At 50.1% G+C, this 97,554-nt stretch carries 76 protein-coding genes (1 of these 76 cut by a window edge); 63 read left to right on the top strand and 13 right to left on the bottom strand.

All coding sequences use genetic code 11. The features are described 5' to 3' along the window. The first annotated feature begins 52 nt into the window (after nucleotides 1-52). Entirely contained in the window at nucleotides 53-562 is a 510-nt protein-coding gene (locus Q5741_RS16155; protein ID WP_305025149.1) for a helix-turn-helix transcriptional regulator, read from the top strand. On the opposite strand, the gene Q5741_RS16150 is transcribed toward Q5741_RS16155, so the two are convergent. Further along, the gene (locus tag Q5741_RS16150; RefSeq protein ID WP_305025148.1) at nucleotides 559-1,752 is read right to left on the bottom strand and encodes an MFS transporter; all 1,194 of its coding nucleotides are present in this window, start codon (nucleotides 1,750-1,752) and stop codon (nucleotides 559-561) included. The two genes, Q5741_RS16155 and Q5741_RS16150, sit on opposite strands and share 4 nt — an antisense overlap. Before the next feature lie 132 nt (nucleotides 1,753-1,884). Beyond that, nucleotides 1,885-2,256, bottom strand: coding sequence for an ArsR/SmtB family transcription factor (locus tag Q5741_RS16145; RefSeq protein WP_407074371.1), 372 nt, complete (start codon nucleotides 2,254-2,256; stop codon nucleotides 1,885-1,887). 233 nt (nucleotides 2,257-2,489) lie between these two features. Here Q5741_RS16145 and Q5741_RS16140 point away from each other — a divergent pair, with 233 nt between their 5' ends. The 13 genes from Q5741_RS16140 (at nucleotide 2,490) to Q5741_RS16085 (ending at nucleotide 16,217) form a co-directional block, all read left to right on the top strand. Further along, nucleotides 2,490-4,772 (top strand): heavy metal translocating P-type ATPase, encoded by a 2,283-nt coding sequence (locus Q5741_RS16140; RefSeq protein WP_305025147.1) that lies wholly within the window; start codon nucleotides 2,490-2,492, stop codon nucleotides 4,770-4,772. Nucleotides 4,773-5,217: 445 nt separating this feature from the next. Next, entirely contained in the window at nucleotides 5,218-6,522 is a 1,305-nt protein-coding gene (locus tag Q5741_RS16135) for a YcaO-like family protein (RefSeq protein ID WP_305025146.1), read from the top strand. Nucleotides 6,523-6,537: 15 nt separating this feature from the next. Further along, nucleotides 6,538-7,167, top strand: coding sequence for a hypothetical protein (locus Q5741_RS16130; protein WP_305025145.1), 630 nt, complete (start codon nucleotides 6,538-6,540; stop codon nucleotides 7,165-7,167). Continuing rightward, complete coding sequence (locus Q5741_RS16125; RefSeq protein WP_305025144.1) at nucleotides 7,164-8,852, top strand: nitroreductase family protein; 1,689 nt, start codon at nucleotides 7,164-7,166, stop codon at nucleotides 8,850-8,852. The genes Q5741_RS16130 and Q5741_RS16125 overlap by 4 nt, the downstream gene beginning before the upstream one ends. Next, nucleotides 8,849-9,514 carry a nitroreductase family protein gene (locus Q5741_RS16120; RefSeq protein WP_305025143.1) on the top strand — a complete coding sequence of 222 codons (666 nt, stop codon included), beginning with the start codon at nucleotides 8,849-8,851 and terminating at the stop codon, nucleotides 9,512-9,514. Before Q5741_RS16125 ends, Q5741_RS16120 begins: the two co-directional genes overlap by 4 nt. A 32-nt stretch (nucleotides 9,515-9,546) precedes the next feature. After that, nucleotides 9,547-9,726 carry a thiocillin family RiPP gene (locus Q5741_RS16115; protein ID WP_305025142.1) on the top strand — a complete coding sequence of 60 codons (180 nt, stop codon included), beginning with the start codon at nucleotides 9,547-9,549 and terminating at the stop codon, nucleotides 9,724-9,726. Nucleotides 9,727-9,754: 28 nt separating this feature from the next. Then, nucleotides 9,755-9,922 carry a hypothetical protein gene (locus Q5741_RS16110; protein WP_305025141.1) on the top strand — a complete coding sequence of 56 codons (168 nt, stop codon included), beginning with the start codon at nucleotides 9,755-9,757 and terminating at the stop codon, nucleotides 9,920-9,922. 48 nt (nucleotides 9,923-9,970) lie between these two features. Then, nucleotides 9,971-10,132, top strand: coding sequence for a thiocillin family RiPP (locus Q5741_RS21685; protein ID WP_407074370.1), 162 nt, complete (start codon nucleotides 9,971-9,973; stop codon nucleotides 10,130-10,132). A 146-nt stretch (nucleotides 10,133-10,278) separates the two neighbouring features. Next, nucleotides 10,279-11,301, top strand: coding sequence for a site-2 protease family protein (locus Q5741_RS16105; RefSeq protein ID WP_345784165.1), 1,023 nt, complete (start codon nucleotides 10,279-10,281; stop codon nucleotides 11,299-11,301). A 26-nt stretch (nucleotides 11,302-11,327) separates the two neighbouring features. Further along, on the top strand, nucleotides 11,328-13,778 hold the full coding sequence (locus Q5741_RS16100; RefSeq protein WP_305025139.1) for a lantibiotic dehydratase: 2,451 nt from the start codon (nucleotides 11,328-11,330) through the stop codon (nucleotides 13,776-13,778). Nucleotides 13,779-13,799: 21 nt separating this feature from the next. Continuing rightward, nucleotides 13,800-14,657 carry a thiopeptide-type bacteriocin biosynthesis protein gene (locus Q5741_RS16095; protein WP_305025137.1) on the top strand — a complete coding sequence of 286 codons (858 nt, stop codon included), beginning with the start codon at nucleotides 13,800-13,802 and terminating at the stop codon, nucleotides 14,655-14,657. 13 nt (nucleotides 14,658-14,670) lie between these two features. After that, nucleotides 14,671-15,456 (top strand): ABC transporter ATP-binding protein, encoded by a 786-nt coding sequence (locus tag Q5741_RS16090; protein ID WP_305025136.1) that lies wholly within the window; start codon nucleotides 14,671-14,673, stop codon nucleotides 15,454-15,456. Nucleotides 15,457-15,464: 8 nt separating this feature from the next. Next, on the top strand, nucleotides 15,465-16,217 hold the full coding sequence (locus Q5741_RS16085) for an ABC transporter permease (protein WP_305025156.1): 753 nt from the start codon (nucleotides 15,465-15,467) through the stop codon (nucleotides 16,215-16,217). 93 nt (nucleotides 16,218-16,310) lie between these two features. On the opposite strand, the gene Q5741_RS16080 is transcribed toward Q5741_RS16085, so the two are convergent. Continuing rightward, the gene (locus Q5741_RS16080; protein WP_305025135.1) at nucleotides 16,311-18,008 is read right to left on the bottom strand and encodes a glycoside hydrolase family 13 protein; all 1,698 of its coding nucleotides are present in this window, start codon (nucleotides 18,006-18,008) and stop codon (nucleotides 16,311-16,313) included. Nucleotides 18,009-18,255: 247 nt separating this feature from the next. On the opposite strand from Q5741_RS16080, the gene Q5741_RS16075 reads away from it, so the two are divergent. The 11 genes from Q5741_RS16075 (at nucleotide 18,256) to Q5741_RS16025 (ending at nucleotide 33,401) form a co-directional block, all read left to right on the top strand. Further along, the gene (locus Q5741_RS16075) at nucleotides 18,256-19,248 is read left to right on the top strand and encodes an ROK family protein (RefSeq protein ID WP_305025134.1); all 993 of its coding nucleotides are present in this window, start codon (nucleotides 18,256-18,258) and stop codon (nucleotides 19,246-19,248) included. A gap of 103 nt (nucleotides 19,249-19,351) precedes the next feature. Beyond that, entirely contained in the window at nucleotides 19,352-21,082 is a 1,731-nt protein-coding gene (locus Q5741_RS16070) for a sensor histidine kinase (protein ID WP_345784164.1), read from the top strand. 39 nt (nucleotides 21,083-21,121) lie between these two features. Further along, nucleotides 21,122-22,765 carry a response regulator gene (locus Q5741_RS16065; RefSeq protein WP_305025133.1) on the top strand — a complete coding sequence of 548 codons (1,644 nt, stop codon included), beginning with the start codon at nucleotides 21,122-21,124 and terminating at the stop codon, nucleotides 22,763-22,765. A 124-nt stretch (nucleotides 22,766-22,889) separates the two neighbouring features. Beyond that, the gene (locus tag Q5741_RS16060; protein WP_305025132.1) at nucleotides 22,890-24,569 is read left to right on the top strand and encodes a type 2 periplasmic-binding domain-containing protein; all 1,680 of its coding nucleotides are present in this window, start codon (nucleotides 22,890-22,892) and stop codon (nucleotides 24,567-24,569) included. Between the two features lie 165 nt (nucleotides 24,570-24,734). Further along, nucleotides 24,735-25,625 (top strand): ABC transporter permease, encoded by an 891-nt coding sequence (locus Q5741_RS16055; RefSeq protein WP_305025131.1) that lies wholly within the window; start codon nucleotides 24,735-24,737, stop codon nucleotides 25,623-25,625. Nucleotides 25,626-25,646: 21 nt separating this feature from the next. Further along, nucleotides 25,647-26,525, top strand: a complete 879-nt coding sequence (locus Q5741_RS16050; RefSeq protein WP_305025130.1) for a carbohydrate ABC transporter permease — start codon at nucleotides 25,647-25,649, stop codon at nucleotides 26,523-26,525. A gap of 13 nt (nucleotides 26,526-26,538) precedes the next feature. After that, nucleotides 26,539-28,605 carry a beta-galactosidase gene (locus Q5741_RS16045; RefSeq protein WP_305025129.1) on the top strand — a complete coding sequence of 689 codons (2,067 nt, stop codon included), beginning with the start codon at nucleotides 26,539-26,541 and terminating at the stop codon, nucleotides 28,603-28,605. Between the two features lie 212 nt (nucleotides 28,606-28,817). Continuing rightward, nucleotides 28,818-30,626, top strand: a complete 1,809-nt coding sequence (pabB, locus tag Q5741_RS16040) for an aminodeoxychorismate synthase component I (RefSeq protein WP_305025128.1) — start codon at nucleotides 28,818-28,820, stop codon at nucleotides 30,624-30,626. A gap of 24 nt (nucleotides 30,627-30,650) precedes the next feature. After that, nucleotides 30,651-31,427: a sporulation protein gene (locus tag Q5741_RS16035; RefSeq protein WP_305025127.1), complete on the top strand. Its 777-nt coding sequence runs from the start codon at nucleotides 30,651-30,653 to the stop codon at nucleotides 31,425-31,427. Between the two features lie 223 nt (nucleotides 31,428-31,650). Next, nucleotides 31,651-32,631 carry an aldo/keto reductase gene (locus tag Q5741_RS16030; RefSeq protein WP_305025126.1) on the top strand — a complete coding sequence of 327 codons (981 nt, stop codon included), beginning with the start codon at nucleotides 31,651-31,653 and terminating at the stop codon, nucleotides 32,629-32,631. Between the two features lie 164 nt (nucleotides 32,632-32,795). After that, nucleotides 32,796-33,401 carry a winged helix-turn-helix domain-containing protein gene (locus Q5741_RS16025; RefSeq protein ID WP_305025125.1) on the top strand — a complete coding sequence of 202 codons (606 nt, stop codon included), beginning with the start codon at nucleotides 32,796-32,798 and terminating at the stop codon, nucleotides 33,399-33,401. Nucleotides 33,402-33,449: 48 nt separating this feature from the next. Here the strand turns inward: Q5741_RS16025 and Q5741_RS16020 are convergent, their stop codons facing one another. Together Q5741_RS16020 and Q5741_RS16015 are read right to left on the bottom strand one after the other, a co-directional pair. After that, complete coding sequence (locus tag Q5741_RS16020; RefSeq protein WP_305025124.1) at nucleotides 33,450-34,328, bottom strand: carbohydrate ABC transporter permease; 879 nt, start codon at nucleotides 34,326-34,328, stop codon at nucleotides 33,450-33,452. 13 nt (nucleotides 34,329-34,341) lie between these two features. Then, nucleotides 34,342-35,208: an ABC transporter permease gene (locus Q5741_RS16015; protein WP_305025154.1), complete on the bottom strand. Its 867-nt coding sequence runs from the start codon at nucleotides 35,206-35,208 to the stop codon at nucleotides 34,342-34,344. Between the two features lie 296 nt (nucleotides 35,209-35,504). Here Q5741_RS16015 and Q5741_RS16010 point away from each other — a divergent pair, with 296 nt between their 5' ends. The 4 genes from Q5741_RS16010 to Q5741_RS15995 all read left to right on the top strand — a co-directional run bounded on the left by Q5741_RS16010 (nucleotide 35,505) and on the right by Q5741_RS15995 (nucleotide 41,525). After that, nucleotides 35,505-37,289 carry a sensor histidine kinase gene (locus tag Q5741_RS16010; RefSeq protein ID WP_305025123.1) on the top strand — a complete coding sequence of 595 codons (1,785 nt, stop codon included), beginning with the start codon at nucleotides 35,505-35,507 and terminating at the stop codon, nucleotides 37,287-37,289. Then, the gene (locus tag Q5741_RS16005; RefSeq protein WP_305025122.1) at nucleotides 37,264-38,856 is read left to right on the top strand and encodes a response regulator; all 1,593 of its coding nucleotides are present in this window, start codon (nucleotides 37,264-37,266) and stop codon (nucleotides 38,854-38,856) included. The genes Q5741_RS16010 and Q5741_RS16005 overlap by 26 nt, the downstream gene beginning before the upstream one ends. Before the next feature lie 130 nt (nucleotides 38,857-38,986). Further along, complete coding sequence (locus tag Q5741_RS16000; protein ID WP_305025121.1) at nucleotides 38,987-40,642, top strand: extracellular solute-binding protein; 1,656 nt, start codon at nucleotides 38,987-38,989, stop codon at nucleotides 40,640-40,642. A 130-nt stretch (nucleotides 40,643-40,772) separates the two neighbouring features. After that, nucleotides 40,773-41,525: an SDR family oxidoreductase gene (locus Q5741_RS15995; protein WP_305025120.1), complete on the top strand. Its 753-nt coding sequence runs from the start codon at nucleotides 40,773-40,775 to the stop codon at nucleotides 41,523-41,525. Between the two features lie 91 nt (nucleotides 41,526-41,616). Here Q5741_RS15995 and Q5741_RS15990 read toward each other — a convergent pair whose 3' ends face one another. Then, nucleotides 41,617-42,588 (bottom strand): ring-cleaving dioxygenase, encoded by a 972-nt coding sequence (locus Q5741_RS15990; RefSeq protein ID WP_305025119.1) that lies wholly within the window; start codon nucleotides 42,586-42,588, stop codon nucleotides 41,617-41,619. A 274-nt stretch (nucleotides 42,589-42,862) separates the two neighbouring features. Here Q5741_RS15990 and Q5741_RS15985 point away from each other — a divergent pair, with 274 nt between their 5' ends. The 6 genes from Q5741_RS15985 to Q5741_RS15960 all read left to right on the top strand — a co-directional run bounded on the left by Q5741_RS15985 (nucleotide 42,863) and on the right by Q5741_RS15960 (nucleotide 48,010). Beyond that, entirely contained in the window at nucleotides 42,863-43,816 is a 954-nt protein-coding gene (locus Q5741_RS15985; protein WP_305025118.1) for an ABC transporter permease, read from the top strand. After that, a complete protein-coding gene (locus tag Q5741_RS15980) occupies nucleotides 43,806-44,756 on the top strand; it encodes an iron chelate uptake ABC transporter family permease subunit (protein WP_305025117.1) in 951 nt (316 codons plus the stop codon). Before Q5741_RS15985 ends, Q5741_RS15980 begins: the two co-directional genes overlap by 11 nt. Continuing rightward, nucleotides 44,750-45,508, top strand: coding sequence for an iron ABC transporter ATP-binding protein (locus tag Q5741_RS15975; RefSeq protein WP_305025116.1), 759 nt, complete (start codon nucleotides 44,750-44,752; stop codon nucleotides 45,506-45,508). Before Q5741_RS15980 ends, Q5741_RS15975 begins: the two co-directional genes overlap by 7 nt. 30 nt (nucleotides 45,509-45,538) lie before the next feature. Beyond that, on the top strand, nucleotides 45,539-46,513 hold the full coding sequence (locus tag Q5741_RS15970) for a siderophore ABC transporter substrate-binding protein (RefSeq protein ID WP_305025115.1): 975 nt from the start codon (nucleotides 45,539-45,541) through the stop codon (nucleotides 46,511-46,513). A gap of 176 nt (nucleotides 46,514-46,689) precedes the next feature. After that, a complete protein-coding gene (locus tag Q5741_RS15965) occupies nucleotides 46,690-47,598 on the top strand; it encodes an aldo/keto reductase (RefSeq protein WP_305025114.1) in 909 nt (302 codons plus the stop codon). A gap of 85 nt (nucleotides 47,599-47,683) precedes the next feature. Next, nucleotides 47,684-48,010: a thioredoxin family protein gene (locus tag Q5741_RS15960; RefSeq protein WP_305025113.1), complete on the top strand. Its 327-nt coding sequence runs from the start codon at nucleotides 47,684-47,686 to the stop codon at nucleotides 48,008-48,010. A gap of 69 nt (nucleotides 48,011-48,079) precedes the next feature. Here the strand turns inward: Q5741_RS15960 and bacA are convergent, their stop codons facing one another. Beyond that, on the bottom strand, nucleotides 48,080-48,859 hold the full coding sequence (bacA, locus tag Q5741_RS15955) for an undecaprenyl-diphosphate phosphatase (RefSeq protein ID WP_305025153.1): 780 nt from the start codon (nucleotides 48,857-48,859) through the stop codon (nucleotides 48,080-48,082). Between the two features lie 146 nt (nucleotides 48,860-49,005). Continuing rightward, nucleotides 49,006-50,337, bottom strand: a complete 1,332-nt coding sequence (locus Q5741_RS15950; protein ID WP_305025112.1) for a hemolysin family protein — start codon at nucleotides 50,335-50,337, stop codon at nucleotides 49,006-49,008. 237 nt (nucleotides 50,338-50,574) lie between these two features. Between Q5741_RS15950 and Q5741_RS15945 the strand changes: the two genes are divergently transcribed. The 18 genes from Q5741_RS15945 to Q5741_RS15860 all read left to right on the top strand — a co-directional run bounded on the left by Q5741_RS15945 (nucleotide 50,575) and on the right by Q5741_RS15860 (nucleotide 73,919). Next, entirely contained in the window at nucleotides 50,575-51,345 is a 771-nt protein-coding gene (locus Q5741_RS15945; RefSeq protein ID WP_305025111.1) for a DUF1836 domain-containing protein, read from the top strand. 200 nt (nucleotides 51,346-51,545) lie between these two features. After that, nucleotides 51,546-53,354: a sensor histidine kinase gene (locus Q5741_RS15940; RefSeq protein ID WP_305025110.1), complete on the top strand. Its 1,809-nt coding sequence runs from the start codon at nucleotides 51,546-51,548 to the stop codon at nucleotides 53,352-53,354. Next, entirely contained in the window at nucleotides 53,329-54,897 is a 1,569-nt protein-coding gene (locus Q5741_RS15935; protein ID WP_305025109.1) for a response regulator transcription factor, read from the top strand. The genes Q5741_RS15940 and Q5741_RS15935 overlap by 26 nt, the downstream gene beginning before the upstream one ends. Before the next feature lie 190 nt (nucleotides 54,898-55,087). Further along, nucleotides 55,088-56,065, top strand: coding sequence for an ABC transporter permease (locus tag Q5741_RS15930; protein ID WP_305025108.1), 978 nt, complete (start codon nucleotides 55,088-55,090; stop codon nucleotides 56,063-56,065). A 16-nt stretch (nucleotides 56,066-56,081) separates the two neighbouring features. Continuing rightward, complete coding sequence (locus Q5741_RS15925) at nucleotides 56,082-56,987, top strand: carbohydrate ABC transporter permease (protein ID WP_305025107.1); 906 nt, start codon at nucleotides 56,082-56,084, stop codon at nucleotides 56,985-56,987. Between the two features lie 96 nt (nucleotides 56,988-57,083). Further along, a complete protein-coding gene (locus tag Q5741_RS15920; protein WP_305025106.1) occupies nucleotides 57,084-58,787 on the top strand; it encodes an ABC transporter substrate-binding protein in 1,704 nt (567 codons plus the stop codon). Between the two features lie 390 nt (nucleotides 58,788-59,177). Next, nucleotides 59,178-60,875, top strand: coding sequence for an ABC transporter substrate-binding protein (locus Q5741_RS15915; protein WP_305025105.1), 1,698 nt, complete (start codon nucleotides 59,178-59,180; stop codon nucleotides 60,873-60,875). Nucleotides 60,876-61,119: 244 nt separating this feature from the next. Continuing rightward, nucleotides 61,120-63,504 (top strand): glycoside hydrolase family 95 protein, encoded by a 2,385-nt coding sequence (locus Q5741_RS15910; RefSeq protein ID WP_305025104.1) that lies wholly within the window; start codon nucleotides 61,120-61,122, stop codon nucleotides 63,502-63,504. Nucleotides 63,505-63,573: 69 nt separating this feature from the next. Then, nucleotides 63,574-64,932, top strand: coding sequence for a GH1 family beta-glucosidase (locus Q5741_RS15905; protein ID WP_305025103.1), 1,359 nt, complete (start codon nucleotides 63,574-63,576; stop codon nucleotides 64,930-64,932). Nucleotides 64,933-65,127: 195 nt separating this feature from the next. After that, entirely contained in the window at nucleotides 65,128-65,403 is a 276-nt protein-coding gene (locus tag Q5741_RS15900) for a hypothetical protein (protein ID WP_305025102.1), read from the top strand. Nucleotides 65,404-65,676: 273 nt separating this feature from the next. Next, the gene (locus Q5741_RS15895; RefSeq protein WP_305025101.1) at nucleotides 65,677-66,684 is read left to right on the top strand and encodes a COX aromatic rich motif-containing protein; all 1,008 of its coding nucleotides are present in this window, start codon (nucleotides 65,677-65,679) and stop codon (nucleotides 66,682-66,684) included. A 21-nt stretch (nucleotides 66,685-66,705) separates the two neighbouring features. Then, complete coding sequence (locus Q5741_RS15890; protein ID WP_305025100.1) at nucleotides 66,706-68,676, top strand: cbb3-type cytochrome c oxidase subunit I; 1,971 nt, start codon at nucleotides 66,706-66,708, stop codon at nucleotides 68,674-68,676. After that, nucleotides 68,676-69,284 (top strand): cytochrome o ubiquinol oxidase subunit III, encoded by a 609-nt coding sequence (gene cyoC / locus Q5741_RS15885; protein ID WP_305025099.1) that lies wholly within the window; start codon nucleotides 68,676-68,678, stop codon nucleotides 69,282-69,284. Before Q5741_RS15890 ends, cyoC begins: the two co-directional genes overlap by 1 nt. Nucleotide 69,285: 1 nt before the next feature. Next, entirely contained in the window at nucleotides 69,286-69,621 is a 336-nt protein-coding gene (gene cyoD / locus Q5741_RS15880; RefSeq protein ID WP_305025098.1) for a cytochrome o ubiquinol oxidase subunit IV, read from the top strand. Nucleotides 69,622-69,819: 198 nt separating this feature from the next. Then, a complete protein-coding gene (gene kduI, locus Q5741_RS15875) occupies nucleotides 69,820-70,653 on the top strand; it encodes a 5-dehydro-4-deoxy-D-glucuronate isomerase (RefSeq protein WP_305025097.1) in 834 nt (277 codons plus the stop codon). A gap of 30 nt (nucleotides 70,654-70,683) precedes the next feature. Further along, nucleotides 70,684-71,451 (top strand): DeoR/GlpR family DNA-binding transcription regulator, encoded by a 768-nt coding sequence (locus Q5741_RS15870; protein ID WP_305025096.1) that lies wholly within the window; start codon nucleotides 70,684-70,686, stop codon nucleotides 71,449-71,451. Nucleotides 71,452-71,477: 26 nt separating this feature from the next. Then, nucleotides 71,478-72,230 carry a 2-dehydro-3-deoxy-D-gluconate 5-dehydrogenase KduD gene (gene kduD / locus Q5741_RS15865; protein ID WP_305025095.1) on the top strand — a complete coding sequence of 251 codons (753 nt, stop codon included), beginning with the start codon at nucleotides 71,478-71,480 and terminating at the stop codon, nucleotides 72,228-72,230. A gap of 90 nt (nucleotides 72,231-72,320) precedes the next feature. After that, the gene (locus Q5741_RS15860; protein ID WP_305025094.1) at nucleotides 72,321-73,919 is read left to right on the top strand and encodes a catalase; all 1,599 of its coding nucleotides are present in this window, start codon (nucleotides 72,321-72,323) and stop codon (nucleotides 73,917-73,919) included. 78 nt (nucleotides 73,920-73,997) lie between these two features. Here Q5741_RS15860 and Q5741_RS15855 read toward each other — a convergent pair whose 3' ends face one another. Beyond that, a complete protein-coding gene (locus Q5741_RS15855) occupies nucleotides 73,998-74,468 on the bottom strand; it encodes a DinB family protein (protein ID WP_305025093.1) in 471 nt (156 codons plus the stop codon). A gap of 232 nt (nucleotides 74,469-74,700) precedes the next feature. Next, nucleotides 74,701-76,647: an endonuclease MutS2 gene (locus tag Q5741_RS15850; RefSeq protein WP_305025092.1), complete on the bottom strand. Its 1,947-nt coding sequence runs from the start codon at nucleotides 76,645-76,647 to the stop codon at nucleotides 74,701-74,703. A gap of 695 nt (nucleotides 76,648-77,342) precedes the next feature. On the opposite strand from Q5741_RS15850, the gene Q5741_RS15845 reads away from it, so the two are divergent. The 5 genes from Q5741_RS15845 (at nucleotide 77,343) to Q5741_RS15825 (ending at nucleotide 86,340) form a co-directional block, all read left to right on the top strand. Beyond that, on the top strand, nucleotides 77,343-78,677 hold the full coding sequence (locus Q5741_RS15845; RefSeq protein WP_305025091.1) for a homocysteine synthase: 1,335 nt from the start codon (nucleotides 77,343-77,345) through the stop codon (nucleotides 78,675-78,677). A gap of 409 nt (nucleotides 78,678-79,086) precedes the next feature. Beyond that, the gene (locus Q5741_RS15840) at nucleotides 79,087-82,410 is read left to right on the top strand and encodes an OmpL47-type beta-barrel domain-containing protein (protein ID WP_305025090.1); all 3,324 of its coding nucleotides are present in this window, start codon (nucleotides 79,087-79,089) and stop codon (nucleotides 82,408-82,410) included. 311 nt (nucleotides 82,411-82,721) lie between these two features. Further along, entirely contained in the window at nucleotides 82,722-83,717 is a 996-nt protein-coding gene (locus Q5741_RS15835; RefSeq protein WP_305025089.1) for an ABC transporter permease, read from the top strand. A 15-nt stretch (nucleotides 83,718-83,732) separates the two neighbouring features. Continuing rightward, on the top strand, nucleotides 83,733-84,626 hold the full coding sequence (locus Q5741_RS15830) for a carbohydrate ABC transporter permease (RefSeq protein WP_305025088.1): 894 nt from the start codon (nucleotides 83,733-83,735) through the stop codon (nucleotides 84,624-84,626). 154 nt (nucleotides 84,627-84,780) lie between these two features. Next, nucleotides 84,781-86,340, top strand: coding sequence for an extracellular solute-binding protein (locus Q5741_RS15825; RefSeq protein WP_305025087.1), 1,560 nt, complete (start codon nucleotides 84,781-84,783; stop codon nucleotides 86,338-86,340). Between the two features lie 134 nt (nucleotides 86,341-86,474). Here Q5741_RS15825 and Q5741_RS15820 read toward each other — a convergent pair whose 3' ends face one another. After that, nucleotides 86,475-88,712: an AraC family transcriptional regulator gene (locus tag Q5741_RS15820; protein ID WP_305025086.1), complete on the bottom strand. Its 2,238-nt coding sequence runs from the start codon at nucleotides 88,710-88,712 to the stop codon at nucleotides 86,475-86,477. A 344-nt stretch (nucleotides 88,713-89,056) separates the two neighbouring features. Here Q5741_RS15820 and Q5741_RS15815 point away from each other — a divergent pair, with 344 nt between their 5' ends. Both Q5741_RS15815 and Q5741_RS15810 read left to right on the top strand, forming a co-directional pair. Then, nucleotides 89,057-90,406 carry a hypothetical protein gene (locus Q5741_RS15815; protein ID WP_305025085.1) on the top strand — a complete coding sequence of 450 codons (1,350 nt, stop codon included), beginning with the start codon at nucleotides 89,057-89,059 and terminating at the stop codon, nucleotides 90,404-90,406. Nucleotides 90,407-90,781: 375 nt separating this feature from the next. Further along, complete coding sequence (locus tag Q5741_RS15810; RefSeq protein ID WP_305025152.1) at nucleotides 90,782-92,737, top strand: heavy metal translocating P-type ATPase; 1,956 nt, start codon at nucleotides 90,782-90,784, stop codon at nucleotides 92,735-92,737. Nucleotides 92,738-92,800: 63 nt separating this feature from the next. Here the strand turns inward: Q5741_RS15810 and Q5741_RS15805 are convergent, their stop codons facing one another. Continuing rightward, on the bottom strand, nucleotides 92,801-93,523 hold the full coding sequence (locus tag Q5741_RS15805) for a ZIP family metal transporter (RefSeq protein WP_305025084.1): 723 nt from the start codon (nucleotides 93,521-93,523) through the stop codon (nucleotides 92,801-92,803). A gap of 312 nt (nucleotides 93,524-93,835) precedes the next feature. Between Q5741_RS15805 and trxB the strand changes: the two genes are divergently transcribed. Together trxB and Q5741_RS15795 are read left to right on the top strand one after the other, a co-directional pair. Next, a complete protein-coding gene (trxB, locus tag Q5741_RS15800) occupies nucleotides 93,836-94,777 on the top strand; it encodes a thioredoxin-disulfide reductase (protein ID WP_305025083.1) in 942 nt (313 codons plus the stop codon). Nucleotides 94,778-94,838: 61 nt separating this feature from the next. Continuing rightward, on the top strand, nucleotides 94,839-95,075 hold the full coding sequence (locus Q5741_RS15795; RefSeq protein ID WP_305025082.1) for a glutaredoxin family protein: 237 nt from the start codon (nucleotides 94,839-94,841) through the stop codon (nucleotides 95,073-95,075). A 119-nt stretch (nucleotides 95,076-95,194) separates the two neighbouring features. Here the strand turns inward: Q5741_RS15795 and Q5741_RS15790 are convergent, their stop codons facing one another. Continuing rightward, a complete protein-coding gene (locus Q5741_RS15790) occupies nucleotides 95,195-96,358 on the bottom strand; it encodes an ROK family protein (protein WP_305025081.1) in 1,164 nt (387 codons plus the stop codon). A gap of 302 nt (nucleotides 96,359-96,660) precedes the next feature. Here Q5741_RS15790 and xylA point away from each other — a divergent pair, with 302 nt between their 5' ends. Continuing rightward, nucleotides 96,661-97,554, top strand: the 5' portion of a protein-coding gene (gene xylA / locus Q5741_RS15785; RefSeq protein WP_305025080.1) for a xylose isomerase. The gene runs 423 nt beyond the window's last position; the window shows 894 of its 1,317 coding nt (coding positions 1-894); the start codon lies at nucleotides 96,661-96,663; its stop codon lies beyond the right edge, outside the window.

The raw sequence follows: 97,554 nt of genomic DNA, 5'->3' as shown, positions 1-97,554 counted from the left end.
CTAAGTCATTCTTGGCGTTTGTATACGTGGCTGCCATTTTCAAATTGACTCAATGAAGAGTTTTCAGACACGACCTAATGAGCTCCTGGGTTTTCTTTATGAAGAGTCTAGTGAACCCCAGCCAGGTTACGAGGAGATTTGTGAAGGGCTGCTGCGTGCACTGATCGCGCTCATTCAGCGGCTTGTTCAGCCTGATCATTCCCGGGAGCATGACTCTGAACACCTGGCGGTGCGCATCAAGGAGTACCTCGATCAGCACTACCTCAAGCACCTGAAACTGAGGGATATTGCGGCCGAATTTCATATGAACCCGTATTATCTGTCCCATGTGTTCAAGCGTCAGTATGATGATTCGCCTATTCATTACATTCTGCTGAGGCGGATGGGGGAAGCCAAGCGGCTGTTGACGGATACGGATATGAAAGTAGCGGATATCGCCCATGTTCTTGGATATCAGAATGCAAATTATTTTACGATCCTGTTTACCAAGACGATGGGCGAATCTCCGACCCAATATAAAAGAAAGGAACAGGCAGAGCGTGTGAAGCTGAGAGAGACTTAATGGGCTTGCTTGCGTTCGGTCATGAAATACAATAGTGCTGCACAAGGGAAAGCGACGCCGATCCAGCAGGCCAGGCTCCAGCCTCCATGGGCATAAGCCCAGCCGCCCACAGCGGAACCTACTGCACCGCCGAGGAAGAAGGTTGCCATATAGATACCGTTCAGACGACTGCGCAGCTCATCCCCGAGCGAGAAGATGGAGCGTTGACCCAGTACTAGATTGGCGGATACACCCATATCCAGCAGGACGGCTGCCACTACCAGAACGAGCAGCGAGAGAATGGAACTACCCTGCACGATGACAGACAGCAGCAGCGACACGATCACGAGAGCCAGCGCAGCGGCCGTGCCGGCCTTAACCCAGCCGCGGTCTGCAATACGGCCGGCAATAGGGGAGGCAATGGCGCCAAAGACGCCAACCAGTGCATAAATTGCAATGCCGGTCTGGGACAGGTGGAAACGGCTGTTGAGGATCATGGGTACCGTGGTCCAGAACAGGCTGAAGGCCGCGAATACACACGCATGATAGAGTGCGCGCCTGCGAAGGATCGGTGTATGGACCGCGAGTTTTCTCATCGAGGATAGAAGACTTCGGTATGCAATGCTGGCCGTAGGCTGGCGGTGGGGCAGCAGCTTGGCAAGGACAAGCATCAAAATCAGGATGAATCCTGCTGAAATCCAGAAAATGGCCTGCCAGCCCAGCAGATCGGTGACAAGACTGGCCACAGGCCGTGCCAGCATAATGCCGAGCAGCAGGCCGCTCATCACATTGCCTACCGCCCGTCCACGGGTGGCTTCCGGAGCGAGATGTGCTGCGAACGGCACGAGAATCTGGGCAGATACCGAGCCCAGTCCGATGAGAAAGGAAGCGATCAGGAAAATGGCGGCATTGCCGGCAAGGGCGGTCATGATCAAAGCCGCGACCGCCAGGGTCAGCGACGTGACGATCAGGCGGCGGTTCTCCAGAATATCGCCGAGCGGAACGATAAACAGCAGTCCCAGTCCGTAGCCGATCTGGGTTAAGGTAACGATGAGGCCTGCAGCACCGGCTGATAAACCTATCGAGGAGCGGATGAGTTCGACGAGCGGCTGAGCATAATAAAGATTAGCTACAATGATACCGCATGCCGCCGCGAGCAGCAGGGTGATCGAGGCCGACAGCTGGGTTTTAGCCTGGGAGTTTGTACTCAAGGGTAAGAGCCTCCTTATCAAATGGTATGAATTTAGTTATGTATGACCTGCAGGATCCAACAACCTGATGGAACAAAAACCCGGACGAAGGTCCGGGTTTTCTGCTGCTCCACTGGAGAGAAGCGCTGTGATTTATTGGTGACCAAGATGCTGCAGGGTCTGCAGAAAAATCTGCTCAATGTGTGTATCATCGAGCGAATAGAAGACGGTTTTGCCTTCTTTTCTGCGCTTGACGATTCTCAGGTTACGCAGAAAACGAAGCTGATGGGATACCGCCGACTGACCCATGTCCAGGATGACAGTAAGGTCATGCACGCAAAGTTCTTTTTTCATAAGAGCATCTATAATACGGACCCGGGTAGGGTCACTAAATGCCTTGAACCAGTCTGCCATTTGAATGACCGAGTTTATTTCCAGCATGGAGGACCGGATGGCCTGCAAATCCTCCTCTGTGCCAAAGCAGGTTGAATCACAATCTTCTGCAGTCTTCTGCTTGATATCCAAATTTTCCAATTGACTCACCTGCCTGTTCCCATACTAGGGTCTATTATATCGCACTTGCTCCTTAAGAATAACATGATTTTGGGCCGATTTTGGCTGTAATGTTGTTGACGCTCATGAAGAAGGAGCATATACTCTATATATGAATACATGCTCATATGTTATTAGAAGGCGCAAAACGGGTAAGTTTTGTTAAGAAAAGGATGTGAGTGGGAACGATGGGAAACCTGAATTCAATGGAGCAAACCAATCAATCCAATACCAATCATACGGAAGAGACTACAGTAAGACGCGAACTGCTGCTGAACGGGCTCGACTGTGCCAGCTGTGCGATGAAGATCGAGAACGGAGTGAAGAAGGTCCAGGGTGTCACAGCGTGTTCTGTGAATTTTGCGACCCAGACGCTGAAGCTTGAGACCCGTTCTGACCTTGAAGAAGAGGTGCTGTCGCAGACCAAGCGTACGGTGAAGAAGCTGGAGCCGAAGATACGGGTCAGTGAGAAATCCGCTGGAGCTCCGGGAGCTGCAGGCCGCAGCGGCAGAGGTGTACATTCACACGAAGGACACAGCGATGCCGCAAACGCGCATGAAGGTCACCGTCACGATCATAACCATGATCATGCGGGACACGAAGGACATTCCCACAGCCATGACCATGGAGCGGGCGAGACCCGGATGATGATCATTCGATTGGTCACCGGCGCAGTGTTAGCAGCTATAGGCTTGCTGTCACCGCTGCAGGGATGGGCAGAACTGGTTGTTTTCCTGGCCGCTTACCTGATCGTGGGCGGAGAGATTGTTCTCCAGGCAGTCAAAAATATTGTACGCGGGCAGGTGTTTGATGAATATTTCCTGATGTCGCTTGCGACGGTGGGTGCGTTTGCTATCGGACAATATCCTGAAGGGGTAGCCGTTATGCTGTTCTACCAAATCGGGGAGCTATTCCAGGGGATGGCAGTCAACCGGTCACGTAAATCCATTACCTCGCTGATGAATATCAGGCCGGATTATGCCAACCTGAAGAAAGGGACGGAAGTGATAGTGGTACAGCCGGAAGAGGTTGCGGTTGGAGACCTCATTGTGGTGAAACCGGGGGAGAAGGTGCCGCTGGACGGTATCATTGTTGAAGGCACCTCCATGGTCGATACATCTGCGCTGACAGGTGAATCGGTACCTAGAGAAGTAGGCAGGGATGCCGAGGTTCTAGGCGGATTTATTAACAAGAATGGGGTATTAACCGTTCGGGTTACCAAAATTTTCGGGGAATCCTCAGTGTCCAGAATTCTTGAGTTAGTCCAGAATGCGAGCAGCCGCAAGGCTCAGACCGAGAACTTCATCACGAAGTTTGCCCGTTATTATACACCTGCGGTAGTCATTGCAGCGCTGCTGCTGGCGGTGGTTCCGCCGCTCGTTATTAATGGCGCCACTTTCAGTGACTGGATCTATCGTGCACTTGTCTTTCTCGTCATTTCTTGTCCTTGTGCCCTGGTTGTCTCCATTCCGCTTGGTTTCTTCGGAGGGATCGGTGCGGCTTCACGTAATGGCATCCTGGTGAAGGGCAGTAACTATCTGGAGGCTTTAAATGATGTGAAATATGTGGTGTTCGACAAAACCGGCACCCTCACGAAAGGTACATTCCGGGTGACAGGCAGCTATCCGGCTGCAGGGTTCGAATCCGGACAGCTGCTGAACCTTGCGGCACATGCCGAACTGCATTCGACTCACCCGATTGCCGAATCGATCCGGATGGCTTTTAACGGCAGTATTGACGGCTCGCGGGTAGGGGAATATAACGAAATTTCGGGCCATGGTACAGAGGCTCAGGTAGACGGCAGAGCCATTCTGGCCGGTAACGCCAAACTCATGAAGAAGTTCAATATAGCGTATGAAAATCCGCAGGAGACTGGCACTATCGTCCATCTGGCGGCAGACGGCCAATACGCGGGTTACCTGGTGATCTCGGATGAGATCAAAGAGGATGCCGCCAAGGCGATTACCTCACTGAAGGAGTTGGGTATTCGTAAAACCGTCATGCTGACTGGTGATGCCAAGGCTGTTGGCGATGCGGTCGGCCGTCAGCTCGGCGTTGACGAAGTCCATGCAGAACTGCTGCCGGGAAATAAGGTGGAAGAAATCGAGAAGCTGGATGCCAAGAAATCGTCGAAGGAGAAAATCATCTTCGTGGGCGACGGTATTAATGATACTCCTGTGCTTGCCCGGGCAGATGTTGGCATTGCCATGGGTGGTCTGGGCTCGGATGCGGCTATTGAAGCGGCGGATATCGTCATCATGACCGATGAACCTTCACGGGTGGCAGCGGCTATCCGGATTGCCAGACGTACCCGGGCTATCGTGTGGCAGAATATCGCATTCGCATTTGGGGTCAAGGCCGTATTTCTGATTCTGGGTGCTTTCGGGATCGCCACGATGTGGGAGGCTGTGTTCTCTGATGTGGGCGTAACCGTTCTGGCCGTGCTGAACGCAATGCGGGTGCTGAAGGTTAACGGTCAAGACAAGTAACGAACGAAGGATAAGCAAAAGTTTAAAAGAGGCGTGAGATTTTCAGATCTCACGCCTCTTTTTTTATTTTGCTATTTTTTCTTGTTGTTGGCTGTGACTAAAAAGCCGACCAATAAAAGGGGCAGACCAATATACGAAATACGCCAATCATTCAGAAGTATAGAAAAGAAGAGGATAAAAATAAAAATGAATGAGGTAAATATAATATTTAATTTTGTAATATTAATCCCTCCTCTCCAAATAAATACCACCCATTCACCCTATTATTATGGATATGAAAGTAAATACATGTCAAATGTTAGAAAATATTTGGTAAAAAAGTAGCGTATTTTTTATATAAATAATACTAAAATACTAATTATTTCAAAAAAATCCGTTATTTTGTTTACAGAATATAGTTGAATGTTTTATTGTTATACAAAATTAAACATTTAAGGATGGTTATATGAATAGTACTCTGGAAATGCTTTATCAGCCTTTAGGCGGATTAATGACGTACCCTTCAAAACTTCCTCAATGTGCAGGAGACCCCCAGTACAATATATTCAGCTGTGGACTGGGAGATCTGAACAACGTTGCGTTATTTAACAACAGGAACTCCGGTTTATCTATGAAACTGGACGGGGCAGGAGGAGATACAAAGTCAGGGTTAGCCAAAACTAAAGCGATTGCAGAGACTCTGGAAAGGTATTGTTCATGTACATATACAGCAGATCAGTTCATTGTGGCCTCTGCCGACGAACTGGGATCTGATGCCTTGGATCTGGAGAGTATCCCTGTATTATCTGACCAGGAGTACGCATATCCGAATTGCCCGTTAATCAGGCCTGATAAAAGTCAAAAAATCAGATGGGTAAAGGGAATCTCCCTTACCAGTCAGAAGCCGTTGTATATTCCTGCAATTATGACCTATTTACATATCCCTTATATGAATAACAGCGAACGCTTCTGGCTGCCCATCTCTACGGGCTGTGCTATACATATGAACTTTGAAAAAGCCCTGATTAATGGAATCAATGAGGTTGTTGAAAGGGACGCTATCTCACTCACCTGGTTAAATGAACTGCCGCTCCGGAAACTAGAAATCAGAACCGATGCTCTCCCTGAGTGGTGTCTTGATTACTACAATCGTACGGCCAATAACCCTTTTATCCAAACCTATTATTTTGATGCAACGACCGACCTTGGTATTCCGAGCATATACAGCCTGCAAATATCCGAGCACAACAGGAAAGTTGCCGCAATGGTTATGTGTACTACAGAATTAGACCCGCTCATTGCCTTTTCAAAGATAACACGTGAAGCCGCCTCATTGAGAATTGCCTTGCAGAACCGCCAACCGGACAAAACGGTTCTGGACCAATTTCATGAAGTGACTGACGGGGCTCTGTACATGGGACATCCCTCACAGCTGGATTCGTTTAACTTCCTGAGAAACACAAAAGATGAGAAGAGTCTTACGGATATGAGAAATCTTAGTACCGGATCGGACAAGGAGGATCTGAATAATCTTATTCAAATCCTTCAAGAGAAAGGACATGAAATCTTTGCTGTGGATATTACCTCTGATGAAGCTAAAAGAGCTGGTATGAGTGCGGTTAGAGTAATTATTCCTACGCTGCAGCCCTTATCCTTCTTTTACAGAGCTCAATTTAAGGGGAGCACGCGACTCTATGATGGGCCGGAAAAGATGGGGTATGCACGGAAGACAGAAGAGCAATTAAATCAAAAACCTCAACCATTTGCATGATTAGGGGGGAGAAAAATGCAGGTTTATACTTATGGCTCTACAGGCGCTTGGTTACGGAAATTTTGGAGTGAAGAGGAAGACATCTGTTTTACAGATTTGGAGGAAGCGAATCCGATTGGTGAAAGAGTGAACCCCAAGGAGGAATTTCACATTCTAGTTTCGGACGTCCCTTTGATTCGTACCGCCAAAGAAATCGAAACTGCTGTCCTGCAATACGGAAGGGTGTTCATCCCGATTATGGTCGACTATCCGTTTTTAACGATAGGTCCTTTATCCATGCAAGGATCTGAGGGCTGCTTTCATTGCTACATGGACAGGCTGTTTCAGCATGACCCTAATGTAAAACTGACACAGGGAGTGTACAAGCATTACGAAGAGGGTTCTAACCGAGGTCCGGTGGAAATTCATCCTGCAGATAATCTGCTGATTATGAACTGGATTGAGCTTCTCAGAGAGAATCCGCAGACGGCGATGGAACAGTTCAGGGGAAAGATAAGCCGGATAAATTTATATAATAGAACTTTTGTGAATTCAAAGGTTATCGGTGTACACGGCTGCAAATTATGCGGAGAACCTATAGAGCCTGAAAGCAGATCTTACATCCATATGTTGAAGTACTTGAACGAGGGGGTATTTGCAGAATGAAGGTGCTGGAGCATATGAGCAGTGAACGAATGGCATTGGCTGTCCTCAATGACCCTCAGTTTAAAATCCCGGAGTACCCTAGAATTTCAACTGGTTTTACATTTATTAAGCTGGATGAAGACAGACTTGTTGTCGACGGCGGTACGGAGAAGCAGCTGTTCAGAGGCCAATCCATCAATAATATTCTTCCGTATGTTATTGATAAATGCGACGGTACCAGACATATCAGTGAGCTGATTAAACTGGGTGAGTACCCGGAGCAGCATATGTTTCAGGTTATATCTTTGCTGTATACGCGAGGGTTGCTTCAAGAAAATGACCATCATGCGGCAGATCTGGCTGGACACCCTTTATATAAATATTACGATCGGTTAGTTGACGGCACAAGAATTAACAAGAGTGTGGGTCAAGCCGTCGAGAGAGTCCTGTCAAGAAATATTGTTTTGGGTTTTAGAACGGATGTGGAAAGGGCTGTAGTAGATGAACTGCAAAAGCAATTAAAGTTCAGCGGCCTGGACACGGAGATTGTCAGTATAGATCAATGGGAGCACCATGATGATTTACAACGTAATTCTTTTTTTATTGGCGTATGTACGGACAACGAAGAGATTGTCTGCTGGGAGCCTTTTGCCCGGGAATTGTACAAAAATCATTATGAGTTTCTTTTCATCTCTATGCAGGGAGACCAGATCGTATTTGGCCCTTTGGTAGACCGCAATGAAACGATTTGCTTTGACTGTTTTACCCGTCAGTTGGAGCGCCTGGATTTGGAGGATACCCACCTACAGGCTGCAGAGAGTAATCTGAAGGCTGCCCAATTAGGAATATCTCTAATCATTCCTGGTATTACAAATATTTTGTCAGGAATTCATATTTCTCCTTTGAGTCAAAACACACTGGAGGTTTACGACCTCAGAAGCCTAAGCAAGACCAATGTGACTTTCACTAGGATTCCGGGATGCAAAACCTGCAGTCCATATCCATCTGAGGATGAGCAAGAACACACTTTAGTCTCGCAGTATGAATCAATCATAGAGTTCCCTTCACGTAAATACTTAAGTTTAAAAGAACATCAAAATCATTATAAGTCGAAGAACATTAATCTTGCTTCCAAAAGCAAAAACTATATGAACTCTCCTTCCAGGCCCTTGCGTGATCTGGAAAGCCGGAATGATGCATCCTTGAACAAAATGATCAGGATAATGCGGTATACGGCCGGAATCAAAGAACAATTGTCTTACAAGGTTAAGCGCTGGTGTCCGACAGGGGGGAATCTGGGATCGGTAAATCTGTATTTCATGAATCGCCGCGTCGCGGGCCTCGAACGTGCAATATATTATTTGCAGCCATTCGAGGACGAGATCCAGCAGGTTACCGGTCCTATTGAGGATCATCAAATGACAACTTTACTGAAGGGCAGAGAAGGGGATCCTCTGGGCTATTTGATCTTAACGGGATCCATTGAGAGGCTGGCCAAGAAATACAACCAACTATCGTTCAAACTGGCAAATCTGGATGCCGGAGTAGCTATGGCACAGTGCCAGGTTGCTGCTCTGCAGGAAGGTTTGGAGGTAGAGAAACTCATAGAGTCCAATGAAGAGCTTCTTCATGCTCTCTTAGGTATCCACGATATGGGAGAAATAATTACGATGGTCCTGGAACTTAGGGAGGGAGGTATTCAATGAGCCAATTTGTTGATAGTTACTACATTTTGGAGCAAATGATCGAGAAGTCAACAAATGCTGATTTGACAATGAACCCGGCTGAGGTCCCCGATTTCCGCCATATGGAATGGAATCAGAAGCTAGTAGATACCCGCCATATTTTTGAGATTAGGGAGTCGGTCAAAGATTACGATTCCTCCAACACTATTCAATACAATGATCTGCTAAATATATTGCAATACAACTATCAATTTAGCAAACAGTTTCCTGTCCTGAATCAGATTCCTGTTGAACAAATGGTTATTATGGAGCGGGTCGAGGGGGCAAAGAATACGAGAGCTTTTTATTCGTATAAACCGGAACTTCAACTGCTCGAAGAAAAATATCTTTTACCAGATTACCGGGATAAAAAAGACATTGTGATCCAGGAGGAGTTTGCTCACGCAGGAGCTATTGTCATTTTCGTTATGGCTTTGAGGGAAGTGACAGAACGATATGGCGAGAGAGGTTATAAAGAGGTCATTCAAAATATCGGTGCATTAGGTCATTATACCTGGCTCCAATCACTGGCATTCGGCTATGAGGGAACCGTGTTTGCCGGGTTCTTGCAAAAAAGCTTAAGGGAATTTACAGACATAGATGGTTACAACAAGAGTCAGGTCTTTTCTTACGCATTTGGTTAGTCCATAAATAGCATGGAAAGGAGGTGAGACTAATGGAGAGAAAAGAGGAAATGGTGCTGGAATTGTATGCTGAAGAGCTAACGGAAATTACGGAGTTTACCGTTACCACTGCGGGTACCTCCACAATGAGTACGGAAAGCTCAGTTCTGTCAGCTTCCTGCCCTACAAGTTCTGCCAGTACTTATACAACTGCAAGTTCGCTTAGTTGGTAACAGTTCGAATGAAGGAGGTCATTGAGAAATGATTCTAAAAACCAAATTGGAACTAGAGCTTGAGCTGTATGCAGAGGAAATTATTGAAGAAGATCTGGAGACCAATTTTTCCTGCTGCTGGGGGACATTTGCGTGTTTCTCCTCTTCTGGCACTTCTTCTGCCGGTACAGGTTCAACAGGTGCATGCGGCTGCTAATCAGTTATCCACGGTGAACATGAGGGAGGGATATTGTTGAATTCAAATATGGAATTTGACTTGTATGTTGAGGAGATCCTTGAGGAAGAAGGGAATTTCAGTTCAGTTATGGCTAACTGCGTAGCCAGCGGTTCGTCGTATGCATGTTTTTCATGTCCCGGAGGATGCCTCTCAACGACGACTTCATTATCAAGTGCCACAGGCGGATAGCCACATAACGAAAGATCTTTGAACACATATTTAGGCCTAATTAACTTATTTCAAATGTAAAATGGGGTGGAATTTGTTATTTTCCACTCCTTTTTATGAAAGGAAGCCCCATGGAGAATATATCTTCCAAAGTTTCTTTGAGCCCTATGGTTGATATTGTTGTGAACGATGACCGGGAGTATTTTATTTTTCTAAAAGAACAAAACAGGCAGTTTAGAGTCAATGAGATCACTGCTGCACTGCTCAACAGCCTGAGAGATAACGCATTGGAACTGCAAGAGATCATTCTTTATCTAAAAAATAAGTATAGTCATTATAACTCGATTAACATATCGAGCATTCAAGCCGTCATAGAGAAATTTATTGAAGATGGCATTCTCGTCCGTGAGAACTCCAGTGACTCTCCTATGGAAGAAAATATTAGAAAAAAAGCCGTACAGCCTATGCTGAAATATACTTTAAAGACCAGCCTACCCTTCCTGAAGGTGAAGAAAACGAATAACAAGACAACCGACCGAAAAGGTCTGACTCTGATCGTTGCTTGTTATTTTTTACTGTCTCTGTTCTTTTGCATGTACGTGCTAAAAGATGTTCCGGCCATGATGTTTCACTTGAATTTCCTTAGAGTAATTCCCTTCTTTATGTTGGTTGTCATCATCCATGAACTGTCGCACATTATAGCCTGTAAAAGAATGGGCGGACAAATTAAAGAAATAGGTGTTGGACTGTTATATTATTTTATACCGGTAGCTTTTGTTACTTATAAAGACACTTATCGGTTAACGAAGGCAGCAAGAGCGCGAATTGCGATTGCAGGTCCTGTCTCCGATATTACCATCTTGAATGTACTGCTGTTGATTATGGAGACACAACCTCATCTTACGCGTTATACCTTTCCTCTTATATTAGTCATCATTTCGATGCAGCTGTTTAATATGAATGTGCTTTTACCAAGTGATTTATTCAGATTTTTGGAGAGCTTATCTGGTCAATACAATATTAGAAGAAAGAGCTTTACTTATCTGAAGAACCTGCTTACAAAGAGAACGAGCGAAGAGAAAAATCCAGCTGTCCGCAAGGGGCATAAAATATTTTATCTAGCATATTCTTTGTTTTCGGTAGGCTATCTGCTGACTATTTTTCTGTTCACGCTCAGGTATTTTTTATAAGTGATTGACGAAAGGAGCTGGTCCTAATGACTGTTAAGTTAAATCAGGTCTCGGAATTGGTACTGGGAAGAGTTTCGGTGAATAGTGCCAATCAGCTTAACGCCTATATTTTTGATCAATCCCGAATGTATCTGGCAGAATTGAAGGATTTGGAGGCTAAGCTGGAAGATCTGAGAGAGGCTGCTGTAAATGCACTGTATCAAGTCATCCCTCAAATGGATAAAAAAATATCAGGTAAGCTGCTCTCATTGAAAAGGAAGATTCATAATCATAAAAAAGTGGATTTTGCGGCTGTCAAACCCATGCTGAAAGCCATTGATATGGACGTGAAAGAGAAGAGCCAGCTGGAGGACTGGATTGAAGCGGAACAAAGTTATCAAGGTATGAAAGATGACTTTCTAAATCTGTACAGGGAAGAGGAAATGAAGAATGAGAAGGCGTTGTACGACTTCTTTCAAACAGATAATGAATTTGTCAGAGGATTGCCTATTGTGAACAGCCGCTTCTCGGAGTACTTGAATACAAGACAAAGAGAACATTTTCGTATAGGATCCAATCTGGTGAAAACAGCCTACTCCTACTTAATAAGGGGGACGGTAAAGACGAGCCCTCTTAGTACGTTTACACAGCTAACGCTAACTAATTTTCAGGGCGGCGCCATTCATGAGGGAGATCAGGAGCGGAGTACGCTCAAATGGTCTAAAGCCTTAGTGACTCACTTGTTCGAGTCATTAGCCAATGATCGTGAATATGCAGAATTATTTGTATTCAGGGCAACAGACTCGATCGTATCCCAAGACGGAGTTAAGACCTACTTTAGAGGCACTTATTCAACAGAGGATAATATTTTCTCCAAAAGCGAAGACATTTTAAAACATAGTCAGTACCTGGCAATTCTGAATACCTTGGAGAACAGAGCAGTAACATACTCAGAGCTGCTGAGGTGTATCGACCATTCTTATCCAGAGGTGATTGCTGATTTTCTAATCAAGCAGAGGCTGATTCGTCCTGTTCTGCCATTTCCTCATTCAGCTGTCACACCATTTTCTTTATTGTCTGAGCACATTAAGAGTCATATTGGCTTTAGAGAAGCGGCCCATTCGGAGATATGCATTTTGCTGGAGCATATAGAGCTGCTCAAAGGCAGGCTGTGTAAAGAAACATTAAAAACAGAAAGAGATACTCTTCTTGCTGAAATGAAAACCTGCTTGCGTTCGATATACGAATCCGTACATATTCCGTTTCCGGATTGGCTTGAGCATAATCCTGTAGTCTATGAAGATGTGAGATGCAATGTCGGAATACCTCCTCTGGGCTCAGCAGTTCAAGAAGATTTATTAAAACTTGAGGGTTACCTAAAACCTTATGTCTACCAGCATTCATTGTACTCAAGACTGACGGATTTATTCAAACAAAAATACGGAGAGGGCAACCCAGTCAATATTCTAGCGTTTCTAAGTGAGGTGATGGAATCTGAAGCCCAATACTCACAATTATTGAAAAATTCACGTCAGGAAGACATTATGAATGTTACAAATAAACGAAACGGGGGATATAATAAGGATAATATTTCCATTACAACCTACTATCAAATCGTCAGCGAATCTCATGAAGAGATAATGAAAGGGAATTACCTGCTGGTCCTCAATAAAATAACGGATGGTTCTGGGGCTATTTTTGCCCGTTTTAATCAGCTGTTCAGTGAAGATTCGTATAAAAATAAATTAAAAGAATGGTCATCTTCTGTGAATGAGACATCTTTAGGTTATGAATTCACTGTAGGTGGTGACTGGACAACATTGCAGGAGTCTTTTCGTATTCTAGATCATCAGTTGAAGTGGATTGGGGAACTGCCGGATCAAGACCCCGACCATATCCTATGTGTTTCTGATTTAAGAGGAACCCTTCGTGATGGACGTCTCATATTATTAAATCCAGAAGGCGAAAGAATAAAACCGGTGTATCTGGGCTCGGTGCCGGAGCATTTGGCTGTCGATCTGTCAAAATTGTTCATAACGATTATCAAACCATGGTTTCTCCGAATTCCTTTTGGGTCCCATCCTCTAAACAATATGAATACGTTGGAGGGTATAACTCGAATCCCAAGGGTCCAGGAAGGAAGAATTGTATTCGAACGGGAGAAGTGGATCGTACCGATCGAGGAGCTCCAAGCCATAGAGCTGGAATATCAAAAAAGTGAACGGTTTATTGAATTGAATAAATGGAGACATAGCAATGACATTCCTGAAGAAGTATATATCACCCTCCAATCCGACCAATTTATGGAGAGTTCCAAGCCATTCTGGTTCCATTTCAGGAGCATCATGAGTGTAGACCAGCTATTCAAGTCACTTTCCAACAAGTATAAACAAATCATTTTTACGGAAGCACTGCCTTCCTTACAGCAGCAATGGTTCAGTCCTGACCGGGAGACCTATGCTACCGAGTTCATGTCGCTAACCTATCTATCACAATAGAGTTGGAGGTACCGAAGTCACATGCTGCCATTGGATTGGGTTCATTATCACGTATATCCCGGGTCTCTCGTTAAGTTGGATAACGGCGTAGAGAGCGTAATCGCACCTGTAGTTAAGCTCCTTCAGGATCAATACGCTGTGAAGCAGTGGTTTTTCATAAGATATTTTGATAGGTCCGGCGCCCACTTAAAACTTAGGTTTCAGGTAAAGCAGCGTGAGCTAAAAGAATTTCTGTCCTCTGCAGAATCGGGAATTTCGAGTCATCTGGCAATGATCGAATCGGAGAAGCCGCTGAATCATCAGCGATTAATTCCTTACCGCTATGATGCAAGGGAGAATATACCGAAATATACACGTAATATTTATGAGCCAGAGTTAACGAAATATATTAATGATAAATATCTGTCACTATCGGAGAATCTGTTTTGCAGTTCGAGTGAACTGGTGTGCATGTTAATGAAAAAGATTAATAGCAAGGACATAAACAGGTATGAGTGGTCGCTAATACTGACAGAGCGAATCTTAATGGGATTGGCCTTGGAGCGAGAAGAAATTACGTCTTTTCACCAGACAAATCTCGATTATTGGAGTGGATCACCAAGCATGTCTTCCCGTCTCAGAGAGGCTGCTTATCATAAAAGGGATGTCATTGACTCAATGATGAATCCGCAGCAAGTGGAGCGAACAGACAGTATCCAGGGCGAGGACGCCTACGTGACCCAAACGGTCAGCATCTTGAAAGAGGCGGAAAAAGAATATGGTCGTTCCGCATTAAGGCACCTGTTGTTTCATTATTCCCATATGATGAATAACAGATTGGGAATCTGGCCCATTGAAGAAGCATACCTTTCAGCATTAATGCTTCAACATAAACTGTAGCATGGAGGTATCTATGATTAATCAGCCTGCATTTGAGCGAAGTATACACGGGGACCACCAGCCATCTTGCCTAACTGTGAACAATCTGACGAAGAAATTCAATAATGAGTCGGTTCTCGAGAATCTTTCGATGAGCATCTACCAAGGAGAAATTCACGGGATTATCGGAAGGAACGGGGTAGGAAAGACTACTCTGATTGAGAGCATCATTGGTCTTAAGGAAATTGATGCGGGGACGGTAAATATTTTAGGTGAAGACATTAAAAGCAGCCGCTATGAAATTATGGAGGCGGTCGGTATCCAGCCGCAGGAGGCAAATTTGCTCCCTAGACAAAGTGTATCGGAGACCATTCATTTATTTACAAGTTTCTATAAGGAATCCATGGATCCCAAAGAGCTTATGCAGATGATGGAGTTGGACCAGATCGAGTCAAAAAGGGTTAAAAATCTGTCTGTCGGTCAAAAACAGAGACTCCTGGTAGCCCTTGCTATGGTTGGTAATCCGGCTTTGATTATATTGGATGAGCCTACAACAGGAATAGATCCTCAGATCAGACAGTTAATCTGGAGAGTTCTGAGGTCAATGAAAGAAAAAGGATGCTCGATCTTATTATCAACCCATTACATGGACGAAGCCGAGAAGCTTTGTGATCGTATTTCTATTCTCCATGACAAAAAGATCATCGTTCATGGGAGCTGTCATGAGATTATTACGGAACATAGGGAGAAATTTACGGACTCATTGGAGGATGTATTTTTACACCTGACAGGGACATCGTTAAGAAGAGAGGTTGATTAATATTGAATATGCAGAATAATCTGGCTCTGAAGAGGCTTGTCAATGCGGGCCTCAAGGAAATCATCAGAGAACCCAAAACGTTGTTCTTCTCTATATTTTTCCCTTTCTTTTTTCTAATTATGTTCTACGGAATGAGTTCCATTATTGATCCCTCTGCTAGCACGGGGTTATCATTCATTGAGTACTTGTTCCCTGGAATATTAATATTCGCTTTGATTTCTATAGGTTTTCTTGGTACATCGGTCCCCATCATCGAAATGAGACAAAAAGGGATATTAAAGACGTTCAGAACAACTCCGCTTAAAGAGTCTGTTTTTGTGTTTTCCCAGATCATTGTCCGTCTCATTCTTTCCGTCCTTCAGATTCTTTTTTTCGGGTTGCTGGGGTTGTTTATGGGTGTAATTGAGCTGAGAGAGCTGATTCCGTTTATTCTAATATCGCTGCTGGGAATGGGAATGATTCTGACCTTGGGTTTTTTATTAGGAGGACTATTTAATAATACCGAGCTGGCATCCGGCGTACTGAGCTTTGGTATGATTCCACTGCTTTTGTTGAGCGGTGCCATGTTACCTTCATACATTCTGCCTGAATTTCTACAGTATCTATCTTATGTCATTCCCTTTACCTATCTTACAGACTTATACCATCAGCTGCTCTTCGGGTTTGATGGAAAGGTCTCGGCGATAGGAGATATTTTGATCGTGGTGGCCCTCTGTGCGATCTTTTTTTACCTGACCAAAAGAACATTTAGATGGATTTAAGTAGAAGGGTTTAAGATTTCTTCTATATAATGATCATAATAAAAAGCTGGTCCAGCCTGCAGGCTGGTACCAGCTTTTTTATTATGACGCCGCTTATCCCTGACAGCGGTACACCACGGCCTCATAAGGACGGAGCGTACCGGATACCATGTCTTCAGCGTGCTGCGGCTCCGGGTAGTTGCCGATGAGACGGTTCCCGCCGCGGATCAGTCCAGCTTCTTCATCAGACATCGTATAGCTGGCCTCCTCGCCGGAGAAGTTCAGCAGGACGAGCCAGTTTTCTCCGTCCATGCTGCGCAGATAACTGAAGATCTGCTGGTGATCCTCTAATATAAACCGAAAGTCACCGTAGACCATAATCGGGTGCTCTTTGCGCAGACTGATCAGCTTCTTATAGTAGTTAAGAACAGAATGAGGATCTGCCCGTTCCTTCAGCACGTTAACCTCCTTATAATCCGGATGCACCGGCATCCAAGGGGTCCCGGATGTGAAGCCGGCCTGTATCGTGTCATTCCACTGCATCGGGTTGCGGGCATGATCACGTGACTTGGCCTTGATCCGTTCCAGGATGGTCTCCGGATCTTCGCCTTTATCATGAACCATCACGTCATAATAATGGAGGGCCTGCTGTTCCTTAAAGTCTTTAATGGAAGTCAGCAGCGGGTGGTTGGTCATACCAAGCTCTTCACCCTGGAGGAAAAACGGGGTCCCGCGAAGCGTATGCAGGAAGGTGGCCATCATTTTGGCCGACTCTGTCCGGTAGGTTCCCTGATCGCCGAAGGTGGAGACCATGCGCGGCTGGTCATGATTGCTGAAATAAAGCCCGAACCAGCCGCCGGCATCGCCGATGTCCTTTTGACACATCCAGATAATCTTGCGCAGATCAGCCAAAGACCATGCCTTGTTTTGCCACTGGTCATGAGGCTGGTCGCCGAGGGAAGAGGCTTCCGGTGAAATAACCATAGACAGCTCCTTACGGTCGGGGTGGGTATATTTCAGCACATCACTATCTGTGACCTTGGATGTCTCGCCAGCAGTGAAAACGTTGTAGCGTGAGAATACCTGTTCATGCATTTCATGCAGATATTCGTGGATGTACGGGCCATTCCGTGTAAAGTCTTCGCCGCTGTCCTGAATTTTGTCCTTGTCGGTATCAGGGAAGTTCTGGTCCTTGGAGAGAGAGTTGACGGAATCAAGTCGGAAGCCATCGATGCCTTGATCGAGCCAAAAGCACATCATGTCATACATTTCGTGTCGCAGCTCCGGATTGTCCCAATTCAGATCCGGCTGCTTGGCATGGTATAGATGCAGATAATATTCACCGGTTGTCTCGTCAAGCGTCCAGGCCGGTTCTCCCAGGAAGGAGGTCCAGTTATTCGGCGGCCCGCCATCCGCTTGGGCAGGACGCCATATGTAGTAATCACGGAAGCGGCTGTCCCGCGATGAGCGCGCGTTCTGAAACCAGGGATGCTCGTCCGAGGTATGGTTCAGAACCAGATCCATCAACAGGCGGATGCCCCGGCGATGCAGTTCGTTAAGCAGCAGCTGCCAATCCTCCATCGTCCCGTACTCCGGCTGGATGCTCCGGTAATCCGTAATATCGTATCCGTAATCAATGTTAGGGGATTGATAGATGGGTGCGAGCCATACAGTATCGATGCCAAGCTCCTGCAGATAATCAATTTGGGAAATGATCCCGCGGATATCACCGATGCCGTCTCCGTTGCTGTCCATGAAGCTGCGCGGATAAATTTCGTACACCACGCTTTCCTTCCAATTGGCTTTCTCCATCCTTCTTCCTCCTTCAAGCTTGATTTATCTATTTTTCTAACTTAAGGTAGGTAACGTACTTAATTACCTCTGATTGGATTATTACCCCATTCTGCGATAACAAAATCGGTTTGGGTCAGCGGGAAAAGACTGCAATAACGCCATAAATGTTGGGTTAATACCCTTGGCAAGCCGATTTTAAGCTATCTAGAATACAGGTGAGGGACAAAGAGAGTACAATGAACAATTTGGATACGGGGGACTGTAGATGAAGCCATTTATCATTGGGGTTGATCTTGGGGGGACGAATATCAAGGCTGCAGTGCTGAACTCTATGCTGGAACCGATATGTGAGCGGAAAGTACCAACCGGAGCGGCTCAAGGTTCACAGCATGTGCTAAGCAACATTCGTGACGTGGTGGAGGACATGCTGACTGCCGAGAGAATATCTTCTGATGCTGTGTTAGGGATGGGCCTCGGAATTCCGGGTCTGCTGGATCCGGTAGAGGGAATATCGATATTTTCACCAAACTTTCCAGAGTGGGAACATGTCCCTGTCGTTGAGGAGATGAACCGGGTATTCGCTTTTCCTTCTTATATTGATAATGATGTCCGAGTTCATATGTACGGAGAATGGCTGCATGGGGCAGGGATCGGTTGTCAGAATCTGCTTCTGATTACACTGGGGACAGGACTGGGATCCGCAGTTGTGGCTAACGGAAGAATGGTCTATGGTGCAACAGCCAGTGCAGGAGAGATCGGTCATATGAACATGTATCGGATAGGAAGACCCTGCCGCTGCGGAAGCACAGGTTGCCTGGGGCGTTACGTATCGGCTGTGGGTATGGTGCATACGCTGACCGAGAAGCTGGAACAGGGACGGCAGAGCGTTATTTCCGATTGGGTACACGGCTGGAAAGCGGATATTACGGCAGAAATGATCTCACAGGCTTATGATCTCGGCGATCCTCTTGCAGTAGAAGTGATGCACGAGACCGGAGAACTGTTGGGATACGGGCTCGCGAATGCGATCAATCTGCTGAATCCCGAACGGATTCTGATCGGCGGGGGAATGGCAGCGGCAGGAGAACGGCTGCTGCACAGCGTACGCACGGCCATCAATGAACATGCACTCGCATTGCCGTGTCAGGCCTGTCAGGTGCTTACGGCACAATGGGGCAATCAGGCGGGGGTTAAGGGCGCAGCAGCATACGCCAAAGCAAGAGTCGAAGGGCTTCATATCGAATTGGGCATTATGTGAGAGTTAGAGGTACTTCCTTGGGCTGGAGCTTAGGGGTATAATAAGCATTAGTCTTGTAAGCGCTTAAGGGTGAAGAACTACAGCAGGGTGGTAAGGAGAAGCCGTGAAGTCCAATCTATACCGAAAAATTGTATTATTAATTGTCGTCATGCTGATTCCCATTATTGGACTGTATTTCTATTCCAATCATACCGCATCGGATGTGGTGCGTAAGGAATTGAACGAGTCTAATATGAATCAGCTTGTTTTCTTTCAGAACCAGGTGAATTCCAATATTGATATTTTGGCCTCCTGGCCTAATTTGTTGATCCATGATCCGGATGTAAAAAGCTTTCAGGAGATCTACCTGAACAACGAGCATCTGAACCTGGACGGGATTAATCTGATCAAGCGGATCCAGGATAAAATCAGCTTGCAGCAGAGCTCGTCCAATTGGAGAGGGAACCTGTCCGTGTATTCCCCCTCACTTCAGCGGGTAGTCACTGAACAGGATGCCAGGAGCTATAGCGCGAAAGAGCTGCAGCCATCTGCCCGTGCGGGCTGGCAGGTTCAACGCTACGAGAGCAGCGGGGATACCGCTTATCTGTTCAGCTGGTACACAGCGGCACCGTTTACCAATCATGTTGATCCCAAAGCGGCCAATACGATTATCAAGGTAGAGTTTGACAGCAGCAACATTCAGGAAATGCTGGACCGGTTCAAGAGTGACGGCCGCCGTGATCCGTTCTATTACAGGCAGGATCAAGGCATCATTTACAATCACAGTGCTGATCGTCCTTTTATCCGTGATCTGGTTGCTCAGTTGAAGGGATCCCCGTTGAAGAAGATGGAGAACCGGACTGTTGAAATGGATGGGCAGAGCTATACCGTCAGTCTGGTTCGGTCCCAGGTGACAGGCTGGTACATGATCGATTATTTGCCTTTATCCGAGATCATGAAGCCGATCGCCAGCTCCAACCGGCTCTTTTATTTCTCGGTAGGCATCCTGCTGCTGATGAGCATTCTGGCCGCTTACCTGCTCTACTCGCATGTTCAGGTGCCCCTGCGGCAGCTGATTTATGGCTTTCATCGCGTGACTGGAGCGGATTACAGCTACCGGATGCATGTGGAGGGCAACAACGAGTTCAGCTTTTTATCATCCCGTTTCAATTCGATGGTAGAGCAGATTCAGGAGCTGTTCGAGAAAGTTTATCTGGAGAAAATTCATGTGCGTGAGGCTCGGCTCAAGCAGCTGCAGTCGCAGATTAATCCGCATTTTTTTTATAATTGCTTCTCTTTTATTACCAGTATGGCCAAGCTGCGCAAGCACGAGGCCGTCGTCGCCATGTCTCACAGTCTGTCCCGTTATTACCGATATACAACCAGACAAGAGCGGGATCTAGTGCCGCTCGAAGAGGAAATGGAATTTGTAAAGCATTACCTCGAAATACAGACGATGCGGATGAACAGGCTGACCTATGATATGTATGTGCCGGAGAACTGCCGTAAGCTGCAGATTCCGCCGCTGCTGATCCAGCCGCTGATCGAGAATGCAATTCTGCATGGAATTGAACCGCATGCAGAAGAGGGAATTGTCAGAATTCTGGTCAGCCGGGATGGGGATTGTATCCGTGTCATCGTTGAGGATAATGGTGGCGGGATGGATAAGGAAGATCTGCTGCGGCTGGAGACACGTCTAAATGAACCGATGGATGAACATATGGGCTGCGGTCTATGGAATGTGCAGCAGCGGCTTCGCCTTCGTTTTGGCGACACAGCAGGTATTTTCTTCTCGCGTTCAGAGCTGGGCGGCCTGCGGGCGCAGCTGGTCTGGACCCTGCCGGAAGAAACGTAAACAACTGTAACTGCAAGTACAAAGGGGAAGTGATACACCATGTATTCAATACTGCTGGTTGATGATGAGAGCTATGTAACAGAGAGTCTGAAGCTGACGATGGACTGGGAGCAGCTGCAAATCCAGGAAGTGTACCAGGCCAAGTCAGCCCTCGAGGCACTGGACGTACTGGAAGAGAATGAAATTGATATTATCGTGACTGATATTCGTATGCCGGAGATGACAGGGCTTGAGCTGATTGAAATTGTATCCGGACGCTGGCCTGGCGTGAAGTGCCTGCTCCTGACCGGTTATTCGGATTTCCAATATGCCCAGAAGGCGATTCAACTGCAGGCGCATGATTATATCTTGAAGCCGGTGGATGACGAGGAATTTGCGAAAAGCGTCGGCATGGCCATAGAATCCCTGCAGGCTGAGCGCGAGCAGGAAGAGAAGTTTAATCAGCTCAGGTACAGCCGCCGGTCTGATCTGGCCATTCTGCATTCCAATTTTATGAGAGATCTGCTGCTGGGCCGGCAGTGGAGCACAGCCCGGATCAGTGAGAAGCTGCAAGAATATGAAGTGAACCTGCAGACAGATAGGCCCACCGTGCTGACCCTGATTCAGCTGGGCCGCTCCTTTACAGCCATGGACGCCCATTCGGTCAGTCTGATGGAATATGCCATCGGTAATATCGCCGAAGAGTTCTTTCAGCCGCAGCTGCGCATCTGGAGCGCCAAGGCACCCCATGACTGCCTGGTCCTGCTGTCCCAGTCACAGCAGGGTGCGGTTATTAGCTCCCTAGAGGACAGCGGCGGCCGGGTGCCTGGACGTGCGAAGCTTGAGCCCATGATTGAGCAGTTCCAGCAGCAGGTTAACAGCTATCTCAAGGGAGAGATTTCGCTGATTATTTCCAAGCCCTTTCTGTTCCCGGACGGTTTGGCCGAGGCCTACCGCGCAGCATTAGGCCATCTGTACCTGCCGGATCATGAAGGGGCAGGAACCCTTTACTTCATGGAAGATGAACCACGTCCGGCCCAAGCGGCAGCCAAGCCGCTGGATGCGCTCTATAAGCCGCCTACCCTGATCCATTTGCTGGAGTCCCAGCAGTGGCAGACGGCAGGGGAGAAGCTGAATCAGGTATTCGATGACATCATCGAACAGCGGCTGTCGCGGGAGCATCTGTATCAGACCTTTCTGGCGATCACGAATGCTTTCATTTACATTGCCCACCACCGTGGATTGAATATTGCCGATCTCGACCCGGCTGCGACGGATCCCCTGAATGCACAGCATGTGGTACAGTCCGTGCGCAGCCTGAGGGAATGGACGATGTCCATGCTGCAGAAGCTGCCTCAGGGTTCGCAGGGTGAAGAGGGAGGCGCACGCAGCCACATTGTGAAGCAGGTGCAGCAGATGATCGCTGCAGACAATGGGTACGAGCTTTCAGTAAAAATTATTGCCGACCAGGTATTCCTCCATCCGGTCTATCTGTCGAAGATTTACAAGGCGGAGACCGGCGAAGGCCTTGGAGACTACCTGATCCGCAAGCGGATGGAGACGGCCCTCTATCTGTTAAAGAACAGCAACAAGAAGATCTATGAGATAACATCCGAGCTGGGATACCAGAACCCGCAGTATTTCAGTAAAATGTTCAGAAAACATTACGGAATGACGCCGCATGAATTCAGGGAGCAATCCTAGGACAGGTTCATCACCTGTCCATTCAGGTTGGCAAAGGTGCAGAAATCTTCGTTTTGTGACATAGGATGACCAAACCCTCTTCTTTATAATGAAAATGTAAATACAATGATTGAGGGGGAGCACGATGAAACTTAGTTCTAAAAAGGGTTGGCTGTCCATGCTCGCATTGTCGGTCGTATTAACCGGCAGTCTGGCAGGGTGCTCAGGCGGCAGTGGGGAATCAAAGACTGCAACGGTCAAAACTGAAAACGTATACAAAGAGAAGTATGATCCGGAAGTAACCATCTCCACGGTATGGGGCGTTGACCCGGCACTGAAATTCAAGAATGGGGAAACGATTGAGAACAACGTCGCTACCAAATGGGCAAAAGACAAATTCGGTATCAATATCAAATCCCTGTGGTCGGTTACCGACACCAACGGAGCGCTGGCAACCAAGCTGCGCATGAACATGTCCTCCGGTCAGGAAATGCCGGACGTGCTGACTCTGGGTGCAGAGAATTCCCAGCTGGCACAGGACCTGATTGACTCCGGGATATACGGAGAAGTAGGGCCGCTGTTCGACAAATACGCATCTGATACATGGAAACAGGCCATGGACCAGGATACGAACGTATGGAACCAATATACACGTGACGGCAAAAAAATGGGTATCCCGGTACTCGATTTTGCTTACAACCACGATTATGTACTGTGGATCCGCAAAGACTGGCTCGATAAGCTGGGTCTGAAAGAACCAAAAACGATGGAAGAGCTCGAGCAAGTGATGGAAGCCTTCAAAAACAAAAACCCGGACGGACTGGCTCCTGACAAAGTCGTTCCGCTGAGCATCGGCTTCAAAACGGCACTGAACACCTGGATGGGTGACCCGTCCTGGATCTTCGGCGCTTACGGCACACTGCCGCAGCAGTGGAATGTTGGGGCTGACGGCAAGCTGGAATACGGTTCTGTGAATCCGGCGATGAAGCAGGGTCTGCAGAAGCTGAAGGACTGGATGGCTAAAGGCTACATTCCTCAGGAAGCAGCACTGTGGGACGAGAACAAGACGTCCGAGCCTGCTGTAGCAGGTACTGCGGGTATTATTCCAGGCCCTTACTGGATGAGCGGCTGGCCTCTGCAGGATACAGCGAAGAACGTACCGGGAGCAGAGTGGGAGCCAATTACGATTCCTACTGGTCCGGATGGCAAAGCGATGCGTCACGGTACTCAGTACACCAATGGTGTAACCCTGATCAAGACCGATATGGAGCATCCGGAAGCTTTCTTCACTTACGAGAATTACCTGTATGATCATTTTGCAAAAGCAAGCGCTGACGGCGAATTTGCCAACGGTATGTTTAAAGGGTATGACTACGATCTGGATGCTAACGGCAAAATGCTGCCGAATGACAAGATTCCTGGCGGTTACGTTAACGTCGTTCGCTACCTGCTGGTGCGTGACGGTGCACGTATTCCAGACGAACAAATGAAAGCTCTGCTGAAGCTGGCCGACGGCAAAGAGCCGGAAACCCGTCTGGAGAAAGACGTGGCGGTGAACTATGGTAAAGATACTCCACAGGCAGCGAAAGTGCTGCTGGAGCAGAAGGATATTTCTTACAAAGATATGTTCACAGGCCCGACTACGGAAACAATGAAATCCAAATGGGATTACCTGCTCAAAATCGAGAACCAGACCATCAATGAAATCATCTATGGCAAACAGCCGATCGATGCGTTCGACAGCTTCGTGAAATCCTGGAAGTCCGGTGGCGGCGATCAGATTACGACAGAAGTCAACACGTGGTATGACAGTGTAAAAAAATAAGCAGTAACACGCAGACAGCCCTCTCCGGAGGGCTGTCTTTTGCTGTCTGCATCGTCAGGGGATTGATTGCTATAGTGCCATTTATGTTGGCTTAATGACCTACTGGTCCTATGTAAGCGGATTTATAATTGAAGTATAAGAAATCAATGCAAATGGGGGATTACGATGAAAGGATTGAGACGGACCTGGCCGTTTCACGTCATGCTGCTGCCTGCAGTTATCTTTTTAATTATCTTTAGTTATGTACCTATGGGCGGTATCGTTATGGCATTTCAGAATTATAAGCCTTACCTCGGAATCAGTGGTTCCGAATGGGTAGGCCTTGATAATTTTCGTTATCTGTTCGAGAGAAATGACAGTGTACAAGTAATATGGAACACCCTGGTGATCGCTATTCTCAAAATGATCTTCAACCTGCTGATCCCGCTGGTGTTCGCCATCCTGCTGAATGAGGTCCGTAAAGTGGCCCTGCAGCGTTCGATTCAGACACTCGTATATCTGCCGCACTTTCTGTCCTGGGTTATCCTGGGGGGCATTCTGATTGACCTTCTCGCAACCGACGGCTTTGCCAACCGGATTCTCGGCTGGTTCGGAGCCGGGCCTATCTTCTTCCTGGGGGATAATAACTGGTTCCGCTTTACGGTTATCGCGTCGGATGTATGGAAGGAATTTGGCTATAACACGATCATTTTCCTGGCAGCTCTTGCCGGTATCAACCCTTCCCTGTATGAAGCGGCCGAAATGGACGGCGCCAGCCGCTGGAAGCAAACGATGCATATTACGGTTCCTTCCCTGATGCCAATGGTGGTTGTTGTTGGAACTCTGGCACTGGGCAATGTATTAAATGCCGGCTTCGACCAAATCTTCAACCTGTATAACCCGCTGGTTTATCAGAAGGGCGATATCATCGATACCTTCGCGTACCGGACAGCAATCCTGAACGGCGAGATGGGCTTTGGTACAGCCATTGGACTCTTCAAGTCTGTAATCAGTATGGTTCTGATCGCTATTTCTTACCGGATGGCCTACAAGTGGGCAGGTTACCGCATATTCTAGGACAATGAAAGAGGGAGAGTTATGCATCACAAAACGATGCCCTATCGGATTTTCACGGTTATCAATACTTGCTTTCTAATTTTTCTGGCTGTTATGTGTATCGTTCCGCTCATTCACGTACTGGCGGTATCCTTCAGCTCCAAATCTGCGGCGGATGCGAACCTGGTCGGCCTGTGGCCGCAGCAGTTTACACTGGAAGCCTACAAGAAAACGATCGACAATCCGCTGTTCCTGCACTCGATCTGGGTATCGGTCAAACGGACTATTCTGGGTACAGCGCTGACCTTGCTGGTGACTTTCCTGGCAGCCTACCCGCTGTCCAAGGAGACCTCCGTCTTCCGCAGCCGCAACATTTATTCCTGGCTGTTCGTATTCAGTATGGTGTTTACCGGCGGCCTGGTGCCATTCTACATTGTGATTCAGAAACTGGGTCTGATTGATTCCTTCTGGGTGCTTGTACTGCCGAGTGCCGTGAACACCTTCCTGATCATTCTGATGCTGAACTTCTTCCGCGGGATTCCGAAGGAGCTGGAGGAAGCTTCCCTGATCGACGGTGCCGGACATTTCACGACCTTGTTCCGGATCTTCCTTCCGATCTCGCTGCCATCCATTGCAACTATTGGCTTGTTCAGCATGGTCTACCACTGGAACTCCTGGTTTGACGGTTTGCTGTATTTGAACAACAACAGTCAATTCCCATTGGCAACGTTCCTGCAGACCGTTATCATTCAGCGCGACATGAGCTCTATGAGCATGAGCCCCAAAGAGATGGAGCTGCTGTCCCAGACGACGGTAAATGCAGCACAGATCTTTATCGGCGCTGCGCCGATCCTGATCGTGTATCCATTCCTGCAAAAATATTTTGTCAAAGGCATGACGCTTGGTTCAGTTAAAGAATAGGAGAGTAGATATAATGACTAGACCGCTTCAATATCCACCCATCAGCCCACGCGTGCCGCATATGCTGCACGGTGCAGATTACAATCCGGAGCAGTGGCAGCGTTATCCCGAGGTACTGGCTGAAGACATCCGGCTGATGAAGCTGGCCAAATGTAACGTGATGTCTGTCGGTATTTTCTCCTGGGTATCCCTGGAGCCGGAGGAGGGCGTATTCACTTTCGAATGGCTGGACCGGGTACTGGATTCCTTTGCTGAGAACGGCATTTATGCTTTCCTCGCTACACCGAGCGGTGCACGTCCGGCATGGATGTCTGCCAAGTATCCGGAAGTGCTGAGAGTTAATGAACGCCGTGTACGCAATCTTCACGGTTTCCGTCACAATCACTGCTATACTTCACCTGTATACCGGGAGAAGGTAACGATCATGAACACCAAGCTGGCTGAGCGGTATTCCGATCATCCTGCGGTGATTGGCTGGCATATTTCCAATGAGTACGGCGGTGACTGCCACTGTGATTACTGCCAGGATGCATACCGCGTCTGGGTTAAGGAGAAGTACGGCACGCTGGACGAGCTGAACCACGCCTGGTGGACAACCTTCTGGAGCCATACGTATACAGATTGGAGTCAGGTCGAATCGCCAGCGCCGCATGGCGAGACCCAGGTCCACGGGATGAACCTGGATTGGAGACGTTTCGTTACGCATCAGACTGGAGATTTCATCAAACATGAGATTCAGCCGCTGCGGGAGCGCAATCCAGAGCTTCCGGTGACGACCAACCTGATGGAGTTCTTCGAAGGATTGAACTACTGGAAATTCGCCGATTTACTCGACGTCGCCTCATGGGACAGCTATCCAACCTGGCATGACCAGGGCGGAGATGACAGCAAGCAGGCGGGTAAAATCGCCATGATGCATGACATCGTCCGTTCCATCAAGGGCGGCAAGCCTTGGATGCTTATGGAGAGCACGCCAAGCCTGACCAACTGGCAGGATGTGAGCAAGCTGAAGCGCCCGGGCATGCACCTGCTGTCCTCGCTGCAGGCGGTAGCTCATGGTTCCGACACCGTTCAATACTTCCAATGGCGAAAAAGCCGTGGTTCCAGCGAGAAGCTGCACGGGGCTGTCGTGGATCACGTCGGACACGAGCATACACGGGTGTTCGGTGATGTCACCCAGGTTGGTGACAGTCTGGAGAAGCTGCAGGAGGTTATCGGCTCGACCGTTCCTGCTGAAGCTGCCGTGATCTTTGACTGGGAGAACCGCTGGGCGGTGAACGATGCCCAGGGACCGCGCAACAAGGGAGTCAAATACGAAGAGACCGTACAGGCTCACTACCAGGCTCTATGGGAGCAGGGAGTTCCGGTCGATGTGATCGATATGGAACAGGACTTCACGCCTTACAAGCTGCTGGTTGCTCCGATGCTGTATATGGTCCGCCCCGGCGTTGGAGAGCGGATTCAGGCTTTCGTAGAGAATGGCGGTACGTTCGTAGCTACCTACTGGTCCGGTATTGCGGATGAGCATGATCTGACCTTCCTGACCGGCTTCCCGGGACCACTGCGCAAGACGCTCGGTATCTGGTCTGAAGAGCTGGACGGCCTGCATGACCATGACCGCAACAGTGTTAAGCCGCTGGATGGTAATATGCTGGGACTGCAGTCTGACTATGAAGCCGTAGAGCTGTGCGACCTGATCCATCTGGAAGGTGCCGAGGCGCTGGCTGTATATGGTTCTGACTTCTATCAAGGTCGCCCGGCACTGACCGTAAACTCGCTGGGTCGAGGTAAAGCGTACTATATTGCTTCGCGCAATCAGGGCTCGTTCCATACGGACTTCTACCGTGAAATCGTACTTCAGGCTGGCGTTCGAAAAGCGCTTGATGTAGAGCTGCCGCATGGCGTACAGGCATCGGTTCGTGTAAATGGGAAACACGAATTCGTATTCGTGATGAACTTCGTGGATCAGCCTCAGACCTTGAAGCTGGACGGCTCGTCGTATGAGGAGCTGCTGTCCGGTGAGACAGTACAGGGAGAGCTGAAGCTGGGTGCCTTTGACGTGAAGGTATTGAAGAAATAAATGTGCAAGATGTAACCCTTGCATAATGGAATCAGGGGATCTTGAGCAAGGCAGCTGTGCAGACAGCTGCCTTGTTTCGTTGTGTTTATTACAGCATTCTCTGGAGATTTAGCTTCTTTTTTGAGGAGCCTGGTTTCTTCCGGGCGCGGGACTGCTATACTGGGAGCTGTGGCAGTTTATTTATGCTTAAAGGCAGGTAAGGAGTCGGAAAGATGAAGTTTAATAAGGGAGATTCCCACGTCCATTTTCGTGACCGTCATGGCACGGTTCATAATTACATATTCCAGAAGCCGCTGGAGATTTACCAGGCGGATCACCTGGACTGCATAAACGCTGTCTTGAAGGCAGCAGAGCGCGCGGCCCTGCAGGGCCGGTATGTCGTGGGGTATGTGGCTTATGAGGCGGCAGGCGCCTTTGACCGCCGGTTGGTTACCCGGCAGCCAGGTGCTGGACCGCTGGCCTGGTTTGCCGTATACGCTCAGGCAGTGCCTGCCGCAGAAGCAGAAGCTGCCTCTATATCCGAGGAAGCTGAATTTTCGCTCGGCGGCTGGTCTGCGAATACGCTGCAGGACGAATACAGTGAAATCATTCAGCGTATCAAACACCATATCGCCGAGGGAGAGACGTATCAGACGAATTACACGATTCGGATGAATTCCGATTTTGCGGGAGATGATTACGCCTTTTACCGTCAGCTGTGTCAGAACCAGCAGGCTGCTTACAGTGCCTATATTCACTTGGGAGACTGCCGGGTGCTGTCTGTGTCGCCTGAACTGTTCTTCGAAGTGGAGGATGGGGAGATTCTGACCCGGCCGATGAAAGGGACAGCTCCCCGGGGGAGATGGAAGGAAGAAGACGACAGGCTGCGGGAGCAGCTGAGGCATTCGGACAAGGACCGAGCCGAGAATGTGATGATCGTAGACCTGCTGCGTAACGATCTTAGCCGGATTGCTGAGACGGGAACAGTCCGGGTGGACAAGCTGTTCAAGATCGAGCTCTATCCAACCGTATTCCAAATGACCTCCGAGGTATGGGCGCAGACGAAGTGTGGACTATCAGAGATCTTCTCGGCGCTGTTCCCCTGTGGTTCAATAACCGGCGCGCCCAAGGTCAGCACGATGGAGATCATCACGGAGATTGAACGTGAGCCTCGCGGTGTCTACTGCGGATCTATCGGATTGCTGCTTCCGGGCGGCCATTCCATCTTCAATGTAGCGATTCGGACGGTTCAGCTGGACAAGCAGGCAGGCAAGGCGTCCTATGGCGCCGGCGGCGGCATTACCTGGGATTCTTCTGCAGAAGGGGAATACCAGGAGGTATATAACAAAGCGGCGGTACTGACGCGAAAGGCGCCGGGATTCCAACTGCTTGAAACGCTGCGGCTGGAGCGTGGCGAATACGACTTGCTGTCCTGCCATCTCGAACGGATGGCGGCGTCAGCAGCCTTCTTTCAATACCCTTATGATGAAGCCAAAGTGCTGCATGAATTGCGTTCGCTGGTAAACCATCTTCCTGAAGCACGAACTGCCTATCGTGTCAGGCTGCTGCTTGCGAAGGACGGTACGATCCAAGCTGAGGCTTCAGCGCTTCCGTCTGGTGATCACAGCGAGATGCAGGCCGTACTCAGCTCGGAGCCGGTAAACTCGAGCAACCTGTTCCTGTATCATAAGACAACCCACCGCGAGGTTTACAATGAGCGCAAAGCAGAAGGCTGGGATGAGACGCTGCTGTGGAATGAGCGCGGTGAACTGACCGAGTTTGTTATTGGTAATCTGGTGCTGGAGATGAACGGGCGCTTGTACACACCGCCTGTGGTATCGGGACTGCTGGGAGGTACGCTGCGGCGGAGTCTGCTGGAGAGCGGCCGGATCACCGAGCGTGTCTTATACCGGAGTGATCTTCTGAAGGCAGAGAAAATCTGGCTTATTAACAGTGTGCGAGGCTGGGTTCCCATTCGGTTCGGTTCCATCATGCTGTGCAATCCTGAAACATCTTTCCCCGGTGTTCGTATAGTGCGGTAATACGAATGGAAGAGGGGATGAAGAATGTCTTTTTTTAATAAAATGCTGGCCAGCTTCGGAATCGGGGCCGCGAGGATCGATACGCTGCTGGATAAGCCTTCCTACCATCCCGGTGAGGATGTGCATGGTGTTATTCATATTTATGGAGGCAGTACGGAACAGCAGGTCGACCGCATCTATGTTCAGGTCATGACAGAGTATATCCTTGAGCATGATGACAGGAAAGTGATCGAGACCTGCTGTATGGCCCGAATTACCGTCTCCGACCGGCTGACCGTTCAGGCGGGGGAGAAGCTGGAGATCCCTTTTGCCTTCCCGCTGCCGCTGGAAACGCCGCTTACCTTGTCCCGTCAGCCGGTATGGCTGCGCACCGGACTTGACATTGACAACGCCTTCGATCCGAAGGATCAGGATTATATTGAGGTTGTGCCTCATCCGGATCAGACTGCTGTATTGGAAGCCGTCGAGCAGTTGGGATTCACCTATAGGTCGTCAACGTGCGAGTATCACAAGCGCCTGGGACGCGGCGTGCCGTTCGTCCAGGAGATTGAATTTTACCCTGGAGGCCGATTCGCCGGAAGGATGACGGAGCTGGAACTGATTGTAAGACTCGAACATGATGGTCTGTCCGTGCTGGTTGAGGTGGATCGACGGGGCAGCGGGCTCGGGGGCTGGCTGGAGCGCGCCTTTGATATGGACGAACGCCATGCGTGGATCCAGTTGAACGATGGGGATCTGCGCCGGGGAACCGGCCATATTGCCCAGTTGCTGGAGAGTCAGATTGAAAGGATGTCCCGTTAGGGAAGCTGCATTATAAACGAACTTGAACTGCTTGCGATCAAACAGAGAAGAAGCTGACACCTGCTGAGGTGTCGGCTTTTTTGATGAATATGACAGATAGATAGAGCTGGCTGTCCCTTCCCGGAGGTATGGTTGAAAGAATTTTGTTTTAACACGGTGATAATTTATTATGAAGAAGCGGGAGATAAGCCTTTATTTCTGAGCAGAAGGGAAGGATTACGGTATGGAATATGTTAAATTAGGCCGCACCGGCCTGGAAGTGTCCAGGCTCTGTCTAGGCTGTATGAGCTACGGAGAGCCCGAACGCGGCAATCACAGCTGGACGCTGGGCGAGGAAGAGAGCCGGCCATTCATTCGCAAGGCGCTGGACCTGGGCATTAACTTCTTCGATACCGCCAACGTCTATTCTGACGGAACCAGCGAAGAGATTGTGGGGCGCGCGCTCCGTGATTTTGCCAGCCGGGATGAGGTCGTTATTGCTACCAAGGTACACGGTACGATGCGCAAGGGTCCCAATGGCGGAGGCTTGTCCCGCAAAGCGATCATGACTGAGATTGACCACAGTCTGCGCCGTCTGGGGACAGACTATGTCGACCTGTATCAGATTCACCGCTGGGACTACGAGACTCCGATTGAAGAGACGATGGAGGCGCTGCATGATGTTGTGAAGGCAGGGAAAGCCCGTTATATCGGCGCGTCTTCCATGTATGCCTGGCAGTTCCTGAAATCGCTGCATGTCGCAGATAGCCATGGCTGGACCCGTTTTGTCAGCATGCAGAACTACGTTAACCTGCTCTACCGTGAAGAAGAGCGCGAGATGCTGCCGCTATGCGCGTCGGAAGGCATCGGCGTCATTCCATGGAGTCCGCTGGCGCGCGGTCGTCTGACAAGGGATTGGGATACGACAAGTGCCCGTTCCGAGACCGATGAATTCGGCAAAACACTGTATGCCAAAACCGCCGATGCCGACCGTCAGGTAGTTGAAGCTGTTGCAGCGATTGCAGCAGAACGCGGTGTTCCGCGCGCGCAGATTGCTTTGGCCTGGGTGCTGCAGAAGCAGCCAATCACTTCCCCGATTATTGGTGCTACCAAGGAGCACCATCTGGATGATGCAGTGGCTGCACTCCATATTCAGCTAACGGAAGCGGAAGTTCAGGCGCTGGAAGCACCTTATGTGCCGCATACCGTAACTGGTTTTGCCTAAATGATAAGAACATTACAGCCAGACCTGTGAAGGACCACCTCCGGTGGCCCTTTTTTGCTTTTTTTGTATTAATATAAGGGTGCAAAAAGATGACCTAAATGTTACGCTTACTAAGAGGCTGGCTGGGGCCAGCCGCTATAGACATCCAATCGAGGTGCAGCTGCGTGCAGAAGAAAGTAAAAGTGTTATCCACTCTGGAAGAGATCAAGGTCTATTCCGATCCATACCGCATACAGATCATGAATACATTTTATAAGCTAGGCCGTCCAGCTACGGTCAAAGAGGTCGCCGATACGATGGGCGAGGTACCTGCCAAGGTCTACTATCATGTGAAGAAGCTGGACAAGATCGGTCTGGTGGAGCTGGTGTCCACCCGCGAGATTAACGGGATTATCGCCAAGTATTATCAGGCATTTGAGGGCGATATTCATATTAACCATAAGGAAGTGTCCGGTCCCGTTAAACAAATGATGCTCTCGGAGACCCAGAAGCTCATTAACAGCATGTTCGATCAGTACAAGCAGAAGTTTCTTCAGGTCATGACAGCTGAGAGTGAACCGATTGCTAACACCACGAGCAAGACTATACATGTGACGCATGACGAGGCGATTCAGCTTCTCCGTGACATCCGTGAGCTTCTGAAGCCTTACGAGCAGAAGAGAAGCCAGGAAGGCATAACCGAGGTTGATTTTTTTGCCTCAATGTCAGGAGCTGTGACGGGTTCGAGCCCAGACCAAACCTCTGATTTCGTTTCCAAATCCGATTCCTAATGAAAAGCACCCAAAATCCAGCCAGGCTTGGATTCCAGGTGCTTTTTTCTATTCCTTAACGGCTCCAAGTACAATCCCTTTGACAAAAAAACGCTGCAGGAACGGATAGACGAGCAGAATCGGCAGGGCACTGATAAAGATCTGTGCCGCATTCACCGTCCGCTGGGACATATTCTGCAATTGCGTGGCATCGACATTCATATTGGAGAAATCCTGCTGGACGATGATCGTCTGCATCAGGGTGGCCAGCGGATAATGGTCCGCTGTTTTCATATAGATCAAGCCGTCAAACCAGGAGTTCCAGTGCCCGACCATCGTGAAGAGCGACAGCGTAGCAATCGCGGGCATGGAGACGGGGAGGAAAATACGCCACAGGGTGGTCATATGTCCGGCCCCGTCAATAAATGCAGCTTCCTCCAGCTCTTTTGGCACATTGCGGAAGAAATTCATCATCAGGATCAGATTATAGACGGCAAGTACGCCTGGCAGGATCAGGGCCCACAGCGTATTCATCAGGCCCAGCTTCTGCACGAGAATGTAGGACGGGATCAGTCCGCCGCTGAACAGCATCGTAAAAATGAAGAACCAGGCGTAAAGCGAACGCCCCTTGAAATGGCTGCTTTCCTTGGACAAAGGGTAAGCGGTGAGTACAACCAGCACCATGCTGAGCAGGGTACCCAGGACCGTACGTTGAATCGAGATCCAGAATGCTCCGAGAAAGTTGCTGTTGCTGAATGTTTTGGCATAGGCATCCACGGTGAAGTCGATAGGCCACAGGCTCACCAGATTGGCAGAAGCAGCAGCCTTGCCGCTGAAGGATACCGCGAGGATATGAATCAGCGGCACGACGCACAGAATGGACAGCAGCGCAATGAAGGTATAGTTAGCGGCACTGAAGATGCGGTAGCCGGCCGTTTTATGATACATGGACGGGACCTCCTTAGAAAATGCGATAATTGGCTGTTTTATAGGCCAGACGATAGGCACTGATAATCAGGAACATGGCGACAAAGGACTTGAACAGGCCGACAGCGGTAGCGAAGCTCATTTTCCCATTCAGAATGCCCATCCGGTATACAAAGGTATCGATAATATCGCCTTTTTCATAGACAAGCGGATTGTACAGGTTAAAGATCTGATCAAAGCCTGCATTCAGAATATTGCCCAGGGACAGTGTACCCACCACAATAATCATCGGGATCAGAGCAGGCAGGGTGATGTGCAGCGTCTGCTTGAGGCGGGTTGCACCATCGACCTCTGCTGCTTCATACAGCGCAGGGTTGATTCCTGAAAGCGCGGCCAGAAAGACAATCGTTCCAAAGCCAAACTCCTTCCATATATCGCTGACAACGACCGTCACCCGGAACCAGTTCCCGTCTCCCAGAAAGAAGATGGGTTCTACACCAAACCATCCCAGAGCCCGATTGACCAGACCTCCCTCAGGGGACAGCATATCAAGCAGGATGCCGCCGAGCACGACCCAAGACAGGAAGTGGGGCAGATACACAAGCGTCTGTGAGAAGCGCTTGAACGTCGTATGCCGCACCTCATTCAGCAGAATGGCAAATACGATCGGTGCCACCAGTCCAGCCACAATTTTCATAGCGGCAATAATGACGGTGTTCCAGATAACCTGCAGGCTGTCCGGATATTCGAACATGAAGCGGAAGTTGTCCCAGCCGACCCAGCGGGAGCCGGTCAGACCAAGCCAAGGCTTGTAGTCCTGAAAGGCGATGACAATACCGCCCATTGGAATATAGGCAAAAATGATCGTTACAACGATAGCCGGCAGCAGCATGAGATGCATGGGCCAGGTCCGTTTGAGGTTCCATTTCGTACGCTTTTTTGGTATGGTCTGCGTAGCGGGAATGGAAGTGCTTACAGGTTGTTCCATAGGAATGTCCCTCCCTTTTGAATTTCAACTTTCGTTTGAAGCGAGCATCTGCATCATGTAATAAAATCGCTAAGGATTTATGAACAATGCTGAAGCAATTTGAATTATAGCAACGGGGATGGGCTGTCTATAGAATAAGATTTCAATCCGTATGTTGTTTTCTTAACTTAAATGCTGGAATTCATTCTAGAAACAGGACAGGTGAGGAAATGAGGCTGACCGTATTTACGAAAACGGTGATCCTGCTCGTACTGCTGCTGGTACCGATTCTGCTGCTGTACAGCTATGCAAACCGGACCAGTGTCGATATGATTGTGGAGGAGAAGAAGCAATCGAGTCTGAATCAGTTTCACTATTTCAGCTCACAGGTAGACAAAAATATTGAGCAGCTGTCCCTCTATGGTTTGACGCTGCTGCGGGATCCGAGCATTCTGCACTACCGTAATATCAATGATACGACCACTCAATATGACAAAAATACGATTTACCTTGATATTCTGGATAAGCTCGCGTTATACCAGTCTACCAATCAGTGGATGAACGATATTACGATTTATTTTCCGCAGCCGGAGCTGGTGCTCTCGACCATATCCAACCGGACGGTGTATGACGAGAAGCTTTTGAGGCTGCCGCCGGCCGGAAGATGGAGTCTGGTAAACGGCCGGTTTACATATGTATTTACGGATAATTACCTTTCAGGCCCGGTAACCATCGAGGCAGACAGCAAGTACATCATGGAGGTTAACTTCAATACCAGCAATGTGGTACAGATGCTCGATGATTACAAAGAGACGCAGGGCGGCGACCCCTTTTTCTATAGCGCTTCCATGACGACCTTGCTGAACCGGAGCGCAGATGACGAGCTGGCGGAAGCAGTGATTGAACAGCTTCATGGTTTGCCTGCAGATAGGGGGAAAACGAAGGCCGAGGGCAACCGGACAATGGAGGTGAAGGGCCGGCAGTATCTGGTCAGCTATGTGCATTCCGCCCAGATGGACGGATATTACATCAATCCGGTGCTGCTGGATCGCCTTCTGGACCCGCTCGACAAGAGCCGTAATATGTTCGTGATTTCCACGCTGCTGCTGCTCGGATTAAGTATCGGAGCTGCGCTGCTCCTATACCGCAAGGTGCAAATTCCGATATCGAGACTGATGCAGGGGCTGACAAGTATACGCAAGGGGAATTTTTCGGCTCGCATCCCGGTAGACCATGTGAGGGACGAGTTTGCTTACGTTTCCCAGAGCTTTAACCATATGGCCGAACAGATTCAGGAGCTTGTAGAGAATGTATACGTGGAGCGCATCCGTTCCCGGGAAGCAACACTGAAGCATCTGCAGTCCCAGATTAATCCGCATTTTCTCTACAACTGCCTGTTCTATATCAAAAATATGACGATGCTCGGCAACAAGGATGCCGTCGTCGCAATGACGCTGAATCTTGGCGAGTACTACAGGTATATCACCCGCTCGGAAAAGGACACGACCACCGTAGAGGAAGAGATCCGGCTGCTGGAGAACTATCTGACGATTCAGCAGCTGCGCACACATCGCCTGTCTTATGAAATTTCGGTGCCGGAGGAGATGCTGCACCTCAGCATTCCAAGGCTGCTGATTCAGCCTATTGTTGAGAATGCAGTCATCCATGGTGTAGAGCCTTTTGAGGACAGCGGGCATATCATTGTGACCGGCACAGTGAATCATGGAGTCCGTGAAGGACGTGGACGTCCGGTGACGGTGTACAGCATACTTGTGCAGAATGACGGGGTCTCTCTTGGGGAGTGGGAACTGCAGCGGCTGCAGGATGCGCTGGAGGAACCGATGGGTCATGAGATCGGAACCGGTACGTGGAATGTCCACCAGAGGCTGGTAACCCGGTACGGACGTCCTGCCGGGTTATACCTGGAGAATATCCCCTGCGGGGGGCTGAGTGTAGAAATTCGATGGGTGGAGGAAGAGGAGGAGCAGCATGGTCAATTTAATGATTGTGGATGATGAACATTCCGTGGTGGAGTCATTATCCACCTCTATTCCGTGGGAAAGCTGCGGAGTGAGAGATGTATACAAAGCCTATTCAGCCAAGGAAGCGATCCAGCTGATGTCCATGCACAGCGTTCATATTGTGATCACGGATATCCGGATGCCCGGCTTGTCCGGCCTGGACCTGGCGCGAACCATCCAGCAGCGCTGGAAGCAGACCAAATGCATTATTTTATCAGGGCATGCGAGCTTTGACTATGCGAAGCAGGCGCTCCAGCACGGGACGATCCACTATCTGCTGAAGCCTGTCAGTGATGAGGAGCTGATTGCGGCCGTACAGGCTGCAGGTGAAATCATTGCCTCTGAAACCGAACAGGTAATGAAGCACCACCAGGCGATGTATGCTATGAAATCCAGCATGCAGGAGCAGCGCGGTGAACTGCTGCAGGATATGCTGCTCGGCCATCGCTATGATGAACGTATACTCGGGCGGAGGCTCGAGCAGTTGGAGATGGAGATCTCGCCGGGCGCGAAAACCCATGTGCTCCTCGTCCGTTACGAGGACTATCAGGAGAATCCATCGGCCTTTGAGCTTATGAAGTATGCCATCACCAATGTGGCCGAGGAAATATTAAGTCCATCCTTTTACTTGTACCCTACTCATGACGCGCATGACTGTCTGGTCTTCCTGCTCAGTCCCCGGTCTTCCGTACAAGAGATGGAACCCCTGCTTGTCCGGCTGGGTGAGCGGCTCCTGAGCAATGTCCGGCAGTATCTTCGTGCTGCTATCTCGCTCTCCTTCAGCCGTACGGGACGATTCCCGGATCAGCTGCCACAGCTGTATCAGCAGGCTATGAGGGCATTCCGCAGTCCGGCTGCCAGTGCCAGCACACTTCATATCAGTACGGAGGAGATGCCTCAGGGAATCCGGCTTCAATCACTGCCCGCCATGCATGAGCCGCCGACCCTGCCTACGCTGATGAAGGCAGGCAGATGGAACGATGCGCGAAACAAGGTCGAGCAGATTCTGGAAGAGCTGTCGGACAGTGTGTTTCCGGAACATGTATATGCGGCATTCCACTATTTTGCGGCTTCTTTCTCTGAAATGGCGCACAGTGAGGGACAGCCGATCTCCGACGTGCTGGGTGAAGAATACCAGCAGCTGCTGAAGGACGGTTACCGGGTATCCATGCGAGGATTATCTGCCTGGAGCCGCCGTGTAATCAGCCGGCTCGCGGAGCAGCGGGAACAGCAGGGTGGAGAAGCAGGCTCGGCCGTCATTCGCCAGGTACGTCAGTGGATCGATCAGCATCTGAACGGGGATGTCTCTTTGCAGGCGATTGCAGGTATCGTGAACCTTCATCCAGTCTACCTGTCCAAAATGTACAAGCAGTGGACCGGAGAGGGGCTCAGTGATTATGTCGTACGGATCCGGATGGAGCGTGCGGTTCATCTGCTGAAGCACAGCAATCTGAAAATATACGAGATCGGCGAAGAGGTCGGTTACGGCAGTACGCCTTACTTTATCCAGGTGTTCCGCAAGCACCACGGCCTGACGCCGCAGGATTACCGCAATGGTTAATTAAAATGCAGGCAAGGGAGGAGCCTAAGAAGTTGATATGAAAATTGAAATAGTGATATATGACTGAACTCCCGGCTGCATTATGATGACTCATGAAAGGGCATACAAAAGCAATTAGGGAGGGGTTTGTGTGTACAGAAAGATGATGACATTGCTGCTGGCGTGCACTTTTGTATTTGTGACCGCGTGCGGCTCGGGCGGGGACAAAGAAGAGGCAGTAGAGACAGCAGCACCTATTGAATTAAAGGACGGCAAGTATGATCCGCCGGTGCAGATGAGCTATCTGCGTTCCTGGAATGACGATACCCGGTTCAGAAATGGGGAAACCCCGCAGGACAATGTCCATACCAAATGGGCCAAAGAACGTCTGGGCATTGAGCTGACTACACCATGGACGGCGGCACATACGAACGATGCGTTCTACACAAAGCTGCGTCTGTCGCTCTCAGCGAATGAGGAGCTGCCGGATGTCGTCGTCATCCGCGGGGACTACAATCTGGTTCGTGAGCTGATTGAATCCGGCAAATTTGCCGATGCAGGTGCGCTGTTCGACCAATATGCCTCGAAGACTTGGAAAGAAGCGGCTGATTCTGCTCCGACCGAATGGTACCCGTATATGTTCGAGGGTAAACGGATGGGGATTCCGGTCTATGACTATGCCTACAACAGTGATCCGGTCCTGTTTATCCGTGAGGATTGGCTGAAGAAGCTGAATTTGAAGGAGCCGACGAACATCGATGAATTGGAGAAGGTAATGGATGCCTTTACCAATCAGGATCCGGACGGCAACGGGAAGAAAGACACCTACGGGATGACAGCAGGATGGAAGAACAACTTTAATACCTGGATGTCTGAGACAGGCTGGGTGTTCGGGATGTTCGACACGATGCCTGGACAGTGGAACAAGGCAGCCGACAACACGCTGGAGTACGGCTCCATTCAACCGGGAATCAAAGAAGGTCTGGGTACCCTGAAGGATTGGCTCGATAAGGGTTATCTTCCGAAGGAAGCCGGTGTATACGATGAGACGAAAGCAGCCGAGCTGTTCACGGCAGGCAAAGCCGGTATGATCGTCGGCCCGCACTGGATGCCGAACTGGCCGATTGACGATGTGAAGAAGAATGTAAAAGGGGCGTCGTACAAAGCGATTGCACTGCCAAAAGGTCCGACTGGTGAGAGCCATCACCATGGCTCCGGTGCCAGCAATGGTGTAATTCTAATCAATAAGGACATGAAAAATCCGGAAATTTTCTTCACCTACCAGAACTATCTGTTCGATAATTTCGCTAACCCCGCGGTAGGCAGCGAATTTGAGAACGGCTTTGCAAAAGGTTACGACTACGATATCGTGGACGGTAAGGTTTTGGGAGAAGCAGAGGTCAAGGACGGCGTAGCTCCAGTAAAATATACGCTCACGTATGATGGGGCCCGTATTCCGGACCTGTTGATGGAGACGCTGTCGAAGCTGGCTTCAGGACAAGAACCGAAAACTCCGTTTGAGAAAAACATTAAAATCTCAAACAAGCCGGAGGTGTTCCCGGCGGCACAGGTTGTAGTAGACCATAAGGGTGATGCCATCAAAAATGAATTTACCGGCGCGCCAACGGATACGATGAAAATGAAGAAGGATGCGCTCGACAAGATGGAGAAGGATACGTTCAGTAAAATTGTGTACGGCCAGCTGCCGCTGGATGAATTCGACAAGTTCGTGGAGAAGTGGACGTCCATGGGCGGCGAGCAAATCACGACCGAGGTGAACGAGTGGTATAAATCGGTTCAGAACTAATACCAAACAAGGCAAAGCTGCATTCCCGATATGGTATCGGGGTGCAGCTTTTTGGTTATCTTTTGGTATGTTCCAATTAAGGGATATACTATAGATACAATATGGGAGACAACTTGAAGGAGGGATAAGCATGCAGGTATCTGGCAATACGGTATTGATCACGGGCGGAGCATCAGGCATTGGACTGGCTCTGGCTGAGCGGTTTGTGAACGAGGGGAGCACCGTGATTATTTGCGGACGCAGGGAAGCGAAGCTGCAGGAGGCGAAGGAAGCAGTTCCGGCCTTGCACACCCGGGTATGCGATGTTTCTGATCCTGAGCAGCGAATCGCATTGGTGGATGAAGTTACGGGGACCTTTCCGGATCTGAATGTTCTGGTCAATAATGCCGGCATGCAGCAGCGTGCCAATCTGCTGGGTCCTGCTGAGGACTGGAGCAGATTCCGTAAGGAAATTGAATCGAATGTGGATGCTCCAATGCATCTATCCATGCTGCTGGCTCCTCACCTGGCCCAGAAGCCGCGTGCGGCGATTATTAATGTTTCCTCCGGACTGGCTATTATGCCTGGAGTCTGGGTGCCTGTGTACAGCGCAACCAAGGCTGCTCTGCACTCCTTTACGATCAGTCTTCGGATTCAGCTGTCTTCCACACCGATTGAAGTGATCGAAGTATTCCCGCCGGCGGTAAATACGGATCTGGGTGGTGTAGGTCTGCATACATTTGGTGCACCTCTCAATGACTTTGCAGATTCGGTGTTTGCAGACCTGGGCACAGACAAGCTGGAGATTGGATACGGCGGCACGGAAGAACGGCTTAAATCAACCCGGGAAGAGCTCAATGAAATGGCCCGGCAGGCCTGGGAACGAATGAACAGCAGCTCCTGATACGAACAGCACAAAACCCCCTTCACTTGGGTGAAGGGGGTTTTCCTTATGAACAGCTGCCGGGAAGGGCAGACGAAGGGGCAGCAGAAGATTACAGCTGCGTATCCAGCGGTTTCAGATGGGCTTCAATGGCTTCCCGCCGGGGTTCGAGGAACGGAGGGAGTGCCAGTGACTCGCCCAGATGCTCCAAATCTTCGTCAGTCGCAAAGCCAGGACCATCCGTGGCTAGTTCGAACAGAATGCCGTTGGGTTCCCGGAAATAAAGAGACCGGAAGTAATAGCGGTCCACGAATCCCGAATTGTGCATCTGGAGCGAGCGAATTTTCTCTACCCATTCCCGGAGCTCCGCCTCCGTTTCCACCCGGAAGGCAACATGATGGACACCGCCTCTGCCCAGCCGCTCTGCGGGCAGGTCCGTGCGCTCCTCTACATGAACCTCTCCGCCGGTTCCGCCTTCGCCGACTTCATAGACAAGGACATCCGGCTGACCTTGGACAGGGGAAGGATAGGACGTTCTGTAACGGAAGCCAAGCACCTTCTCCAGAATCAATACAGTATGCTCAGCGACCGGAACGGTAAGTCTGGCGGGACCTAGACCGATAATGCCGAATTCAGCTGGAACCGGGCTGCGGTCCCAATGTACCCCTCCGCGAATACCGGAATTGTGTTCATCCGAGACCAGAATCAGACGCTGTCCTTCAAAATCCTCGAAAGACAAGGTCAAACGGCCGGTCTGATCTTCAAGCTCCCCATGGGGGACTTCATGCTGATCCAAACGGTCTTTCCAGTAATGGAGCGCTGCATCGCTGGGCACCCGGAGAGACAGGGCGGAAATACTATTGTTTCCGTTACGGTTGCGGCCTGCCATAGGAATCTCAAAGAAGGTGAGCTCGGTACCTGCAGTCCCCTGCTCGTCACCATAGAAGAGGTGATACACACTTACGTCGTCTTGATTGACGGTTTTTTTGATCAGACGGAGTCCAAGGATGCGGGTATAAAAATCATAGTTTTTAGCAGCATTGGCAGTAAGGGCAGATACGTGGTGCAGTCCAAGAATTTTCATAATGAGAACCTCCTAAGGGGAAATGTATAGTCAGTGAATTAATTATACCTTTTATTAAACTTCTTAATATTAAGATAATAAATATTTGTGCTGCTGTCAAGCATTTCATGTACTAAGGGTTTGACAGAAAAGAAGCAAATGATATAATAAACCAAGTTAATTAATAATGATATTCATTCTCAATTAGGAAGGGGAGAGTTATTATTTTCGGACAAGGAATGTTTTACTGCGTTCTTGTCTGTCTCTAATCCGAAGTAAAGGATACATAGCTGTCATGAAACTACGATATTTACTGTTATTACTCGTTATACTATCTCTTTGCTCCGTCTTCATCGGGGCTGCGGACCTGTCACCGCTGGATTTGCTGCAGCTGTCGGGCATCCAGTCCCAGACACTGCTCCTCAGCCGGATTCCCCGGCTTATCAGTATTATTATTGCCGGAATCAGTATGAGTGTGTGCGGCTTGATCATGCAGCAGCTGAGCCGGAACAAATTCGTGTCGCCGACAACGGCGGGAACGATGGATGCCGCAAGGCTCGGAATTCTCGTCGCGATCATGCTGTTCGGCACAGCAGCACCCATTGTAAAAATGGCGGTTGCTTTTGTATTTGCACTGGCAGGCACCCTAATCTTCATGAAGTTACTGGACCGCATTCAGTTCAAGGATCCCGTATTTATACCGCTCGTCGGCTTGATGTTCGGCAGCATTATCAGTTCAGTTACAACATTTTTTGCTTATAAGCTGGATCTGATCCAGAGTATGTCCTCGTGGCTGCAGGGTGATTTCTCCCTGGTTATGGCGGGACGTTATGAGATGTTGTATATCAGCGTGCCGCTGGTAGCACTGGCCTATATGTTTGCGAACCGGTTCACGATTGCCGGGCTGGGTGAGGAATTTGCGGTTAACCTGGGGCTGAATTACAAAGTCGTCGTTAACATCGGATTAGGTATTGTGGCTCTGTCTTCGTCGGCCGTGATTCTGACTGTGGGCACCATTCCATTTCTGGGGCTGGTCGTCCCTAACATCGTGAGCATGTATATGGGAGACAACCTGAAGAAAAATTTGGCCCATACGGCTGTGCTGGGCTCGGTGTTCGTCCTGGCCTGTGATATTACGGGGCGTGTCGTGATTTATCCCTATGAGATCCCGATTGGACTCACCGTAGGCGTGATCGGCAGTTCGATGTTCCTGTACATGCTGCTGAGGAGAAAAAGTTATGAGCTATAGAACCAAGATCAGCCTGCTTGCCGTTATCGCCGTCCTGCTGATGATTACATTCCTGTTTCTCGACCTGCCGGGCAACTGGCAGTATGCGCTGCCGCGCAGAACCAAGAAGGTTCTGGCTATTGCCCTGACGGGAGCAGCGATTGCTTTTGCGACAGTCCTTTTTCAGACCATTACCAATAACCGGATCCTGACACCGAGCATCATCGGGCTGGATTCCTTGTACATGCTAGTCCAGACCTTTGTTGTATTCGTATTTGGTTCTGTCCATATTGTGATGCTGAATAAGCAGCTGAACTTTATCATTTCCGTTGGTTTCATGGTCTTATTTGCCGGTGTTTTGTACCGTATTATATTCCGCAGAGAGGGAAGAAACATTTATTTTCTGCTGCTGATCGGCTTGGTGTGCGGCACGTTATTCTCAAGTCTGTCTACCTTTATGGAGGTGCTGATCGATCCGAACGAATTCGCCGTCATCCAGGACAAGAGCTTTGCCAGCTTTAATAATGTGAATACGGAACTGCTGGTGATTTCTTTTGCCGGAGTAAGTGCCGTGGCCTTGTATTATCTGCGTTATGCCAAATATATGGATGTGTTGTCCCTGGGGAAAGAGCATGCAGTGAACCTGGGCGTCCCTTACGATACTGTAGTCAAAAAACTCCTCATCGCGGTGTCCATTCTGATTTCCATCTCGACCGCCCTGGTAGGCCCGATCACATTCCTGGGGCTGCTGGTGGCAAATGTTACTTATGAATTTATGAAGACCTACCGGCATCGTTATCTTATCACTGCTTCCATTCTGATCAGCATGATTGCTCTGGTGGGCAGTCAGCTGCTGGCAGAGCGGGTATTCGAATTAACGACTACGATTAGTGTCATTATTAATTTTATCGGCGGCGTGTATTTCCTGTATCTGCTGCTAAGGGAGAATCGGTCATGGTAGAAGTCCACAATGTAACCAAACAATACGGCGGGAAAACCGTCGTCGACCATGTCTCGCTATCGGTGAACAAAGGCAGCATTACCTCCTTCATCGGGCCCAACGGCGCGGGGAAAAGCACTTTGTTATCCATGATGAGCAGGCTGATCTGTCAGGATTCCGGTGAAATCCGCATCAACGGACAGGAGATCCGCCAGGTTAAAAGTCAGGAGCTGGCCCGCACGATATCCATACTCAAGCAGTCCAACGATGTTCATATTCGGCTTACCGTAAGGGAGTTGGTCAATTTTGGGCGATTTCCTTACTCGCAGGGACGGTTAAACCGGGAGGATCAGCAATATGTGAATGAAGCGATTGACTATATGGGCCTGACCGAAATGCAGGACAAGTATCTGGATCACCTGAGCGGAGGTCAGCGCCAGCGGGCATTTATTGCTTTGGTACTCGCCCAGAATACCGATTATATTCTGCTGGACGAGCCGTTAAACAACCTGGACATGAAGCATTCTGTGCAGATTATGAAGGTGCTCCGCCGTCTGGTGGATGAACTCGGCAAGACGATCTTGATTGTACTTCACGACATTAATTTTGCTTCAGTCTATTCTGACTATATTGTCGCAATGAAGGATGGACGGGTGCTGCAGGAAGGACCAGCCAAGGAGATTATAGACACTTCCATCCTCCAGAGCCTGTACGATATGGATATCCAAATTGAACAGATCAACGGACACCAGATTTGTGTCTACTATACCTGAACCTACTAATAAATATAGGAGTGAATAACAATGACAACGAACAAAAAATGGCTGATGGCTGCAGTACTGGTGCTGGTTGTGATTTTATCGGCCTGCGGAAATCAAACCGAATCCTCAAGCAGTAATTCATCTAACAATGGAAATGAGTCATCTGTTAAGGAGCTAACGTTTAAAGATAAGCTGGGCGAGGCCACTGTGAAAATCAATCCGAAAAACGTAGTTGTCTTCGACTTCGGCTCCCTGGATACGCTTCGTAAGCTGGGAGTTGATGTAGCGGGCGTGCCAGTCAGCAATCTGCCATCGTATCTGGATCAATACAAGGATCGTAAATACGCTGATGTAGGGACACTGTTTGAGCCCAATTTCGAGAAGATTAATGAGCTTTCTCCAGAGTTGATCATTATTGGCGGCCGCCAATCGGACGCATACGAAGAGCTCTCCAAGATTGCGCCTACGATCTATATGGCAGTAGATACCGAACATTATATGGAGTCATTCCAAGAGAATGTGAACAAGCTGGCCCAGATTTTCGGCAAGGAGGAGGAAGCCAAGCAGGCTTTGGCTGTAATTGACAGTTCGGTTACGGATCTGCATGACAAGGCGGCAGCAAGCCAAGCGAAAGGGCTGATTGTACTGGCGAATGAAGGCAGTCTCAGTGCTTATGGTACAAAATCCAGATTCGGTATCATTCATGATGTGTTTGGCGTGACGCCGGTGGACAGCCATATTGAAGTATCCACGCATGGCCAGAAGGTGTCTTTTGAATACGTGGCGCAGAAAAATCCGGATTATCTCTTCGTCATAGACCGCGGAGCCGTGGTGAAGGAGGAGGGCAAGGAACAGGTAACTGCTAAACAGGCTGTAGAGAATGATCTGGTGAAGAATACGAATGCCTTTAAAAATAACCACATCGTTTATCTGGACCCTAATTACTGGTATCTCTCCGGCGGCGGGTTAATATCAGTGAGTGAAATGATTAAAGAAGTAAGTGCTGCATTCAACTAACAGCAGTGCGGGAAGCAGACCTTGAATCAGTAATTCGGGTCTGCTTTTTGCTGTGTATCATCGTGGTTTTTGGACTTGGATAGCCGGAACCGTTTATACTGCTGTTGAAAAGGGATTAAATTTGAAGGGATTCCGTGAAGTGAGATTGGATATGAATTCAGGAGAGGATGAGGTGCATGAAAAAAAACCGGATAGGACAATCTGAGCTGTATGCCGGAGAAATTGGCCTGGGCTGCATGTCACTGGGGACGGAGGAAGCCCATGCGGTCACGCTGATCCATGAGGCACTGGAGCGCGGCGTCAATTTCCTGGACACTTCGGATCTGTATGATGCAGGCCGCAATGAGGAACTGGTTGGCAAAGCAATCAAAGGACGCAGGGAGGATGTCATTCTCGCTACCAAAGTGGGTAACCGCCGCATACCAGGCCAGGAAGGCTGGGTATGGGATGCGTCCAAGGCCTATATCCTGTCTGCGGTAAAGGAAAGCCTTCGCCGCCTCGGTACGGATTACATTGATCTTTATCAGCTGCATGGCGGGACATTGGATGATCCGATCGACGAGACGATTGAAGCCTTTGAACAATTGAAAAGGGAGGGAGTCATCCGTTATTACGGCATCTCTTCAATCCGTCCAAATGTCATTCGGGAATATGTAAAGCGCTCCGGCATCGTCAGTGTTATGAATCAATACAGCATTGTCGACCGCCGGGCAGAGGAGGAGGTACTTCCTCTGCTTCAGAATAAAGGGATTAGTGCGATTGCCCGCGGCCCTGTAGCCAGCGGGGTCCTGGCTGAGTCGGGAGCTGCCAAAACGGCAAAAGGTTACCTGGATTATCAGCAGGAAGAGCTGCTGGCACTTCGGGAGAAGCTGCACACACTGACGGGTCCGACACGCAGCATGAGTCAGACGGCCATTCGTTTCAGCCTGGCCCAGCCATCTGTGGCCGTGGTTATACCCGGTGCAAGCTCGTCTGCACAGCTGATTCACAATATTGAAGCTGCTGATGCCCCGCAATTAACGGAAGACGAGATCAGGCTGATCACTTCAGCCAGCCGGGCCAATACGTATCAGCAGCACCGTTAAGCGGCTGTATCTGTCATAGTTGCAATTCCATCTGGAAGAGCTACAATGGAATGGATCATGATTTTAAATTAGGGGGAATTCCGCCATGGAACGTATACAATCCGAACAGCAGTATCAAGACGCGATCCAGGGTGACCAGCTGACCGTCATCAAATTTGATGCCACGTGGTGCCCGGACTGCAAGACATTGGACAAATTTATGGGCGGCATTATCGAGCAGAATCCGGACAAGCAGTTCCTGGCCATGGATGCAGAGCAGTTCCAGCCGCTGGCTGAGGCCAATCAGGTGCGCGGTATTCCGAGCCTGCTGGTGTTCAAGAATGGGGAGAAGATTGCCCATCTGCACAGCAAATATGCGAAGACGCCTTCGCAGGTATCAGAGTATCTCCAGACACTGGAATCCAAGCAGTAATCTTGCATCAGCAAAAAGGCACACCGGCTGCGGGATACGTCCCATGGAACCGGTGTGCCTTTTGGTTTGTTAGAACAAGATAATGAAGAAGATAATGGCTACGATAAAACGGTAAATGGCAAAGGTGGTCAGGCTCAGACGTTTCAGGAGACCCAAGAACGTCTTGATGGCCAGCATACCAACGATGAAAGCTGCGATGAAACCGGCTGCGAACACCGGGAAATCGCTGGTGTTCAGATGACCTGCACTTTTGATCAGGTCAACGCCTGTTGCGCCGAGCATGATCGGGACCGATACCAGGAATGTAAATTCGGCTGCGGCTGTGGCGCTGATTCTGGCGAAGAGACCGCCAGAGATCGTGGAACCGGAGCGGGAGAAGCCAGGCCATAGCGCAAGGATCTGGAACAGACCGACGATAAATGCCTGCTTGTATGTAATGTCGTCCACCGTTTCAGCCGTTGTACGCGGGTGAAACTTCTCGGCAACGATCATCAGGATACCGCCGATGACCAGGCTGTATACGACCGTCTGGGGACCAAACAGGTCGTCCTTAATGACGTCACGGAGCAGCACGCCCAGGATGCCTGCCGGGATCATGGCCAGAATGATATGTAACAGATTCAGGCGGGGACGAAGGGAGAGGCGTGTCTGTTTGCGAAAATCAAACAAGCTGAGGAACTTCTTGAAGTACAGAACAACGACAGCCAGTACCGCACCAAGCTGTACGACAACCTCGAAAGTTTTGACAGAATCACTGTCCGTGTTCAGGCCCAGCAGATGGGCCGTCAGAATCATGTGGCCTGTCGAGGATACCGGAAGGAACTCGGTCAGACCTTCAATAATACCCATAATAATTGATGATAAAAAATCCAATGTCTTGTCTCCTTCCACTGCATGCTTACAGGGCACCGGCTGAAGTGCCGTATGCCCTGTAATTCCCGGAACGGCTCTAATCTGTCCCGGGGCAGCCCGATGGCTGCTGCCATGTTCTCTTTTTAGTTGTTGGCTGGGAGATCGGCTTCTTCACCTTTGCCGTCAGGCTGGTCTATGGTTACCTCAACCCGGCGGATCCGGTTCTTGCCCATCTCACGAATGGTGATGGTCACGTTCTCTTCGACGAACTGCTTGCCCGTTCTTGGTTCGGCTACCCGGCTGAATACCCACCCCCCGACCGTATCGACCTCTTCGTTGTCCAGTGACAAGCCGGTGAGATCACTCAGTTCCGAAATCAGCACTTTACCGTCTACCAGATAACTATTCTCCGACAGTTTTTCGATTTCCTTCCGTTCATCGGCGTCGAACTCGTCGCGGATTTCGCCGACAATCTCTTCCAAAATGTCTTCGATGGTAATCAGGCCGGAAGTACCTCCATATTCATCAACCAGCAGGGCCATGTGGACCCGTTCCAGCTGCATACGCTTCAGCAGAACGCTGACAGGCATAACCTCAGGCACCGTCAAAATCGGATGAACCAGCGTCCGGAAGTCAAGCTCAGGGTTGCGGTCATATTCCAGAAACAGCTGTTTCGTGTTAATCATACCTATAATATGATCCTTGCTGTCTGTCGATACCGGAAACCTTGTATACTGCTCCTGATGAATGGTCTGCATATTCTCCTGAAGGGAATGATTCGTGTATAAGCATACCATATCTGTTCGGGGGACCATAATTTCTTTGGCTACCGTCTCGTCGAAAGCGAAAATCCGGTTCACGTAGCCGTATTCCGTATTATTGATTTTACCGCTCTGCACACTTTCGGAGAGAATAATCTGAATCTCTTCCTGACTATGTGCTTCTTCATGTTCGCTGGCAGGCTGAAGTCCGAAGAGACGAACCAAGCCGTTCGCGGAACCGTTCAGGAGCCAGATGAATGGATACATGATCCGGTTGAACATGATGATCGGCTTTGAGGTAAACAGGCTGACGCCTTCGGATTTGCGGATCGCCAATGTTTTTGGGGCAAGCTCACCAACAACCACATGGATATAAGTAACCACTATAAAGGAAATAATAAACGCGAGTACATGATTTAGGTTTCCTTCGATGTGCATCATTTTGAACAAAGGCTCAAACAACTTCGCTACCGTCGGTTCACCCAGCCAGCCGAGGCCCAGAGCTGTAATGGTTATCCCCAGCTGACACGCGGACAGGTAGCCGTCCAGATTGCTGGTTACGCGCTGCAGTGCAATCGCATTCTTGTGCCCTTCTACCACCAGCTGATTGACCCGACTGGAACGCATGCGGATAATAGCAAATTCAGTTGCTACAAAAAAAGCGCTCAAAATGATCAACAATGCAAACAAAACCAGACTAAGTCCTATACCCATAATTAATGTTCACTCATCCCTTATCTAATAATTTTAAGTTCATATGAACTTATTGTAAGAACTTTTAAGCGGAATATCAAATACCTGAAAAAGGGCCAGCGGCACGTCAGACCTCCTTCAGGACCGATTTAGCGTGTAAACAGGCTCAACACTCACGATTTCGTCTCTTTACATCATGATTTTGAAGGCGTATGATGAGTTCGCATGAACTTGAAATACGTGTAAGGAGGTATCATATTGGAGTCTTTTACCCTTACCCGGAAAGACGTTGCACAGCTGCTGCTTGCGCTGGATGGACGAAGAGAGGATTTGCAGCCGCTGTCCGTATTGCAGTGTGCCTGGAAGAGAAATCATCCGATTGATCAAGAGCAGGAGCAGTGGATGCCTGCCTTTCTGGATACAGCTGTTCCCCCCGTACTGGATAAAATGATAAAAGGCCGTCAAGGAAATTCCTTTTCCTTGCAGGAGATTGCTGCACTCGGTCAGCTGATTGAGTACAGCCAGGCTTCCCTGACCTCCATGCAGAATTGGGTCAAGCGTGACTTCAAGGAGTTCCTGGGATCCCCGAAGATCGGCAAAAAATATTCCATTAACCAGGCAGCCCTGCTCCTGATCGTGGAGGATCTAAAGGCGAGTCTGGATTTTGAATCCATACGCAGGCTTTTTCATATTTTGTTTCAAGAGCCGACAGAAGATGCAGATGACTGGATTGAGCCTGTAGAGCTGTATGCAGCATACTCTACCATGTTCGAGGAGCTGGATGCCAATAACGACCAGATGCTCGATATTGCCGGACATACGGCAGGCGGTCATCGTCAGGACAGCCTGACGGAAAGCGTGATCCGGACTGCGTCTGACCGTTATGCAGGCAGACTTCACCACCTGCTTCCAGGGCAGAGGAAGGCGGTCGGAAATGTGCTGCTGATCGCAGCGGTATCTGTGCAGACCTCTTATTTCCTGTCTATGGCGAGACGTTATGTGAATGCAACGCTGTTCTTGGAATTCTGATACGCTATGGATTACCTATACTTACTAAATAAAAGGGATCATCTTGAAAAAGAGGGTCCTTTTTTGTCGAAAACGTCTTTGACACCTTTTGAACAAACCCGATATAATCGATGATGAATGTTGAAAGCGCTTAGCATCCAGTTTTGCAAATAATTGAAAATGTACGAAAGTGCCTGAACCTAATGAGGAAGTGACCCTGAATGTTTCAGAAGCTGGTACGCCTGACCAATGACATGAGGATGAGGCACAAGCTGCTGCTCGCTTTTATCTTTATTGTTATGATTCCCGTTCTTGTGATCGGCGGCGGAGTTGTGGCCTATATGCGCCAGCAGGCGCTGGATAGTGCTGTGGCCCAGACTACGAATAACGTGGATAAAATTAAAAGCCAAGCCGCGAATCTGCTCCGGGTGCCGACAGATATCTCCAATCTGTTCATGTTTGACTCAGAGCTCAAGGAAATCGTTAACAAGCGCTATAAAAATATGGTCGAGCTGACGAATGCGTACTTGGGATTTCACCGTTTTGAAGAATATACACGCCAATACAGGGAAGTCGCGAATATCCGGTTCTATTCCTTTAACGATACACTTGTGAATAACCTGGAATTCATCCCTATTAATTCACAGACAGAGAGCGAGGAGTGGTTCAAGGCTACCCGCAAAACAAGCGCCATCGGCTGGTTTTATGTACACGATCCGGAGGATAATCCCATGAACCGCCTCAGTCTTGTCCGCAAGATTACCTTCCCTGAGTACCGGACCAGCGGTGTGCTAATGATCGGAATTAACCAGAGCGAGCTGAACAGCATGCTAAGCCAGGAGCCGTTCGAGACGCTGATTGCAGACCAGCTTGGTTATGTGGTAGCTGCCAAGAACCCTTCCATGGTCGGCAAGACGCTCAAAGAGCTGAATTTGGGATTTAACCTGAGTACTATCAAGGATAAAACATTTAAGGCCAAAGTCGGAGGGGTGCCCTCCAACATCGTTGTGGATGAGCTGATGCCTGTTTCAAGTATGTCAGGACTCAAAATTATTTCGGTATTTTCTACAGAGAGCATCGTCAAAGATGCTAACCGGGTAAGCCTGATCGGTCTACTGATGATTTTGACCATTCTGATCATCGGTCTTGTGCTGGTCCAGATGGTATCCTATCTGATCACCAAACGGCTGCTGAGGCTGAGCCGTCATCTGAACAAGGTCGCCAGGGGCAACTTCAATATTGTTGCGCGGATTGATGGCAATGATGAGATCGGCCAGCTGTCCAGGCAGTTCAACTATATGGTCGCTAGCATTAATCAGCTGATGAATCAGGTTTATGAGACTAGCGAAAAAAATAGCAAGCTCGAATTAGCCCAAAAGGAAATTACGCTCAAAATGATGGCAAGCCAGATCAATCCGCATTTCCTGTTTAATGCGCTGGAGTCAATCCGTATGAAGGCGCATATGAAGGGAGAAAAGGAGATTGCCAATATCGTACGTCTGCTTGGCAAGCTGATGCGCGGAAACTTGGAGATCGGCAGCGGGAAGACGACCATTAAACAGGAGATGGAGCTGGTCCGGTCCTACCTGGAGATTCAGAAATTTCGCTATGATGACCGGCTGCGTTATGATATTCATATGGATCCCGAGGTCATGGGTGTGCTGATTCCGCCGCTGATTATCCAGCCTCTGGTTGAAAATTCGATTGTTCATGGCCTGGAGAATAAGGAGGGCGGCGTGTACATTGAAATTATGATCCGCATGGAACACGACCGGATTGCGGTCCGGGTGTCGGACAATGGGCGCGGCATGACACCAGAGCGGCGTGAGGAAGTTATCGCATTTGTAACGAGCGAGGAAGAGGAAGAGAAGAGCCGGATCGGACTTCGTAATGTACATCAGCGCCTGACTCTCTTTTATGGGGAGGAATATGGTCTAGTGATCCGGAGCGTGCCTGAGGAAGGCACGGAGATCAGTTTTGCTGTACCGAGGGAAGGAGAGCCGTATGTTCAAAGTATTAATAGCAGATGATGAACCCATGATTCGTGAAGGTCTGGCCTCGATCATGGAGTGGGAGGAGCTGGGATACAGCGTTGCCGCTACGGCAGCAAATGGACGGGAAGCTTTGCAGAAGTACCAGGAGGTGCAGCCTGATCTTATCATTATTGATATCCGTATGCCCGGTATGACAGGTCTTGAAGTTATTCGTGAGCTGAGGCAGTCGGGAGCGAGTGTGCATTTCATCATATTAAGCGGTTATGCGGATTTTGATTACGCTAAGGAAGCCATCACGATGGGTGTCAACAGCTACTTGCTGAAGCCGGTCGATGAGGATGAAATGAAAGAGGAGCTGCTGCGCATTCACACTATGCTGGTCCGGGAGCAAAACAACGGACCGCGGCAGGTGCAGGAAGAGATGATATACCGGGATCACCTGGTGGAGGCGCTCCTGTTCAGCAGCGAATCCTTATCCGGAGACCGTGATCCCGCTGTTCAATTGAACCTGAACTGGCCTTCCTATCAGGTTATTTTGCTGGAACTGCTGAATGAGAACGGCAGTGACTCACTGGCAGAAGCTGCTGTGAAGCGGCGGATCAGTGAGCTGTTCGATTTGCGGGACCGGGGCATTCTGTTTTCAGCGGGTTATCATGTCGGTATTCTGCTGCGAGAGCCAGTCTATGGAACCGAAGCAGCCCGGCTGCTGAGCGAGGAGCTGACAGAAGCTGCAAGCACATGGGGTTATCGTATTTTCGGAGCGGCGGGCGAGTCAGTCACGGATCTGCATGAGCTTACAGCTTCCTACGCCGTGGCATCCCGATTGCTGAGTTTCCGTTTTCTATATCGTGAGCAGCGGTTGATGCTGCCACAGGATCTGAGTGTACTGGAATCTTCCGTAGCGGCAGAGGAACGGGCTGGGGATGAGGATAGCGATCAGGATCCGGTTCATTATGCCGAGAAGCTGTATTACGCACTCGATATCGTCAGCCTTGAGGCAGTCAAGCGGGTGCTTGCCGAGATGAAGGATGTCCTGCCGAGATACTACAGGACGGAGCAGTCCCTGAAGAACGGCTTTGCCCAAGTCTTCTCGCTTGCTATGAACAAGCTGTCGGCCAGCCAGAGCGGACGACTGGATACGCTGCAGGATACTACGGCATTGCTATCCGAGGTGTACCGTCAGCCCACGCTGGATTGCCTCGTGCTGCGGGCGGAAGAGCAGCTCAGCCAGCTGATCAGTCACCTGGGTGGAAGCAGCAAGGATATCGTGCTGAAGCAGATGGTAGACTTCATTCGCCGCAATTACAGCGAGAATCTGAAGCTTGAGCTGCTGGCGGAGATTTTCAATTACAACAGCGGGTATCTGGGCAAACTGTTTAAAAGCCATACCGGGGAGAGCTTCAATGCTTTTCTGGACAAGGTAAGGATCGAGAACGCCAAAGAGCTGCTGTCCCAGGGCCTGAAGGTGCATCAGGTAGCGGAACGGGTCGGATACGGCAATGTCGATTATTTTCACAGCAAATTCAAAAGATATGTAGGCTCCTCACCGTCCTCTTACCGGGATCATGGCAGGGGATAGGGGGCAGGCCTCCAGTTAAAACCCTATATAATTAGAGAAAGCGAAAACGCTGTTCACCGGGAACGGCGTTTTCTGCTGTCCGGAGGGGGAATATCTAATTTTTATATGATTTTAGGTACAAAACCTTGGGTACTCGGTAGCGGCCCCGTGGAGTATGATATTGTCATAAGAAACAAGGAGGGGTCCAGAAATGGAAACGCTAACTGAAACCGCTTCCTCCAAAAAGAAAGGGAAACTGAAGTCTCCCAGGGGGAAACGCGGAGGGTTTGTGGAAAGCCTGAAGCAGCAAAAATATCTGTACCTGATGTCGCTGCCCTTTGTCATCTGGGTATTCGTCTTCAGCTATCTGCCTTTGTGGGGATGGACGATGGCTTTTCAGAACTACAAGCCGGCCCGTTCGTTCGGTGACCAAAAATGGGTGGGATTCGATCATTTCAAAGAACTGTTTAGTGATGAGCGATTTTATCTCGTATTGAGAAACACGCTTGCGATGAGCTTGATGGGCATCGTGCTCGGGTTTATTATTCCGATTTTCTTCGCCATCCTGCTGAATGAGCTGCGCGGCATGATCTTTAAACGCTTTGTGCAAACGGTTTCGTATCTGCCTCACTTTGTATCATGGGTCGTAGTAGCAGGTATCGTAACGAAAATGCTGTCTATTGACGGCGGTATCGTCAACGATCTCCTGATGTGGCTGCATATTACAGACCAGCCGATACAGTTTATGGCCAAGGGCAGCTGGTTCTGGTACATTGTAACCGCTTCAGATCTATGGAAAGAGACAGGCTGGAATACAATCATTTATCTGGCTGCCATCACGGGGATCGACCAGGAGCTGTATGAAGCTTCCCGCGTGGACGGTGCAAGCCGCTGGAGACAGATGTGGCATATTACGCTGCCAGGTATTCGTTCCACCATTTCCGTTCTGTTCATCATGTCGATTGGTCACCTGATCAGTATCGGCTTCGAGAAGCAGTTCCTCCTTGGCAACAGCCTGGTAACCGACTACTCCGAAGTACTCGATCTGTATGCCTTGAACTACGGTTTAAACATGGGCCGGTTCTCATACGGTACGGCGATCGGTATATTCAACTCGGTAGTCAGCATTATCCTGTTGTTTACGGCGAACGGCATCTTCAAGAAAGTGACCAAAGAAAGCATCATGTAGGAAGGGGGAAGATATCATGGCTGCGAATAAAGCATTTAACGCAACAAAATCCGAAAGACTATTTGATATATTAAATATTGTGTTCATGTCTCTTGTCGTGATTGTCACACTGTATCCGTTCCTGAACGTACTCGCCATCTCGCTGAATGATTCGACGGATACGGTCAGAGGTGGTATTTATATCTGGCCGCGGGAGCTGACACTGGAGAATTACAAAACAATTTTCCAATACAGCGGTCTGCTGACCGGTTTGAAGATTTCCATTCTGAGAACCGTTTCAGGTACACTGCTGGGTCTGCTCAGTGCGTCGATGATTGCGTACACACTAAGCCGCCCGGACTTTAGAGCAAAGAAATTCGTCTCCACATTCCTGGCATTGACGATGTACTTCTCGGGCGGTTTGATCCCGACTTACATCCTGATGCGTGACCTGAACCTGATCGGTACGTTCTGGGTATACATCCTGCCGGGTCTGGTAAGTGCCTTTAACGTATTCGTCGTCCGTTCCTTTATTGACGGCCTTCCATATGCCCTTCAGGAATCGGCAAAGCTGGATGGCGCGAATGATTTCACCATCTATTGGAGAATCATCCTGCCGCTCTGTAAGCCGGTACTGGCAACCATTGCCTTGTTCCTGGCGGTAGGACAGTGGAATGAGTGGTTCTCAACTTACCTGTATAACGGTTCCAAAGCGAATCTGACTACACTGCAGTACGAGCTAATGAAGGTGCTGCAAAGTACCCAGCAGGGCTCGGGTGCTTCACGGAATGCGAACGATATGGCACAGCAGATGGCGCAAATTTCGCCTGAATCGATCAAGATGGCGATTACAATTGTCGTAACGGTACCGATCCTGCTCGTGTATCCGTTCCTGCAAAGATACTTTGTCGGCGGCATGACATTGGGTGCGGTTAAAGCTTAATTCAGGTAATACCGGAGCCTCTCCGGAGGCTCTGTTATTCACAATAGAGAAAATTACAATACTATTCGCTTTACACTTAGGGGAGGAAGTAAGACAATGGCTAAAAAAGCTACCAAATATGCATTGATTCCGGTGTTGGCCGCTTCGCTGGTAGGCGTTGCAGGCTGCGGCGGCGGCAGCAACAGCGGGGATACAGCAGATATGAAGGACACTAGCAAGGACACTTCACCAATTACGTTCTCGTTCTTCAGCGCGGATCCAAGTCCAAACTGGAATCAGATGAAGGACGAAGTTGGACAGGAAATTATCAAAAAAACAGGTGTAACCCTGAATGGTGAATTTGCCGTAACAGGCGGCGGGCAGGACAAGTTGTCCCTGATGGCTGCCAGTGGTGACTATCCGGATCTTGTATCTGCCAAAGCGGACGTATCCAAGCTGGTTGACGCTGGAGCGATGATCGACCTGACCGATTTGATCAATCAATATGCTCCTAATCTTAAGAAGCTGTATGGAGATCAGATGAACCGTCTGAAATACAGCAACGATGATCAAGCCATTTATGTAATTCCAAGCTATAACGCTGTGGACCAGAAGTATTTTGAATCCGGCGGCGGTTTTGAAATTCAGCATAAAGTGCTGAAAGAGCTTGGTTATCCAGAAGTGAAAACACTGGAAGACTATGAGAACGTTCTTAAACAGTATGTAGCAAAACATCCAACGATTGACGGAAAGCCAACGATCCCGCTGACACTGGACGCAGATGACTGGAGAATCATGATCACGGTCACAAACCCTGCATTCCAGACTACAGGTGCACCGGATGACGGCGAATATTACATTAATCCGGAGACATTTGAAGCACAGCTTCACTACAGACGCCCTGAAGAAAAAGAATACTTCCGCTGGTTGAACAAAATGTACAATGAAGGCCTGCTTGATAAAGATACCTTCGTACAGAAAACAGACCAATATAAAGCTAAAATTGCAAGCGGTCGTGTACTCGGTCTGATTGACCAGGAGTGGGGCTATCAGGATGCTGAGAATGCACTGAAAGCTGCCGGTAAACCGGAAAACAGCTATGCACACTTCCCGGTTACATTATCCGATCAATACAAAAACCATGACTTCCAGGATACCGGTTTCATGTCCGGATATGGCGTAGGCATTACTACAGCTTGTAAAGATCCAGTTCGTGCAATCAAATTCCTTGATTTCCTTGCTTCTGATGAAGGTCAAGTCCTGACCAACTGGGGAATTGAAGGCAAGCAGTACAACGTGGAGAACGGTAAACGTGTTATCCCGCAAGAGGTTCAAGACAAGAAATCCAATGACAATGCTAATTTCCAAAAAGAAACAGGTATCGGTCTGTACTCGCTGTTGAGCGGCCATTATGGTGACGGTGTGAAAGACAGCACTGGCAACTACTACACAACGAACTTCCCTGAGCAAATCGTAGCAGGTTATTCCGAACCTGAAAAAGAAACCTTGAAGGCTTACGGCGCAACAACCTGGAAAGATCTGTGGCCAAGTGATGATGAATTCCCTGTTAAACCTTGGGGTGCTGCTTACAACATTACAGTAGAAAACGACTCTAACTATGCAGTTACATTCCAAAAAACACAAGATATTATCCGCAAACGTATTCCAGAAGCGGTGCTGACTTCCCCAGATAAATTTGATGGTGTTTATGATAACATGATCAAAGAACTGGATGCAGCGGGCGCTGTTGAGATGGAAAAGCAATACACTGAGCTGGTTAAAAACAGAGTATCTCTGTGGAGTGGCAAAGAAGTAAAATAAGGGAATTAGAAGGGAAGGCTGTTCTTCGGAACAGCCTTCTTTTTTACCGTTTATCTGGATAAATTTTAAGGAGAAAAACATTCCAGAAATGGCTTGACACCCATAAATAAATCGCTTACAATTCCATTATGAAAGCACTTACATTATCCCAATTCTTTTACTAAGCACTTTCGAAAACGTTTTAACAGATTGTTAGACGAACCGATGGTAGCTATTTGAATAAGAGCTGCAGTTGGTTTGGAAAACGCTTTAGTAACGGTCTGAAACGAATTCTCCCAGCTTCAGTGTGAAGTAAAAGAAATTCATTCCCGGGTGCCTTCAGAAGTTTTTCAGGATACTTCTTTTTGTGCAAGGGTCATTTGAATTAACACTTTTAAGGGGGATTCACAGATGAAAGGAAGAACACCTAAGACGTTTGCCATGCTGCTGCTGGCGAGTGCAATGCTCGTATCGGCAGGCTGCTCCAACTCTGGAAAAGAGGATGCTGGCAGCACACCGGCCGCCAAGGACGGTAATGATACAAGCCCGATTACGATTTCGTTCTTCGGCGCCGATGCGAGCCCGAACTGGAACAATATGAAGGATGACGTGGGTCAAGAGATTACAAAAAAGACCGGCGTTACCATCGAAGCTCAATTTGATGTAGGCAGCGGCGGCGGTCAGGATAAAATTTCCCTGATGGCGGCAAGCGGTGACTATCCTGATCTGATCTATGCCAAAGGCAATCTGTCCAAACTGGTAGATGCAGGTGCAATGATCGATATGACCGAACTTATCGACAAATACGCGCCTAACCTGAAAAAAGTGTACGGTGACCAGATGAACCGTCTCAAATACAGCAAGGAAGATCCGGCGATCTATGCGATTCCAACCAACGTTGGAGTAGGGGCACAGGTCTTTGACGCTACAGGCGGTTTTGAAATTCAGCACAAGGTCCTGAAAGAACTGGGTTACCCGAAAGTAGAAACAGTGCAGGATTTCGAGAATGTCCTCAAGCAGTATGTAGCGAAACATCCTACAACGGATGGAAAACCAACCATTCCATTGACACTGAACGCAGATGACTGGAAAATCATGATCACTGTAACGAATCCGGCCTTCCTGTCCACAGGTGCTCCGGATGACGGTGAATACTATATTGATCCAGAGACGATGGAAGCGCAGCTTCACTACAAGCGTCCGGAAGAGAAAGAATATTTCCGCTGGCTGAACCACATGTATAATGAAGGTCTGCTGGATAAAGATACTTTTGTACAAAAAGACGACCAATATAAATCTAAAATCGCAAGCGGCCGTGTCGTGGGCCTGATCGATCAGGAATGGGATTACCAGGATGGTGAGAACGCCTTGAAGGCGGCCGGGAAAGACGAAGATACTTACGCTCATTTCCCTGTACAGCTGACCAAAGATACCAAAGATCATTCCCTTCAAGCCGCTGGCCTTGACGGCTATGGTATCGGAATCACCACTTCTGCCAAGGACCCGGTCCGGATCATCAAGTTCCTCGACTGGATGGCATCGGATGAAGGCCAAGTGCTGCTGAACTGGGGTATCGAAGGCAAGCAGTACAAAGTGGAGAACGGCAAACGTGTCATTCCGGCTGATGTACAAGAACGCAAGACCAACGATAGTTCCAACTTCACCAAAGAATCAGGAATCGGGCTGTACACGACCTTCAGTGCACACTATGGCGATGGCGTGAAAGATGCAACAGGCAACTATTACACAACGAACTTCCCGGAACAGATTACAAACTCCTACACTGCAGCTGAGAAGGAATCCCTGAAAGGCTATGGTGCAACAACTTGGAAAGACCTGTTCCCTAGTGAAAAAGACTTCCCGCTGAAAAGATGGGGCGCAGCTTACAACCTGCCAGCTCCTAGCGGAACCGACTATGAAGTAACGTTCCAAAAAACACAGGATATCGTACGCAAACGGATTCCTGAGGCTATTCTCGCAAGCCCGGATAAATTCGACTCAATCTATGACAACATGCTGGCGGAACTGGATAAAGCCGGCGCTGTGAAGATGGAGCAGGAGTTTACCCAGCTTGTTAAAGACAGAGTAGAATTGTGGGAAAGTAAATAAGAAGCAGAAGGCCAGAAGAAGCCCTTAGCAGGGCTTCTTCTTTTTTATTATGTAACGGAGCAGTCAAAGCGCAGCAAACCAATTGACGAATGAAAAGGCCTGAACTATAATTTAATCTGAAAGCACTTACAAGCACGTTTACATCATGCTCCGCCAACAGGGAGCATTCATTTTATGTTTTTACGAAAACGATTTAGGTCTTTTCTTGAATGATAATGCAGCCTGAAGAATGGAGCCTTTAGCAATGAAGAATTGGATGAGCGGCCATCAGCCGCAACCAGATTGGAAGCTGTGGTACCGCCAGCCTGCTGCAGTGTGGGAAGAAGCGCTGCCGCTGGGGAATGGCAGGCTGGGAGCGATGGTGTTCGGCAGACCGGATACCGAGCTTATACAGATGAATGAAGATACGCTGTGGTCTGGATTTCCGCGGGATACCGTCAACTATGACAGCCTGCGGTATTTGAAAGCAGCGCGGGAACTGATTTTTGAAGGTAAATACAAGGAAGCAGAGACCACCATTAACCGTCGTATGCTGGGCCGGGATGTAGAGGCTTATCAGCCGATGGGTGATGTACTGATCCGTCATGACGGTCTGGGTGAGGTGACCGCTTATCAGCGCGAACTGCTGTTGAATGACGGTTTGAACACCGTGAACTACAGCAGTGCAGGGGTGAACTACAGCCGGCAGACTTATATCAGTACGCCTGATCATGCAATGGTCACAACCTGGACGGCAGACCAGCCTGCCAGCATTAGCACGACAATCTGGCTGGACAGTCCGCATCCCTATCAAACGTCTGTTTCCGAGCAAGGGGTGATTACACTGCAGGGGCGCGGACCCACGCATATTGAAACCAACTACTTCCGCGACCATCCGCAGTCCGTTCTGTATGAAGAAGGATTAGGTGTCGGTTTTGCGATGGCGCTATCTGTTCAAACCTCTGGAGGCACGATGGAACGGCAGGATGGAAGGATCATGATTACGGGTGCCGACGCCGTAACCATGATTTTGGTTGCTGTGACGGATTATGAAGGGTATGACCGTCAGCCGGGAAGCCAGATCCGTTCCCTGCCGGATGAGTGCCGTCTCCGTCTGGATACGCTCCGCAGACAGGAGGAGAGCAAGATCCGTGAACGCCATTATGCCGACCACCGCGAGCTGTTTAACCGGGTTGAGTTCTCGCTCAATAGCAGTGAGATCACCACCCAGCCAACAGATGAACGCCTGGCAACCTACCAGAATGGAGCAGAGGACCCGTCTCTGGAGGCACTTTACTTCCATTATGGACGTTACCTGCTCATGGGCAGTTCAAGACCGGGCACTCAGGCTGCTAATCTGCAGGGAATCTGGAACAACCTTGTGGAGCCGCCCTGGTACAGCGATTTTACTACGAACATCAATACCCAGATGAATTACTGGCCGGCAGAGGTATGCAACCTATCCGAGCTTCATGAGCCTCTGATACAGCTGGTTGAAGACCTATCTCATACAGGTCGTCGGGCTGCTAATCTTCTCTATCAGGCCAAAGGCTGGACTGCCCACCATAATGTTGACATCTGGCGGGCAGCCGGACCTAGCGGCGGAGATGCAAGCTGGGCATTCTGGCCGATGGGTGGTATCTGGCTTGCAACGCATCTGTGGGAGCATTATCAGTTTACGCATGACCGGGAGTTTCTGATCGAGAGGGCTTACCCGGTTCTCAAAGGGGCAGCAGCATTTGCACTCGATTGGCTGGTAGAAGGCCCGGAGGGTTATCTGGTCACTGCCCCGTCCACGTCACCGGAGAACAAATTTCTTACCGCTGAAGGCGAAGTTTGCAGCGTCTCGATGGCCTCAACGATGGATATTTCTCTGATTACCGAGCTGTTCCATCAGACGATAGAGGCTGCCATTATTGCCGGTACAGATCATGAATTTGCGGATGAGCTCAAGTCGGCATTGGAGCGCCTGAGCCCGCTGCAGGTCGGACGGCACGGACAGCTGCAGGAATGGTTCACCGACTTCGATGAGAGTGAGCCGGGGCATCGTCATGTTTCGCATCTGTTCAGCCTCTATCCCGGGTCCCGCATCAACCGTCGCGATACGCCCGAGCTGCTGGAAGCCGCGCGGGTCAGTCTGGAACGGCGGATCCGGCATGGGGGAGGTCACACAGGCTGGAGCTGCGCGTGGCTGATCAACTTGTACGCCCGACTGCTGGATGCCGAGACCGCATACAGGTTTGTACGGACGCTGCTCGCCAAGTCAACGTACCCGAATCTGTTTGACGCGCATCCACCGTTCCAGATCGATGGTAACTTTGGCGGTACAGCCGGTATGGCCGAGATGCTGCTGCAGAGTCATCTGGATGAATTGCATCTGCTGCCCGCCCTGCCGGATGCATGGAACAGCGGCCGTGTGCGCGGACTGCGTGCCCGCGGAGGCTGCTCCGTGGATATGCAGTGGCAGGAGGGCCGGCTGGTACAGGCTGCTGTACGGGTTGACCGGGCAGGGATGATTCAGATTCGTACGTCTGACCGGATGACAGCAGAGGGGATCTCCTCATCTCAAGTAGACGAGGTGCTGGGCGGCTATGTGCTGAATCTGCAGCTTGAGGCAGGCCAGACAGCGGTGCTTCATGCCAAAGCCTGAGCTGACTGAGCAGCAGCATTAAATATCACGCAATTAACAATTAATATGAAGAGTTAGGAGCGAAGAACGATGACTTTTTTTCATTTTCCGAAAGACTTTAAATGGGGCACTGCAACAGCATCGTATCAGATCGAAGGCGCTTATAATGAAGGCGGACGTGGGATGTCCATCTGGGACACCTTCTCCCGCACACCGGGCAAAGTATTTAACGGTGATAATGGAGATATCGCGTGTGACAGCTACCACCGCTATGAAGAAGATATTGAATTGATGAAAAAACTCGGTATCAACACATACCGGTTCTCGATTGCATGGCCTCGCATTATTCCAGACGGTGACGGTGAGATCAACCGCGAGGGACTGGATTTTTATCATCGTTTTGTAGACAAACTGCTCGAAGCCGGCATTGAGCCGTTCTGTACGCTGTACCACTGGGATCTGCCACAGACGCTTCAGGATGAAGGGGGCTGGGAGAACCGCAGAACGGTTGAGGCGTTTGTCAAATATGCGGAAGTGATTTTCAAGGAATTCAGCGGCAAAATTAATTACTGGCTGACGTTTAATGAGCCATGGTGTATTGCATTCCTGTCCAACCTTCTGGGCGTTCATGCACCGGGTAACCAGGATCTGCAGACGTCCATTAATGTGGCGCACGGTTTGCTGGTCGCTCACGGTAAAGCGGTCAAAAAATTTCGCGAGCTTGGAACAACAGGAGAGATTGGTATCGCGCCGAATATGGCATGGGCCGTTCCGTACAGCAAATCCAGAGAAGATCAGGAGGCCTGCGATCGTACGATTGCGCTAAATACGGACTGGTTCCTGGATCCGATCTATAAAGGCCATTATCCTCAGTTTATGGTGGAGTGGTTCGAGCAGGCAGGTGCAACCGTACCGATTCAGGAAGGCGATATGGAGATCATCTCCCAGCCGATTGATCTGCTTGGGATTAACTACTATACAATGGGTGTTAACCGCTACAATCCGGAGGCGGGTGTCCTGCAGTCGGAAGAGCTGAACATGGGCTTGCCCGTGACAGATATCGGCTGGCCTGTCGAGTCCAGAGGACTGTATGAAGTTCTGCACTACCTGCAGAAGTACGGTAACGTTCCAATCTATATTACCGAGAATGGGGCCTGCATTAATGATGGTATCGAGAAAGATACCGTAGCCGACTACCGGCGTATTTCTTATCTGCAGCAGCATATGATTCAAGTTCACCGTGCGATTAACGATGGCATCAACCTCAAAGGGTATATGGCCTGGTCATTAATGGATAATTTTGAATGGGCAGAAGGTTACCGGATGCGTTTTGGCCTCGTGCATGTTGACTATCGTTCACTTGTACGCACACCAAAAGAAAGCTTTTACTGGTACCAGAACGTCATCAAGAACAACTGGATTGAGACACGCACGGATATGCCTTACTAATAAAATAGATACGAGAAAGGGATACTCTCTTCAGCCCGGCTGTTAGAGAGTATCCCTTTTTTGGTTAATAAAAGATATAAACCTGCTGTATCAAGGGGATGCCGCAAGAGGCAGGCTCCAGGCAAATGAATAAAATGGGCATATACCAGCAATACTATAACTGAGAGTTTTATACTCTTTGAAGGGGTGAAGATCATGGCTACAAATTCAACTGCTCCATCCAGAAACGATAACCGGAAGGATAAGAACATGCGGGGCATGGTTTCCGTTTTTACGATCATCTCGGTGATCGCAGCTGTTGTTGGTATTATTATGGTTCTTGTTAACCTGAATCATTTCAGTGACCGCAACCTGGGCCTGATGCTCGGGATCGGCTTCATCGTCGGCAGTATTTTCGTCTATTCCATTGGCAAATGGGCGGGCTCTATTCAGTCCCGGAGGGAAGAGGATGACGGCGGCGGCGGATTCTAACCGTACGAGTATTCTTTGGAGGCCCGGCTATGAACCGGTACAGCATGACACAAACCCTTTGCATACGGTAAGGTATTAGCCGTCGGCGAAGGGTTTTTTTTAGATTTATTATGATGATGTTCCGGGAAAGTGAGAAATAATTCACATTTATCAAAAGAAATATCGACAAATTTGTTAACAACGCTAAAAAATCTACGGATTTGTAGTATCCTATATAAGGACTTAACAAATGGCTTTTCGTAGCTTTTAAAGCATTGAAGAGAGGGGAACAACATGAACAAAAAAACCAAGATGCTGCTTGCTTTGGTTTTGACCGTGCTGACAGTTGGTCTTTTGATTTGGACCTGCTTCTTTACGGATGCACGATATGTCGTATTTGATACGTCAGGGCCTGTGGCAAAAGCGCAGAGCGATCTGATTATTATTACGACACTTCTGTGTGCCATTATCATTGTACCGGTTCTGATTCTGACTGGCGTTATCGTATGGCGCTACCGTGATCGTCCGGACAGTAAGGCAGGCTATCAGCCAAAGTGGGAGCACAGCAACAAGCTTGAGACGATCTGGTGGGGTATTCCGATCGTAGTTATCATTGTCATCGCTGTAGTAACAGCAAACTATACGTACGCGCTGGAGCCTTCCAATTCGCAATCGGTTGCCAAGGCAGCTTCTACTTCATCCAGCGAGAAAGCACAGCAGAAGCCGATTAACATCCAGGTTACTTCCCTGGACTGGAAATGGCTGTTTATGTATCCGGATGAGGGTATTGCCACTGTGAATCAGATCGTGATTCCTGAGGGCGTGCCGGTTCATTTTGAACTGACATCCGATGCACCGATGAACTCTTTCTGGGTGCCGGAGCTTGGCGGTCAGGTGTACACGATGTCGGGCATGGCGATGCAGCTGTATCTGCAAGCCGATAAAGTGGGCACTTATTACGGTTCAGGAGCCAACTTCAGCGGAGAGCATTTTGCACAAATGCGATTCACTGTAGACGCGAAAAGCCAGCAAGATTACGAAGCATGGGTAGCGGATGTCAAGAATGGCAACAACCCGCTGACCAAGGAAGGTTATGAAGCTTTGGCTCAGCCAAGCCCATCACAGCCTGAGAAATATTCTTCTTTCCCTGAAGGACTCTTCAAGGATATTGTTACTAAATATGTAGTTAAAGCCTCCGAGAAGGGTCACGAGCATGGCGAATCCACAGGTACGGAAGTTGAGAACGGTGGAGACAAAACGAGTGACCTTGAAGACGGAGACCATTCTAGCGATTCACATTAATCACGGGAAAGGAGGCCCCCAATGTTAGACAACATCAAAGAGTTCGCGTCCAATTTCTTCGTAACCGGCGATCCATTGATCTACGGTGCGGACGTATCGATTGCGATCTTCACAATTGCAATTGTGGCGGGACTCACTTATTTCAAAAAATGGGGCTGGCTCTGGAAAAACTGGTTAACAACCGTTGACCATAAAAAAGTCGGTATTATGTACATCCTGGCAGCTATTCTGATGATGTTCCGCGGCGGCGTGGACGGTCTGATGATGAGAGCACAGATTTCGATGCCGGACATGCAATTCCTGCAGCCGGAACACTATAACCAGGTATTTACGACTCACGGTACGATCATGATCCTCTTCATGGCGATGCCGCTGATGTTCGGTCTCTTTAATATTGCGGTACCTCTTCAGATTGGAGCGCGTGACGTTGCGTTTCCATTCCTGAATGCACTCAGCTTCTGGCTGTTCTTCATGGGTGCGATGCTGTTCAACCTGTCCTTCGTTATCGGTGGTTCACCGGACGCTGGCTGGCTGAGTTATCCGCCTCTGTCAGAGCTGCAGTTTAGCCCAGGTGTCGGGCAGAACTTCTATATCTGGGGTATTCAGATCTCCGGTATCGGTTCCCTGGCAACAGGTATCAACTTCTTGGTTACCATTATCAAGATGCGCGCTCCAGGGATGACTTGGATGAAAATGCCAATGTTCACCTGGTCCGTATTTGCAACATGTATCATCATTATCTTTGCATTCCCGATTCTGACGATTACTCTGGCACTTCTGTTCCTCGACCGCTTTGGCGGCGCCCACTTCTTCACACTGGATATGGGCGGTAACCCGATGATGTATATCAACTTAATCTGGATGTGGGGTCACCCCGAAGTGTATATCGTGGTTCTGCCAGCTTTCGGTATCTTCTCCGAAGTCGTGGCAACCTTCTCCAGAAAGAAACTGTTTGGATACAAATCGATGGTATTCGCGATGCTGATCATCAGTGTCCTGTCCTTCTTCACTTGGGTCCATCACTTCTTCACGATGGGATCAGGGGCAGACGTCAACGTCTTCTTCGCGATTACAACGATGGCTATTGCCATTCCTACAGGTGTTAAAGTATTTAACTGGCTGTTCACCATGTTCCGCGGCCGTATTCGCTTCACACAGCCGATGATGTGGACGGTAGCCTTCATTCCATGTTTTGTACTCGGTGGTATGACAGGCGTTATGCTGGCCGTAGCACCTGCTGACTTCCAGTTCCATAACAGTTACTTCCTGATCGCTCACTTCCACCAAGTGTTGATCGGTGGTGTGGTGTTCGGTTACTTCGCAGGTATGTACTACTGGTGGCCAAAAATGTTCGGCTTCATGCTTCCTGAGAAATTGGGACACTGGGCATTCTGGCTCTGGAACATTGGTTTCTATGTCTGCTTCATGCCGCAGTACGCGCTCGGTCTGATGGGTATGACTCGTCGTATGAGCACTTACGGCTGGGATCGCGGCTGGGCTCCGCTGAACATGGTATCCACCATTGGTGCCATTCTGATGGGTCTGGGCTTCCTGTTCCAGGTTTGGCAGATTGCAGAAGGTATTCGTCGTCACAAACAGCTGAAAGCTTCTGGTGATCCGTGGGATGCACGCGGCCTGGAATGGTCGATTCCATCTCCTGCACCTGAATATAACTTTGCAACAATCCCGCATGTAAGCTCGCAAGACGAGTGGTGGGAAGAGAAAGAACGCCGCAAGAATGGAATTCTGCCTGAAGCTAAACCGGTTCAGCCGATCCATATGCCGAAGAACTCTGCAATTCCGATCATTATGTCGGTCTTCTGGTTCATCGCCGGCTTTGGTTTCGTGTTCAACTGGCTCTGGATGGCAATTCCGGGTCTGATCGGCGTCGCGATCTGCATGATCTGCCGTTCCTTCACGTATGATACGGATTATTACATCCCTAAAGAAGAAGTTGAACGCACGGAAGCGGCTTTAAGGGGGTCGGTATAATGTCACACGCAGCAGCACATCACGGCCACGGCCATGATGACGGGCACCATGATCCTCAGGATCTGAAGCTGCTCGGTTTCTGGATTTTCCTGGTGACGGACGTTATCTTGTTCAGCACCTTGTTCGCAACATTTGTTGTTCTTCGCAACAACACCGCTGGCGGACCTGATGGAGCAGAATTGTTCAATATGACAGGCGTCATTATCGAAACATTCCTGCTCCTGACAAGTTCCTTTACTAGTGGTATCGCAGTACTGGCCATGAATGCAGGTAAGCTGAAACAAATGATGGCTTGGCTGATTATCACTGGTATACTGGGTCTTGGGTTTATCGGGCTCGAGGTATCCGAGTTTATCGAAATGGTTAACGAAGGTGCAACGTATACAACAAGTGCGTTCCTGTCAGCGTTCTTCACGCTGGTCGGCACACACGGTGTCCACGTTTCGATTGGTCTTGGTTGGCTGATCGGCCTGCTGATTCAATTGAAGCAGCGCGGCATCACCGATGTAACCCGCGGCAAAATCACAGTATTCAGCTTGTACTGGCACTTTTTGGACGCCGTATGGATTTTCCTGCTTACGGTCGTCTACCTGATGGGGGTGATGTAAGATGGCACAGCATCAAGCTCACGACTCGCACGGACACGGTCATGAAAGCCATGGTTCCGTAAAATCGTACGTGATCGGTTTTATTCTTTCCATCGTACTCACCATTATCCCACTGGTTGTTGTCATGAATCACATGATGGGTGAGACGGGTACGCTGGTTCTGATCCTGGCTGCAGCGGTGCTGCAGTTTATCATCCAGTTGTTCTTCTTCATGCACATCCGTGACGGTAACGGTCCTCGTTACAATGTCATGACCCTGGTTCTGGGTATCGTAATCCTGCTGACGATTGTTGGCGGTTCCGTATGGATCATGATGAACAACATGGTAGCCCATTAATAAGAATGGGGTTTCTCTTGTAAGAGAGAATCTTAATTAAACGGCACTGCCTTAGGCAGTGTCGTTTTTTTGTTGTTCAGGAATTTGAATGGTGTAAAATTCTTCAAAATAGGACTGGTAAAATGAACATAAATGAACTAATATGAACTTATATAAACGATAGACAGTAGTTAACTACAGATGAGAGGATTGATTAAGATGGAAAACCGGTATGCATCCCATCCTGAGGCTGTTCGAACATTTAATACAGAGAAGCTGCGCAGGGAGTTCCTGATTGAAGATCTTTTTGCGGCAGATGCATTAGTAACCGTTTACAGTCACGTTGACCGGTATATTGTGGGTTCCGCTGTTCCTGTCAGCAAGGACCTTGTGCTGGAGGTGCCGCTCCAAGATATCGGCGCAGGTTATTTCTTGGAGCGGCGCGAGATCGGCATTATTAATACCGGAGGCCCCGGCGTTATCACAGCAGACGGAGAGAGCTACGAGATTGCTGCCAAAGAATGCTTGTATATCGGACTTGGAGTTAAGGAAGTTGTATTCCGCCACCGAGCCGGAGAAGAAAGTCCACGCTTTTATTTTGTCTCGACGCCTGCCCATCATAAATATCCTACAGTCAAAGCTGCACAGGAACAGGCCACACCGAGCCATCTGGGCAGCATAAGCAGCTCGAATGAGCGCACGATCTACAAATACATCCATCAGGATGGCATTCAGAGCTGTCAGCTCGTTATGGGAATAACAGAACTGGACCCAGGGAATATGTGGAACACCATGCCTGCACACACGCATAACCGCCGCTCGGAAGTATACCTGTATTTCAATATGCCTGAGGACGCAGTAGTCTTTCATATGATGGGCGAACCGGACGAAACCCGTCATCTGGTTGTACGCAATGAGCAGGCTGTAATCTCGCCGAGCTGGTCGATTCACAGTGGTGTCGGAACAAGCAATTATACGTTCTGCTGGGCGATGGCCGGTGAGAATCAGACCTTTGATGATATGGATGGAGTGGCCATGAAGGCTTTGAAGTAGTCTATTATTTTGCAGAAGAAGAGAGAAGCTATGAATCCATTAAAAAGACACGAGAAAATCATGGAAGCGCTCATTGCCAGACAGGAAATAACCGTCCAGGAGCTGAGCGAGCTGTTGGATGTGACCGGTAAAACAGTCCGGGAGGATCTGGACAAGCTGGAGCAGATGGGGCTGCTCGTGCGTGTCCATGGCGGAGCTATTCTGGCGCAGGGTGACCAGTACGGAATTCTGTCCAGCCAGGGGGCCAGCGGTAAGCACAATGCAGAGAAGGCTGAAATTGCCGAGAGGGCGCTAACGTATATCCAGGCCGGTGAGATTATCGCACTGGATGGAGGAAGCACTATCCTGGAACTGGCCAGACGGCTTCCTAATCAGGAGCTGACGGTGATAACGAATGATCTGTTTATTATCTCCGAGCTGGTGCGGCGCGATCAGATTCGTCTGATCGTTCCCGGCGGTGCCAGAGTCCGCAATGTGTTGACAGGGGAAGAATCGGTACAGTATGTGCGGCAGCTCAATATCCATAAGGCATTTGTATCGGCCACGGCCGTTCATCCCGAGTTCGGCTTGTCCATTTATACGGGAGAGCTGACGGCTTATAAGAAAGCACTCATGCATGCAGCCCAGCAGGTGTACGGGATGGTGGATCATTACAAGTTCGGCCATTTTGCGCTTCGGACGTTCGCGCGCTGCGACGAGCTGGACGGTATGATTAGTGACAGCGGACTCGACAGGGAAACGGCGGAGATCTATGAGCAGGCAGGATTGCGGATGGACTATGGGCAAACGACGAAGTGAAAAGGTATCGCGGAGGAGGAGAATGTGTGAAGGCATTCAATCTGGAAGGGAAAGTGGCTGTTGTAACAGGCAGCTCAGGCGGTCTTGGACAGGGCATGGCACTGGGACTGGCGGAGGCAGGTGCAGATGTGGTGTGCATCTCGTACTCTCTTCCACAGGAGACGGTGGACAAAATCAAGGCGCTGGGACGCCAGGCTGTCGGGATCAAAGCAGATCTGAGTGAGGAGAGGGAGCTGGAGCCGATATTTCAGAGAGCCGTCGAGGCCTTTGGCCACGTAGATATTCTGGTTAACAATGCGGGTATTATCCGCCGTACGCCGGCTGCCGAGCATTCCCTGCAGGACTGGCATGATGTAATGGACCTCAATCTGACGACAGCCTTTGTTCTCAGCCAGTTGGCAGGACGCCATATGATGAAACGCGGCAGTGGGAAGATCATTAACATCGCTTCCATGCTGTCGTACCAGGGCGGCATCAATGTACCCGGCTATACAGCGAGCAAGCACGGAATTGCCGGGTTAACAAAAGCATTTGCCAATGAGTGGGCATCTAAAGGTCTGCACATTAACGCGATCGCACCAGGATATATGGTGACGGATAATACCACGCAGATTCGTGCGGATGAGGGCCGTTACCAGGATATTACGAACCGGATCCCTGCAGGCCGCTGGGGTACACCGGAAGATCTGGCTGGCCCGGTGGTGTTCCTGGCTTCAGATGCTTCTGATTATCTGAACGGACATGTGCTGAATGTTGACGGTGGCTGGATGGCCCGTTAACTTGAAGGGTGATTATTGTTACTTCCTGCAGGGCAAAATGGTACGAGTACCCATCTGTCTAAAATCAGCAGGAAGGTGGAAGCCCAATCGATGAACGAACATGAATCGAAGAACAAGCCAAGTGAACGCGAGGATGAATTAACGCTGACGAATCGTCAAGGGCATCCGGTAACTGACAACCAGAATGTTAGAACGGTCGGAAACCGGGGACCCACAACGCTGGAGAACTATAACTTTCTGGAAAAAATTTCGCATTTTGACCGGGAACGTGTTCCTGAGCGCGTTGTTCATGCTCGTGGTGCAGGTGCCTATGGAATCTTTGAGGCTTACGGCAAGGCAGGCGATGAGCCTGTATCAAAATATACCCGTGCGAAGCTGTTTCAGGAGCCTGGTAAACAGACCCCGGTCTTTGTGCGCTTCTCCACAGTGATTCATGGCGGCCACTCTCCGGAAACACTGCGTGATCCGCGCGGTTTTGCAGTGAAATTCTATACTGAGGACGGTAACTGGGACCTGGTAGGGAACAATCTGAAAATCTTCTTCATCCGCGATCCGTTGAAATTCCCGGACATGGTGCATGCTTTCAAGCCTGACCCCGTATACAATGCACAGGATATGAAGCGCTTTTTTGATTTTGTCTCCATGAGCCCTGAAGCCACTCACATGATTACCTTCGTGTTCTCGCCTTGGGGGATTCCCGCGAACTACCGGCAGATGCAGGGCTCGGGAGTGAACACCTACAAATGGGTAAATGAAGAGGGCGAAGGGGTGCTGATTAAATACCATTGGGAGCCGCTCAAACAGGGGATCCGCAACCTGACCCAGCAGGAAGCTAATGAAATTCAGGGAATCAACTTTAATCATGCGACAGTAGATTTGTATGAAGCGATCGAACGCGGAGATTATCCGGAATGGGAGCTCTGTGTGCAGATTATGAGCGACGATGAGCATCCTGAGCTGGATTTTGACCCGCTGGATCCTACCAAGCTGTGGCCGGAGGACCAGTTTCCATTCCTGAAGGTGGGGAAAATGACCCTCAACCGTAACCCGGAAGACTACTTCACGGAGGTGGAGCAGGCTGCATTCGGTACAGGAGTACTGGTCGATGGATTGGATTTTTCAGATGATAAACTGCTGCAGGGTCGAACTTTCTCGTATTCGGATACCCAGCGTCACCGGGTTGGTGCCAACTATCTGCAGGTTCCGGTTAACCGTCCGTTGAAGCGGGTTGCCACGAACCAGAGCGGAGGTCAGATGCGTATCGAGCCAGACCGGGCGCCGGCACAGAACCCTCATGTTAATTATGAACCTTCCTCCTTGGGAGGGCTGAAGGAAGCGTCGAAGACGGGCAAGGATCATGAGCCCCATTACAATGCCAAGCTCGTACGCAGTCCGATCGACCGCCAGAACAACTTCAAGCAGGCAGGCGATACGTATCGTGCCTTCGAAGATTGGGAACGTGACGAGCTGATCTCCAACCTGGCGGCAGCTCTCGTACAGTGTAAGGATGATATCCGTGAGCGGATGATCAGCTATTTTACCGAAGCCGATACGGACTATGGCCGCCGGGTGGCAGAAGCCCTCAAGGAAGCGGACATGTCAATGGCTGCGAACGGTCAAGGGAAAGCATCGGCAGATGCGGCTGCCCGCAAGGCCGAGCAGGAAGGTCATGAAGCAGACCCTTATTAATGACAAGGTAATCCAAAGACCCGAATGTCTAACGACATTCGGGTCTTTGTGTATTTCCTTCTGCGGAGATCGATGTTCCTAAAAAAGTGGGACAGCAAAGCCGTTAAGACGGGCGATAACACCAATCTGCCCGGCGTGATAAGCTTCATGCTCATAGATATGGTGGAACACCCAGCGAAGCGTCGGCGGAGAGGGTGGAGTCCATCCGTCACTGTACTTAGGCAGTTCGATCAGCCGTTTCAGATCGGTGATGGAAAGATCGCGCAGCACGCGGTCACTCTTCAGACGGATTCGGATGTAGCGGTCGATCAACTCAGCAGGTGAGGCTTGGTGATTCCTTGCAGCTGTATCGCGATCTAGGTGTGCATGAAGTCCTGCCGTATGCAGCCAGGATGCCTCACTGTCACTGATATGCTGGATGATCCAGGCGACAGAGTTAGGGTGATCAGAATGTGTCCGAAACCAATTAGATTCAGGGAGCTGCTGAAGATAGGGAAGCAGGACGGTTCGAATATCATTACGATAAGGGAATAGCTCGATGGGATGCATAGGCTCTTTTGATCCTCCTGTTTGTCCGTGAGTACTTCATTAAGAACAGTATACCGCATGAAGGGAGCATGATTGTCAGAGCAGGCTTATGAATGCAGGAATTACATCCTGCAGGCTGAGTTCCACCTTGATTTGTGCCAGTGTTCCCTGATGCCGAATCAAGCTTCTTGAATGAAGTAGAATCAGTCTGGTCATCCTGAGCTGCTGCTCATATCGTAATCGGATGTTCAGACTATTCTTTCTTTCCCCAGTTCTCATCAGATGGCTTCTCAATCGTTAATCCCTCGACGTGCTTGCGAGACAACAGCTTCCGTTTCTTGCGGTTCTCCTTAGAGTCCAGGACGATATCAAGATCATATTGGTCCGGATACAGCTCGCTGCCGGGAATATGAAGCGTGAGCCGTTTGCGGTTTATTTTTAACTTTTGCTTCTGGATCATAACGCCAACCTGACCACGGGTATCCTCCGTTTCATAGACGATGCCTGTTCTGCGCAGGTAATGGATGTAGACACTATCCCCGATCTGCAGCGGCTGGCGGGTCTGCCCGGCAGGTAGTGTATGAGATGCTTCAGGCTTCTTCTCTACAGCCGTCTCCACTGGGGCTTCGTGAGAAACCGGGGATTCCATCCTAGGTATAACCGGTTTGCTTATCGTGGCGGACAGCGTAATCTCCTGGGAGCGGGCCAGCAAAGCGGGCGGGAATCCCAGCTTTGAGGCAATCTCAAAGGCATAGCTGCGGCCGGCTTCACCAATGGTGAGGCGGTACAGCGGCTCCAGCGTTTCGGTATCGAACTCCATGCGGGCATTCTGGAAGCCGGGAGTCGCGGCAGCAAAGGATTTAATCTCGGTAAAATGGGTGGTCACCACCACGGTCGTTCCCCGCTGATACAGCTCTTCGAGGATTGCGATAGACAGACCTACGCCTTCGCCCGGGTCAGTCCCTGAGGCCATCTCATCAATAAGAACAAGGGTCGAGGGATTGGCAGCAGCAAGAATCTGATTCATGTTGCGAATATGAGCTGAGAAGGTGCTTAATGCCTGTTCCAGACTCTGACCGTCTCCAATATCAACAGCCACCTCATCGAAAATGGCGAACTGGCTGCCTTCTCCGACGGGGACCAGCAGTCCGGACTGTACCATCAAGGTGAGAAGGCCTACCGTTTTGAGACAAAGGGTCTTGCCGCCGGTATTCGGGCCTGTAATGATCAGTGTCTTATAACCATGACCCATAGCAAAATCGAGCGGCACCATGCTATCACCAAGCAGGGGATGACGTGCCTGCCGCAGTTGAATGATCCCCTGTTCATTGACCTCCACCGTACGGGCATTCATCCGCAGACCCAGCTTGCCGCGGGCAAGGATGTAGTCATAGACTCCGACGGTATCGGCATTCAGCTGAAGCTCGTATGCATACCGCTCAGCCTGTTCAGTCAGCGCACTGAGTACCTTTGTTTCTTCACGCCCTTCCTCAGCGCGCAGGGAGCTGAGTTCCATCTGGAGAGATGAAATTTCGGCCGGTTCAATGAACACAGTCTGGCCGCTGGCGGATTCATCGACGACCATGCCGCTGACGAGACGGCGGTGTTCTTTTTTGACCGGGAGAACATAACGGCCGTTACGCTGAGAGATCAGCGCGTCCTGCATGATTTCACGGTGCTTGATGAGGAGGGCATCCAGCCGGCGTTTCAGCCGGTCTTCCATGACGGCGATCTTCTTCCGGACCCGAGCCAGCTCTTTACTGGCCGTGTCTGTGACGCGTCCGCTGTAGATAGATTCCTCAATCGCATTCAACAGGCTGCCCAGCTCATGCATGCTTGAGGTGTAGGAGCTGATGGTTGGAGCGATTGCGCTTTTCCCGTCCATGTAACGTATCAGCTGCCTACAGCTGCGCAGAAACTGCTGAATGTGGCCGAAGTCCTGTTCCGTCAGCACATAACCGCTGCCCAGTATACCGAGCACCCACTCAATGCCTTCCAGGGAAGGAATAGGGACGCTCGCTCCCTGCTTCAGCAGGGCCATTGCTTCGGAGGTTTCATGCAGCTGCTGCTCAACCTGACGCAGTCCGGTGAACGGGCGCAGCTCCTGAATATGTTGTTTACCCAGATAGGAGACGGCGCATTGGGTCAGCTGATTTTTGATTTGGTGATACTGGAGTCGTTCGAGATAGGTTTCGTTCACGGGGATCTCTCCTTTGATATTTGAATTTTGAAAAAGGAAAAGCAAAAAGGGCGGAGAATGAACATCACGTTCATTCTCCGCCCTGAAATGGGACCATGCTCCGACTGTACTGTATTCTGGATGTCTTATACTTGCTATTAGCTCGGGAGAGGTTAGAGGACGCCTATAGGGTCCATCCCGCCTGTTTCCATTAGAAAGCTTTAACAAGTAAAACACCGCAAAAAGGTACAAAAAATCCGTGCTGAACTCAGCACGGATGATCGCCGGACACTACCCAGGCTTCAATTGAAATCCGTAAGTTCTTAACTATTCACTCGGGCAAAGAGGGCGCAATGAAAAAAACAGGGCCGATCAGCGGCCTTGCTTCAGGCAATCTTCACTACCGATATGAAATTAATTAGTTAAGAACATTCACCGACATCAAGAGCTCTCCTTTAACAAATAAGGTTACCCCTAATATAGCGGGAGCTTTGGATCCAAGTCAAGCTGCGAAGAGCGGAAAGAATCGTTATATTCGATTATGGATGCGGATTCGCCTGGATTATAATTCTTATCCGTTTAGTATGAAATAACGCTTTTCAATTGTTTCCCTTTATGAGAGAATATGAAAAAACATGACACCATGAAGGCAGCGGAACTTGTACTTGATATGCATTTTTCTTGATATGTATTTTAACTATGGGGAGGACGTTAGCATGTCTGAAGAAAAACAAGCAGGACTGGGAGATCCATTTACACTAAGTCTGGAAAGTCTGGCTGTCCATGCAGGCCAGGAGATTGATCCGACAACGCTGTCACGGGCGGTGCCTCTGTATCAGACTTCATCGTACGGTTTCAAGGACAGCGAGCACGCGGCCAACCTGTTCGCGCTGAAGGAATTCGGTAACATTTATACCCGGCTTATGAATCCGACTACCGATGTGTTCGAGCAGCGTGTAGCTGCATTGGAAGGCGGGGCAGGGGCACTGGCTACTGCATCCGGACAAGCAGCGATCACCTTCTCAATCCTGAATATTGCAGGCGCAGGTGACGAGATCGTATCCTCGGCGAGTCTATATGGGGGTACATACAACCTGTTCTCCAATACGCTGCCGAAGCTGGGTATCCAGGTGAAGTTTGTGAACTCGGAAGATCCGGAACAGTTCCGCGCAGCTATTACAGACAAAACCAAGGCGCTGTATGCTGAAACGATCGGCAACCCGAGCGGCGGCGTACTGGATATTGAAGCGGTAGCGGCCATTGCCCACGAACATGGGATTCCGCTGATTGTGGATAATACGTTCCCAAGTCCATACCTGCTTCGTCCTATCGAGCATGGTGCTGATATTGTCGTCCATTCAGCCACCAAATTCATCGGCGGACATGGCACTTCCATCGGCGGCGTGATTGTGGACGGCGGTAAGTTCGACTGGACAGCCAATGACAAGTTCCCTGGCCTGACACAGCCCGATCCAAGTTATCATGGTGTTGTATATACGGAAGCGGTTGGGCCGCTGGCCTACATTATTAAGGCGCGGGTTCAGTTGATGCGCGACCTAGGCGCACCTATCTCCCCATTCAACTCGTGGCTGCTGCTGCAGGGCCTGGAGACGCTCCATCTGCGGATGGAGCGTCACAGCAGCAACGCTTTAGCCGTCGCGCAGCATCTGGAACAGCATCCGGATGTCGAATGGGTGAGCTATGCCGGTCTCCCGAGCCATCCATCCTATGAGCTTGCGCGCAAATACCTGCCGAATGGACAGGGTGCCATTCTGACATTCGGGATCAAGGGCGGTGTGGCTGCAGGCCGCAAGGTGATTGAGAATGTGAAGCTGTTCTCGCACCTCGCGAATGTGGGTGACTCCAAGTCATTGATTATTCATCCGGCCAGTACAACGCATCAGCAGCTCACAGAGGATGAACAGATTGCCGCAGGTGTTCGTCCGGAACTCCTGCGTCTGTCCATCGGTACGGAGAACATTCAGGATATTATCCGGGATCTGGATCAGGCGATCGCAGCCAGCCAGAAAGCGGTAGGAGCGACTGTATAAGACCAATACAAGCTGTCAGGACTTAGTCCGGCAGCTTTTTGCCGTTGGGGTAGAGGCGTAATAGATGATACATGAGCTATCTTATAGCCCTTATTAAAACTTCTGCTGCCATAGCCAGCGGGAGTTTTTTTGCCATGTAACCATTAACATTATCCTGCAGCTCAGACGTGTGAAATTGAAGATTTTGTTAGATATGTACACTTAACTATGAATTGTTCAATTGAAATCACTCTATCTTTATGGCTTAGACTACAGACAGGCAAAGCGGTAAGCGTATCCAAATCGGGTGTGAACTCGAACTAAACGCTCAGCAGTGTGCCTAGTTTGATACATGAGGAGGGATCAGAGCCAACCTATCACCCGGAATGATCGCCTTAACCATTTTAATTCCGAGAGAGGGAGTTGAAGCATGCGAATTCGCCGGTATTCACTTTTACTTAGTCTGGCCATTACGTTCTCGTCCGTTTTTTCCTTTCAGGTTCATGCCGATAGTATACAGCCAGAGCCAGCAGAAGCAGTGTTCACAGATCAGCAGTTAAAGGATAACGACTATATTCTATACATGGTAAATGCGGGAGACCCAACACCAGGAACGGTAGAAGGCAGCGATAAAATGGGCCTGTACACCAGTGTAACCGAGCAGGTATACGGGCCTGATCCAGTTACGGGTAAACAATGGGGACTGACGACAACCACCTCTAATGTCCAGGTCAGTGATACCTCCAGCAAGAACGGATCGCTTCGTTATTACAACGGTCCTCAAGTCCGCGATAAGTCGCTTGGCTACCAATTTGAACTGCCGGCAGGCGATTATGACGTGACCGTAGGATTTAAGAATCCCTGGAGCGGACGCACGGTCAATATCCTCATGGAGGGCGCGAACGTAACCGGCGGCGATTACGATATTGGAAGCTACAATGCGGAGAAGGAATTCACCAAGCGGAGAGTTCATGTTGACGATGGTATGCTGCAGGTTGTGGTCCAGGGACCAAGCACCGCGGCGTTAACCAATTACAATGATCCGCTGGTTAACTATATGATTGTCCGGCAGAGTGTCACGCTGCCGCTGGCAGATGTGGAGGCGAAGATCGCTGAGGCTTCTGCTGCCGCTGCTCAGCCTGGCTATACGCAATACAGTGTATCCGTTGTCCAGCAAGCAATAGCAGCGGCGCAGGCCTGGCTGACGGAAGTAAGGGAAGCCGGAATCCCTGTCGAGGAACTGCAGGATGCCATTCGTGTTCAACTGGCAGCACTGGAGCAGGCTGTTGCAGGATTAACGACTGCGGCGTCATACGATTCTTTTACACCCGGAGCTGTCTGGAGAGATACGAATGGGGCGGTGATCCAGGCCCATGGCGGAGGGATCATGTACGATGAACAGACGGCAACCTATTACTGGTATGGTGAGGACAAAACGAACGGCTACCTGCCCGCACGGGGGGTACGAGTTTATTCTTCACAGGATCTCTACAACTGGAAGGACGAAGGACTGGCGCTGACAGCCATAGAATCGATGGACCAGTTCGATACGGATCCGCTAATCTCCCGCCTCTATGCAGGACGGACGGACCGTGGAGACATCTTTAATGATATCGGCACACAGCGAATTATCGAGCGTCCGAAAGTCATCTATAACGACAAGACGGGCAAATACGTAATGTGGATGCATACGGATGGACCGAGTGCAACCTCGAATGCTAACTATGCCAAGGCAGAGGCCGGATATGCCCTGAGTGACTCGCCGACAGGCCCTTTCGTGTATCAGGAGAGCAACCGGATGGACCGGGCGCCGGAAGACGCCGAGTATAACGGGCAGCCGAATCAGCCGGGGATGGCGCGGGATATGACGCTCTTCAAAGATGATGACGGTACAGCCTATCTCATTTATTCCAGTGAAGAGAATATGACGATCTACATCTCCAAGCTGAACGACAGCTATACCGATGTGACCGGCTGGCACAGGGACGGCCAGACGGCGCGGGATACCACCTACAAAGCTGTATATGGCGAGGACTACATTCGTGTCTTCCCGGGAGCGCAGCGCGAGGCACCGGCTGTTTTCAAATATCAGGGCAAGTATTATCTGATCACCTCCGGGGCGACCGGCTGGGCACCCAACAAGTCCAGGTATACCGTGGCAGATGATATTCTGGGCGAATGGAAGCCGATGCGTGATTTTGCCATGGGAACAAAGGCTTCAACCACATTTGACTCTCAAAGTACGCATGTCATCCCGGTAGATGCCGCTCGTGGTAAATTCATCTATATGGGCGACCGGTGGAATGAGGGCAATCTGAAGGACTCTCGTTACATCTGGCTGCCGATCGAGTTCGGTACAGATGACAGCATCATGCTGAAATGGTACGACAGCTGGCAGCTGGATCTGCTGAATGGAATGGGACGCATTCAGGTGAATACCCGGCTGCCGGATCAGGTGAAGCCTGGACAGATACCGGCCCTCCCTCCGGTCATCAATGTAACGGCATCAGATGGTATGACACAGGATACACCGGTTGTATGGAACATTAAGACAGAGGACTTCGCCAAGCCGGGAACGGTAACGGTCAAGGGAACGCTGCCCCAGTACGGCAGCAAGGAAATCCGAACAGTGGTCTCTGTCATTCCGGAGCGGGCCGTCTATTTTGTTCATGCTGGAGGGGCCAAAACAAGCGATTACCAGAAGTGGTCCGAAGTCATGAAAGACTCTCTTCATAATTACAACATCCCCGATCAGGCCTATGACCCTGCTGTTGGTCAGACATGGGGTTATGTAGGGAACGGAACGAGCAGCTCTGGCGGTGCGGACGGAGACCTGTTCTCCTCGCTGCGGTATTTGCTCGCAGGCAAAGGGAACGACTTGACCTATAAATTTAATCTGAACACAGGCAAATACAAGGTTTATGTCGGTCTTTATGATCCATGGTATCAATACTCCAAAGGAAATCGGATTGCCGATATTATGCTGAATGGTGAGACCAAGACATCAGGGTTTGTGTTTACGGACGCATATAGTGTGCTGGAGTATCCGGATGTAAATATCCAGAATAGCAGCCTGGATGTAACGATTCATCGTTCCGCCCGAGCACCTGCCAGCAGTTCAGACCCGCAGATCAGCTGGATCATCATTACAGATGAGCAGCCGCCCTCAACGAAGGCTGCTGTAGAATCGCGGGCGCCGCAAACGCTGGACGGCTGGTATGCTGCTGAAGCCAAGGTAACCCTGACAGCAGCCGATAACACCTCGAAGGTTGTAATGACGGAATACAATCTGGATCAACAGGGCTGGAAGGTGTATACCAAACCGCTTCATATCGGGAAGGAAGGAGAGCATACGCTGCTCTACCGCAGTAAAGACGGGAACGGGCTGCTGGAAGAAGTGCAGTCATTATCTGTCCGGATTGACCGGACGAAGCCAAGTCTGAAGGTGTCGGCGGACAAGACGGTACTGGGACCGGCGAATGGACAGATGGTGCCAGTCGTTATTCAAGTGCAGGCCAGTGACCGCCATTCAGGAATCGCAAGGATAACGCTGGATTCTATCACGACAAACGAGAAAGGGGGCCTCCATCCAGCGGATGTCCAAGGAGCGGAGTTCGGCACGAGCGATACAGAGTTCAGCCTGAAGGCCGTTCGACCGGAACGGGGCAAAACACGTATTTACACGATAACCTATTCTGCAGTGGATCTGGCCGGCAACGTGACCCGCAAAGAGGTGAAGCTGCGGGTTAAATAGTCGTCATGCGATACCGCTGTTCATGAAGAGACAGCATAAACTTGATCTTCCCCGAAGAACGAGAATGCCTGACTCAAGAAGGGAAACTGTAAGGAAAAACCGCGGCAGATCGGCCTTTTACGGCGATCTGCCGCAATTTTGTACACCCGGGTATATATTGTTCACTCCTCAGATTACAGCATTGTTCGCTGTTGTGGGAAACCTTCACTTGGCATTTGTTAAGCGCTTACACATACTGAATACATAACCGCTCAGGCACAGCCTATGAGCATCCTGAATGGTCCATTATCCGTCAAAGGAGGGGGATTACATTGAGCCAACCTGCACCGGAAGGAACCCGCACACTCACCGCCGATTTATACAAGGACGGCAGGCCGCTTTCGGCAGGAAAGAGAAAAGGCTTCTGGCATGAGCTGATCCGCAACCGGATACTCTTCCTCATGCTGCTGCCGACCCTGGTTTTCTTCTTCATTAACTCCTACATTCCCATGGTCGGTATCTATTACGCTTTTACCCAGTTTGACTTCAACACCAGCCTGTTTGATGCACCGTTCGTGGGACTGCAGAACTTCGAGTTTCTATGGAAATCCGGCACATTGATGAAGCTGACGCTGAATACCATCGGCTATAATGCAGCCTTTATTATTATCGGCAACCTGCTGGCGATCTTCTGCGCAATCCTGCTGAGCGAGCTGCGTATTCACTGGTTCAAGAAGCTGGCCCAGTCGGTCATGTTCCTGCCTTATTTCGTATCCTTCGTTATTCTCAGTGTTATCGTGTATAACATCTTCAACTATGATAATGGCTTTTTGAACACGATGCTGGCCCAGTTTGGCGTGGACCCGGTCGATGTGTATAACAAGCCGTGGGCCTGGATTTTTCTGATTATCCTGTTCTATCTGTGGAAAAATCTCGGCTACAGCATGGTCATCTATCTGGCGTCTATTACGGGCATCAGCGATGAGTATTATGAAGCGGCCCGGATTGACGGAGCAAATATCTTTCAGCGGATCTGGTATATCACCGTGCCGATGCTGAAATCGACCTTTGTGATTCTTCTGCTGTTCGCATTGGGCTCCATAATGAAAGGCCAGTTTGACCTGTTCTACCAGCTGATCGGCAACAATGGAGTCCTCTATAACACCACCGACATTCTGGATACGTACGTATATCGTTCACTCAAAGTCACTTTTGATGTCGGTATGGCATCGGCGGCAGGGGTATACCAGTCCTTGTTCGGCTTCGTGCTCATCATGACGGTGAACTACATCATCCGCAAGATGAATGAAGATTATGCCTTATTCTAGAGAGGAGGAGAGAGCATGCGAATTCGGGATGATTCCTACAACCGTTTATTCCAATGGCTGGCATATACCGTTACAATTATCGGATCGCTTGCCTGTCTGCTGCCGTTCCTGCTCATTATCTCGGCATCGCTGACGAGCAACGAGTCGATCATCCGGGACGGGTACCATTTTATCCCCAAGGAGTTTTCCTTTGAGGGATATCGTACCGTCTTTACCTTCCCAGAGGAGGTGCTGCGGGCCTACGGAGTTACGGTATTTACGACAGTAGTCGGTACAACACTCGGACTCTTCATGATGACAATGGCAGGTTATGTCCTGGCACGTCGGGATTTCAAGTACCGGAATGCATTCTCGTTTTATATCTACTTTACAACCCTCTTTGGGGGCGGGCTGGTGCCGTGGTATATTTTGCTTACCAAATATCTGAACCTGCTGGATACGTATACAGTCCTGATTTTCCCGGGGCTCATGACACCATTCCTGATTATTCTGATGAAAAACTTTATCCGTTCCAATGTGCCTGAGGAGCTGTTCGAATCAGCCAAGATTGACGGTGCAGGGGATTTCAAAATCTACTATCGTATTGTGCTGCAGCTCTCCATGCCGGGTATCGCCACGGTGGGGTTGTTCCTCGCCCTGGCCTACTGGAATGACTGGTTCTCCTCATCCTTGTTCATCAACGATCCGCACAAATATCAGCTGCAGTATTATCTCTATAACGTCATTAATTCCGCACAGTTTATTTCCCAGATGGGAGCCGGGACCGGCGTGTCGCTGAGCGGGGATATGCCGACAGAGTCAACCAAGATGGCCATGGCCATTGTTGTCACCGGTCCGATTCTGCTGCTCTATCCATTCATCCAGCGTTTCTTCGTAAAAGGGCTCACCATCGGGGCGGTCAAAGGTTAAGCGTCAGGGCCCCGGGAATAAAGGCAAAAGCGGATGAGAATATCGGAAGCGATTACATTAACTTATTTAATTAAAACCAGTGTTTTGCAGCATTCCAATGCAGCTGTCTTGTGCTTGGAATCCTGTCAAATCAATAAGAACAGGGAGGCTTGTCATGGAACAGATCAAAAAAGCTAAAGCTCGTAAACGCGGTTCAATTGCACTTGCAGTAACTTTGCTGATGGCCCTGCTGGCAGGCTGCAGCGGCAGCTCGGGTTCCGGAACGGAAACAGGCGGCAGTGATGCTTCCGGAGGGCAGAGCAGCTCCAAGAAGGTCACGCTCCAGTTTTACATGCTGGGGGATGCACCGAAGGATCTGTCGACGATCGAAGCAGAGGTTAACAAGCTGGCCGAGAAGGACTTGAATGCCAACGTCAAATTTAACTACACCACCTGGACGGACTGGGATCAAAAATATAAGCTGCTGCTGTCCTCGGGACAATCCATCGACCTGATCTTCACCGCCGACTGGACGCAGTATCAGGCTTACGCGAAGAAGGGGGCTTTCCTTGCCCTGGATGATCTGCTGCCGAAGGCCGCGCCGGAATTGCAGAAATTTGTGCCGCAGGAGATGTGGGAGGCGGTCAAAATTGACGGAAAGATCTATACCGTACCATCCACGTACAAGGAGTATGTAACCAACGGCTTTGTATGGCGTGAAGATCTGCGCGAAAAATACAATCTGCCGAAGCCAACCGACCTGGCCAGCTACGAGGCTTATATGGATGGCATCAAACAGCACGAGCCGCAGATGCGTCCGGTTTCGCTGAACAGCGATGTAAAGGGCAACCTGCATGACCGGTATACAGAGCTCGTAACCAAAAGCATCGGTGCCCTGCCTTACGGTATTGGCATCAAATATGAGAAACCGACGGAAGTCTACAAATATTGGGGATCCGATGAGCAGAAGGAAGAGCTGAACACCTTAAAACGCTGGTCTGAGAAAGGATTCATTCCGAAGAACGTGCTGAATGTAAAGGATACCCTGCAGGATCAGGTAACCTCAGGCAAGGCGGCAAGTATCTTTGGCGACAATCCGACCCGTTATAACGATATGAAGATCAAAATTGCATCGACCCATCCGGACTGGAAGCTGGAGTACTACCCGTTCCCGCTGACGACCGGCTTTGCAACACCGGTGCATCCGATCCACAATGGATTCGCCATTCCGAAGAGCAGCAAAAATCCGGAACGTGCTCTGCAGTTCTACGAGAAGCTGGTGACCGATAAACGATATAACCTGTTGACCCAGTATGGTATTGAAGGCAAAAACTATACGGTAGAGAACGGTTACTACAAGCTTGCCGGCGATGCGACCAGCAACGGCTTTCCGCGGGAAGCGATGAATGGCTGGGCTTGGCGCAACCCGGAATATATGCTGTTTGACGAAGGGTTTGACGGCGTGAAGGAAATCTTCGAAGAGCTGGATAAAATCCAGAAGCCGGACCTGTTCACCGGGTTTGCTGAAGACTATACATCGTATCAGGCCGAGAAAGCCGCACTGGAGCAGGTCGAGAAGCAGTATCTTTATCCGCTGCAGGCCGGGCTGGTGGACGATGTGAACCAAGGTCTTGATACGTTCCTCCAGAAAGCACAGCAGGCTGGACTGGACAAAATTCAAAGCGAGTATACCAAGCAGTGGCAGGAATACGTCCAGAAAAAAGGGATTAAGTAAGATCAGGGATGAAGTAAAGCGCTGCCTTAAACCAATCCGAGATTCGACTCTCAATCCAAGGACTCTGCCGGTAAATACCGGCAGAGTCCTTTTCGTGTGCCTTGATAGCTGGGGTCCGTACAGCGATTTATGATTTATGCTTCATTCACTTCGGCCCGCCGATATTCGGCCGGCGTTATGCCGAAGGTGCGCTTGAACATTCGGTGGAAGTAGGAACTGCTGGTAAAACCAGTGCTCTCGGCAATAGTTGCTACGGACTCATTCGTATTCAGCAGCAGTTCACAGGCTTTGCGCATACGAGCTTCCAAAATAACATCCATAATGGTATGCATCGTATGCTGTTTATACAAGCGGCTTACATATACCGGCGACATGCCGAGTTCATCTGCAATCCGGTTAAGACACAGATCCGGGTCGGTATAAGAAGAAGCAATGTAATCATCAATACGGCGTACCCACTGCTCCTGTTTGGCATTTCGTTTCTCATCCAGCTGTTCCTGAATGTTGTCTAACAAGCGGCTGAAGGCGGCCTCCAGCTCGGCAAATGTCTCGATACTGTCCAGTGCCGGGAAGATCTCGCGGGTCTCTGCAGAAAGACTGTTACGTCTGCGCAGCGTGTCCGCCGCACTTCGTACTGTCATATTGAGCCGGGATAACGCCAATTGAATCACCGGAAACGCATGGTCCCGGGCGGACTCGACAACAGCTGCAAAGTGGAGCTTTGCTTCTTCGGCATGGCCGGACATCATGGCATCGACCAGCCTTTTCTCCAGATCCACAGGATACGCATATCCTTTGGATTCAAATTTGGTGATTTCGGCTGCATCGATAATACTGCCGTGCCCGTAATAGAGCCGGTGCAATGAGGCTTGCTGGACCTGCCTGAACAAAGAATGCAGCAGCTCCGGCTGGCGCACGACCGGGCTGTAGGTCAGCGACAGGCCGAGCTTTAGGTATTCCCGGCAGGCTTCCATGATCTGACGAAGCAGTGTTTCAATGAGTTCAGCATTGTTCTGCTCCTCTGCATGGTCGACACCAAGAATGACTAATACACTGTCTCCGTCCAGATCAACACATTCTACACGGTAAGTGGCGCTGCACACTTCGGTTGCAATATTCATGATGGCGAATTTGTAAGGGAGCAGGTCGCGGCCTTTACGGGTGCGCAGCATCTCGTATTCATCGATACGCAGCAGAACCAGCCTGTAATCATGCTGGAAATCAAACTGCACACCATGCTGTTCAAGCTGCTCCAGCTGGTCCCGCGAATGTAGAGGCCAGCTCCCGAGAACCAGCTTGCGCAGGGCATTTTGCCGTATCGTGAACATGCCGTTGCGCTGCTGCGTTTCAAGATTATTCATCTGGCTGACGATTTGTCCGATCGGCGTATACAGGATTCGGGAGAGCAGCCAGGATACGATTAAACCGACCAGCAGAATTGCGCCCGCGAGCCACATCATAGCATTGCGAATGGCAGCCGCATTTTTGGTAACGCTTTCATAGGGAGTGATCCGAATGTACTGCCATTTTAGTTCGTCAGGGGCGGTAAATGAAATCAGAGAACGACTGCCCAAAAAATCGGCTGTAAAATAATCCGAGCTCCGGTCTTTAATCCTGCTGGAGATCAGCTGCTGCTCCGAAGCGGGCAGCTCGGCTTCCTTCAAGTCGGAGGCAGAAAGTACCCGTCCGGCATCATCCAGAATATACGATTGTCCCGGTGAACTGGTCTGCTGCGCCATCTCCTGATTAATCCAGGCGGAAGAGACGTTGACAATTACAGCCGAATTGATCGTACGGTTCCAGCCAATGGCATCATAGCACAGATACGTATAGGCGGAGATGCTGCTGCCGGGATCTTCATCGATCGCATAGCTTCGTGGGATCGGTGTAAACGGCTTGTAATCACCATAGTGGTCAAGAATATGGAGAATGTCCTGATCCGCCAGCTCGTTCTCTCGATAGGTCCCGCTCTGTCCTCTGGAGGAAGCGATATAGAACTTGCCGCTCTTCGGGTTATAGACATATACGGATTCAATATAGGGCATGGAACTGAGATAGTTATTCATCTCGGACATGGCAGCCGTAACGTCATACACGTTGGGCTCAGCGTAAAAGAGAAGCTTGGTCAGAATGCTGTTGCGGTAAATTTGGAAGGAGAGCGACTGGGCAATGGACGTCATATTCATGACCTCCTTGCTCGTCAATGTCAGATTTGCGTGGTTCGACTGAAATGCCTCTTCCTGAGCGGTTCTGCTGTAATAAATGTAGTAGAGCAGAGTAGATACCAGCAAAGTCAATACAATGCTCAAAGTCAGACTGGTCAAGAGCCTGCTGTACAGTCTGCTTTTAGTGCGCACATTGAAATTTTTCATGACATACCTCCTGACTATAGCGGTTCAGCTTCACTTTCTTCATTATAAACGTAAGCGCTTTCCAGAACAGCAGGATTGACTAAATTTATGTGTATTCCTGCATTTTCTTGATAAGAGGCGTCTGATGAAAGGGCCTGGTCGTACAATAAGCTTCATATATGATCTATAGAAATGCAGCTGCTTCCGCCGTGCATTCGGCCTGACAGGACAGGAATGAAAATGCTTTCTCGGATTTGGGAGGATACAGTCTATTTTATGCATTCATCTAATACGCTTATGATATCCCGCATGAACCGATGCGGCGGGAGGATGCAGGCTGAAATGAGATGGAGAGGGTGTTGAACATGAAGATGCAGAAGGCGGATATCCAGATGGCGGACCGGGTCCCCTGCTTCAACCCGCTTCCGCATGACCGGCATGGACAGCATATGGAGGAATCACCGGAGACCATGAAGCCAAGCCTTTATGGGGAAGAGGCGGGAGAAGCCTGTCAGTCCTGTAAGGGCTGCGGCGGCAAGGGGACTTTCCGCTCTGTACAACCGACAGAAGAAGAGGCTCTGCAGGATGTGACTAAAGCTCAGGCTGAGTGTCTCGCCGCCTGCAGACAGATGGCAGCAGCGATGGAGGAGCCGAGTCAGGCTGCCTGGCTGGTTCAGCTGGCCCGCAGCGGCGCTCTTACTCGGGAAGAGGCAGTTATGGAAGCAATCCCTGAACTTCTTACGGGCTGGACCTGGAATATGAATGAGGCATTTTCTTCCGGTGACGGAGGAATTGATACATCTCTTGCACCGGAAGAGCAGCTGCTCGTCTGGTGTGATACCATCCGAACCTCCCGTGTCTACGCAGCTGTGGACACGCCGCAGGATGCGCTGCGTGCATTGGCTTACGGGGCCGATGGCATTGAACTGCTGGGAGATGACCGGGAACCGTCCGGCACGCCGGCGGTCATTGACAGCCTGCTCTACGCCTTCCGGGCGTCCGCCCCGCGGGAGCCGCTGCGGGCGCGGCTCGGCGAACGACTGCTGCGTCTGCTGTCCGCAGAGTACGAGACCCTGCTGCTCGCGCTGCGCGGCGCGCCCGCCGCCATTACCGTCTACGCCCCGCTGGCGGACGAGGGCTTTGGCGAGCTGCAGGATGTGCAGCTCGAAGCGCTGCTGCGCGCGGCCCGCGCCGCGCAGCAGTCGCAAGGCACCGACGTGTGCCTTGAAATTCTTGTACCGTGCCCCGAGGATGGCACGGCCTTCGGGGCCGCCCGCGACTTCATTGATGAAGTCGCGGAACAGACGCTGTGCGCGCAGCGGCGCAGCGTGCACTACCGCGTCGGCGCGCGCCTGCCGGCCGGCGCGATGCCGCCTGCGGCGGTCGCCGGCATCGCCCGGCTCGCGGACGTGCTTGTCCTGGACACGGGTCCGTGGTCCAGATCCGGCACGGTCCGCGGCACGGCAGCTCTGCCGGCGGAGCCCTCGTTCCGCGCAGAACTCGCGGAACGGCTGCAGACGGCGCGCGCGCTGAAGCCGGGCCTGCCGGTGCGGGCCGCGGGGCCTGCCGCGAGAGGTCTGCTCGCGGAGGCCCCCGGGCTGCGGCTGGACGGAATCGCCTGTCCGCCGGAGGAGGTGGCGGCGGCCCGGCTGGCGGCCGCCCAAGGGGATCTGCTCCGCGGCGGGGAGAGCCGCGGTCTGGATGCGACCCCATAAGGGGGGCCGCAGAGTCCTGCAATTCCGCCGGGGAACTGGCGGAATTGCTTTTTGAGGCATGCAGGACAAGCATGCCTGGAGGCATCTTTTACATATAGAACGAATAAAGATCCTGATCTCGAATTCAGCCAAATCGCCTGTTTACAATGAAGGAAACCGGGGTATATAATGACTATAAGTTGCACGAAGTAAAAATAATTGTATAAGCACAAAAATGATTATCATTCTCATTTGGCCATACCCTCATGCTGCTCCGGATTTTCCGGAGCAGCATGAGTCATTTTAAGGGCATTAACAATGGATATCATTCTCATTTGGAATTCAACAGGCATCATTAAGAGCACCTCAAATATCTGACAAAGGAACGTGATCAGAATGCAAGCTATTCCTAAAACCATGCCGCATGCACAGACGGCAGAACAAAAGAGCGGCAGACCCGGACCCGGACGCAAGCCTCAATTCCAATTAAAGACCATGCTGAAGAATAAGGAAATGCAGTCGGCGCTCGGCAGCGGGCTCCTGATGCTGGCCGCGTGGGGCGTATCGTCATGGCAGCCCTGGTTGTCCGTTGCCCTTTATGTGATCTCCTATGCGCTGGGCGGCTGGTCCAAGGCCAAGGAAGGTGTCGAGACACTGGTTAAGGAAAAGGATCTGGATGTGAACCTGCTGATGATCGCCGCTGCCCTGGGGGCTGCTGCAATCGGCTATTGGAATGAAGGGGCCATGCTGATCTTCATCTTTGCCCTCAGCGGTGCGCTGGAGAGCTATACGACGGAGCGCAGCGGCAAGGATATTTCCGAGCTGATGGCATTGAAGCCGGAGACAGCCATGCGGCTTGAGAACGGAGAGATGTCACTGGTAAGCATTGATGTTCTGCGTCCAGGGGATCTGCTGCTGGTCAAACCGGGCGAGCTTATCCCGGCCGACGGGAGTGTGTTCAAGGGACGCTCGGCTGTCAACCAGGCGTCCATTACCGGTGAGTCCATGCCGATCGACAAGACGACAGGCGATGAAGTGTTCGCAGGTACGATTAATGGTGAAGGCGTGTTGTATGTCGAAGTTACGCAGTCCTCCGAAGGTACATTGTTCTCCAAAATTATCAAACTGGTCGAGGAAGCGCAGAACGAAGTGCCTGACTCGCAGCGTTTTATTAAACGGTTTGAAGCGCTGTATGCCCGTATTGTCGTAGGGGTAACGGCTGTGCTGATTCTCGGCCTGCCGCTGGTAATGGGCTGGACCTGGGGGGCTTCATTCTATAAAGCTATGGTATTCCTGGTCGTCGCTTCGCCTTGCGCACTGGTATCATCCATCATGCCGGCGATGCTGTCCGCCATCTCCAACCGGGCGCGCCGAGGTATTCTCTTTAAGGGCGGAGCCCATGTAGAGAATATGGCACTGACGTCGGTCGTCGCTTTTGATAAAACCGGTACATTGACGCTAGGGGCGCCGAAGGTTACGGATTGGATTACAGCCGATGGGGAAGATGCACAGGAACTGCTGGCGATCGCCGCGGGTATTGAAGGCTTGTCCATGCATCCGCTTGCCCGGGCTGTTGTCGAGAAGGCGGAGGCAGAGCGGGTGGACCAGAAGAAAGCCGAGCTGGTTCAGTCGCTTACAGGCTGGGGCGTGGAGGGCGAGGTGGACGGCGTATTATGGCGGATCGGACGCAGTGACATGCTTGATAAGGCCGGCCCGGCTGATGCCTTCTGGGTATCCGAGCGCACACGCCTGGAGCAGGAAGGCAAGACGGTCTCGGTCATGCTGGAGGGCGACCGGATTGCGGCGCTGATCGGCATGCGGGATGAACTGCGGCCGCAGGCGCGTGAAGCGGTACAGCGACTGCAGAAGCTGGGCATTAAAGTAGCCATGCTGACCGGTGACCGGGCCGAGACGGCAGAAGTGATTGCGAAGCAAGCAGGCGTGGACTATGTATTCGCGGGGCTGCTGCCGCAGGATAAGGTTACGCGGGTGCGCGAGCTGCGTGAACAGCACGGCCATGTCGTGATGGTCGGTGATGGTGTCAATGATGCGCCCGCCCTTGCTGCCGCAACGGTAGGAATGGGAATGGGCATGAACGGCAGCGGTGCTGCTCTGGAAGTCGCTGATGTTGTGCTGATGAATGACGGCATTGAGGAGATTGCTTCCACGGTTAAGCTGTCCCGTCGTGCCCGTACCATTGTGAAACAGAATATGGTCTTTGCCCTGAGCGTGATTGTACTGCTGATTGCCGGCAACTTTGCCGAGAATCTGGCGCTGCCGCTTGGCGTAGTAGGCCACGAAGGAAGCACGCTATTGGTAATCTTGAACGGCCTGCGGCTGCTGCGTTCTTAATAGTAGACAGGATAAAAACAGCCGTCCCTGGAAGAAGGGACGGCTGTTTTTTGGCATGCTGGACTAGAACCACTCCGTCAGCGCAATCATCGTCAGCAGCCCCATAATGAACGAGAAGGTAGCGGCACGCTGGTTGCCATCCCCGTGACTCTCGGGAATCAGCTCCTTGTAGACGATGAACATCATCGCACCGGCTGCAAAGGCAAGACCGTAAGGGACAAGTCCGGTGACCCAGGTGCTGAGATAGTAGCCGAGAAGACTTGTTACAATCTCAACCGCTCCGGTCAGTGTGGCGATACCGAGCGCTTTGAAGCGGCCGATGTTCTGATGTACCAGGAAGAGGGCAACCAGGAAGCCCTCGGGGGCATTCTGCAGACCGATCGAGAAGGCGATCAGATTGCCCAGGTTCTGGGTGTCACTCGCATAACTGACCCCGACGGACAGACCCTCCGGCAGATTGTGCAGGGTGATCGCTGCGATGATGAGAAAGGCCTTCGCTTCAATCTGAAAATGGGAATTGTCGATATCCGTGTGCGGGATATACATTTCCATGACGAGGAGGACGATGCTGCCGAGCAGCAGGCCAAGGGTCAGAACGAGCAGGTTGGAGTGGCCGAGCGCTTCAGGAATCAGATTGTAGACGGATGCTGAAGTCATGATGCCGGCCGCATAAGCGAGGAGAATATCCCGGAGCTTGTGCGACATTTTGCGCATGAACAGAATCGGTACGGCCCCAAGGCCGGTGGACATGGCAGAGATGAAGCTGCCGATCAGTACATCATTCATGAGAGAAGCATTCCTCCAGTGTCAGTCCAATTTGGTCGTGGTAACGGGCATGGAGCATCCTGCAGTCAGCCTGTTGTGCTTCATAAAAACTTCATTTGACTCTTCCTAAGGGCGATATCATAATAAGTAGTAGTTTAGAATGATTATAAATTAAGTGTGCCTGATGGGCAAACCTGGGCTTATCGCTTTAGCTTATGCGCGCTTACCTGCTTTTGATAACCGGATTAACGAAGGGCTTCCAAAGTCCTGATGCTATATTTTATTGAAAAAGATTTCGTTAATAATTATTTGATCTGATGGGGGAATGAAACGATGTACAAATCCATTATTATCGGTACAGGCCCTGCCGGCCTGACTGCAGCGATCTACCTGGCCCGTGCCAACATGAAGCCGCTTATTATTGAAGGCCCGCAGCCTGGCGGCCAATTGACGACAACAACAGAAGTCGAGAACTTCCCGGGTTTCCCGGAAGGCATTATGGGTCCTGAACTGATGGACAACATGCGTGCACAGGCGGAGCGTTTTGGTGCGGAATTCAAGACAGGCTGGGTGAACAACGTCGATACAAGCAGCCGTCCGTTCAAACTGAGCGTAGAGGGTCTTGGCGAGCTCGAAGCGGAAACGCTGATCATCTCTACAGGCGCTACAGCCAAGTATCTGGGCATCCCTGGCGAGGAGGACAATGTGGGCCGTGGTGTCAGCACCTGCGCCACCTGCGACGGATTTTTCTTCCGCAACAAAGAAATCGTCGTGATCGGCGGCGGAGACTCTGCCCTTGAAGAAGCAAGCTTCCTGACCCGTTTTGCATCCAAAGTAACTCTGGTTCACCGCCGCAACGAGCTTCGCGCCTCCAAAATCATGCAGGATCGCGCCCGCAGCAATGAGAAAATCTCCTGGGCTCTTAACCGTACACCGGTTGAGGTTATTGCCGGCGATAACGGAGTAACCGGATTGAAAGTGCTGAATAACGAGACAGGGGAAGAGGAAATCATTGAAGTGAGCGGTGTATTCGTAGCGATCGGTCATCACCCGAACACCGGCTTCCTGCAGGGCCAGATCACACTGGACGAGAACGGTTATATTGCCACACAGCCAGGAACTTCCGAGACGAACATCCCGGGCGTCTTCGCTTGCGGTGACGTACAGGATACTCGTTACAAACAAGCGATTACGGCTGCAGGCAGCGGCTGCATGGCAGCGATCGATGCCGAGAAGTATATCGAGAGCCTGGAACACAGCGCGGTAACCCTGTAAAATAAAATACAAAATAAAGCAGCGCCTGACGCTGCTATACTCAATAAAGGAGTGGATTACTATGGAAAAAGCCATCGTTTACACATCGACAAACTGCCCGCACTGCCGTCAGGTGAAAAGCTATCTGACCGAGAAGGGCGTAGAATTTGAAGAACGTAACATCGAAACGAATGATGCGTTCGCACAGGAAGTATGGGATATGGGAATCCGTGCAGTTCCGCTGACACTGATCGGAGAGCACAAAATTTCCGGCATGAACAAAACCAAATTCGAAAAAGCGCTGAGCCCTGAAGCGTAAGCTCCAGAGCTGTAACTGTTTATAATCAGCTACTGCACAGCATGAAGTGCATGAACCCACTACAGCAAAGCCCGGACGGTCAGACCGTCCGGGCTTTGCTGTGTTCCCGGGAGCCTGCTTTAATGCGATACGCGCACCCGGCCAAGAAATAGCGAGATGGCTGAATAAGAAGCGCCCAGCAGGGTGGAACGGCTGCCTAGAACAGAGAACTGGACCTGCAGCTGCCGCCGGTGATAGGGAAGAGTCCGTTCCGCAACCTCCCGCTGCAGCGCTGGTTCAATCCATTCCCGCGCCTCCGATAAGGGACCGCCGATGATGATCTGCTCTGGATTAAAGCTGTTGACAATGTTCGTCACCCCGATACCCAGCGCATGTCCAATCTGGTGGAAGAGGCCTGTTACGACAGCATCCTGATGTCTGGCGAAAGGCACAAGATCTCTTGTGCTGCGGGAAGGCAGCTGCAGATGGGGATCTTCATAGGCTTTCTCCGAAGCATACAGCTCCCAGCAGCCGCGATTACCGCAGGAACAGCGCCGCCCGCTGAAATCGATGGACATATGCCCGGTTTCACCCGCATAACCGCGAGCCCCTTTATACAGCTGTCCGTCGATGATGATCCCTGAGCCGATGCCGGAGCCGGCACTAATGTAGATCAGGCTGCGCGCCAGATTCCCCGCACCAAAATGAAGTTCGCCCTGAGCTCCAGCATTTGCTTCATTGTCAATGGTAACAGGCAGCTGAAAATGCTCCTCAAGCATGCCGCGCAGCGGCACTTTCTCCCATCCCAGATTGGGTGCATAGAGAATAGCGCCTTCTTCGTCAACCATCCCGGGGACACCGATACCGATGCCAATGACTCCGTAGGCGGATTCCGGGCAGGCATGCCGCAATTGTTCTGTCATGCTGCAGATCGCTTCGAAAACGGAAGAAAGATCGTGCTGTACAAGCCGCTGGCTCCGCTCGGTAACAATCGTGCCCTCCAGATCTGTCAGGGCGCCCTTCAAATGTGTCACGCTCAGCTCCAGTCCAATGGCATATCCGGCCGTTTTGTTGAACAGCAGCAGCAGGGGCTTGCGGCCTCCGCTGGACTCACCGGGTCCAAGTTCAAGCACCAACTCCTGCTCCAGCAGCTCAGCGACGAGGTTGGATACCGTGGCTTTATTTAGTCCGGTCATTTCCGAGACCTTGGCCCGTGACAGAGGAGAGCTGCGACGGACCGTATCCAGTACAAGCGATTTATTTATTTTTTTGACCAGTGCCTGGTCTCCGGTAATTCGATTCATCTGTAATCGGTCCTTTTCAATTATTCGTATGGGTCAAGCCCATATACAAAAGGGAAATTGTCATCCCAGTGTAGGCGGAAATTCTGGTGTTGGCAACCACCCGGCAGGAGGGCGGAGGGTAAAGAAGAATGGAGCGCGGCGGGAAAAAGCACCTGCCGTCCTAAAGTACTTGAAAGCGCAAACACCCCTATGCTGTCTGTTTATTTTATCACAAATAATAACTTAGTTTAACCAATAGACAAAGTCTTAATGATGTGTTAGGATAGCCTTGTAAACGATTTCCCAAGAGGAGGCATTACCTAATGGCCTATTTCGAATCTGTTAATAAAGTTGCTTATGAAGGCAAACAATCCAAAAACCCTTACGCATTCAAATTCTATAATCCGGAAGAAGTTGTAGCCGGCAAAACGATGGAAGAGCATTTCCGCTTCAGTATGGCTTATTGGCACACTTTGACGGCTGGCGGTTCCGATCCGTTTGGTGCTGACACTGCGGTTCGTTCTTGGGATAAATTCTCTGGACTTGATAAAGCCAAAGCCCGTGTGGAAGCGGCATTCGAATTCATGGAGAAGCTGAGCCTGCCGTACTTTGCATTCCACGATGTCGACATCGCTCCGGAAGGCAGCTCGCTGCGTGAGTTCTACAGCAACATTGACACTATCGTAGACTCGATCGAAGAGCACATGAAATCAACAGGCAAGAAGCTGCTGTGGAATACCGCGAACATGTTTACGAATCCGCGCTTCATGCACGGCGCTGCATCCACATGCAATGCTGATGTATACGCACACGCTGCAGCCCAGATCAAGAAGGGTCTGGAAGTCGGCAAACGCCTGGGCGCAGAAAACTATGTGTTCTGGGGCGGCCGTGAAGGCTATGAGACTCTGCTGAATACCGACCTTCAACTGGAGCAGGACAATATGGCCCGTATGTTCCAGCTGGCTGTTGATTATGCGAAGGAAATCGGCTTCGATGCTCAATTCCTGATCGAGCCTAAACCGAAGGAGCCAACGAAGCACCAGTACGACTTCGATGCGGCTACTACGATTGCATTCCTGCAGAAGTACGGTCTGGACAAACACTTCAAGTTGAACCTGGAAGCGAACCATGCGACACTGGCCGGCCATACATTCGATCACGAGATCCGCGTTGCCCGTATCAACGGTATGCTGGGATCCCTGGATGCTAACCAAGGC

The organism is Paenibacillus lacisoli (assembly GCF_030580655.1).
In the GTDB taxonomy this organism is placed as follows: domain Bacteria; phylum Bacillota; class Bacilli; order Paenibacillales; family Paenibacillaceae; genus Paenibacillus; species Paenibacillus lacisoli.
The sequence above is the reverse complement of the archived record's forward strand: the minus strand, read 5'-3'. Positions and strand labels throughout refer to the sequence as shown.

What these genes read in the sequence shown, in the direction of transcription:
- Q5741_RS16155 (WP_305025149.1), top strand. Translation starts at nt 53, where the DNA reads ATGAAGAGTTTTCAGACACGACCTAATGAGCTCCTGGGTTTTCTTTAT.
- Q5741_RS16140 (WP_305025147.1), top strand. Translation starts at nt 2,490, where the DNA reads ATGGAGCAAACCAATCAATCCAATACCAATCATACGGAAGAGACTACA.
- Q5741_RS16135 (WP_305025146.1), top strand. Translation starts at nt 5,218, where the DNA reads ATGAATAGTACTCTGGAAATGCTTTATCAGCCTTTAGGCGGATTAATG.
- Q5741_RS16130 (WP_305025145.1), top strand. Translation starts at nt 6,538, where the DNA reads ATGCAGGTTTATACTTATGGCTCTACAGGCGCTTGGTTACGGAAATTT.
- Q5741_RS16125 (WP_305025144.1), top strand. Translation starts at nt 7,164, where the DNA reads ATGAAGGTGCTGGAGCATATGAGCAGTGAACGAATGGCATTGGCTGTC.
- Q5741_RS16120 (WP_305025143.1), top strand. Translation starts at nt 8,849, where the DNA reads ATGAGCCAATTTGTTGATAGTTACTACATTTTGGAGCAAATGATCGAG.
- Q5741_RS16115 (WP_305025142.1), top strand. Translation starts at nt 9,547, where the DNA reads ATGGAGAGAAAAGAGGAAATGGTGCTGGAATTGTATGCTGAAGAGCTA.
- Q5741_RS16110 (WP_305025141.1), top strand. Translation starts at nt 9,755, where the DNA reads ATGATTCTAAAAACCAAATTGGAACTAGAGCTTGAGCTGTATGCAGAG.
- Q5741_RS21685 (WP_407074370.1), top strand. Translation starts at nt 9,971, where the DNA reads ATGGAATTTGACTTGTATGTTGAGGAGATCCTTGAGGAAGAAGGGAAT.
- Q5741_RS16105 (WP_345784165.1), top strand. Translation starts at nt 10,279, where the DNA reads ATGGTTGATATTGTTGTGAACGATGACCGGGAGTATTTTATTTTTCTA.
- Q5741_RS16100 (WP_305025139.1), top strand. Translation starts at nt 11,328, where the DNA reads ATGACTGTTAAGTTAAATCAGGTCTCGGAATTGGTACTGGGAAGAGTT.
- Q5741_RS16095 (WP_305025137.1), top strand. Translation starts at nt 13,800, where the DNA reads ATGCTGCCATTGGATTGGGTTCATTATCACGTATATCCCGGGTCTCTC.
- Q5741_RS16090 (WP_305025136.1), top strand. Translation starts at nt 14,671, where the DNA reads ATGATTAATCAGCCTGCATTTGAGCGAAGTATACACGGGGACCACCAG.
- Q5741_RS16085 (WP_305025156.1), top strand. Translation starts at nt 15,465, where the DNA reads ATGCAGAATAATCTGGCTCTGAAGAGGCTTGTCAATGCGGGCCTCAAG.
- Q5741_RS16080 (WP_305025135.1), bottom strand. Translation starts at nt 18,008, where the DNA reads ATGGAGAAAGCCAATTGGAAGGAAAGCGTGGTGTACGAAATTTATCCG.
- Q5741_RS16075 (WP_305025134.1), top strand. Translation starts at nt 18,256, where the DNA reads ATGAAGCCATTTATCATTGGGGTTGATCTTGGGGGGACGAATATCAAG.
- Q5741_RS16065 (WP_305025133.1), top strand. Translation starts at nt 21,122, where the DNA reads ATGTATTCAATACTGCTGGTTGATGATGAGAGCTATGTAACAGAGAGT.
- Q5741_RS16060 (WP_305025132.1), top strand. Translation starts at nt 22,890, where the DNA reads ATGAAACTTAGTTCTAAAAAGGGTTGGCTGTCCATGCTCGCATTGTCG.
- Q5741_RS16055 (WP_305025131.1), top strand. Translation starts at nt 24,735, where the DNA reads ATGAAAGGATTGAGACGGACCTGGCCGTTTCACGTCATGCTGCTGCCT.
- Q5741_RS16050 (WP_305025130.1), top strand. Translation starts at nt 25,647, where the DNA reads ATGCATCACAAAACGATGCCCTATCGGATTTTCACGGTTATCAATACT.
- Q5741_RS16045 (WP_305025129.1), top strand. Translation starts at nt 26,539, where the DNA reads ATGACTAGACCGCTTCAATATCCACCCATCAGCCCACGCGTGCCGCAT.
- pabB (WP_305025128.1), top strand. Translation starts at nt 28,818, where the DNA reads ATGAAGTTTAATAAGGGAGATTCCCACGTCCATTTTCGTGACCGTCAT.
- Q5741_RS16035 (WP_305025127.1), top strand. Translation starts at nt 30,651, where the DNA reads ATGTCTTTTTTTAATAAAATGCTGGCCAGCTTCGGAATCGGGGCCGCG.
- Q5741_RS16030 (WP_305025126.1), top strand. Translation starts at nt 31,651, where the DNA reads ATGGAATATGTTAAATTAGGCCGCACCGGCCTGGAAGTGTCCAGGCTC.
- Q5741_RS16020 (WP_305025124.1), bottom strand. Translation starts at nt 34,328, where the DNA reads ATGTATCATAAAACGGCCGGCTACCGCATCTTCAGTGCCGCTAACTAT.
- Q5741_RS16015 (WP_305025154.1), bottom strand. Translation starts at nt 35,208, where the DNA reads ATGCATCTCATGCTGCTGCCGGCTATCGTTGTAACGATCATTTTTGCC.
- Q5741_RS16010 (WP_305025123.1), top strand. Translation starts at nt 35,505, where the DNA reads ATGAGGCTGACCGTATTTACGAAAACGGTGATCCTGCTCGTACTGCTG.
- Q5741_RS16005 (WP_305025122.1), top strand. Translation starts at nt 37,264, where the DNA reads ATGGTCAATTTAATGATTGTGGATGATGAACATTCCGTGGTGGAGTCA.
- Q5741_RS15995 (WP_305025120.1), top strand. Translation starts at nt 40,773, where the DNA reads ATGCAGGTATCTGGCAATACGGTATTGATCACGGGCGGAGCATCAGGC.
- Q5741_RS15990 (WP_305025119.1), bottom strand. Translation starts at nt 42,588, where the DNA reads ATGAAAATTCTTGGACTGCACCACGTATCTGCCCTTACTGCCAATGCT.
- Q5741_RS15985 (WP_305025118.1), top strand. Translation starts at nt 42,863, where the DNA reads ATGAAACTACGATATTTACTGTTATTACTCGTTATACTATCTCTTTGC.
- Q5741_RS15980 (WP_305025117.1), top strand. Translation starts at nt 43,806, where the DNA reads ATGAGCTATAGAACCAAGATCAGCCTGCTTGCCGTTATCGCCGTCCTG.
- Q5741_RS15975 (WP_305025116.1), top strand. Translation starts at nt 44,750, where the DNA reads ATGGTAGAAGTCCACAATGTAACCAAACAATACGGCGGGAAAACCGTC.
- Q5741_RS15970 (WP_305025115.1), top strand. Translation starts at nt 45,539, where the DNA reads ATGACAACGAACAAAAAATGGCTGATGGCTGCAGTACTGGTGCTGGTT.
- Q5741_RS15965 (WP_305025114.1), top strand. Translation starts at nt 46,690, where the DNA reads ATGAAAAAAAACCGGATAGGACAATCTGAGCTGTATGCCGGAGAAATT.
- Q5741_RS15960 (WP_305025113.1), top strand. Translation starts at nt 47,684, where the DNA reads ATGGAACGTATACAATCCGAACAGCAGTATCAAGACGCGATCCAGGGT.
- bacA (WP_305025153.1), bottom strand. Translation starts at nt 48,859, where the DNA reads ATGGGTATTATTGAAGGTCTGACCGAGTTCCTTCCGGTATCCTCGACA.
- Q5741_RS15950 (WP_305025112.1), bottom strand. Translation starts at nt 50,337, where the DNA reads ATGGGTATAGGACTTAGTCTGGTTTTGTTTGCATTGTTGATCATTTTG.
- Q5741_RS15940 (WP_305025110.1), top strand. Translation starts at nt 51,546, where the DNA reads ATGTTTCAGAAGCTGGTACGCCTGACCAATGACATGAGGATGAGGCAC.
- Q5741_RS15935 (WP_305025109.1), top strand. Translation starts at nt 53,329, where the DNA reads ATGTTCAAAGTATTAATAGCAGATGATGAACCCATGATTCGTGAAGGT.
- Q5741_RS15930 (WP_305025108.1), top strand. Translation starts at nt 55,088, where the DNA reads ATGGAAACGCTAACTGAAACCGCTTCCTCCAAAAAGAAAGGGAAACTG.
- Q5741_RS15925 (WP_305025107.1), top strand. Translation starts at nt 56,082, where the DNA reads ATGGCTGCGAATAAAGCATTTAACGCAACAAAATCCGAAAGACTATTT.
- Q5741_RS15920 (WP_305025106.1), top strand. Translation starts at nt 57,084, where the DNA reads ATGGCTAAAAAAGCTACCAAATATGCATTGATTCCGGTGTTGGCCGCT.
- Q5741_RS15915 (WP_305025105.1), top strand. Translation starts at nt 59,178, where the DNA reads ATGAAAGGAAGAACACCTAAGACGTTTGCCATGCTGCTGCTGGCGAGT.
- Q5741_RS15910 (WP_305025104.1), top strand. Translation starts at nt 61,120, where the DNA reads ATGAAGAATTGGATGAGCGGCCATCAGCCGCAACCAGATTGGAAGCTG.
- Q5741_RS15905 (WP_305025103.1), top strand. Translation starts at nt 63,574, where the DNA reads ATGACTTTTTTTCATTTTCCGAAAGACTTTAAATGGGGCACTGCAACA.
- Q5741_RS15900 (WP_305025102.1), top strand. Translation starts at nt 65,128, where the DNA reads ATGGCTACAAATTCAACTGCTCCATCCAGAAACGATAACCGGAAGGAT.
- Q5741_RS15895 (WP_305025101.1), top strand. Translation starts at nt 65,677, where the DNA reads ATGAACAAAAAAACCAAGATGCTGCTTGCTTTGGTTTTGACCGTGCTG.
- Q5741_RS15890 (WP_305025100.1), top strand. Translation starts at nt 66,706, where the DNA reads ATGTTAGACAACATCAAAGAGTTCGCGTCCAATTTCTTCGTAACCGGC.
- cyoC (WP_305025099.1), top strand. Translation starts at nt 68,676, where the DNA reads ATGTCACACGCAGCAGCACATCACGGCCACGGCCATGATGACGGGCAC.
- cyoD (WP_305025098.1), top strand. Translation starts at nt 69,286, where the DNA reads ATGGCACAGCATCAAGCTCACGACTCGCACGGACACGGTCATGAAAGC.
- kduI (WP_305025097.1), top strand. Translation starts at nt 69,820, where the DNA reads ATGGAAAACCGGTATGCATCCCATCCTGAGGCTGTTCGAACATTTAAT.
- Q5741_RS15870 (WP_305025096.1), top strand. Translation starts at nt 70,684, where the DNA reads ATGAATCCATTAAAAAGACACGAGAAAATCATGGAAGCGCTCATTGCC.
- Q5741_RS15860 (WP_305025094.1), top strand. Translation starts at nt 72,321, where the DNA reads ATGAACGAACATGAATCGAAGAACAAGCCAAGTGAACGCGAGGATGAA.
- Q5741_RS15855 (WP_305025093.1), bottom strand. Translation starts at nt 74,468, where the DNA reads ATGCATCCCATCGAGCTATTCCCTTATCGTAATGATATTCGAACCGTC.
- Q5741_RS15845 (WP_305025091.1), top strand. Translation starts at nt 77,343, where the DNA reads ATGTCTGAAGAAAAACAAGCAGGACTGGGAGATCCATTTACACTAAGT.
- Q5741_RS15840 (WP_305025090.1), top strand. Translation starts at nt 79,087, where the DNA reads ATGCGAATTCGCCGGTATTCACTTTTACTTAGTCTGGCCATTACGTTC.
- Q5741_RS15830 (WP_305025088.1), top strand. Translation starts at nt 83,733, where the DNA reads ATGCGAATTCGGGATGATTCCTACAACCGTTTATTCCAATGGCTGGCA.
- Q5741_RS15825 (WP_305025087.1), top strand. Translation starts at nt 84,781, where the DNA reads ATGGAACAGATCAAAAAAGCTAAAGCTCGTAAACGCGGTTCAATTGCA.
- Q5741_RS15820 (WP_305025086.1), bottom strand. Translation starts at nt 88,712, where the DNA reads ATGAAAAATTTCAATGTGCGCACTAAAAGCAGACTGTACAGCAGGCTC.
- Q5741_RS15815 (WP_305025085.1), top strand. Translation starts at nt 89,057, where the DNA reads ATGAAGATGCAGAAGGCGGATATCCAGATGGCGGACCGGGTCCCCTGC.
- Q5741_RS15810 (WP_305025152.1), top strand. Translation starts at nt 90,782, where the DNA reads ATGCAAGCTATTCCTAAAACCATGCCGCATGCACAGACGGCAGAACAA.
- Q5741_RS15805 (WP_305025084.1), bottom strand. Translation starts at nt 93,523, where the DNA reads ATGAATGATGTACTGATCGGCAGCTTCATCTCTGCCATGTCCACCGGC.
- trxB (WP_305025083.1), top strand. Translation starts at nt 93,836, where the DNA reads ATGTACAAATCCATTATTATCGGTACAGGCCCTGCCGGCCTGACTGCA.
- Q5741_RS15795 (WP_305025082.1), top strand. Translation starts at nt 94,839, where the DNA reads ATGGAAAAAGCCATCGTTTACACATCGACAAACTGCCCGCACTGCCGT.
- Q5741_RS15790 (WP_305025081.1), bottom strand. Translation starts at nt 96,358, where the DNA reads ATGAATCGAATTACCGGAGACCAGGCACTGGTCAAAAAAATAAATAAA.